Below are 111,811 nucleotides of genomic sequence, written 5' to 3'. Positions count from 1 at the left end.
TCGAGGACGAGAACGGCTGCGCGGGTCATTCCGACGGCGACGTGGCCGTCCACGCCCTGTGCGACGCCCTGCTCTCCGCCGCCGGACTCGGCGACCTCGGCTCCGTGTTCGGAACCGGGCGGCCCGAATGGTCCGGGGTGAGCGGTGCCGCGATGCTCGCGGAAGTGCGCCGGCTCCTCGAGGAGGACGATTTCGGGGTCGCCAACGCCGCGGTGCAGGTGATCGGGAACCGCCCGAAGATCGGACCGCGTCGAACCGAGGCGCAGAAGGTGCTGAGTGACATTCTGGGCGCGCCGGTTTCGGTGTCTGCGACCACCACGGACGGGCTGGGCCTCACCGGCCGCGGCGAAGGGATCGCCGCCATGGCCACCGCGTTGGTCATTCCCGGTGGAAGCGCCAGGTAGGATCGCTGGTCGTGACCCTGCGCCTATTCGACACCGAGACGCGGGCCTTGCGTGACTTCGTTCCGCTGGCCCCTGGACACGCATCGGTGTACCTGTGTGGCGCCACGGTGCAGGGCGACCCCCATATCGGTCACGTACGCAGCGGCGTCGCGTTCGACGTGCTGCGGCGCTGGCTGCTCGCCCACGACTACGACGTGGCCTTCGTTCGCAATGTCACGGACATCGAGGACAAGATCCTGAACAAGGCCGCCGAGGCGGGCAGGCCGTGGTGGGAGTGGGCCGCCACGTTCGAGCGGTCGTTCACATGGGCGTACCAGCAACTCGGTGTGCTGCCGCCGTCCGTCGAACCGCGGGCCACCGGCCACATCACGCAGATGGTCGAGTTGATGCAGCGGCTCATCGACAACGGTCACGCGTACGCGGCGGGCGGCGACGTCTACTTCGACGTCCGCAGTTACCCGCAGTACGGCAGCCTGTCCGGGCACAAACTCGACGACGTCCACCAGGGCGAGAGCGCCGGTGAATGCAAGCGCGACCCCCGCGACTTCACGCTGTGGAAGGCGGAGAAGCCGGGCGAACCGTCGTGGCCGACGCCGTGGGGCCGCGGCAGGCCGGGCTGGCATCTCGAGTGCTCCGCCATGGCCGAGTTCTACCTCGGGGCGGCGTTCGACATTCACTGCGGCGGCCTGGACCTGGTGTTCCCGCACCACGAGAACGAGATCGCGCAGGCCAAGTGCGCCGGCGACTCCTTCGCACAGTACTGGTTGCACAACGGCTGGGTCACCATGGGCGGCGAGAAGATGTCGAAGTCGCTCGGCAACGTGCTGTCCGTGCCGAACGTGCTGAAAAAGGTTCGGCCGCAAGAACTTCGGTACTATCTCGGCAGCGCCCACTACCGGTCGATGCTCGAGTACTCCGACACCGCCCTCGACGAGGGTGCCGCCGCGTACCGACGCATCGAATCGTTCGTCATGCGCACCCAGGAGCGCGCCGGCGAGGTGTCGAACGGTCGCTGGACGGACGCGTTCGCGCGGGCACTCGACGACGACCTCGCCGTCCCCGCGGCGCTCGCCGAGGTGCACGGCAAGGTCCGCGAGGGCAACATCGCTCTCGACGGCGGTGATCTCGAGGGTGCGCGCGCGATCGCGTCGCAGGTCCGGGGCATGCTGTCGATCCTCGGTGTGGACCCGCTGGACGAACACTGGACTCAGGAGACCGCGGATGCGTCCGCGGCAACCGATGCCCTGGACGTTCTGGTCCGGGCCGAACTCGAGCGCAGGCAGAGTGCCCGCGCCGAGAAGAACTGGGCTGTGGCCGACGAGGTGCGTGACCGTCTGATCCGGGCGGGCATCGAGGTCACCGATACCCCCAACGGGCCCGAGTGGTCTCTCAAGGCAGGACAGTAGTAATGGCTGGAAATTCGAGCAGGCGCGGAGCCATCCGCAAGGCCGGTACCAAGAAGGGGCAGGTCGCCGGATCCGGCGGCCAGCGCCGCAAGGGCCTGGAAGGGCGTGGCGCCACCCCGCCCGCCGAGGCCCGCACCAAGCACCCCGCCGCCAAGCGTGCCGCCCGGGCCGCCCGGGACGCCGAGAAGCAGCCCGGCCGCGGTCGCCCGACCGCCGGTCGCAAGGTGCTCGACGGTCCCGAGAACGTGCTGGGGCGCAATCCCGTCGTCGAGTGCCTCCGTGCCGGCGTCCCCGCGACGGCCCTGTACGTCGCGGTCGGGACCGAGAGCGACGACCGCTTGAAGGAATCCGTTCAGCGGGCGGCCGACGCGGGCATCTCCATCCTCGAGGTTCCCCGGACCGATCTCGACCGGCTCAGCGCCAACGGCATGCATCAGGGCATCGCGTTGCAGGTGCCGCCGTACCGCTACGCGCACCCCGACGACCTCATCGCGGAGGCGCGCAAGCATCAGGAGGCGCCGCTGCTCGTGGCGCTCGACAACATCACCGACCCCCGCAACCTCGGTGCCGTCGTGCGTTCGGTGGCCGCGTTCGGTGGGCACGGTGTGGTCATCCCGGAGCGGCGCAGCGCGTCGGTCACCGCGGTCGCATGGCGCACCAGTGCCGGCGCCGCCGCCCGCCTGCCGATCGCCCGTGCCACCAACCTCACTCGCACGCTGAAGGATTGGGCGTCCAAGGGCGTTCAGGTGGTCGGGCTCGACGCGGGCGGCGACACCACACTCGACGAATTCGACGGCAGCGGTCCGGTGGTCGTGGTGGTCGGTTCGGAGGGTAAGGGGTTGTCGCGTCTCGTCCGCGAGAACTGCGACGCGATCCTCAGCATCCCGATGGCGGGCCCCGTCGAATCGCTCAACGCGTCCGTCGCCGCGGGTGTCGTGCTCGCCGACATCGCCCGCCGCCGGCGCAGCTAGCTCCCGTCACCTCGGGATCGGCGACGACACCGAGCGGTGGAACCGGACCCGGTGACCGGGCCGCAGCTGCGCGGCCATCGGTAGGTCCGCCTCGGCGACCACTGCGATCACCGGATAGCCGCCCGTCACCGGGTGGTCGGCGAGAAACAGGATGGGCCGGCCGTCCGGGGGCACCTGGAGTGCGCCGGCCACCATGGCCTCGCTCGGCATCTCGTCCCGCACCGAACGGTGCAGCGCCCCCGGACCCTCGAGTCGGGCGCCCACCCGATTCGTGTCGGAAGTGACCGTCCACGTCTCGCGGAGCAGCGCGTCGACGGATGCCCGGGTGAACCAGTCGTCCCTCGGTCCGAGCCGGACGCGCATCGTCACTGGATCCTCGGGTGTGACGGGCGGGGGGATGCTCTCGTCCGCAGGCCAGTCGCCCGCGTCCGCGCCGATCAGCAGCCGATCGCCCTCCGCCACCGGATCGGGGCCGATCCCCGACAGCGTGTCGGTGGACCGGCTCCCCATCACCGCGGGAACATCGATACCTCCGCGGACGGCGACATAGCTGCGCAGTCCCTCCGACGCGAAGGCGATCTCCAGAAGGTCGCCGGCGTTCAGGTGCAGCATCGTGTAGTCGGGGCGGGATTTCGAATTGACGGTGACGGGATTGTGGGCGCCGGTCACGGCGACACTGACGTTGCCGGCCGCGCGCACCGCGAGACCGCCGAGCGTGACCTCCAGCGTGGCTGCGTCGGAGTTGTTGCCCACCAGCCTGTTTGCGCTGTCGTGCGCGACTCGGTCGGCGGCACCCGACGCACCCACCCCGATGGATGCGTAACCGGGGCGTCCGCGATCCTGCACGGTGGTGAACGGACCGGTGCGCACGACCTCGAGCCAAGCCATCGTCCGATTGTCCCGTATCCACGGGTCTGTGGATACGCTCTCGACCATGTTGACCGCGACGCTGTACGGCCTCGGCACGGCCCTGCCCCTGCTGATCGGTGCCGCCATCGGGCTCCGCTACGACCTTCCGCGGCCGGTCCTCGCGGCTCTCATGGCGTTCGGTGCGGGAACGATGGTGGCGGCCGTGTCCACCGAGTTGTTCCAGCCGGCGTTCGAGACCGAGGGGATCTGGACCGCGGGCGCGGCCCTGTTCGCGGGGGCGCTCGTCTACGTGGTCGCCGACCGGCTCATCGAGAACAAACTCGGTGCGGGCGCCCTCGGCTGGGCATTGATGCTCGGCTCGCTGCTCGACGGTATCCCCGAGAACACCGCCCTCGGGGTCACGATCAGCAGTGCGGGTGGAGTGGTGCTGCTCGTCGCCGTCGCGGTCGGAAACGTGCCGGAGGCGGTCGCGGGCGCGGCGTCCATGCGGTCGCAGCCGAATTTCAACCGCAGTCGCGCGTTGTCGGTGTGGGCGGCCACCGCCGTCCTGCTGGTGCTCGTCGTGATCGCCGCCGACGCCGTGGCCGACACCATTTCCGACAGTGCCATCGCGACGGTCCAGGCGTTCGCCGGCGGCGCGACCATCGCCGTGCTCGCCGACTCGTTGATGCCCGAGGCCTACCGGGAGGGCGGCTGGTGGGTCGGGCTGTCCACCGCCCTCGGGTTTCTCGTCGCGTTCGGGCTCGGCGCCTAGCCGAGCCCGAACGATTCGCTCACGCGGGCAGCGCCGAGACCGCGTAACCGTGCGCGGCAGCAACTTCCGCAGACAGCAGTTCTCCGTCGTGGGTGCTCAGGCCCGCCGCGAGTCCGGGGACGGTCGCGGTGGCGTCCTTCCAGCCCTTGCCGGCGAGCGCGACGACGTAGGGGAGGGTTGCGTTGGTGAGGGCGTAGGTGGAGGTGCGAGGGACGGCGCCGGGCATGTTCGCGACGCAGTAGAACACCGAGTCGTGGACCTGGTAGGTGGGTTCGGCGTGCGTGGTGGGGCGTGAGTCCTCGAAGCAGCCGCCCTGGTCGATGGCGATGTCGACGAGCACCGAGCCGGGCTTCATCCGCGCGACCAGGTTGTTGGAGACGAGAGTGGGGGCCTTGGCGCCGGGGACGAGGACCGCGCCGATCACCAGGTCGGCGTCGAGGACGGCCTGTTCGAGTTCGAGGGTGTTGGAGATGATGGTCTTGACCTGGCCCTGGTAGAGGGCGTCGATCTCGCGGAGGCGGGCGATGGACAGGTCGAGGACGGTGACGTCGGCGTGGATGCCGTGCGCGATGGCGATCGCGTTCTTGCCGGAGACGCCGGCGCCGATGACGACGACCTTGGCCGGGCGCACGCCGGGGACGCCGCCCATCAGGACGCCGCGGCCGCCGCCCTGGCGCATCAGGTGGTAGGCACCGGCCTGCGGGGCGAGGCGTCCGGCGACCTCGCTCATCGGTGCGAGCAGTGGCAGGGACCCGTCGGCGCCGACCACGGTCTCGTAGGCAATCGAGGTGGTCTTCGAGGCGAGGAGGGCGTCGGTGCAGTCCTTGGACGCGGCGAGGTGCAGGTAGGTGAACAGCACCTGATCCTTGCGCAGGCGTGAATACTCCTCGGCGATGGGCTCTTTCACCTTCAGCAGCAGTTCGGCCGATCCCCAGACCGCAACCGCGGAGGAGAGGATCTGGGCGCCGGCGGCTTTGAAGTCCTCGTCCGTGAACGACGACCCGAGGCCTGCGCCTGATTCGATGATGACCTCGTGGCCGCGTTCGGCGAGTTCGTGGACACCGGCGGGGCTGACGGCCACGCGGTACTCGTGGTTCTTGATTTCGCGGGGGATGCCGATCTTCATGAGAACTCCGTGCTGTTGGAAATTCGATTGGTAGCTGACAATGGTGAAGAAAGCGCCACTTCATGCCAATAGTTGTGAAGATAATTCTCTAAGGTGGGGGTCATGACTCGCGACTATTCGGAAGCACGCACTGTGGGGCGGCTCTCGTCGAAGGATGTTCGGCCACCCGTGCAGCTCGACGACGTCGATCGGATTCTGCTCGATCAGCTGTCCCGGGACGCGCGCACGCCGAACAACGCGCTGGCCGCGATGGCGGGAATCGCCCCGTCGACGTGCCTCGGCCGGGTGCGCTCACTGGTCGAGCGTGGCGTCATCCGCGGATTCCACGCCGACATCGACCCGGCGACGCTCGGACGCGATCTCCAGGCGATGATCGCCGTGCGTGTGCAGGCCAGCGCACGGCAGCATCTGGGCAAGTTGTCGCAGCAACTCGCGCTGCTGGACGAGGTGTTGAACGTGTACTTCATCGCGGGCGCCGACGACTACCTCATCCACGTCGCGATGGCGAACAGCGACGAACTGCGGCGCTTCGTTCTCGAGCATCTGAGCGCCCACCCGGCAGTGGCGTCGACCGAGACGATCCTGATCTTCGAGCACGTGCGCCTCCGGCGCCCGTGAGTACTGTGTTTCGCGAGTTCGGTCTTGTTGCCGCCGAGTTCGAGGAATTTGCGGAGGACGTCGAAGTTGTCGTCGCCGTGGCGGGCCCCATGTTCGAGGAGTCCGCGGAGTTCGGTCTCCGCGAACGCCTGGACCCGCGGATCGGTGCGGATGAGGGAGAGCAGACCGCGCAACCGGATGTCGGCTGCTCGGTGAAATACCTTGTCGCCCGACGGCAACGACAGCGCGACCTCGGCGATGTGCGCGGATTCCGCGAGGCCGCCCGCGGCGTCCAGCAGCCGGGTCGATTCGGGTCCGATGCCGATGGCGGCGTGCAGGACGCCGTCGATTCGCGTGAGCGCGACGCGTATCGCGGCGCACAGTTCGCGCAGCGCGTCGGGTGCGGACGCCGGCGGGTGGGACAGAATCAGGTCGATCTGGCCGGCGCGCCGGTTCGCGGTGAGGGCCGTCTGCCGCGACGTGCGGACCGCGTGACGGACGGCGTCGAGCATGCGTACGCGGCGTCGCTGGGCGAGAACCTGGTCGGCGCTGGCGGTTTCGCTGACACGCACGGTCATCGGCAGGTAGGTCAGTGCGGGGCGGAGGCCCAGTGCGTGGGCGCGGGCGGTCGCCTCGGCCTCGTCCTGGATGCGTCCGCGGCGGAGTTCGTCGATCAGCCCAGTCCGGGCCTGTTGTTCGAGTGCTGTGCGGTCCTGTTCGACCATCCGGTTCAGAGCAAGGGCCTGCGCCGTCCGTTCGAGAGTCATCCGGGCCCGACCTTCGGCGGCGACGGGGTGCGGGGCGACGAGTCGTCCCCACTCCTGTCGATGGGCGCCGACGGGCGTCGTCGTCCACGACTCCGGGCCGTCGACGGCGGTCTGGTGGGGTACGGGGGTCAACCGGGACCGGCGTCCCGCGGTCAATGGCGCCTGCGGGGCGGATCTTTCTCTTTCCACGACAACCACCCGGCGCCCGGATCAACGGAGAGAATCTATGAAGACGACAACCTCCACGCTCGCCCTGTCCCTGCCGGAAGGCTATGTCGAGGAACAGGATCGGCCGCCGATTCCCGACGTCGCCATCCTCGATCGGCTCACCGCCGATGCGTTCGACCTCCTCGAACGGTTCGCCGCGGTTGCACCCGCGGCCGGCCTGAGCGGAGAATTCGAGGTCGAACTCGCCCGCAGCGAGAAGGTCGTGTCGGTACGGGCCAATCAGACGGTGCTCGACGCAGTCCGTGCCGCCGGGGTCGACCATCCGTCGTCGTGCGAGATGGGGATCTGCGGGTCCCGCGAGGTGAAGGTCCTCGGCGGCGACGTCGACCACCCTGACGACCTCCTCACCGAAAGCGAACGGGCGCAGTGCAACAGCATGAGGATCTGCATGTCCCGGGCAAAGGGGGCCCGCCTGGTCCTGGACCCGTGAGTACTTGTCGACGTCGGGCGGTTAATGAGTACTCACGGGCGCGAAGCGCACCACGACGCCGGGGCGGAGCAGGGCAGGGGGAGTGCGGTCGGCGTCCCAGATCGGTTCGTCGGTGGTCCCGATGAGTTGCCAGCCGCCGGGCGAGCTGCGGGGATAGATTCCGGTGAACTCCCCTCCCAGCGCAACGGTCCCGGCGGGAACGGAGGTCCGGGGCGTCGCGCGGCGCGGCACGTGAAGTTCGGGCGCACCGCCGGAGAGATACCCGAAACCCGGTGCGAAGCCGCAGAACGCCACCGTCCACGGTGTCCCGGTGTGCGCCGCGACCACACCGTCGACACCCAAACCGGTCAGCTCGGCCACGTCCTCGAGGTCGGGGCCGTCGTAGCGCACCTCTATCCGGATCTCCTCCGGGGCATCGTCGGCGACCGGCGGCGACGGCTCCGTGGTCCGCACCCATTTGGCGACGCGGTCCCGGCTGGTTGCGCCGTGGTCGAACCGGACCAGGATGGTGCGTGCCGCCGGAATCACCTCCACGACGCCGGGCGGCCGGGACCTGTCCAGGGCACGGAAGTGCGCGAGCACGGTGCCGAGGTCCTCGAACTCGGCGAGGATCGCGCTTTCTCCGACGTCGAGGATGCGCATCACACGAACGGCTCCACCGTGATGCCCTCGGTGTCGAGCAACGATCGGATGGCGGTGGCCATCTCGACGGCTGCGGGCGTATCGCCGTGGACGCAGACGGATTCGGCGGTGACCGTGAGCACCGAGCCGTCGACTGCCTCGAGGGTGTGATCGACGACGAGTCGGCGGACCCGCTCGGCCACGACCACCGGATCGTGCAGGACGGCCCCGTCCGTCGTCCGGGGCACCAGCGTGCCCTCGGGGGTGTACGCGCGGTCCGCGAATGCCTCGGTGACCGTCTGCAGTCCGGCCTTCTCGGCCTCCTCGAGAAACACCGAACCGGGCAGGCCGAGAACCGGAAGCGTCGGGTCGTACGCGCTGACCGCCGCGACTACCGCACGGGCTTGCTCGCGGTGATGCACGATCGCGTTGTACAGCGCGCCGTGCGGTTTCACGTACGCCACCGCGGATCCGGAGACCTGGGCGAGACCGTCCAGGGCGCCGATCTGATAGACGACGTCGGCGGTCAGATCACGCGGGGCGACGTCGATGAACCGGCGTCCGAACCCGGCAAGGTCGTGGTAGCCCACTTGCGCGCCGATCCGGACCGTCAGCTCGGAGGCCGCGGAACAGGTGGCCATGAGGGTCGCAGGGTCGCCCGCATGAAACCCGCAGGCCACGTTCGCGCTGGTCACGAGCTTCAGCATCGCGTGGTCGTCGCCGAGGGTCCAGGCGCCGTAGCTCTCGCCGAGGTCGCTGTTCAGATCGATTGCCGGCACATATTCGATACTAGGGTTCCGAGTGCCGTCTTGTAGATTCTCTCGCGGGGGCGGGCGGAACCGGCGAGGGTCCTGCTGCGTCAGAACAATTGACCGCGCGTGGTGGACTGCGCCATCGGAGGGGGAACCGTGACCGACCCGGCATACATCAAGGATCCCGAGAACTTTCACTCGGACCAGTGGGATCACGCGCGGATTGCGAGTGCCGTCGCGGGCATGGACGTCGAGCACGTGAGCGGCATCGCGAGGGCCTGGACCGAACTGGGGACGACGGCGCACGAGGCGATCGTCGAATTCAGCGACGCCATCAAGAAAACGATCAGCGAGAGCTGGCAGGGGGCTGCCGCGTCGGCCGCCTCCGGCGAGACCCAGCGGTACTCGTCGTCCGCGGCGCAGGCGCAGGAACAACTCCACGGAGTGGCGGCGGCATTGACGCCGCTGGCGGAGACGGTCGCGTCTCTGCGGTCGCAGGTTCCGGAGACCATCGGCACCGGACTGTGGGACAAATTGACACCCTGGGACACGGACACCGAGGACGAGTACTACCGGCGCGACGGCGAAGCGCGCGAGAAGATGGCCACGATCTACAACCCCGGGCTCGCGACGTCGGACGGCACCGTCCCGTCGTTCACCACACCGGAAAGCGTCGTCGACGTGCCGTCGGGCCCGGCGGGGCCCGGTATCGAGCAGGCGAGCGGCCCGCCGAGTTCGAGCGACCGGGTCGGGGCACCGAGCGTCGGGCAGCCGACCTCCGGCGACACTCCCGGGGGCGGCCCGTCCGCCGCGCCCGCCGAGGATGGCGGACCGGCTCCGGACGACACGCAGCCCGCCGCCGAAACCGCGCCGACGACGGCGACCACCGCACCGGCGTCGACGGCCCCGGCCTCGGTGACGGGGGACCAGACGCAGAGCAGGCCGGGTCTCGTGCAGGGCGTCGATCCGTCCTCGGGTGCCGGATCGCGATCCGCCGGTGCCGGAGCAGGCGGCGGTGCCGGAGCAGGCGGCGGTGCCGGAGCAGGCGGCGGTGCCGGTGGTGGGATCGGCGTCGGCGGGCTCGGCAGCGGTGTCGGCGTCGGAAGCCGGGCAGGGTCGGTGGCCAGGCCGGGCTCTGCGCCCGGCGCCGCCGGGGTGGCAACCGGTGGTCGGGCGGGTGCCGGGATGCGCGGCGCCGGCCCGATGGGCGGGGGAATGATGGGCGGTGCCCCGGGGGCTGCCAAAGGCGGCTGCGAGGACAAGGACCACAAGACGCCCGACTACCTGATCACCCTCGACAACGGCAACGAGTTGATCGGCAAACTGCCCCTCGTCTCGCCGCCGGTGATCGGCGCATGAGCATGCACAATTGGCGGCTGCGTCCCGAACTGTTCGACGCTCTGTGGGCCGGCACCGGGCAGGATCGCATCCCGTACCCGTTCCGGATCGTCAGTGCGCATCCCGGTCTCAACGCCTATGTGGCAGAGCAGAACCGGTTACGCGAATCCTTCGCGGGGGCCGAGCACGACGACGTGAAGTCGGCGCTGGCGGTTCTCGCCGAGCCCGAGGTGTACGTCGAGATTTCCGGTTCCACCGTCGACGAGACACCGATCCGCATGATCGGCGCGCAGGGACAGGGACGGGCGGTGATCGCCACACAACTCCCCGGCCGGGCATCGCACATCGGTGGCGATGTGATGCTCGGCGCGCCGGTGCAGCCGGGCGACTGGGCGCGCAACTGATCGGCCTGATCCCGCAGAACGCCGCCGGCAGGCACCGGTTTCAGCGGCGGGACGAGGAAGATCTCGGCTTCTCCCAGGGAATTCTTCAGGACGTCAATCGGGTGCCGCCCGCTCCGCGACTCGAATCCGCCGTGCAGAAGGCGTACGCGGGCCGCGGCAAGATCCGAATATTCCGCGGCCCCCGATACGGCACCGGCAGGGACGTCGGCGTCATGCAGTGGATCGACATCGCCGGCGACGGCCGCTACCTGATCGGCCCGCACGATCTCGCCGCCGCGCATCCGGCAGGCCCCGACCAACTCGTATCTTCGCTCGACACCCTCATCCGGGTCGGTACCACTCCTCGCGCAGGGTCGGTCGGCGGCCGCGGTTGGTAGATTGCCACGCGCCGGCGATTGCACAGGTGGGGACACAGCAGCACACACGGAGGGGACACAACCATGGCGGGGCCAGAAGCACCGGAAGCCGGATGGAAGGCTTTCACTGAAAACGTCGTCGGAGGCGGCAGGCTCGAACTCGACCCCGCCGGCATCGAGCAGTGCATCAAGCTGTGCCAAAAGCATGCGGATTACATGAAGCTCCTCGGGGCACGAGCTCGTCGAGAACTTCGCGCGACCGATTTGGGCCTAGGGGAGAAGGACATCGAGTCGGCGAAGCAACTTGCACGAAAGTTCGACGAAAAGGCAATCGGCGGAGATGGCATCGAGTTCGCAAACACTGCGGTGGGCTTGCTTCTGGCCCACGAGACCTACGCGTCGGACATGAAGTCGATGTTCGAGGCAGTGTTAGCGAGCTATACCGAGCAGGATGCTGCAACCGCTACGCGGTTGGGATCTGTCGGAGTCCAGCTATGAGACGGGTTGCAGCACGCGCGGCGATTGGGACGCTGAGTTTGCTGACTGTGGTAGCGGCGGGAGCGTGCTCGGAACCGGTCGACGGGAAGTCCGTCGAAGAGCCCGCCACCGAGATCGCTTTCCGGCCGTGTGACGGCTTCTCTCCGGAAGCCCTCGCTGCGGCAAAGATTGATGCGGCATCGCCTGACCGAATGCCGGATCGAGAAGATCCCCCGAATCATGCATGTGGATACTTGTCGCGAGACCCGTACTACGTGGCTGTCGTGTCCGCCATTGGTACACCATTCAGCAGTATTAGGAGCGACGACCGCTTCAACGTCCTGAGTGAGACGGAGATCGGCGGCCGGCGTGCGCTGGTGTCGGATTTTCGCGGGGGTAGTGCGTGCACGGTGTCGGTGGCGATTGAGCCGGGGATTCTCGAGTTCATGATCGGATACAGCGAACTGGAGGATTTCACGACCGTCGAGGCGGCGTGTGATCAGGCGACGAAGGTGGCGACAGCGTTGGCGCCGTATTTCCCCGACCGGCTGTAGGTGGCTCAGTGCGAGTGGGCGGCGTGCGAATGGGCGATGCGCCCGGCGTTTTTGCGTCGTGAGGATCCGCTGAGCCTGCAGACGAGGTAGATGATGAACGAGATCGAGGTGACGAAGCTGGACACCGGCACTCCGGGTGCGAGGGAGAGCAGGATGCCGCCGACCGCTGCGAGTTCGGCGAACACGATTGACAGGATCGTGGCCTTCAGTGGGCTGGCGGTGACGTAGGCGGCGGCTGCGGCGGGGGTGATGAGCAGTGCCATCACGAGGAGCGCGCCGACGATCTGCACACCCAGGGCGGCGGTGATGCCGACGAGGACGGCGAACACGATCGACAGGGCGCGCACGGGGACACCGCGGGCCTCGGCGACGTCGGGGTCGGTGCTCGCGAACAGGAGGGGACGGTAGATCAGGCCGAGGACGCCGATGACCAGCACGGCGCAGAGCAGCAGCAACTGCAGGCCGCTGTTGCCGGGTGCGACGATCTGGCCGATCAGCAACGAGAAACTGGTGCCGGTGCGGCCTTGGTACGACCAGATGAACAGCACCGACAAGCCGAGGCCGAACGCCATGATCACACCGATCACGGAGTCGCGATCGCGGGCCTTCGCGCCGAGCAGCCCGAACAGCACCGCCGCGACGACGGACCCGGTGATGGCGCCGGCACCGACGCTGACACCGATGAGCAGGGCCGCCGACGCACCGGTGAGGGACAGTTCGCTCGTGCCGTGCACGGCGAACGACATCTGCCTGCTGACGATCAGCGGGCCGATGGCCCCGGCGAGCAGTCCGAGGATGGCGCCCGCGATCAATGCCTGCTGGACGAAGTCGTACTGCAGGAGGTCGACGGTGGCGGAGACGTCGAACATGTGCGACATCGCGTCGGTGAACTTGTTGCTCATGCGTGTCCCTCGTCCGTGTGGTGCACACCCTCGCCGGGGCGGAGACCGCCCGCGCTGCCGAGTGCGTCGATGGCGTCGCCGGTGCCGATGACGACGAGGCGGCCGCGCACGTGCAGCACCTCGACGTCGGTGCGGTACAGCTCGGACAGCACCTCCGACGTCATGACCTCTTCCGGTCCGCCGATGCGGAACTGTCCGTCGACGAGGTAGAGCACGCGGTCGACGAGGGGGAGGATCGGGTTGATCTCGTGGGTGACGAACAGCACCGCGGTGTCGTGGGTGCGTCGGCGCCGGTCGATGAGTCCCGACACGAGATTCTGATTGGCGAGGTCGAGGCTGAGTAGCGGTTCGTCGCACAGCAGGATCTGCGGGTTGCCGACGAGGGCCTGTGCGATCCGCAGTCTCTGCTGCTCACCGCCGGACATCGAGCCGATCGGCGCGTCCGCGTAGTGCTCGGCGCCGACCTCGGCGATCGCCGCGTCGACGATGGCCCGGCGTCGGCCTCGACGGAGGAGACCGGTGCCCCACTGGTGGCCGTCGACACCGAGCCCGACGAGGTCGCGACCCCGCAGCGGCAGTCCGTCGTCGAGCGACTTCTGCTGGGGGATGTACCCGACGTGCGAATTACCTTTCCGCGCCGGGGTTCCGGCGATCCGTGCGCTGCCGGAACTGAGGGCGAGCTGGCCGAGCAGCACCTTGAGCAGCGACGTCTTGCCCGACCCGTTGGGTCCGAGGACGGCGACGAATTCGCCGGGTTCCACGGTGAGGTCGAGGTCCTGCCAGAGTGTGCGTTCGCCGAAGGACAGTCGCGCCCCCGTCAGTTCTAGTGCGGGGACGCGACCGTTGCCGGTGTTCGTCGAAGTGGGTTCTGTCACAAGCCGATCAGTTCTATTGCAGAGCCGCGGCGAGCGACTCGGCGGTGTTGGTCTGCCACTGAATGTAGTCGAGGCCTTCGGGCAGGGTTTCGGTCACCTCGACGACGGGGATGCCCGCCGACTCGGCCGTGGCCCGCACGTCCTGGGTGACCCGGTCCTGTGTCTGCACGTTGTAGACGAGGGCCTGCACCTGCTTGTCGGTGAGCAGTTGCCGTGTTGCGGCGATGGCGGCGGGCGCGGGATCGTTGCCGTTCTCGATGGCGCTGGTGAAGTCGGGCGGGGTGACGTCCTTCAGGCCCGCCGACTGGAGCAGGTAGTAGGCGATCGGTTCGGTTTGGGCGACGGGCGCGTCCGGGTGCGCGGCGGCGACGCCGTCGGTGATCGTGGAGATCTGCTCGAGCTGACCGTGGAAGGTGGCGGCGTTGGCCTTGTACGCGTCGGCGTTGTCGGGGTCGAGTTGGCCGAGCTTATCCGCGATGGACTGCGCGGTGGCGTCGACGGTGTCGACGTCGAACCAGACGTGTTCGTTGACGTCGCCGTGGTCGTGGCCCTCAGGTGAGTCGCCGCCGTCCGCGTGTTCGTCCTCGCCCGCGTGCGCGCCGCCCTCGAGGAGATCGAACGCGTTGACGGTGAGTTGATCGCTGTTGCCGGTGCCGATGATGTCGTCGACGAAGTGGTCGTATCCGCCGCCGTTGTAGACGATCAGCGACGCGTCGGTGAGCTTGGCGGCGTCGGCGGGGCTCGCCTCGAAGGAGTGCGGGTCGGACGACGGCTCGGTGATGATCGACGTGACGTCCACCTTGTCGCCGGCGACGGCCTGCGCGACGCTGCCCCAGACGTTCGTCGACGCGACGACGGTCAGCGGGCCGTCGCCGGTGGTGTCGGAGCCGCACGCGGTGAGGGTGAGGGCCGCGGCGAACGACAGCCCGACGGCGACCGTGGCGGCACGAAAACCTGAGGAAGCGCGCACAGAAAACTCCTGACAAAGACGAACGCTAAACGCTATTGGAAACCGTTACCGTTGCACTTTAGCGGATAGGTCCTGGTAGTGCACTTTCGGTGCAGCCCCGACGCGCCGGAACGCGGACCAGGTACTAACGTCCCCCTATGCCCAGGTCTCGACAACCTCGTCGCCAAGCCACGCTGGCGTCGCTCGCGGCCGAGCTGAATATTTCGCGAACAACGGTGTCCAATGCCTACAACCGGCCGGATCAACTGTCCGCGGAACTCCGCGACCGGGTGCTGCAGGCGGCGAAGCGCCGCGGGTACCCGGGCCCCGACCCGGTGGCCCGCTCACTGCGCACCCGCAAGGCAGGCGCCGTGGGACTGCTGCTGACGGAGGCCCTCAGCTACTCCTTCCGCGACCCGGCCGCGATGAGCTTCCTGTCCGGACTGGCCGAGTCCTGCGAAGCGGCCGGGCAGGGTCTGCTCCTGATCCCGGCGGGCCCGGGACGCGAGGAGGCCGACGCCGCCGCCGTCGTGCAGCAGGCGGGTGTCGACGGGTTCGTGGTGTATTCGGTCGCGGACGACGACCCGTACCTCGCGGCGGTGTGCGAGCGGCACATCCCGATGGTCGTGTGCGACCAGCCTCGCGAGATCCCGGGGGCCTCGCTCATCGGAATCGACGACCGCGGAGCGATGCGCGGCCTCGCCGACTATCTGATCGGCCTCGGCCACCGCGACATCGGTGTGCTGAGCATGCGGTTGGGACGCGACCGTTCGGACGGGGTGGCCGACGTCGAGCGTCTGCGGTCACCGAATTTCCACGTCCAGCGTGAACGCATCGAGGGGGTGCGCGACGCGATGGCGGACGCCGGCCTCGACCCGGGGACGCTGACCGTCGTCGAGCGTTTCGAGCACACCGGGAAGTCGGGGCATGCCGGGGCCGCGCAGGCGCTGGGTGTGAATCCGCGGATCACCGCGCTCGTGTGCACCACCGACGTTCTCGCCCTCGGCGCCCTGGACTGGGCGCGCTGGCAGGGCATCGACGTGCCCGGACAGCTGTCGGTCACCGGGTTCGACGGCGTCGACGACGCGCTCCGCGAGGGCCTGACCACGGTGCGGCAGCCGCAGGAGGAGAAGGGTCGCCGGGCGGGCGCCCTGCTGATGTCCCCGTCGCACTCCGGTGTCGCGACCGTCGAGATGCTCGAGACGGAACTCCTACGCGGGACGACCGCCGGGCCGGCCAGGCGCTGACACCTCTAGGCCAGGAGCTGAGCGCAGCGCAGCAGCCCGAGGTGGCTGTACGCCTGGGGGTGGTTGCCCAGTGAGCGTTCGGCGACGGGGTCGTATTCCTCGCTGAGCAGCCCGGTCGGTCCGGCGGCGTCGACCAGTTGCGCGAACAGCGCCTCCGCCTGCGATCGTTGACCGATCAGCAGGTACGCCTCGACCAGCCAGGCCGCGCAGAGGTGGAAGCCGCCCTCGGTGCCGGGCAGTCCGTCGTCGTGGTGGTACCGGTACACGGTCGACCCGCTGCGCAGTTCGGCCTCGGTGGCGGTGACGGTGGCCGCGAACTTCTCGTCCGACGGGTCGATCAGCCCGGACAGTCCGATGTAGAGGGTGGCGGCGTCGAGGTCGGTGCCGTCGTAGGCGGCGGTGTACGACCGGACCTCCTCCTTCCAGCCCTTCTCGCGGACCTCGTCCGCGATCTTGTCGCGCAGCGGCGTCCAGCCGGGTTCGATGTTGCGGCCGAAGTGCTCGGCGAGCGCCACCGCGCGGTCGATGGTCACCCAGCCCATCACCTTGGAGTACACGTGGTGACGCGGGTTGTCGCGGATCTCCCAGATGCCGTGGTCGGGTTCGAACCAGCGACGCTCCACGGCCTCGACCATGGCGCACACCAGTTCCCAGTCACGGTCGTTGAGCGCGACCTCGACGCCCTGCTTCTCGCGGGCATGGGACAGGTCGTGGATGAGTTCGACGATGGGTCCGAACACGTCGAGTTGCACCTGCTGATTCGCCGCGTTGCCGATGCGGACCGGACGCGAGCCGGCGTACCCGGGCAGCGAGTCGATGACAGCCTCGGGCGGCAGCCCGCCACCGTGCAGCGTGTAGAGGGGGTGCAGTCGTTCGGGGCCGGGAAGCGTCTCGAGGACGTCGTGCACCCAGTCGAGGTAGCCCTCGGCCTCGCTGAGCGAACCGATGCTGACGAGCGCGGACGCGGTGAGCGCCGCGTCGCGCAGCCAGCAGTAGCGGTAGTCCCAGTTGCGGACGCCGCCGATCTCCTCGGGCAGCGAGGTGGTGGCGGCCGCCATGATCGCACCGGAGTCGACATGCACGAGGCCGCGGAGGGTGAGCGCCGAGCGCTTCATCAGGTCGGGTTTCAGGGTGGGCAGGGTGAGGCTCTTCGCCCAGTCCGACCAGTACGATTCGGCGAGGGCGCGGCGCTCCTCCTCGGGAGTCTCTGACGGTCCGAGTTCCTCGGTGCCGCAACGCAATTCCAGCACGATGTCGCCGCCGGACGGGTCGACGACGGCATGCGCGGTCTGCTGGTTGCCGTCCGAAGTCACGTTCCACTGCACACCGGGGGAGCGCAGGACGATCGGTTCGTTGGTGCCGTGCACCCGCAGTCCCTCGGCGACCGCCTCGAGGATCACCTGGCCCTGCCCGAACTCGGGCCGCGGAGCGAACGTCACGACCGCGGCGGCCTGCCCGCTGATCACCCGGGTCAGGTCGGTGCGGCCCTGGCGGACGTCGTGCGGCAGGTAGTCGGTCACGGACAGGCTGGCCCACCGGGTCTGCACGGTCATCGTGCTGTCGATGTACCGCTGGCTCAGCGGCAGCGCGCTGCGGTGCGGACCGACGCTGAAGTGACCGGCCTCCGGTCCACCGAGCAGATGTGCGAACACGGACGCCGAGTCGGGTTCGGGATGACATAGCCAGGTGAGCGTCGCGTCGGGGGTGACGAGTGCGACGGTCCGCGGGCTGGCGAGCATGGTGAGGCGTTCGATCGGCGGCGCGTGCGCCCCGGACAGCCAGGTGCGGCGCTCCTCGAGCAGGAAAGCGAGAGCAGCGGCGACGTCCTCGGTGGACGAGACCCGGAATTCGGCGAGGCTGTCGCCGGGGCCGACCTTCACACCGACGTCGGGGCCCTGGAGGCGGGCGAACGCCTTCTCGTCGGTGACGTCGTCGCCGACGAAGACGGCTGCCGTTGCGCCGTCCTGGTGGCGGATCAGGTCGAGGGCGTGACCCTTGTCGGTGGCGACGACGGCCAGTTCGATGACGGACTTGCCTTCGGTGACCTGGACCCCGACGCGCTGTCCGGCGTCGGCGCGGACCGCGGCCAGGGCCTGTGCGCCTTCCTCGGCGTCGGCGTTGCGGACGTGGAGTGCGACGCTCGCCGGTTTCGCCTCCACCGACGTGCCGGCGTGCAGGCCGGCGATCCGCGTGAGTTCCTCGGTGATCTCGACGAGAAGCTTCTTGGCGTCGGCGTCGATCGCATGGATGAACCCGATGTCGAATTCCGAGCCGTGGCTTCCGACCAGCTGCACCTCGGCGGGCAGCCGCGACAGCGCGGCGAGGTCTTTGAGGGCCCGGCCCGAGATCACGGCCGCCGTGGTTCCGGCGAGGCTCGCCAGGGCGCGGAGAGCGCGCACCGATTCGGCGTGTGGAAATGCCTTTTCGGGGTCGGAGACGATGGGGGCCATCGTGCCGTCGTAATCGGACGCGACGAGCAAGCGAGGGGTCCGCGCCACCCGGGAGAGGGCACGACGAAGTTCGATGGGCAGATCATGGGCGCTCACATGTTCAAATCTAGGGGATGTGACGGCTGTGAGCGCGTTCTCGGCGAGGGCTGTGCCCCGATCGCGTCCTACTCGGGTCTGCGGCTTCCGTCACCGAGCAGCAGTTCGACGGTGAGTTCGAGCCGATTCGCGACATCGGTCGCGGACGAGCGGCGTGTGAGCCAGGCCACCAGGTTCGACAGCCATACGTCGGAGATGACGCGGGCGACGGCCAGCTGGTCCTCGGTGGGCTCGGAGTCCGTCATCGCGCGGGCGAACAGCCGGTCCATCAACTTGCCCACCTGATCGACCTCGGCGGCCGCGGAGGCGTCGGCGAACATGAACGCGCGCGTCATCGCCTCGGTCAGCAGCGGGTCGCGCTGCATTGCCCGGGTGATCTGGCTGAGGATCAGCTGCATCCGCTCGAGCGGGTTCCGGCCGGGCGGGTTCTTTCCGCGTGAGTCGATCCGCTCGAATTCGCGCGCGAGCGCCGACACCAGCAGGTGCACCTTGGACGGGAAGTACCGGTACAGCGTGCCCACGGCGACGTCGGCGCGTTCGGCGACGGCCCGCATCTGCACGGCCTCGTATCCGCCCTTGGAGGCCAGGGCCAGGGTCGCATCGAGGATCCGCTTGCGCCGTTCCTTCTGCGCGTTGGAACTGAGATCGTCCTCGCCCAGCGTCGCCGCAGCGACCGTCGTGGACCGTGATCGAGAGCTGGTCGTCATTACCTGTTTTCCTTCGCGCCTTGACTCATGGCCAGGTGTCATATTAGAACACGTTCTAGACGAATGTGTCATTCAGGAGAGGCGGATACCCGTTGTGACTATCGCCACCACCGACGAACAGAGGGCCGCAGCGGGTTCGATCCAGGCATGGGCGCGGTCGACGGACCCGCTGGTCACAGTACGGCAAGGACCAGCAGATTCGTGGCGGACGCCGTGGCGGTCCTTCTCCGCGATCGGAATTTTCTCCGCTGCCGTGCCCGAAGAGGTCGGAGGGTCGGGGGCGGAAATCGTCGACCTCGCCGCCATGCTCGAACAGGCCGCAACCGAACTTGCCTCGGGTCCTGTTCTCTCGACGGCTCTCGCCGCTCTCGTCGTCGGGCGCAGCTCGGGTGCCGCCGCGAAACGGTGGTCCGAGGACCTCGCCGACGGCGCGATGCCGTGCGCGGTGGCTCTCGGCAGCAACTCCCCGGTGAACGCGACGCTCGGCGCCGACGGCGGGCTGACGATCACCGGCGACGCCGGCTTCGCGATCGGCGGCGACGCGGGGGTGTCCGTGCTGTTGCCGGCCGACGCGGGCGAGGGCGTCGTGTGGTGCCTGGTCGACGGCGAGGCCGACGGCCTGGACGTCACGGTTGCCGACACGATCGACAAGAGCCGTCCGCTCGCGCGGGTGCGCTGCGACGGCGTGGCGGTGGCGGCCGACCGGGTGATCACGGGAGTGCGGGACGGCCTGGTCCGCGACCTCGCCGCGACACTGGCCGCGGCGGAGGCGTCCGGGATCGCGGGCTGGTGCCTGCGAACGGCGGTGGAGTACGCCAAGATTCGCGAGCAATTCGGCAAACCGATCGGATCGTTCCAGGCGGTCAAGCATCTGTGCGCGGAGATGCTGTGCCGCGTCGAACAGTCCGGTGCGGCGGCGTGGGACGCGGCTGTCGCGGCGGAGCACGCCTGGGATGCGGACGGCGGCGAGCTGCCCATCGCGGCCGCGGTCGCGGCGTCCGTCACGCTCGACGCTGCCGTCGAGACCGCGAAGGACTGCATCCAGGTGCTCGGCGGCATCGGCTTCACCTGGGAGCACGACGCCCACTTCTACCTGCGCCGGGCCACGTCGCTGCGGCAGCTGCTCGGCGGCTCCGCGCGCTGGCGGGCGCGGGTCACGGAACTGACGCGCGCGGGTGCACGCCGCCATCTGACGATCGACCTGACCGGCCTCGACGACGAACGGGCGCGGATCCACGACGAGATCGCGGAGCTGATGGCGCGGCCGGAATCCGAGCGACGCACGGCCCTGGCGGACTCCGGCTACCTGGCCTCGCACTGGCCCGCACCGTACGGTCGCGGCGCGCGTGCCGCCGAGCAGATCCTGATCGAGGAGGAGCTGGCCGCCGTCGGGGTCGGCAGGCCGGACCTCGTGATCGGCTGGTGGGCGGTTCCGACCATCCTCGAGCATGGGAGCGCCGAGCAGATCGCGCGGTTTGCGACCCCGACGCTGCGAGGCGAGATCGTCTGGTGCCAGCTGTTCAGCGAGCCCGGCGCCGGTTCCGACCTCGCGGCGCTACGCACGTCCGCGGAGCGGGTGGACGGCGGGTGGAAGTTGACCGGTCAGAAGGTGTGGACGTCGCGGGCGCAGGAGGCGGACTGGGCGATCTGTCTGGCCCGCACCGACCGGGACGTGCCCAAGCACAGGGGCATCAGCTACTTCCTCGTCGACATGACGAGCCCCGGCATCACCATCTCGCCACTGCGCGAGATCACCGGCGACGCCCTGTTCAACGAGGTGTACCTCGAGGACGTGTTCGTGCCGGACGATCTGGTGGTCGGGAATCTCGGCGACGGCTGGACGCTGGCCCGCACCACGCTGGCCAACGAACGGGTCGCGATGGGCGGGGGCTCCTCGCTCGGTGCGGCGACGGAGGAACTGCTCGCGCTCGCGGGGGACGGTGACCCGGTGACCGACGACAGGCTCGGCAGACTCATCGGCACCGCGCTCGTCGGTTCGCAGCTCGAACTGCGCACGACGCTCCGGCAGCTGGATGGTCAGGACCCCGGACCAGAATCGAGCGTCCGCAAGCTGGTCGGTGTCCGTCAGCGGCAGGCCGTCGCCGAGTTTGCTATGGAACTCGGCGGCACGGACAGCTGGGTGGAGGGTCCGCTGGCGCGGGAGTTCCTCAACACGCGGTGCCTGTCGATCGCCGGCGGAACGACGCAGATCCTGCTGACCGTCGCGGCCGAGCGCATCCTCGGTCTCCCGCGCGGCTGAGCCGGGCGGCGATCGGTCTTTCGCGAGTTCCGGGATGGTGATACAACTAGAACACGTTCTAAATCGAAAAGGGGATTGTCAGCGTGGACTTCACTCCGGACGAAACCCAGGAGGCTGTGGCGCAGGTCGCGGCCGGACTGCTGGCCCGCGACCTCGACGGCGACGCCCTCTGGGCTGCGTTCGCCGACGCCGATCTGCTCACCCTCGCCGTTCCGGAGCGCCTCGGCGGTGAAGGGCTGTCGGTCACCGACGTCGGTGCGCTGCTCACCGAGGTCGGGCGGACGGCGGTGCAGGTCCCGGCCCTCGCGACACTCGGATTCGGAGTGCTGCCCATCGTTGCGCTCGGGGACGACGCGACGCAGGACGCTCTGCTCACCGGACTCGACGCCGGACGCACGTTCACCGCGGCCCTCGCGGAACCCGGCGCGCAGTTCCCGGCACGACCGTCGGTGATCGCGGTCGCGGACGGCGACGGGTACTCCGTCACCGGGCGTGTACTCGCGGTGCCGTACGCCGAGCAGGCGCACCGGATCCTGGTGCCGACGGATGCCGGGGTGATGCTGGTGGATCCCGGCGCGGACGGCGTCACGCTCACCCCGACACCGTCGGCGTCGGGGAGTCCCGAATCCGCGATCACGTTCGACGGCGCGCGGGGCGCGCTGCTCGCGGCCGGCGACGACGCGGTGCAGACGCTGTACCGCATCGCTCTGGCGTCGATCGGAGCCGTGGCGGACGGACTGCTCTCGGGCGCAACCGCTCTGGCGGCCGAACACCTCGCCACCCGACACCAGTTCGGCAAGCCGCTCGCCACGTTCCAGGCCGTGTCCCAGCAGATCGCCGACGTCTATGTAACCTCCCGCACGCTGCACGTGTCCGCGCTCGCGGCGTCGTGGCGGGTGTCCGAGGGACTGGACGCGCAGGACGACCTGGACGTGATGGCGTACTGGATCGCCGCGGAGGTGCCCGCGGCCATGCAGGTGCTGCACCATCTGCACGGCGGCATCGGCGTCGACGTCACGTACCCGCTGCACCGCTACTACTCGACCGCCAAAGACCTGGCCCGCCTCGTGGGCGGCGCCTCGTATCGACTCGACCTCGTGGGGGCCCGGTGTTCATCGATCTGACCGACGAGCAGCGTGAGCTGCAGGCGGAACTCCGGCGCTACTTTTCCGGGCTGATCTCCCCGGCCGAGGCGGAGGTGATGCGCACGGAGCGTCACGGCGCCACCTACCGCGAGGTCATCCGCCGGATGGGCAAGGACGGCTGGCTCGGTGTGGGCTGGCCGGTGGAGTACGGCGGCCGCGGTTTCGGCGAGATCGAGCAGCAGATCTTCGTCAACGAGGCTGTGCGAGCCGATGTTCCGCTGCCGTCGGTGACGCTGCAGACGGTCGGCCCGACGCTGCAGACCTACGGCACCGAGGAGCAGAAGCGCAAGTTCCTGCCCGCGATCCTGGCCGGCGAGGTGCACTTCGCGATCGGCTACACCGAACCCGAGGCGGGTACCGACCTGGCGGCGCTGCGGACCACCGCCACCCGGGTGGGGGACGAGTACATCGTCAACGGCCAGAAGATCTTCACCACCGGCGGCCACGACGCCGACTACCTGTGGCTCGCCGTCCGCACCGGCTCACCCGACTCGCGGCACCGTGGCATCTCCATCCTGATCATGGACACCAAAGATCCCGGCTACAGCTGGACGCCGATCATCACGTGCGACGGCGCGCATCACGTCAACGCGACCTACTACACCGACGTCCGGGTGCCCGCGGACATGCTGGTCGGCGAGGAGAATCAGGGCTGGCGGCTGATCACCACCCAGCTCAACCACGAACGGGTCATGCTCGGGCCGGCCGGGCGGGTCGGGGGACTCTACGACCGCGTCCGCGACTGGGCGGTGGCGCACGACCTGCTCGGCGAACCCGACGTGCGGCGGGCGCTCGGCGAGATCCACGCGACCTACCGCCTCAACGAACTCCTCAACTGGCAGGTGGCGTCGAGCGAGTCGGACGCCGTCGACATCGCCGACGCGTCGGCGACGAAAGTGTTCGCCACCGAACGCATTCAGCGGATCGGCCGGCTCGTCGAGGAGATCGTCGGACGGTACGGCGACCCGTCCGAGCCGGCGACCGCCGACCTCGTGACGTGGCTCGACATGCAGGTCAAGCGCAACCTCGTCATCACCTTCGGCGGCGGTGTCAACGAGGTGATGCGCGAACTGATCGCGACCGCAGGCCTGAAACTTCCCCGAGTCCCGCGATAGGAGCGCCGCGCGTGATGAGTTCCGAGCAAATTCTCGCTGCCGCAGAAGAGGTCCGGGCGGCGGGCCCGAGCGCACCCCGCGCCGGACGCGACCCGATCAATCAACCGATGATCCACAACTGGGTGGAGGCGATCGGCGACAGGAATCCGATCTACGTCGACGACGCGGCCGCGCGGGCGGCGGGACACGACGGCATCGTCGCCCCGCCCGCGATGGCGCAGGTGTGGACGATGCAGGGACTGAACGCCGTTCGGCAACCCGACGATCCGCTGGGCCGCATGACGAACATCCTCGACGAGGCCGGGTACACGTCCGTCGTCGCCACCAACTGCGATCAGGTCTACCACCGCTACCTGAAAGTCGGTGAGGAGGTCACCATCACCACCACCCTGGAGGACGTGGTGGGCCCGAAGAAGACGGGACTCGGGGAGGGCTTCTTCTTCACCACCCGCAGCGTGTGGCGGGACGCCGTCGGCGAACCGGTGGCCGAGATGCTGTTCCGGATTCTCAAGTTCACGCCGAAATCCACTGCGGCGCAGCCGTCCGGGAACGGGCAGGGCCCGGCGTTCGACGATCTGGACCCGACGAAGATGATGCGGCCCAGCGCCTCCCCGGACACCCAGTTCTTCTGGGACGGCATCGCCGCGCACGAACTGCGGATCCAGCAGCGTGCGGACGGGTCGCTGCAGCACCCGCCGGTGCCTGCGCTGTGGAAGGACAAGGCGGAGGCGACGGACTACGTCGTCGCGTCGGGCCGCGGCACCGTGTTCAGTTTCGTGGTCCACCACGCTCCGAAGGTCCCGGGACGCTCGCTGCCGTTCCTGGTGGCGCTCGTCGAACTGGAGGAGGGTGTCCGGATGCTCGGCGAGCTGCGCGGTGTCGACCCCGCCGACGTGACGATCGGGATGCCGGTGGAAGCGATCTACCTCGACTTCCCCGGCGACGACGAGACGGGCGGCACGCCGTGGACCCTGTACGCGTGGCAGCGCGGAGCGAAGGAGCAGTCATGACGTCCACACTCGATGTCGCGGTGGGAACGACGCTTCCGGAGCTGTCCGTCACCGGCGACCCGACGTTCGTCGTATCCGCCGCACTCGCGACGCGCGACTTCCAGGACGTCCACCACGACCGCGACCTGGCGCAGCAGCGCGGGTCGAAGGACATCTTCGTCAATATCCTGACCGACACCGGGCTGGTGCAGCGGTTCGTCACCGACTGGGCCGGACCGACCGCGGTGATCAAGTCGATCGCGCTGCGGCTGGGGGTCCCGTGGTACGCCTACGACACGCTCACGCTGAGCGGCACGGTGGCCTCGGTGGACGACGGGGTCGTGACGCTCGACGTCGTCGGGAAGAACGGTCTCGGCGATCACATCACGTCGACGGTGACCCTCGTCCTGGACGGACGCACGAACGGAGCGAGTGAATGAGCGGGCTGTCGGGTAAGGCTGTCATCGCCGGGATCGGCGCCACCGACTTCTCGAAGGACTCGGGACGCAGCGAATTGCGGCTGGCGGCGGAGGCGGTCACGGCGGCGCTCGAGGACGCCGGGCTGGATCCCGCGGACGTCGACGGCCTCACGTCCTTCACGATGGACACCAACACCGAAGCGGCCGTCGCCCGTTCGGTCGGAATTCCCGATCTGAAGTTCTTCAGCCGCATCCATTACGGCGGGGGCGCGGCGTGCGCGACCGTGCAACAGGCGGCGATGGCCGTGGCCACCGGTGTCGCCGACGTGGTGGTGGCATACCGGGCGTTCAACGAGCGGTCGGGGATGCGGTTCGGGCAGGTGAACTCGGGTCTGGTGCAGCAGGTGAACTCGTCGGGCACCGACAACGCGTTCTCCTACCCGCACGGCCTGTCCACGCCGGCGGCGTTCGTCGCGATGGTCGCCCAGCGGTACATGCACGAATATGGCGCCACGAGTGAAGATTTCGGACGAGTCGCGGTCGCCGATCGCAAGCATGCGGCCATCAATCCGAACGCCTTCTTCTACGGTAAGCCGATCACCCTCGAAGACCATCAGAATTCCCGCTTCATCGCCGAGCCCCTGCATCTGCTCGACTGCTGCCAGGAATCCGACGGCGGCATCGCGATCGTCGTCACGTCGCCGGAGCGGGCGAAGGACCTGAAGCAGACACCGGCCGTGATCGCGGCGGCGGCCCAGGGCAGTGGCAGCGACCAGTACATCATGACCAGTTACTACCGGCCCGAGCTCGCGGGACTGCCCGAGATGGAACTGGTCGGCAGGCAGTTGTGGGATCAGGCCGGCCTCGGCCCGCAGGACATGGATCTGGCCATCCTCTACGACCACTTCACACCATACGTATTGATGCAGCTCGAAGAACTCGGCTTCTGCGGTCGCGGGGAGGCCAAGGATTTCATCGCAGACGGTGCCATCGACCTCGACGGCGCCCTGCCGCTCAACACTCACGGAGGCCAACTCGGCGAGGCCTACATTCACGGCATGAACGGCATCGCCGAGGGGGTGCGTCAGATCCGCGGCACGTCCGTGAACCAGGTGCCCGGGGTTCGGAACGTCCTCGTCACCGCGGGCACCGGGGTGCCTACGTCGGGGTTGGTACTGACGGCCTGACGCCGGCCCGCGTCCGCCTGCGCGCGATGTGTTTCGCGACGTAGCCGGCATCCCGGCCCACCCCGCCGGTGAGCATCGACGCGAACGCCTGCAGGAACGGCAGCCCGACGAAATACAGTCCCGGATGGTCCGGCGAGACTCCGCGGGACTGCTCGGGCCAGCCGTCCGATCCGGTGACGGGGATCTGGATCCACGACGTGTCCTTGCGGAACCCGGTGCACCAGATGACGTTGCGGACGTCGAGGGCCGTACCGTCGTCGAGGACGGGTTTGCCGTCGCGCACGTCGGTGACCTTCGCGGGACGGTGGTCCACACCGGCCGCGGCCAGGTCGGCGCGTTTGACCCGCAGGAGGGGTCCGCCGCCCGAACGGACGTGGGCGCGCATCTTCCGGCCGATCGGCGTGCGTTCCGTCAGAACGTGATTGGCCATGAACCACATGATCGGGATCGCGACGTGGGCGATGCGCCCCTCGAGGTCGAACGGCACCTCCCCACGGACCGGCCCGCAGATCGTGGTGCGATGCGAACGGGACACCTCCAGTGCGATATCCGCCCCGGAGTGGCTGCACCCGACCACCAGCACCGGCCCGTCCTGCAGCTGGGAGGGATTGCGGTAGTCGCTCGAATGCAGTTGCCGGATTCGGGGATCGAGGCGCTCGGCGACATCCGGGACCACCGGGTTCTGCCAGGTCCCGGACGCGACGACGACGTTGTCGGCCTCGAGCCGTTCCGTCCCGGCGGTGACGACGTAACGGTCGCCGGAACGGGACAAGGTGTCGACGGTGACGCCGGTGCGAATCGGCAGTGCGAACCTCGCCGCATACGCCTCGAAGTAATCGGCGACCTCGTCCTTGCCCGGCCAGGACCAGGCCCGGGCCGGAATGCCCCAGCCGGGGAGGCCGTCGTACCGGGCGGGACTGTAGAGCCGGAGCGAGTCGAAACGCTCCCGCCAGACGTCGCCGACGCGGTCGTGGGCATCGAGGATCACGAATCGCTGTCCGTGCCTTGTGAGGTGGTACCCGGTGGCGAGGCCGGCCTGTCCGGCGCCGATCACGATCGTGCCGAAGTGTTCTGTGGACATCGTCTGTCTTCTTCCCTGGGGTGATCGGTGGTCATGTTCGACGTTATGACCGGGGCCGATCCGGGCGCGTCGGGAAAAAGGCGCAGATACGTACGACCGTATGGGTGCTTTTATGCAGACGGTTCGACGAGGCGATGCTCGTAGGCGTACGCCGTGGCGGCGGACCGCGACGAGATGCCCAGCTTGACGAAGATGTTGCTCAGGTGCCGCGCGACCGTCTTCTCGCTGAGAAACAGTTCCGTCGCCACCGCGCGGTTGCTCTTGCCCGCCGCGACCAGACGGAGCACGCACACTTCACGCGGCGTCAGCGGCGTGCTCGCCGTCGAGTCGGGCCGGAACTCCGCCCTCAGCCGCTCGAGGTCCGGGACCGCGCCCAGTTGCCGGTAGGTGGCGGACGCGAGGTCGTGCTCCATCTGCGCGGTGTCGTCGTCGCCGAGGTCGCGGCAGACGAGCGCGACCGACTCCCGGACCCGCGCGCACTCGTACGGCGCCCCGATGTCCTGCCAGCGCCGCCAGGCGTCGCGCAGAACGGTCAGCGCGTCGCTGTCCCGCCCCTCGGCGTGCAGCACCGATCCCGAGGCCTGCGCGGACAGTGCACACAGGTAGGGGATCGCGAACCGTGTTGCGATCGAGTCGAGTTCGTCGGCGGCGACGCGCGCGGCCGGGATGTCGCCGGCGGCGATCAGGATGTCCACGCAGGCGGGCAGGAGCCGGGCGCGTTCCACCGCGCCGGTGGACTCGTCCACCGCACAGCGGATGGAGGCCGCCGCGCTGCCGACCCGTCCCTGCGCCATCCGCAGCAGCGCGAGTCCGGGCTGCGGTCGCCTGCCCCAGCGGTTCGCCTCCAGGAACAACTTCTCGGCCTGCGCGATCTCGCCGCGCAGGCGGTGCAGGTCGGCTATCACGTAGGCGGCGGATCCGGCGCCGGCGTGCGAGGCGAGTCGCTCGTGCGCCCGCCGCGCCGAGTCCATCGCCGTCGGCCAGTCGCCCTGCAGTTGCAGGATCTCGGCGCGGTGGACAAGGCACTGACCGCGGTACGGCACGAGGTCGGGTTGCGCGGAACACCAGTCCTCGAGCGCCACGGTCCATTCCCGGGACCGGCGGAGATCGCAGATGTTCTGGCATTGCTCGATCACGGCGCAGTACACGATCCCCGCGACGACCGGTGACACCTCGTCGGACGTCACCCCGACCATCGCCTCGTCGAACGCGGACACCGCCTCGGCGACGTCGCCCAGGAGCACGAGCGAATGGCCGGTACCCAACACGCCGAGCGTTGTCAGATCCGGGTCGGCGAACCGGATGCCCATCTCCGTCACCGCGCCGAAGATGTCCCGGGCGGCGGCGCCGTCGCCCTCGTCGATCCGTCGCAGCCCCTGCGGGACCAGCAGGTAGCCGCGCTCCGCGCAGTCCACACCCGCGGTATCCAGCAGCCGCTGGGCCTTGCTCAGCCAACCGCCGCCGCGCGCGTGCTCGCCCCGCAAGATCAGGACGAACGAGAGCCAGAACGCGCACCGTGCGGAGCGCACCGGTCGATCCGCGCGGGCCCACTCGTGCACCGCGCGTTCCCACCATGCGGTGCTGACCTCGTCCTCACCGATCAGGTAGGCGGAGGTGGCGAGCGACTCGAGGTCGTCACCGGACAGCGGGTTGCGGCGGTCGGCGCTCGACAGTCGTGCGTATGCGTCGCGCCAGTCTCGTCGATCGAAGGCCGCACGGCCCGTCCGGAGTTCCGACGCCGCGTCGGCCATCACTGTCTCCTGCCGAAGATGTGCGCGCTGACCTGCTCGGATTTCAGACTACCGCCGCACCGGGCCGCCCGGGAACGTCGAATATTCCCTGCACCCTGTCGGTACCTCGAGTCACACTGGGTCGACACGCCAACGGATGGGAACTTCTGATGGTCGATGCGATAACTGCAGAAGGTCTGGTCAAGAAGTACGGCAAGGTCACGGCACTGGACGGGATCGACCTCGCGGTCCCGTCGGGAACGGTCACGGCGCTGCTCGGCCCGAACGGTGCCGGCAAGACGACGGCGGTGCGCGTGTTCACCACCCTCCTCGTCCCGGACGCCGGGCGGGCGCAGGTCGCCGGCCTCGACGTGGTCCACGACGCGCGGAGGCTCCGATCCCGGATCGGGGCCTCGGGGCAGTACGCGGCCGTCGACGAATACCTCACCGGTTTCGAGAACCTCGAGATGGTCGGGCGGCTCTACCACCTCGGGGCCAAGCCGAGCAGGGCACGAGCGAGGGAACTGCTCGAACAATTCGATCTGGTCGAGGCGGGTGATCGTCCAGTCAAGGGCTACTCGGGCGGCATGCGACGGCGTCTCGACCTCGCAGGCGCACTCGTCGCCGAGCCTGAAGTGTTGTTCCTCGACGAACCGACCACCGGACTCGACCCCCGCGCCCGGCTGACACTGTGGGATGTCATCGACAACCTCGTTGCCAAGGGCACCACCCTGTTGCTGACCACGCAGTACATGGAGGAGGCCGAGCGCCTCGCCGACCAGATCGCGGTGATCGACCACGGCTCGGTCATCGCCCGCGGAACCGCCGACGAACTGAAGGACCGGGTGGGCGGTGAGCGCATCGAGTTGAGCGTCCGGGAGGGCATCGACCTCTCCGTGGTGCGCGACGAACTGGCCCCCCTCGCCGCAGGCGACATCCTGGTGGAAGAGAACGTCCGCCGGGTGACGGTCCCGGTGACCGGGGGTGCAGATGCGCTCGTCGAGGCGCTGGGCCGACTCTCGAATCGAGGAGTGAAGGTGTTCGACGTCGGTCTGCGCCGACCGACCCTCGACGACGTCTTCCTCACCCTGACCGGACACGAAGCCGAAGAGGAGCACGTCTCATGAGCGCCCAGCAGACGGCATCCGTGCACACCGCGCTCGCGGACGGACTCACCATCGCCAAACGCAACATGATCAAGATCAAGCGCGTCCCCGACCTCATCGTGTTCACCACGTTGTCGCCGATCATGTTCGTGCTGCTGTTCGCGTACGTGTTCGGCAGCGCCATCCAGGTTCCCGGGATGTCCTACCGGGAGTTCCTGATCGCCGGCATCTTCACGCAGACGGTCATCTTCGGGGCCACGTGGACGGGCCTCGGAATGGTCGAGGATCTGCAGAAGGGCATCATCGACCGATTCCGGTCGCTGCCGATGGCCCCGTCCGCAGTGCTGCTCGGCCGCACGTCCACCGACGTGCTGATCAACATCGTCAGCCTCGTCGTGATGTCGCTGACCGGTCTGATCATCGGGTGGCGCATCCACTCGAGTCTCGGCGAAGCGGTCCTCGGTTACCTGCTCCTGCTGTTGTTCGCCTACGCCCTGTCCTGGGTGATGGCGGTGGTCGGGCTGTGGATCCGGACACCGGAGGTGTTCAACAACGCCAGTTTCATCGTCATCTTCCCGCTGTCGTTCATCGCGAACACATTCGTCGAGACCACCAACCTGCCCGGCCCGCTGAAGGTGATCGCCGAATGGAACCCGGTGTCCGCGGTGACGCAGGCCGTGCGGGAACTGTTCGGAAACACCAACCCGGCCATGACCGTTCCCGACGCGTGGCCGTTGCAGAACCCGGTCATCGCCTCACTCCTGTGGTCGGCGGTGCTGCTGGTGATCTTCGTACCGTTCGCGATCCGGCGGTACCAGAAGGCCGTCAGCCGCTGAAGGTGTGGCGCTCACCGCGCCGCGGCGGGGATCACCCCCAGCTGCTGGAGCATGGCGAGGACGTCCTTGTCCGACCACTTCTCCGCGATCCGACCGTTCTCGATGCGGTGGATGACGGTTGCGGTCATCTCCATCCGGTTGCCCGTCGCGGGAATACCAGGGAGATCACCCGTGTGCGTTCCGGTGCACAATAGGCGGGTGACGACTTTGTCGCCCTCGGCGACCTGATCCTCGACCCGATGAGACCCCGGTGTGGCGCTCCAGAACAACCGGAACACCTGCTTCAATCCCTCGCGACCCGGTGTGTCGAGGCCGGGAAACGGCGGGGGTGAATGGTCGAGGTAATTCTCGTCGACGAGTTCGTCCAGTGCGTCGATGTTGCCCGCGTCGATCTCGGTGTAGAAACGCCGGATCAATTCCTTGTTCGTTTCCAGTGACATGACTCCATTGTCTGCCGGTCACGTCGCGGCGTATACCCTCATCCGCCGGACCAACGGGACGCCCGTTGCGTCAGATCGAACGAGCGTCCAGTTCGTCCGGGAGTCAGCCGAGTTCGCGCGGCGAATCGACGTCGCGTCCCGACCCCAGATCGGAGCAGTCGACCGTCTCGGCGCCGTGTTCCGCGAGGTATGCACGGGCGCCGGAGTCTCCGGTGAGGCTGCGCCGCAACGGGAGCCAGTGGTCCCGGCCGATCAGCACGGGGTGGCCCGGACGTCCGGCGTAACGGGCCTGGCGAAGGGCCGACCGGGCGTCGGCGGGCGGAACCGACGCCACCCGCCGGACGGCGTCGGCGCCGAGGTCGGGGAGATCGACCAGGGTGATGACGACGGCGTCGACGTCGTCGAACGTCGCCGCGACCTCCAGTCCCGTGCGTAGGGACGCGGAGAGTCCCGATTGCCAATCGTCCGCGGTCCCGACGGTCACGGGGACACCACCGGGCAGTAGCGTCCTGGCCTCGTCTGCGCGGGCACCGAGCACCACGACGGTGGGTTCGCACCCCGCGTCCGTCAGCACGCGAACACCACGCTCCAGCCACGGCTGCCCGTCCGCCCCGACGACGAGGGCCTTGGGCATGCCCATGCGGGATCCGGCTCCGGCGGCGAGCAGCACGCCTCCGATCGTCATCGGGGTCTCACCGGTCCGCGCCGCATGCGTCCAACCTACTTTTCCCCGGCGAAGTTCGCGGGGCATCGTAGACTGGCCGGTGGCCTCGACACGGCGACAGCGGGAACGGACGGACACATGGTGGATCCGAATAGAGTCGGCGAACCTGCCCAGCAGGAGTTCGCGCACCGCTGGGGCGGCGTCGGCCGCGTCGTCGACCTCGACGGACCGGTGCACTGGGTCGAGTACGGCGAAGACACCGGGGCCACTCCGGTCGTCATGGTCCACGGACTCGGCGGCTCGCACCTCAACTGGGTCCGCATCGCGCCGGTCCTCGCCAAACGCACGCGGGTGCTGACGGTCGATCTCCCGGGCTTCGGTCTCAGCCCGTCCGGACGTCGCCGGACGGGGGTCGGCGCCAACGCGACGGTGCTGCACCGCTTCCTGCGCGAGGTCGTCGGCCGTCCCGTGATCCTCATGGGCAATTCGATGGGCGGAATGATCTCACTGTTCGAGGCGGCGGCGCACCCCGAAACCGTCTCGGCGCTGATCCTTGTCGACCCCGCACTGCCTGTGGCGCAACGGGTCCCGGACCCGCGGATCGCGGTGCAGTTCGCGATGTACTTCACACCCTTCGTGGGGGAGCGGTACCTGCAGTACGCCGGCAGGAAGATGACGGACCGGCAATTGGTCGAGCGCATGATCGACCTGTGCTTCGCCGATCCGAGCCGGGCGTCGGAGGATTCCCTCGACGCGGCAGCGGCACTCACGGGCTACCGTCGCGGATTGCCGTCCGAGGATGCCGCGTTCCTTCAGGCCAGCCGATCGCTGATGCGGGTGCTGGCGCGTCCGCGGCGATATCTCGGCGTCATGCAGTCGATCACGCAGCCCGTCCTGCTGCTCCACGGTGACCGCGACCGCCTGGTTCCGGTCGCGGCCGCCCGCAAGGTGGCGACGGCAAATCCGCGGTGGGACAGCGTGATTCTGGCCGATGTGGGGCACACCCCGCAGCTCGAGGTTCCCGACGCTCTGCTCGACCGCGTGCAGACCTGGGTCGACCGGCACGGGCTGATCGACGTCTAGGTCGAGCCGCCGGACCCGGCGATCGACTGCGCGAGCGCGCGGAACAGGCGCGTGAGTTCGGGTCGTGTCGCGGTTCCGCTGCGGACCACGCCGCACACCGGGATGCGCAGCCGGTCTTGGGCCTCGCGCAGAAAGCTCAAACCTCGCCGGGGAGTCGCGTCCGCGGTGTCGGCGTACAGCACGGTCCACGACCGGGGTGTCGTGAGGACGTCGAGGGTGGCCGTGTGGTCGCTGGGGATCGACGGTCCGAGCATCACCCGCTGCCCGACCTGCCGGAACGCGTCCTCGACCACCGTGTGGATCAGGATCTGACTGCTGCGCGGCGGAAGGAGCAGCGGGTACGGCGCCAGTTCGCTCAGGTCGACGGTCGAGACCCCGGCCAGCGGATGTTTGCTCGACGTGACGATCACCAGATCTTCCAGCCCGAACTCCACCGTTTCGAGACCCGGCCGATCGACGCCGCCGCGGATCAGTGCGAGATCGGCGTCGCCCGACGCGACCGCGGTCATGCGGTCGGTGAAGTCTTTGATGACGAATTCGATGTCGAGTTGTGGGAAGTCCTCGCGCACAAGTGAAATCGCTTCGAGGCTCTGTGTCGCGAAGCTCATGCTCGCGCTGATGCGCAGACGGTTGCGCGGATCGAGTCCCACCGACAGCGCGCGCGCCTCGAGACCCATCATTTCGGCCGCGATCGGCATCAGGCGCTCGCCGGCGGGGGTGAGCTTGGTGGCGCGGGTCGTCCGCTCGAGCAGGGTGGTGCCCAACTCCTGCTCGAGTTTGGCGATCTGGTGGCTGATCGCCGACTGGGAGATGAAGCAGCGTTGCGCTGCGCGCGAGAAACTGCCCTCCTCGCCGACCGCGAGGAAGTAGCGAAGCTGTCGGAACTCCATGACTCGAGGTTACGTCCTTTTCAAACGACTTATGAGGAATCGAGATAACACAATTTCGATTTCCCCAGCTTACTGGCAATTAACATTCGCCGATCCCTAATGTGGAGCTCATACGCAGCGCTAAGTGACGCTCAGGCAGTAGGAGGTTTTCGGTGGATCGCACACAGGTCGTCATCGTGGGATCGGGATTCGGCGCCCTCGCGGCGGCGAAGAAGCTCGGCAAGGCAGGCACGCCGTTCGTGCTGATTTCCGAGACCACCGAACATCTGTTTCAGCCGCTCCTGTACCAGGTCGCGACCGGTGTCATCTCGCCCGGCGAGATCGCCCCGTCGATCCGCGCGATCCTCGCCAAGTACCCCAGCGGCGACGTCCGCCTCGGCCGCGTCGTCGACGTCGATCCGGACAAGAAAGAGGTCGTCTACGAGGCCGGCAGCATCCGCCACACGATCGGCTACGACAGCCTCATCGCCGCGACGGGCGCCCGGCAGGCCTACTTCGGCCACGACGAGTTCGCCGAGGTCACGTACGCGCTCAAGACCGTCGCCGACGCCGACCGGCTGCGCCGCCAGATCGTCCGCTGCTTCGAGGAGGCGCACACCACCTCCGACCCGGAGCGTCGGCGCGACCTGCTGCATTTCATCGTGATCGGTGCAGGCCCGACCGGTGTCGAACTTGCAGGTCAGATCAAGGAACTGGCGGGCCGCTACTTCGAGAAGTCGCTCCGCGACATCACGGCCGAAGACGTCACCGTCACCCTCGTCGAGGGCGCAGGCGAGACACTGCCGGTCTTCGGCGGCAAGCTCAGCAAGTACACCCAGGACTCGCTGGAGAAGGCGGGCGTCGAGGTGGTGCTCGGCACCATGGTCACCGACATCGACGAGCGTGGCGCCACGCTGTCGTCGCCGAGCACCGGTTTCGAGAAGCGCCTCACGGCCGACACGATCATCTGGTCGGCCGGCATCCAGGCCAACGACTTCGCCGCCGTACTCGCGGACCGGACCGGTTGTGAGACCGGCCGCGGTGGCCGCCTCCTGGTCGACGAGGACCTGACCGTGGGCCGCTACGACGACATCTTCGCGATCGGCGACATGGCCTCGCTGAACAACCTCCCCGCCCAGTCGCCGTTCGCGATGCAGGGTGGCAGGCACGTCGCGGCGATCATCACCGGAAAGCGCGCCCTCGGAACGCCGTTCAAGTACCGGGACAAGGGCAGCATGGCCATCATCAACCGGTTCCGCGCGATCACCCGCGTCGGCAAGATCGAGCTGACCGGTGTACTCGCCTGGTTCCTGTGGCTGGCCGTGCACCTCGTCTACCTGGTCGGGTTCCGCAACCGGTACGTCGCGGTGATGTCGTGGTTCGGTTCGTTCCTCGGCCACCGCCGCCCGCACTTCCACTACGCACAGGAGATCGAGTCGATCGAACTGACCGACCAGCGAGAGGGTGCCGCGGCTTAGCCTGGTTCCATGACCGTCACCAGCGCCGGAGTACTCCTGTATCGCATGGACGATGCAGGAGTGCTCCAGTTGTGGATCGTGCACATGGGCGGACCGTACTGGGCGCGTAAGGACGAGGCCGCGTGGTCGATCCCCAAGGGCGAATATGTCGACGGCGAAGATCCCTTCGCGGCCGCGTTGCGCGAGTACGAGGAAGAGATCGGCGCACCGCCGCCGGAGGTCGAGTACCACCTGCTCGGACAGTTCAAGCAGCCGTCCCGCAAGCTGATCACCGTCTACCTGGCGGAGGCGACCGACGACGTCACGTTCGTCGGGAGCAACACCTTCGAACTGGAGTGGCCGCCTCGATCGGGGAAGCGTCAGCAGTTCCCCGAGGTCGACGACGCCCGCTGGTTCCCGGTGAGCGTCGCCGAGACGAAGCTGGTCAAGGGCCAGCGCCCGATTGCGCTTCGCGCCCGTGAGTACTTATCAACGTCCCGCGGTTGACAAGTCCTCACGAGAGGGAGCGCCAGACGGCCGCCGGGGTCATCGGGAGACGCCGAAGCCGAGCGCCCGTGGCGTGGGCGATGGCGTTGGCCAGGGCAGGGGCGACCGGGTTGTACGGCGACTCGCTCATCGACTTGGCGCCGTGCGGGCCCAGTTCGTCGTAAGTGTCCGCGAAATAGACCTCGGTGTCCGGCACGTCCACGAGCTGCGGGATGTGATAGTTGCGCAGCTGCGGGTTGAGGACGGTCCCGGCACCGTCGAGCAGGATCTCCTCGTACAGCGCGGTGCCGATCGCCTGGGCGACACCACCCTCGACCTGACCGCGGCACTGCTGCGGGTTGAGGACTGTACCGGCATCCGCCGCCTGGATCGACTGCAGGATCCGGACCTCCCCGGTGACGGTGTCGACCGCCACCCGGAACGCGTGCACGTTGAACACCACCGAGCGGGGGGTGCCGTCGTGCCTGCCCTCGGCGCGGAGTGGTCCCTCGGGCACCAGCTTGTCCAGTTCGACGACCCGCCCGGCGACCTCGACCGCGTCGGGTGTCAGCGCGCAGTCGCTGTCCGGGTCGGCGCCCGCGATGCGGCGGGCGACCTCGAACAGCTGCTCCCGCAACCGGGTTCCCGCGATATGCACCGCCTTCCCCGCGACGACCGTGCCGGCCGAACCGAACGCGCCGGTGTCGTGCCCGGCGACGTCGGTGTCGGATTGCAGCACGGTGATCCGGTCGGCCGTGGTGCCCAGCGCCGACGCCGCGAGTTGAGCGTGCACGGTGGTGGTGCCGTTCCCGAACTCGGCGGTGCCCACCCGCAGTTCGTACCGGGCGCCCTCGACGAGGGTGCAGGACACGTCCGCGAAGTGGCCCCGCGGCGGAATGGTCGCGATCATCGACGCCGCCATGCCCTCACCGACCCGCCACTGCGATCCGTCCGGCGGATCGATGTCGTTGCCGCGGCGCAGTGCGGTCTCCGCGAGGTCGAGGCACTGGTCGAGTCCGTAACTGCCGTACGTGAGGTCGCCGTGCTCCACCTCGAAATCGACGAAGTCGTCACCCGGAACGACCACGTTGCGACGGCGCAGTTCGAACGGATCGATGCCGAGTTGCGTCGCCAGTTGATCGAGCGCCGACTCCACCGCGAAGATGACCTGGCCCAGCCCGTAGCCGCGGAACGCGCCGGACGGCAGATTGTTGGTGTAGACGGCCTGCGCGTCCACCCGCTTGTTCGGCGACCGGTACAGCGCAACGGATTCGCTGCAGCCGTGGAACATCACCCCCACCGAGTGATTGCCGTACGCGCCGGCGTCCGAGAGCACGTCGACGGCGAGCGCCGTCAGCAGTCCGTCGCCGTCGGCCCCGACCTTCACCGCGACCCGCATGGGATGCCGGCACGGGGCGATGGTGAACTGGTCGGACCGGGTGAACTCGTACTGCACCGGCCTGCCGGTGCGCAGCACGGCGAGGGCGACGAGGTCCTCGACCAGCATCTCCTGCTTGGCGCCGAAGCCGCCGCCGACGCGGGCGGTGAACACCCGGACCTGTGCGCGGTCGAGCGAGAAGAGGTGGGCGAGTTCGTCGCGGACGAGGAAGGGCACCTGGGTGCTGCTGCGGAGGGTGAGGCGCCCGTCGTCGAGCCAGCCGATGGCCGAGTGGGTTTCGAGATGCGTGTGCTGCACGCGCTGCGTCTGCCATGTGCCTTGCACCACCGCGCCCGTGGCCCGCGCCGCCGCGAGTCCGGCTGCGAGGTCGCCGACTTCGCCGTGCACCTCGGCCACCAGATTGCGCGCCGGATCGGCGATCCGGGAGTCGGGACCCTTGTCTCCGTGGAGTAGCGGCGCGCCGGGGCGCCGTGCCAGATCGGGGTCGAAGACCGGTTCGAGGATTTCGTACTCGACGTCGATCAGTTCCACTGCGCGACGGGCGATGTCGACGGAGTCGGCGACGACTGCCGCGACGCGCTGCCCCCGGAACCGGAGGTTCGTGTCGAACACGTAGGTGTCGTCGGGATCGTCGGTGCGGAACTCGTGACGCGCGGTGGAGAAGGCGACGTCGGGACTGTCGCGGTGGGTGAGCACCGCGTGGACGCCGGGCAGGCGCTCCGCCGCGGACGTGTCGAGTCGGGTGATGCGGGCGTGCGCGTGGGGGCTGCCGAGGATCTGGATGTGGCTCAGGCCCTCGACAGCCACGTCGAGCGTGTACGGCTCCGCGCCGCACACCACCCGAGTGGCGGCGGGCGCGGGAATCGAGCGGCCGAACGACGCACCGGCGCTGTCCGGTTCGGTGGTGCGTACCCCGCCGACGGCGTCGCGAATGGCGCGATAACCGGTGCAGCGGCACAGGTTTCCCTTCAGAGCGCGTGGCAGGTCGGCACGCCGGCCGTCGTCGAGTGCGGACGCCGTCACCACCATCCCCGGGGTGCAGAATCCACACTGGAATCCGGCTGCGCCGACGAACTGCTGCTGCACGGGATGTAGCCGATCGGGACTGCCGAGTCCGGCCGCGGTGGTCACCTCGCGGTTCTCGGCGCGGTGCGCCGGCACCACACACGAGTGCACCGGAGCGCCGTCGAGCAGCACGGAACAGGCTCCGCAGTCGCCGGCGTCGCAGCCCTTCTTGACGGCGAACCGTTGCTGCTCGCGGAGGAATGTACGCAGGCACTGTCCTGGCCGGGGTTCGGCATCCACCGTCTGCCCGTCGACCGTTACCTTCATTCCAGTTCCCTCCTGATCTCCTCGGCGAGAACTCCCGTGACGTGACGCCGCCAGTCCGCGGCGCCGTGTGCGTCGGTCAGGTAGTCGTCGGGGGAAATATGTTCCGACAGAGAACGACTCAATACGTCGGGGTCGGGAACCACGGGAAATCGCAGCACGAACGGGTGGACCGTGGACGCCGTGACAGTCAGCGCGAAACCATCCGCCGCGACGCGTCCGACGAGCAGGGCGCCGGAACGTCCGAGCGGCGAGTACGCGATCTTGCGCAGCGACGTGCGGCCCCGCAGGGCGGCGGCGGGCAGGTGAATGCTGCGAATGAGTTCACCGGGCGCGAGCGCCGTGCGACCCGCGCCGGTGACGAACCGGTCCACCGGAACTCGTCGTTCACCACCGTCGGCGGTCCAGATCAGGAGTTCGGCGTCGAGTGCGCAGCACAGTGTGATCATCGCGCCGGCGGGAAGGGCCAGCGCGAGGTTGCCGCCGATCGTCGCGGTGTGCCAGATCTTCCACGACGCGACCAGGGACTCGGCGCACGGCCGGAACAGGTCCGCCGCCGTCCACTCGTCGGGAAATGATGTGTTGCACAGGTTCTCGATGGTGCACGTCGCGGCGAGTTCGAGTTCGTCGTCGTGGACGGCTATCGCGGGCCAGTCGAGGGTGATCAGGTCCACCAGCCGGGTGACCGTCGGCTGCGGCTCGGAGTACAACCAGGTGCCCCCTGCCAGGAAGGCCGTTCCGGGTGCGGCGGCGGGCAGGTCGTCGCGGCTGCGCGGAGCCGAGATCTCGGTGACGAACGACAGATCCATGCTGTCACCCCGCCCGAAACACCAGGGCCCGGTGGGCCCGCTCGACCTCCGCGGCGACGCTCTCCTCGTTCACAGTGATCACTCTCCCACGCTCGACGACCGACCGCCCGTTCACCAGCAGCAACTCCAGCGGCGGAGTGACGCCGAGGACGAGCGCGGCGACCGGGTCGGTGATGCCGGAATGCGCGAGGGTGTCGACCCGCCACAGCGCGAGATCGGCGAGTTTGCCGGGCTCGAGGGAGCCGAGGTCGTCGTCGCGGCCGAGCACTCGGGCCCCGCCTCGCGTGGCGAGTGCGAGGGCGGTGCGCACCGTCATCTCGCGCGGACCGCCGCGGGCCCGGGCGAACAGCACGGCGTGCCGGGCCTCCTCGAGCATGTTGCACGCCTCGTTGCTCGCGGCGCCGTCGACACCGAGTCCCAACGGGACCCCGGCGGCGTGGAGGTCCGTGGCGCGGGCGATCCCCGCCCCGAGGCGGGCATTCGACGTGGGGCAGTGGGCGGCGCCGGTGCCGGTGCCGGCCATCGTGCCGATCGCGTCGTCGTCGAGGTGGACGGCGTGGGCATACCAGACGTCGGGGCCGACCCAGCCGAGTCGTTCCATGTACTGCAGTGGGGTGCAGCCGAACCTCTCGAGGCAGAAGTCCTGCTCGTCAAGGGTTTCCGCGAGATGGGTGTGCAGCCGCACCCCGGCGGAACGGGCGAGTGCCGCCGCCTCGGTCAACAGATCGCCGGTGACGGAGAACGGTGAGCAGGGCGCCACCGCGATCCTCAGCATCGCGTCGGGCGCCGGGTCGTGCCAGCGGTCGATGACGTCCTGGGTGCCCGTCAGGATGTCGTCGAGACGCTCCACCACCGAATCCGGTGGCAGCCCGCCCCGGCTGTGGCCGAGGTCCATCGACCCTCGGCTGGGGTGGAACCGTAACCCGACGGTCTGCGCGGCCTCGATCTCGGCACCGAAAACGTCGCCACCGTCGCGCGGCACGACGTAGTGGTGGTCCGTCGTGGTGGTGCACCCGTGCTTGGCCAGCCAGGCGAGTCCGCCGGTGGCCGCGGTCCGGACGGCGTCGGCGTCGATGCCCGCCCAGATCGGGTAGAGGGTGGTCAGCCAGCCGAACAGGGTGTCGTCGGCGGCGAGCCCGCGGGTGATCCACTGGTACAGGTGATGGTGGGTGTTCACCAGTCCGGGGGTGAGCAGGCAACCGCGACCGTCGACCACCCGGGCGCCGTCGACCACCGGTGCGGGTCCGGCGCCGACGTCGACGATGCGGTTGCCCCGCACCACAACGTAACCGTCGGGGTACTCGGTGCCCGCGTCGTCGACCGTGGCCACGTACGCACCGGAGACGACGACGGTGCCCGTGGCCTGGGTCCGGCCGTCCGCGATGTCACCGGCGGGATCGGTCATCGGAGTTGCCCGCTTTCGATCTCGTCGAGAAGGCGTTCGAGGCGGATCCGGTTGATGGCGGCCAGTTCGGACCGCAGGATGGTGCGTTCCGTCGCGGCGTCGTTGCCGAGACGCTCGTGCAGCACGTCGAGCAGTTCCTGCGCCGACCGACCGGACGCACACACCAGGTAGACGTGCCCGAATTTCTGCTCGTACGCCTCGTTACCGGCACGCAGTCGAGCGCGGACGTCGTCGTCGGCGGACGCGACCGCCGACTGTTCGCGCGCGGACGACGGGTTGTCGGCGCGGTCGCCGATCCTCGGATGGCCGGCCAGGGCCGCGTCGACCTCGGATTCGGTCAGGGCGGCCAGAACGTCTTCGGCGGCGCGGTACAGGGCGTCGGCGGACCGGAACGGCCGGGCGGCAGCCACCCGCCGAGCCCACACGGTCGACGAGCAGCACCGCACGAGCAGGTCGACGGCCTGGGCGTCGCTCAGTGCGTCGAACTCGATCAGGCCGGGCGGTGCGGTCATGAGGGCTCCTCGCTCGTGCGCCTTTTCGGTAGCTCTGGCTACCACTATGGCGCACGGGCGCGGAGCGCTACTGAGACTCGATTGACAGTTAATATGTGATCTGTGGTCATGACCAAGCGCGCCGAGCCGACACTGTTGACCGATCAGGTCTACTCGATGATTCATGAGGCAATCATGACCGGCGAGCTGCCGGCCGGAGCCCGCCTGCGGGTGCGCGATCTCGCCGAACAGGTGGGCACGAGCGTCATGCCGGTGCGCGAGGCGATCCGCCGGCTCGAGGAGGCCGGCCTGGCCGAACGCGTGCCGCACAAGGGAGCTGTGGTCAAGGGCCTGACCCTCGCCGAATTGGTGCATGTGTACGACGTACGCCGTCTGCTCGAAGTGGAGGCCGCCCGGCTGGGCGCCCAGCGGATCACTCGCGAGGACTGCGACCGAATGCAGACCGAATACGACCTGATGCGAGTCGCCGCCACCGAAGGGCGTGTGGTCGCCTACCTCGACCACGACGAGGCGCTGCTGTCGATCCTGTACACCGCTGCGGCGAATCCGGTTCTGCTGCAGTCGATCCGTAACCTGTGGAATCACTGTCGCGCATACAAGATCGTGGGTGCGCAGGGAAGCCTGAACGACCCGGCGGACGACTCGCTGTGGCGGTTCCAGGAGCGCCTCGTTGCGGCGGCCCGGGACCATTCGGGCGGATCGGCGGCCGCGGTCAACGACGAATCGCTCCTCAATGCGACCGACCGCATCAAGGCACTTCTGGCCTCCGAACAGGCTGCGTCGGCGAGCGCGGGGTAGGCGAACCCGCGCCGACCGCACCGCGAATCTGGCCGACCTCCAGGCCTCGGTGGGCTCCCTCCACTTCGCCGGTGACTACACCTCCGAGACCGCGGGCACTGACGGGGCGTACCCGGAGGCGGAACGAGTCGCCTCCCTGATCAGGGCGTCGGTCGCCGCATCGGACAACTGACCGGCCGCGCGTGCCTCATGCCGCGCGGCGCGTCAGGACGAGCGGTTCACCGTCGGTGATCGCGATCGTGTGTTCGCTGTGGGCGGTCCGCGATCCGTCGGCCGATCGGATGGTCCATCCGTCCGGGTCGTAGACGATTTTGTCGGTGCCCCGGGCGAACCAGGGCTCGAGCGCGAGGGTCAGGCCGGGCTTGAGCACCAGGCCCCGTCCGGCGCGTCCCTGGTTGGAGACGTGCGGGTCTTCGTGCATGGTTCGACCGAGACCGTGGCCGCCGAACTCGGTGTTGACCGGGTAGCCGTAGTCGGCTGCGACCGCGCCGATCGCCGCGGAGATGTCACCGAGACGACCACCTGGACGTGCGGCGGCGATCCCGGCGGCGAGGGCGCGTTCGGTGGCCTCGATCAGCCGCTCGTCGTCGGCTCGGGGTGTGCCGACGATCAGGCTGCGCGCCGAGTCGGCCACCCATCCGTCGATCGATACCGCGATGTCCATGCTCAGCAGGTCACCGTCGCGCAGAACGTAATCGTGCGGCAGGCCGTGGAGCACCGCATCGTTGACGGACAGGCAGATCACGTTGCGGAACGGGCCGCGGCCGAACGACGGCGAGTAGTCCCAGTAGCAGGACACCGCCCCACGCTCCTCGATCAACTGGCGGGCGCGGTGTTCGAGGTCGAGCAGATTCACCCCCGCCAGGGCGCGCGAGTGCAGGTCGTCGAGCAGTCCGGCGATGAAGGCGCCGGTGTTCCGCATCGCCTCGATCTCCTCTGGCGTCTTCAGTTCCAACACGCGTTTCACTCTCCACATCCTCGCCGACAAATCGGTATAGAAATACCAGACTAATGGAGAGTTCGGTATTTTCATACCGAGGGTGGGTATCCTTGTCGTATGGTCCGATCCCCATTGACGCCGCAGCAGCGTGCTGCCGGCAAGCGACTCGGCGCTTATCTCCGGCAGGCGCGAGGCGACCGCAAGCCCGCCGAAGTGGCGCACGCCGCGTCGATCTCGCCCGAGACCCTGCGCAAGATCGAGACGGGGCGCCTGGCGACCCCTGCCTTCACGACGGTCGCCGCGCTCGCGGCCGTGCTGGAGATTCCGCTGGACGATCTCGCCCGCATCTGCCTTCCCGACATGGACCTGCAGGAAACCGGGTAGTAGACCTCGTCGACACATACAGCAGTGGTGGGGTTGCACCCGTTCTGGGTGCAACCCCACCACTGGTTGGTCGAGGCAGCCTAGGAGGCGGAGGGGATCGGCTGGGTTGAGCGGGTGGGGGTCAGGGCGGCGCTCTCGGTGAGCGACATTCCGCGGGTCTCGGGTGCCATGAACTGCGACAGGACGGCGCCGATCAGGGTGATCGCTGCCGCGATCAGCATCGTGGGGCCGATGCCGATACCGCTGAGTGACAGCGGGACCAGGAAGGTTCCGACCGCTGCTCCGATGCGGCTGAGCGAGGACGCCATACCGACCGCGGAGCCACGGACCTCGGTGGGGAACAGCTCGTTCGGGTACACCCACTGCAGGATCTGGCTACCGCCGATGACGATGGCGTAGACGGCGAACAGTGCCATGATGATCATGCTCGGAGCCTCGGGGAAGAGTCCGAGGGCCAGCAGGGCGAGTCCGGACCACAGGAAGCTGTGAATGAGCAGGGGTCGCCGGCCCATTCGGTTCACCAGCAGCAGGGCGACGACGCAGCCGGCCAGGAACAGGATCGTGATGAACGCCGACCCGAAGTGCGCGGCGTCGCCTTCGAGCTCGAGCGCGCCGAGAATGGCCGGTGCGAATGCGTAGACCGCGAACAGCGGGACGATCGAGCACGTCCAGAACAGGGTGATGAACGCCATCCGCTTGCCGTATCCGGAGCGGAGGAGATCCTTGACGCTGACGTTCGCGTCTTCTTCCTGGGGCAGGTCCGCGATGCTCACGTGGGGGCCGTAGACCTTGCGCATCACCTCGTTCGCCTCCTCGAGTCGTCCCTTGCCGGCGAGCCAGCGGGGCGACTCGGGTGTGCCGACGCGGGCCAGGACGATGATGATCGCGGGCGCTGCGGCGCTGGCCAGCATCCACCGCCATGCGTCGTCGTGGCCGGTGCGTGCCAGGAATTCGCCGACGACGTAGGCGGCGGCAGCGCCGACGAACCACATGGCGACGAACGCGCCGAGGAACGGCCCTCGATACTTGCGTGGTGTGAACTCGGTCAGCAGCGATGTGGCGATCGGGTAGTCCGCGCCCACGGCCATGCCGATCAACAGACGCAGGATGATCAACCAGACCACGTCCTGGACGAAGAACTGCGCCACCGAGAACACGATGATGGCGATCAGGTCCAGGGTGAACAGGATTTCACGACCGAACTTGTCGGTCAGCCATCCGCCGGCGTAGGCACCGAGGAGAATGCCGATCAGGGACGACGCACCGACCAACCCCTGCTCGACGGACGACAGGCTCCACTGATCTGCGAACTGCACCATCGCGACACCGATGATCGACAGAACGTAGCCGTCGAGGAACGGCCCTCCCGACGAGAACACCGCCAGCTTTTTGTGAAATCTGGACAGCGGTGCGTCGTCCAATGGATTGGTCGTCATGTCGAGGCTCCTCTTCGACGATAATGCGAATTTCGTTGCGGCGAAATGCATGTCGAGCCAGTCGGTTCGTGGCTCGATCGTTCCGCAGCGTCGCGGACCGATTCTGGATGTACCTGGGGACAGAGGCGGGTGCGGACACGAGGATCGAAGATGTCGATCGGTGCGGCCGCTGCTCTGTGATGTAACTCTCTTCAGAGTAATTTGTGATCACAGATCACGCAAGAGGTGACGCGGCATTCCCCGGTTTTCCGCTGTAGCGGTGGTTCAGCGACCGAAGCCGTCGAGCAGTCCGGTGTACGCCTTGGGGAGGGGCGGCGCGAACTCGCCGCGCGCACCGGTCCGGAGGCCGAGAGTCACGAGGGACTGCACCATGAGGGTGGCCGCGGCCACGCCGTCGACCACGGGCACCCCGAGGTCGGCCGAGAGGACGGCGCACAGGTCGGCCATGCCGGCGCAGCCCAGCACGATCGCGTCCGAACCGTCCTCGGTGACGGCGGCGCGGCACGCCTCCGTGATCACCTTCACGGCATCAGGATCGCTGTCGAGGTCGAGGACGGCGATCTCGCACGCATGGACGCCGAGGCAGAAGCGTTGCATTCCGTACCGTTCGGCGAGTTCCCACGCCCGGCCCCGGGTGCGCCCCAGCGTCGTGACGACGCTGAACCCGCGGCCGAGGAAGCTCGCGGCGTGCATGGCCGCCTCGGCGATTCCGAGCACGGGACCGGACGCCAGTTCGCGGGCCGCGTCGAGGCCCGGGTCGCCGAAGCATGCGATCACGTACCCGTCCACCCCGGCCTCCTCGCCGCGCGCGATCTCGTCGAGAAGTCCGGGGACACTGAGTGCTTCGTCGTAGTGACTCTCGATCGAGGCGGGACCCATCTTCGGGCTCACCGCCTCGACGAGCGTCCCGGGGCCCGCGACGGACCGGGCGCAGTCGCCGATCTTGTCGGTCATCGACTGCGTGGTGTTGGGATTGACGACCTTGATGAGCACGTGAGGTCGAACCTAGGCGTCGATCGTGGCCGTGCGATGCGCTCGCCGGGCACCGGCGGACAGGAGCAGGTAGCAGGCGAAGCCGACGCCCATTCCCAGGAACCACGAATACTGGGCGGCGCCCGCCATGCCCCACACGTCGAGTCCGAACGGCTGGGCCTTCAGGACCACGGGAACGACGGCCACCAGCGCTCCGACGACGGTCGAGATGATCGCGGCCGGGTTGTAACCCTTCTTGTACCAGTATGTTCCGCCTTCGGACATGGTGAACATGTCGTCCACGATCACCTGCTGCCTGCGCACCAGGTAGTAGTCCGCGATGAGGATTCCGAACAGCGGCCCGATGAACGCGCCCAGCGTCTCGAGCGTGTAGTGGATCACCTCGGGATTGTTGTACAGGTTCCACGGCGTGATCAGGACGGACCCGACCGCGGCGATCATCCCGCCCGTCCGCCAGCTGATCCGCTGCGGGCTGACGTGCGAGAAGTCGAATGCAGGGGAGACGAAGTTGGCGACGATGTTGATACCGATGGTGGCGACGATGAAGGTGAGGAGACCGAGGACGACGGCGAACAGGTTGTCCATTTGCGCGACCGTCTCGACCGGATCGGTGATCAGGCGCCCGTACACGGGCAGGGTGGCGGAGGCGGTGACGACGGTGAGGATGGAGAAGAACAGGAAGTTGACCGGGAGGCCGAGGAAGTTGCCGCGCTTGACCGCGTCGAACGTCTTGCCGTACCGGGAGAAGTCGCCGAAGTTGAGCATCGGGCCCGAGAAGTACGACACGACAAGGGCGATCGCACCCAGCACGACGGGCGCGGCCGACCACCCGGTGTAGTTCACCTCGCCGAGGTTCAGGCTGATGTTCGACCACCCGGCCTCGCTGATCAGATAGATCGCGAGCATCATCATCACCACGTACACCGCGGGGCCGCAGAAGTCGATGAACTTGCGGATGCTCTCCATGCCGCGCCAGAAGACCAGCGCCTGCAGCACCCACATCGTCATGAATCCGGCCCAGCCGAGGGCCGACAGTCCGAGGAAACCGTGTTCGTGCACGTCCGCCCACGGCGCCAGGCCCGGCCAGATCTTCAGTCCGAGGATCACGAATGCGTGCGACGCCAGATAGGTCTGGATTCCGTACCATGCCACCGCGATGAGTCCCCGGATGACGGCCGGCACGTTTGCGCCGAGAACGCCGAAAGCGCTGCGGCACATGACCGGATAGGGAACGCCGGTGACCTGACTGGGTTTGGCCACCAGGTTCGCGAACACGTTGACGATCGCGATGCCGACCACCAGGGCGATGAGGACCTGCCAGCTCGTCAGGCCGAGCGCGAACAGGCTGCCTGCGGTGACGTACCCGCCGACGCTGTGTACGTCGGACATCCAGAACGCGAAGATGTTGTACGACGACCACGACTGCGTCTTCAGCGGCGCGAGATCGTCGTTGGTCAGCCGCGGGTGGTAGCCGGGCTTGATCAGCCCCGCGCCGGCCAGGTGTGCGCCGGGGATGGTGTCCCCTTCGGAGGAGGACGCTGTTCGTGTCATCGTTTTGCTCCCTGGTGCAGTCCGCAGATGACTGCCTCGATGTAAGGGTGCCTCGGTGAAAAGCACACCACCGAAGCGTTGGGAGCAAAAGTAGTTTTCGGATATTTCCTGGCTGTGACGGCGAAGATATATTCTCACGGGCGCCCGTTCGGGCCGAGAATATATCTTGCCGGACGGCCTACCCGGGCGTGTCCCGGAAGATTCCGGTGTCGGTGGGGAGTGCGGCGATCACCGTGTCGAGTTGTTCGTTGTGCCGATCGGTGGCCGCCTTCAGCGCCGCGGCGTCCCGGGCGAGGAACGCCGCGAGCATGTCGCGATGCCCGAGGTGGAGTCGCAGCCGTTCCGGCGTTCCCACCTGCGACATCGGCTGCACGGGTTCGGTGATGTTCCACGCCGCCTCGAACATGTGCAGAAGCCGCTGCATCCGGCACGGCGACGCCAGGGCGAGGTGGAAGTTGCGGCTCTCCCGGTGGTACGCCGTCAGGTCGTCCTCGAGCACCGATCGGTCCAGCGCCTCGTATGCCTCCCTGGCCCTCGTGTCGTCCGCCTGGTCGGCGAGGGTGATCGCCACGGAATGCGCCGCCGACTCGAGGACGCCCCGCACCAGGTAGAGCTCCTCGAGTTCGTCGACGGTGAGCCGGGCGACCGTGTACCCGGCGTTGGCCCGGTGATCGACCAGGCCCTCGCCGATCAGCGTCTTGAGCGACTCCCGGATCGGGATCCGGCTGACCCCGAAATGCTCGGCCACCTCGTCGACCGGGATCGGGGTGCCCGGCGGGGCGCCGCCGCTGAGGATCACCCGGCGAAGCTCCTCGAGGATCACGGTCTGAGAGCTGCCGGGATCCCGGTTGGCCAGGTTCGTGACCAGCATCGACGGCCTTCGAGGGGGCATCGGTGCGTCCTCAGGCGGGGTGGACGTCGCGCCAGTGGCGGGCGATCTCGATACGCCGGGCCACCCAGACGCCGTCGTGCGATTGCACGTGGTCGAGGAAACGCTCGAGTGCCGCGGTGCGGGCCGGCCTGCCGACGATGCGGCAGTGCAGACCCACCGACAGCATCTTCGGGGCGCCGGCCGTTCCCTCCGCGTACAGGACGTCGAACGCATCCCGCAGGTGCGCGAAGAACTGCTCACCGCTCGGGAAACCGCCGGGCGACGCGAACCGCATGTCGTTGGTGTCGAGGGTGTACGGCACCACCAGGTGGTCGACGAGGCCCTTCCCCGGCGCGTCGACCTCCACCCAGTAGGGCAGGTCGTCGGCGTACGAATCGGAGTCGTACTCGAAACCGCCGTGCTCGACCACCAGTTGCCGGGTGACCGGGGAGTCGCGGCCGGTGTACCAGCCCAGCGGTGCCTCGCCGGTGAGGTCCCGCAGGATCTCGACCGCCTCGGCCAGGTCTCGGCGCTCGGCGTCCTCGTCGGAGAGCTGGTACGACTTCCACCACAGGCCGTGGCAGGCGATTTCGTGACCGAGTTCGCGAAAGGCGCTGACCGCCTCGGGGTTCCGCTGCATCGCCTTGGCCACCGCGAAGATCGTGAGCGGCAGCCCTCGTCGCTCGAACGTCCGGAGCACGCGCCACAGCCCGGCGCGGGAACCGTATTCGTAGATCGATTCCATGCTCATGTGCCGGTTCGGGAAGGGCTGGGCCCCGACCATCTCGGACAGGAACGTCTCCGAGGCCTGGTCACCGTGGAGAACGTTGTTCTCGGCGCCCTCCTCGTAGTTGAGGACGAACTGGACGGCGATCTTCGCCCCGCCCGGCCACTGCGGATCCGGCGGGTGCTGCCCGTAACCGACCAGGTCACGGGGATAACTGGAGTCGAAACCGTGGGTCATGCCGTCAACCCTGCCCGACCCGCGTCGGTCAGGGAACCCCACAACCGCAACCGCGCCATGCCGCCGTCCGGGAAGATGTCGAGCCGGGCCTCCGTGACCGGCCGGCCACCGTCGACGACGAATCGGTGTCGCGTGTCGGGCTGCAGACGCGTCCGGGGGAGCAATTCCGTCCACTCGCCGTCGCCGTCGCGACCGAGGAGGCTTGCCTCACCAGGGGCGTTGCCCAGGAAGTAGGACGTGTCGAGTTCGGCCAGCGACACCGTGCCCTGCGCGGCGAGCCGGATCTCGACCCAGTCATTGCCGTCGTCGCGGCGGCGGGACGTCTCCCAGCCGTCGCCCATCACGCGGGCGAGACCGGGCAGGAGCATGTTCTGCGGCGACCCGTAGAACATGTTGGAGCAGGACGTGACTCGGGCGCCGTTCTCGAGAGCCGCGAGATCGACCGGGCCCGCGTCGAGGAAGCGGGGGTCGGGGCGGCCCTCGCCGTGCACCCGCAGGCGCGCGACACCGCCGTCCGGGTGCATCGTGAGTTTCACGTGCGTCCATCGGCGGTCGGAGTCGACGGCGAACGGATTCTCGGTGTCGCCCTCGACGGGGCTGCGCTCGACGATCGTGGTCCAGTCGGCGTCGACCAGTTCCTCGGCGGACGGGTAACCCTCGACGGAGGCCGCCTCCACGGAGACCTCCGGCGGGTAGTTGCCCTTGAACCACGCCGTGTCGACCACGACGCCGCGCACAACACCCGGAACACCGAGCCGGACGATCGCCTCGTCGGTTCCGGACACCCGGCGACGGCGGGTCTCCCACCCGTCGTACACCTGACCCTTGTGGCCGAACGTGGCCGGCTGGTATACGGCGGCGGTCGGGCGGATGAGGTTCTCACGCTCGGCGAACAACTCGTCGTTGGCCCAGACGACGGCGCCGCCGAGGGTGCGGACGGCCAGGTCCGGGAGACTGCGGAAATCGGGTGTGGTCGGGGTGTTCGGGGACACGATGTTCGGCTACCTCCTGATCGGGCGTGGGGCAAGTGTAGGGGAGTTCGAGGCGTGCAGCGCCGACCTCGAGCCGGGGCCCGCGGCGCTCAGGGCTCCGGAACCACGGTGCGCGAGAGCACGTCGCGGAGCGTGCCTGCGTCGCAACTCGGCGCCTGGGCGAGGACCGCCGCCTCGTCGAACGCCCCGCACGCCAGGCCGCGCAGGACCACCGTCGCGAGCGCCTGGGCGGTGGCCGGTTCGTCCATCACCCCGCCGCCCTGGCGGTCGAGGTAGGCCTGCAACCGGGTGGCGGCGGCTGGCAGCGCGTCGCGGTAGAAGTCGAACGTCGCGAGCCAGCGGGTGATCAGGTGCCCCGGATGCATGTCCCATCCCTGGTAGTACCCGCGTTCGAGCGACCGGGTGACGAGCCGGTAGTGCCGGGCGAGTGCGGCGCGGATCTCGTCATCGGTGCCCACAGGGACCACCTGGGTGGACCCGTCGCACACCCAGACCCCGGTCTGCGCCGCCGCCACCAGCATCACGGACTTCGCGTGGTCGGCGACCGGGTGCTCGAGCGACTGGAATCGCGACGCGATCCCGCAAGCCGCGCTGTAGTCGTAAGTGCCGTAGTGCAATCCGGTGCACCGGCCGTCGGCGAGGTGGATGGCCTTCGCGACGGTCACGCTGCCGTCCGGGCCGAGCACGGCCTGCGGGCTCTCGATCTGCAACTCGAAGAGCAGCGAGCGGTCGGGGAGACCGTACGCGCGCTCGAGTTCCTCACACAACGCGACGACAGCGGTGACCTGTTGGGCAGCACGCAGTTTCGGGACGGTGAACACGAAGCCGTCGGGAACGCCGCCCGCACCTTCGAGTACGAGTTCGAGGGTCCGGATCCCGCGACGGCGCTCGTGCGGGGCCAGGCCCTTGGCCCGGATCCCCAGCGACCGCGGCCCGGACGGGTCGGCCGAGAGCGTTCGCAGCGTGCGCCCCGCCGCCAGCGCGGTGGCGTCCTCCACGTCGTCGCTCCGCCAGCCGAAGCCGTCCTCGAAGTCGATCCGCAGATCCATGATCGGACGGTGTTCGAGCATCGCGCGGACGTCGGGAAGCGCACCGGTCGTGCCGATTTCGGTCAGCGCATCGATGTTCCTGTCCAGCAGTTCGACAGCCCGATCACCCCACATCCTCGGGGTGCCCGGTCCCGCGTCCGCCGCACTCACGTAGACGGTGTGAATGGGCTGCGGTCGCTGCCGATCGCCCGGAAACGCATCCGCGAGGTCGGTGTCGACGGGGTCGAGGAGCTCGTCGACGCGGTCGAAACTGCTGTCGGGGAGACGGCTGAGGTACTGGGGGTTCACGTCACGATCTTGGCAGAAACGGGGGATTCTCGTCGTCCACCCGCTCGCCCGATGTCACCTCGGTCTCGTCCGGTGGCACCGCGGTGACATTTGCTCAGGCCGTCGCGCCGCGCAGATACGACTCGACGGCACGGGCCAGCTGCCGCACGCTGCGTTCGGTGCCGGGTTCGAGACCGTCGAGCGATCGGGCGCCCATGAAACGGTCGAAGACCAGGCCCTCGACGACGCTGACGAAGTCGGCGCCCGCATCGTCGGGGTCGGCGACACCGAGGGCCTCGAACAGCGCGGTGGCGCGGCCGCGGGAGAACAGGCACGTCGCGAGCCGCGCGTGCAGTTCGGTGTCGCCGGACAGTTCGACGGTGAGGGCGTGCCGCGCGACGAGGTCGTCGCGGCGGGTGTGCAGCAACCGGTCGAGGGACCGGGCCACGTCCTCGGCCAGCGACGACAGATCGAGCGGCGGCGGTGCGGTGTTCTCGAATTCCTGTCGCGAGCGGTCGGTGAGCCGGCGTACCGCGGATTCGACGAGGGCACGCCGGGTGCGGAAGTAGTACGACGTGGAACCGCCGGGCAGGCCGAGGCGGCGGTCGACGGCCCGGTGCGTCAGGGCACGCATGCCGTCGCGCGCGATGATCGTGATCGCCGCGTCGGCTATCTGCTCACGCCGTTCGGGCACGGTGTCTCCCTCCTCACATCGGCTTGTCGCCCGCGACTCTACATTCGTAGTGTCTCCTCTGTGGATGTAGAGGTGCTGTTGGACGACGCACAGCGTGCGGCCGCGGCGGTCCTGCGCGAGACCGCCGACGGTCTGGGGGGAGACATGTCCGCGGTCCGCGGCGTCTACCTGTGGGGGCCGGTCGGGCGAGGCAAGACCTGGTTGATGGACGGCTTCTTCCGTTCGGCGCCGGGGCCGAAGCGGCGGGTGCACTTCCACGACTTCTTCCGGGGACTCCATGCCGACGCGCACCATCTGGGGTCGATCGACCTGGCCGTCGACGCGGCGCTCGGCGACGTCCGGTTGCTGTGCTTCGACGAATTCCACCTCCACGACGTCGGCGACGCGATGCTCGTGGCGCGACTGCTGAAGGCGCTGTTCGCCCGTGGGATCACGCTGGTGGTCACGTCGAACTATCCCCCCGGCGGCCTGCTGCCCAACCCGCTGTTCCATCACCTGTTCGCGCCGACGATCGCCGTGCTGGAACAGCATCTGACGGTGGTGCGCGTCGCGGGGCCGGTCGACTATCGAACCGTGACCTCGGCCGAGGGCGGGTTCGGGCTCGGCCGGTTCGTCCGCGCCGCCGAGACAACCGAGTGTCCGGACCTCCGCGAGCGTGTCGTGCTGCCTGTCGGCACCCGCACCGTGACGGCCGCGGCGGTACGGGACCGGACCGTGTGGTTCGACTTCCCGGCCCTGTGCGGCACCCCGACCGCGCCCGCCGATTACCTCGACCTCTCGGCCCGGTTCCCGTGCTGGGTGATCACCGGTGTGCCGCGACTGCGGGAGGTCGGCGCGGAGACCGTGCGTCGGTTCGCGAACGTGGTCGACGTGCTGTACGACCAGGAGACATCGCTGACCGTCGTGGCGGACGTGCCGTGGGAAGACCTGTGCGCCGGACTGGGGGACACACTCGACGTCGACCGCCTGGTGAGCCGGTTGTCGACGCTGCGCCGATAACCGTCGCCGGGGCGGACCCGGGGGTCTGCCCCGGCGACGGGGAATCGATCAGACGTACCGGCTGTACGCGGGCAGGTCCAACTGGCCGTTGCCGGACAGTCCGATGACCACGACCTCCGGTTCGGTGACCGTGCGTGCATGCGCGATGGCCGCGGCCACACCGTGAGTGGATTCCGGTGCGGGGATGATGCCTTCGGCGCGGGCGAAGAGCAGGCCGGCGCCGAGTGCGTCGTCCTGTTCGATCGCCGTTGCCTCCATCAGACCGAGGGCTACGGCGTGCGAGACCATCGGCGACATGCCGTGGTACCGCAGGCCACCCGCGTGGATCGCGGGCGGGACGAAGTCGTTGCCGAGCGTGTACATCTTCAGGAGCGGGGTCAGGCCCGCGACGTCGCCGAAGTCGTAGCGGTACTCGCCCTGCGTGAGGGACGGGCAGGCCGCCGGCTCGCAGGCGACGAGTCGCGTGGTGGTGCCCTCGCGCAGGTTGCGGCCGAGGAACGGGAAGGTCAGGCCCGCGAGATTGGAACCGCCACCGGCGCAACCGAACACCGTGTGTGCCACCGGCTCGCCGGCGTCCTCCAGTTGCGCCATGGCCTCCTGGCCGATCACGGTCTGATGGAGCATGACGTGGTTGAGGACGCTGCCCAGCGAGTAGTGGGCGCGGGGGTCGCCCGCGGCCACCTCGACGGCCTCGCTGATCGCCATACCCAGCGACCCCGTGGTGTCGGGGTGCTCGGCGAGCATCGCCCGACCGGCCTCGGTGAGGTCGGACGGCGACGGATGGCAGATGCCGCCGTAGGCCTCCATCTGGAGACGGCGGTAGGGCTTCGCGTCGAAGGAGGCCCGCACCTGCCACACCTCCACCTCGAGACCGAGCAGTGCGCCGGCGAACGACAGCGACGCGCCCCACTGGCCTGCACCGGTCTCGGTGGTGAGCTTGGTGGTGCCCTCGAGGGCGTTGTAGTACGCCTGCGCCACAGCCGTATTCGGCTTGTGCGAGCCGACGGGACTCACGCCCTCGTACTTGTAGTAGATCCGCGCTGGCGTACCGAGCACCCGCTCCAGCCGGTGCGCGCGCACCAGCGGCGACGGACGCCACATCCCGTAGATCTCCCGGACCGTGTCCGGGATCTCGATGTAGCGGTCGGTGGCCACTTCCTGCTCGATGAGGCTCGCGGGAAATAGCGGAGCCAGATCCTCCGGGCCCAGCGGCTCCCGGGTTCCGGGATGCAGATGCGGCGGAACGGGTTCCGGAAGATCCGCCGCCAGGTTGTACCAATGCGTGGGTACGGCCGACGGAACCGCAACCCCCAGAGGTTCCAGTGATCGAGACAATTCGGCTCCGGTAACCGGGGAGGTGGTCAAGTAGCTCTCCTTCGTGGATGGATACGTCCGGAACATGCTGCGCCGTCCGCCGCCGTGAACGGGTGATTTTCCCCGCCCCCGCGTGTCACGATGGAGGGGCAACTCGGGAGTGAGGATGCCGGACCGTCGGGTGAGAAGCAGGGTCGTCCACACGGTCGCCCTGCTGGCGGCCGTCGTGGCGGTCACGTTTGCGGCGAGGGTGGTCCCCGCGCCAGACACGCCCGCGACACCGACGGAGCCGGGCGCGGGGGCGACGCGCGCCTTGGTCGTCCTCTCGGCGGTCGCCGTCGTCGTCGCGGCGGTGGCGCTGGCGTCGGCCGTCCGTGGCGGTCGGCCCCGGGTCGCCCCCGAACCGCCGTCGCTGGGTCCCACCGGTAGCACCGGAGCGTCGGTGTCGCGCCGTCACCTGGTCGGGTGGGCGGCGTTCGCCGCACTCCTGGTGGCGACGGTGCTCGTCGCCGGATCGATCGGTGGCGGCAACTCACCGGACCGCCCGCCGTCCCAGGCGAGCCCGGCCACCGACGACGGCGCCGCTCGATCCGGCGACACCGCGCCCGCGGAGACGAGTCCGCCGCTCGGCGAGGTCGCCGCGACGCGAGAGGACCTCACGGAATTGTGGACCGCGGTAGCGATTGCCGGACCGATACTGGTGACGCTGCTGATCCTCGGCGCCGCGGCGCGACGCCCTCTCCGGGTCCGGGCCGGTGCGTGGACGGCGGCTCGTCCCGCCGACGGCGCGGGCACCTCGCAGACCTTGGCCCGTGCGGCGGAGGAGGGCCTCGCCGTGGTCGTCGCCCCGAATCTGCCGCCGCGCGAGGCCATCATCGCCAGCTACGCCGCGATGGAAGATGCGCTGCGCGGGGCGCCGGGCGCCGAGCCCCGCGACTCGGACACGCCGTCCGAAGTGCTGGCCCGCGCAGTACAACTCGGTGTCCTGCGCTTCGAGGCCGCGGCGCCGCTTGTGCGGCTGTTCTCAGAGGCGAGGTTCAGCCTGCATCCCATGGACGAACGACATCGCGACGAGGCGGCGGATCTGCTCAGGCGGGTGCGGGGCGATCTCGGGAGCGACACGTGTTCGCCGTCGCAGTAGTCGGGGTGGGGGCGGTGCTGGCCGTGGAGGTCCCGCTGGTGGCGGCGGGTCGGTACAGCGCGGCCGTCCTGGTCGCTGGTGTGGTGACGGCACTGGTGCTCTTCGAGATTCGACGGCGTCTCGCACCCGAGGAACCGGGCGATCTCCCGTCGGGCGCGGCGGCGGAGCGGGCCGAGGCGATGGCCCGGTGGGTGGCGCGAACCGAGACGCTGATCAGCTGGGCCGACGGCACCCGCGGCGACTGGGACCACCATCTGCGCCCGCTCCTCGCGCGTGAATTCCAGCAGTCGACCGGACAGCGGCAGGGGCGGGACCCGGCCGATGTCACGGCGGCGGGCGAGGTGTTCTTCGGCGACCTGTGGCAGTGGGTCGATCCCGACGGGATACAGCGCACCGATCGGACCGCACCCGGTCCGGGCCGGGACGTGCTCGACCGGATCCTGCGACGACTGGAGTTGCTGTGACGATGCCCGCCGAGGTCACCACCGCGCGCGCCCACGCGGTGCTGACCGAGGTCGAACGGGCGGTGGTCGGCAAGCACGACGAACTCACGTCGATCCTGCTCGCGGTGCTGGCGGGCGGGCACGTGCTCATCGAGGACCTACCCGGGCTCGGAAAGACCTTGGTGGCAAGGTCTTTCGCTGCCGCGCTCGGGCTCGACATCACCCGAGTCCAGTTCACCCCCGACCTGCTGCCCGCCGACCTGCTCGGCGCCACCATCTACGACATGCCGTCCGGCCGCTTCGAGTTTCGTCCGGGTCCGATCTTCACCAATCTGCTGCTCGCCGACGAGATCAACCGCACCCCGCCCAAGACCCAGGCAGCGCTGCTCGAGGCGATGGCCGAGGGACAGGTCAGCGTCGACGGCACCACCCGGACGTTGCCGCGCCCGTTCGTGGTGCTCGCCACCGACAACCCCATCGAGTACGAGGGCACATACCCGTTACCCGAGGCGCAGCTCGATCGGTTCGCGCTCCGACTGCGACTCGGGTATCTCACCGAGGACGATGAGCACGAGATGCTGCGTCGACGGCTCGATCGCGGATCGGCGCCCGTGGAGATCCAGCAGGTGGTCGACGCCGCCGATCTCCTCGCGATGCGCGAATCGCTCGAGCAGGTCAGCGTCCACCGCGACGTACTCGGGTACGTCGTCGCGCTGGCGAACGCCACCCGCCATCACCCGCAGGTCGAGGTCGGGGCGAGCCCCCGCGCGGAACTCGACCTCGTCCAGCTGGCGCGGGCCCGGGCCCTTCTCTCCGGCCGCGACTTCGTCATTCCCGAGGACATCAAGGCGCTGGCCGTTCCCGCTGTCGCGCACCGCATCAGCCTGCGCCCGGAGATGTGGGTGCGCCGTATCCGGAGTGACGACGTCCTCGCGGAACTACTGCGCCGCCTCCCGGCGCCGAGGGCGCGATGACGGAGCACGCGCTGGCCTGGCGGGCGTCGCCTGCCGCCCTCGCGCTGGCGACCTGCGCGGCCGTGGCACTGACCGCGGGGGTGGTGGGGCGCTGGTGGGAACTGGTGGTCTTCGCCGCTCCGATGCTCGGCGCGCTCGGTGCGGTGACGTGGCTGCCGCGACCGGCGACCCGTGTGCGGGTCGAGACGCCGGAGGGCGCGCTGCGGTGTTTCGAATCCGAGTCCGTGCGGTTGTCGGTGCAGGTGAGAGCGTGCGGCGGTGCGGCGGAACTCGCGGTGACACCGGCGGCGTCCGACAGCTACACGGTCGAGCAGGACGGCGACGGCGAATATCTGGTCTCGGCGCACCGGTGGGGGCGGTACGAACCCGCACTGACCGTCACGGCCCGTGCCGGCGGCGGCCTGTGGACGGCGACCGTGCGGGTGCCCGTCGCCGAGTTGCGGATCTTTCCGCTCGCGCCGCCGATGCAGACTCCGCTTCCGCACGCCCCGCTTCCGGACCGCATCGGAGCGCACCGCACCCGCCGATACGGTTCGGGGGTCGAGTTCGGCGACATCCGGCCGCACGCTCCCGGCGATCCGCTGCGCAGCGTCAACTGGCCGGTGAGTGCCCGGCGCGGCCGACTCCACGTGACCGAGCGGATCATGGACCGCGCCGCGGACGTCGTCGCGGTACTCGACACCACCCCGCAGGCGCCGGGGCCCGCGTCGGAGAGCCTGCACCGGACCGTCCGCGGGGCTACGCAGGTGGTGCAGTCGGCGTTGCAGCGCGGCGATCGCGCCGGGGTGGTCGCCAGCGGACTGCGGCTGCGGTGGCTCGGCGCCGACATCGGACGCAGGCAGTTCTACCGAATCCTCGACACCGTCCTCGACTCCGACTCCGACTCGGCCGCCTCCGAAGGCACGCTCGTGCCCCGGGTCGCCTTGCCGCCGAGGGCGGTGGTCATCGCGTTCTCCACCATGCTGGACACCAATTTTGCGCTGGCGCTGCTGGAATTGAGGCGACGCGGGCACGTCGTCGTCGCAGTCGACGTGCTCCGCGGCCCCCCGTTCGAGCACGAACTCGACCCGATGACCGCCCGGATGTGGCGGCTCGAACGCCGCAACATGTACCGGAACATGGGTGTTCTCGGGGTCCCGGTGGTGGCGTGGGAGGACGATTCCGCGCTGGACCTGGCGCTGGCTCTCGCCGATCGTGCCCGCCGGCCGTCGGGGGCGCTCCGATGAGAGGGGTGGCGGTGATCGCGGTGCAGGCGGCGCTGGTCGCGCTCGTCCTGGGCAACGCGTCCGCAGTCGGGGCGGCCGCCGCCGGTGTCGCGGCGACGGGCCTGCTGCTCGTCGCGTACACCGGTGTCGCACCGGGAATGCCGACGCTTCTGCTGGGCGCGGTCGTCGCCGGCGCGGCCGCGAGTCTGGCGGCGACACTCCCGGGCGGACCGGCATGGTCGTCGCTGCTCGTGCCGGGTGCTGTGGTGCTGCTGTTCGTGGTCGCGGTCTGGCCGTATGCGAGGCGCCCCGGGCCGTCGGCCGAACCTCAGAACCGGCGGATGCTGTAGATCTGGAACTGCGACAGCGGCGCCAGACCCACCGGAACGCCACGTCCGTACGCATTGAACACCTGGCCGAAGCCCGCGTAGATACCGATGTGCGACGCGTCCGGGTTGAGCACCACTATGTCGCCGGGGGCCAACGCCCACAGCGGAATGGGCGCGCCGACCTCGGCCTGCTCCCACGTGGTGCGGGGCAGATTCACCCCTGCCTGCCGGAACGCCCACTGCACCAGACCCGAACAGTCCCACGCGTCCGGACCCGTCCCACCCCACAGATAGGGCTTGCCCGTCTGGGTGACTGCCGCCGCGAGCGCGGCCAGCCCGGTCGGCGTGGGAATGGGCGTCGGGAGAACGGACGAACCCATCGAACTGCCGCCGGTGCTGCCGCTGTCGGAACTGCCGGCGACCGGTGCGGCGTTCGCCGGAAGCGCGACCAGTGCGGTCGCGCAGAACGCGAGAGCACCGGCAACGGCGGCACGCCGCACGGGACGGAGAAGCCTGCGCTGGGACACGACGTCCCCCCTTTGTTCGCTCCTGCTCGGGCGTTCTGCTACTGCTCCGAGAGCCGTGGAACCGCCCCGACCATCGGTTGACACGTCTCGATGAGGTCACGGAAAGCGTACAAAGTGTTGCGGCGTCGTGCCCGGCAATTGCGAATATCCGCCCGAACGGGGCGAATTCGGTCAAATTTCGGTAACTGTCACCCCGGTGCCAGGGTCAGCACCACGTCGGCCAGGGCCGGCGCATGATCGCGCTCGGGAACCGTGGCGGAGATGAGGAGCCTGCCCTCGTCCTTCCAGATCCGGGTATGGAGCGTCTCGCCCGGAAAGACCACGCCGGCGAACCGGACGCGGAACCCCGCGACCTGCGACGCGTCCGCGTCGAGAACCGTGTCGACCGCGGCCTTGCACACCATCCCGTAGGTGCAGAGGCCGTGCAGAATCGGTGCGGGAAACCCTGCGGCGGAGGCGAACTTCGGGTCGGAATGCAGGGGGTTGCGGTCGCCGCACATCCGGTACAGCAGCGCCTGCTGCGGCAGCACGGGGGAGTCGACCTCGGCGTCAGCGGGACGGTCGGGCAGTTCGACGGACGTCGACGGTCCGCGATCACCGCCGAATCCGCCTTCACCGCGGGCGAAGATGGACGACCGCCCGGTCCACAGGGGATTGCCGTCGAGGTCGGTGGTCGTCGATTCCTGCACGATGACGGCTGCCTTGCCCTTGTCCCACACCTCGGCGATGCGGGTGGTGGTGCGGGCCTTGCCCTCCGGAGGGATCGGCCGGTGCACGGCCACGTCCTGGCCGCCGTGGACCACCTTCGCGAGGTCGATCTCGACTCCCGGGAACGACACGCTCGGCGCCTCGGTGGCATGGAAATTCGCGGCGACCGTGGCGAACGTGGGAAGCACCTGCGGTGTCCCGTCGGTCAGGTACCGCAACTCCTTCTCGTCGAGCGGACGCGATCCGGCGCCGAGGGCGAGGTGGTAGTGCTGCACGTCGGAACTGGTCCAGGAGAACTCCTGGGTGGGCAGTTCGGCCCCGATGGCGATGTCCGGATCAATGGGCATTGGTGGCGTCTCCGGTCAGCTCGGTCTGTTCGGATTTTGCGAGGATGTCGAGGACGGCGAGATAGCCGAACGTCATCGCCGGACCGATGGTCGCGCCGGGGCCCGCATAGGTGTGGCCCATTACGGGGCCGCTGGCATTGCCCACCGCGTACAGGTTCTCGATGCTGCTGCCGTCCGCGCGGAGGACGCGGGCGTGGCGGTCGGTGCGGAGGCCGCCCTTGGTCCCGAGATCGCCCGGAACCATCTTGACGGCGAAGAACGGCGCCTTCTCGAGCGCGCCCAGGCTGGGGTTCGGCTTGTTGCGGGGATCCCCGTAATAGTGGTCGTAGCCGCTCTCGCCGCGGCCGAAGTCCTCGTCCTTGCCGTTCCGGGCGAAAGTGTTGAAACGCGAGACCGTTTCGGTAAGCGCGTCGACGGGGACGCCGATCTTCCCGGCGAGTTCGGCGACGGTGCCCGCCTTGACGACGACTCCCGCCTTCAGCCAGCGACCGGGGAACGGGGACCGCGGGGTGAGGCCGGCGAACGCGTACCGGTCGCGGTACCGCTGGTCGAGCACGAGCCAGCACGGAACGTTCTCGCCCGGGCCGTCGCCCTGCCCGTGGGTACCGCCGTACATCGCGTGCGTCGCCTCGACGTACGGTGCCGATTCGTTGACGAAGCGCTTGCCGGATTCGTTGATCATGATGCAGCCGGGCAGGCTCCGCTCGGACAGCGCGAACCACGGGCCGCCGGTGAGCGGGATAGACGGACCCCACCAGGCGTCCTCCATCAGATCGAGCGCGGCACCGAGCTTTTCGCCCGCCCAGATGCCGTCGCCGGTGTTGGCCTTCGCGCCGACGGTCCACTCGGTGCCGATCGGCGCCCGCTGGTACTTCTTGCGGGCCTCGTCGTTGTGCTCGAATCCGCCCGACGCGATCACGACGCCGCGGCGCGCCCGGAACACCTGCGGCTGCCCGTCGACCGTGGCGTCGACACCTCGGACCACGCCGTCCTCCACGTGGAGGTCGGTGAGCGGGGTGTCGAGCAGGATCGGGACGCCCGCCGCCTTCAGCCCGGCCTGCAGTCCGGCGACGAGCGCCTGACCGCGGACGAGCAGCCGTTTGCCGGTGAGCTTGGCGCCCAGGAATCGGAGCCCGACCCGGACGGCCCGCAGTGGACCGCGCGGGTTGCGCATCAACAGGTTCAGCCAGCGGTAATCGGCCTGGGTGATCACGAAATTGGAGGGAGCCTTGACGTAATCGGGTTCGAGTTTCGCGAGGTCGGCACCGAGCTTTCTGCCGTCGAACGGTGTCGGCTCGACGGACCGTCCGCCGAGCCGTCCGCCGGGGGCCTCGGGGTAGTAGTCGGAGTATTCGGGCACCCACTGCAGCTTCAGCGGGCTGTTCTTCAGCACGAACGACAGCATCTCGGGGCCACGGTCGATGTAGGCGTCGATGCGGTCCTTCGGGACGACGTCGCCGATGATGCTGTGCAGGTAGGTCCGCGCGGCGTCGGTGGTGTCGTCCACGCCGGCGGCGATCAGGGCCTCGTTGTTGGGGATCCACACGCCACCGCCGGAGCGTGCGGTCGAGCCGCCGAAGTGCGCTGCCTTTTCCAGGATGACGACGCTCAGTCCCTTGTGGGCCGCGGTCAGGGCCGCGGTCATCCCACCGGCACCGCTCCCGACGACCACGATGTCGTATTCGTGCTTGCTCATGTAGAACACGTTATAGAATGATGGGGTTGTCAGTCCATCGTTTCTGCCAGGAAGTATTACTGACGCCAACGAACAAGAACGAAACACGTTGCAGTGAAAACCGGTGGGCGTGCGCACGCGAACGAACTTCAGGGAAGGTCCTCACACCATGCTCTCGACGCAACTACGCACCGAGTTGGCGGATCAGCTCGACGCTGCCGAACGCGGCCGCGCTCCCATCGGCCCCCTGACCGCGGACCATCCCGACATCGACGTCGTCGACGCCTACGAGATCCAGCTCATCAACATCCGCCGCCGGTTGCAGGACGGCGCGAAGGTCGTCGGGCACAAGGTGGGCCTGTCGTCCCTCGCGATGCAGCAGATGATGGGCGTCGACGAACCCGATTACGGCCATCTGCTCGCCGACATGGAAGTGTTCGAAGATCAACCCGTCGACACCGCGCGGTTCTGCTTCCCGCGCGTCGAGGTCGAGGTCGCGTTCGTGCTGGGCGCCGACCTCCCCGGGGCCGGCTGCACCGAACAGGACGTCCTCGACGCCACCGTGGCGTTCGCGCCGTCCATCGAACTGATCGACAGTCGGATCACCGATTGGAAGATCACTCTGCCCGACACGATCGCCGACAACGCGTCGTCCGCCGGTTTCGTGCTCGGCAGGAACCGGGTGCGGCCGACGGACATCGACATCAAGGCCATCGACGCCGTCCTGACGAGCAACGGCGAGACCAAGGCCGAGGGGCGCAGCGACGCCGTGCTCGGCAACCCGGTGACCGCGGTCGCCTGGCTCGCGCAGAAGGTCGAGAGCTTCGGCGTCCGGTTGAAGGCCGGCGACATCGTGCTGCCCGGCTCCTGCACCCGCGCCATCGACGCGCACCCGGGTGATCACTTCCGCGCCGAGTTCAGCGGGCTCGGATCCGTGTCCCTGCAGTTCAAGTAGGAGATTGTTCATGACAAAGGCAAGTGTGGCGATCGTCGGCTCGGGCAACATCAGCACCGACCTGCTCTACAAACTGCAGCGATCCGAGTGGCTCGAACCCCGCTGGATGATCGGGATCGACCCCGAGAGCGAAGGCCTGGCACGAGCCCGCACGATGGGGCTGGAGACGTCCGCCGAGGGGGTCGACTGGTTGCTGAACCAGCCGGAGAAACCCGACCTCGTCTTCGAGGCCACGTCGGCGCACGTCCACCGGGAGGCGGCACCCCGGTACGAGGCCGCGGGCATCCGCGCCGTCGACCTGACCCCCGCCGCCGTCGGACCCGCCGTGGTCCCGCCGGCCAACCTGCGCGAACACCTCGGCGCCCCCAACATCAACATGATCACGTGCGGCGGGCAGGCCACGATCCCGATCGTGTACGCGGTCTCCCGCGTCGTCGACGTGCCCTACGCCGAGATCGTCGCCTCGGTGGCGTCCGTCTCCGCTGGCCCGGGTACCCGCGCCAACATCGACGAGTTCACCAAGACCACCAGCCGCGGCATCGAGACCATCGGCGGAGCGCAGCGCGGCAAGGCCATCATCATCCTCAACCCGGCCGACCCGCCGATGATTATGCGCGACACCATCTTCTGCGCGATCCCGGAGGGCGCCGACCGCGCCGCCATCACCGATTCCATCCATCGCGTCGTCGCGGACATCCAGCAATACGTCCCCGGCTACCGGTTGCTCAACGAACCGCAGTTCGACGACCCGAGCGTCGTGTCGGGCGGGCAGGCGACGGTCACGACGTTCGTGGAGGTCGAGGGTGCAGGCGACTTCCTGCCGCCGTATGCGGGCAACCTCGACATCATGACCGCGGCGGCAACCAAGGTGGGCGAGGAGATCGCCCAGAAGCTCCTGAGTGTGGAGGCATGAGCACTATGGTCCATTTCGACGAGGCGAGCGCAGCGACGGGGAATGTGTCAGCCAGCTGGGACATCCGCGTCACCGACACCTCGCTGCGGGACGGTTCGCATCACAAGCGGCACCAATTCACCGGCGACGAGGTCCGGGCCATCGTCGGTGCGCTCGACGGCGCCGGGGTCCCGGTCATCGAGGTGACGCACGGCGACGGACTGGGTGGGTCCTCGTTCAACTACGGATTCTCGAAGGTGCCCGAGCAGGAACTCATCTCCATCGCCGTCGACACGGCGAAGAACGCGAAGATCGCCTTCCTCATGCTGCCGGGCCTCGGCATCAAGGACGACATCATCGTCGCCCAGGACAACGGCGCCTCCATCTGCCGCATCGCCACTCATTGCACCGAGGCGGACGTGTCCATCCAGCACTTCGGCCTGGCCCGCGACCGCGGTCTCGAAACCGTCGGCTTCCTGATGATGGCGCACTCGATCTCACCGGAGAAGCTCGCCCGGCAGGCCCGCATCATGGCCGACGCCGGCTGCCAGTGCGTGTACGTCGTCGACTCCGCGGGCGCCCTCGTACTCGAGCAGGTGTCCGACCGCTTCGAAGCGCTGGTGCAGGAACTCGGCGCCGATGCCCAGGTGGGTTTCCACGGTCACGAGAACCTCGGACTCGGTGTCGCCAACTCGATCGCCGCGGTCCGGGCCGGGGCCAAACAGATCGACGGCAGCACAAGGCGATTCGGTGCCGGCGCCGGAAACGCGCCGGTCGAGGCGATCGTCGGCGTGTGCGACAAGATCGGAGTCAAGACGGGCATCGACTTCTTCGCGATCGCAGACGCTGCAGAGGACGTGGTGCGTCCGGCGATGCCCGCCGAATGCCTCCTCGACCGGCAGGCGCTGATGATGGGATATGCCGGCGTCTACTCGAGCTTCCTCAAGCACGCCGAACGCCAGGCCGAACGGTACGGCGTCTCGTCCGCCGAACTCCTCGTCCGCGCGGGCAAGCGCAAACTCGTCGGCGGCCAGGAGGATCAGCTCATCGACATCGCCCTCGAACTGCAGCGCGAGCGCGCGTGAGAACTTGTCAACCACCCGTGGTCGACAAGTACTCACGGGTCAGCGGGCGGTCTCCCACAGCCCGACGACGTTGCCCTCCGAGTCGGTGAAGTATGCGGCGAAGCCCATGTTCCCGACGGGGGTCCTGCCGGTGACGGTCTTTCCGCCGAGGGATTCGATCTTCGCGAGGGCGGCGTCGATGCTCTCGACGTCCACGGTGACCACGGGAGACGTCACCTCGCCCCGCTGCATCATGCCGCCGTTGATGTACCCCGGTTCGTCGGGCATGCCGCTCTCGCCGACCGGTCCGGTGCTGACCATGCTGTAATCCATGTCGGGGATCTCGGCGATGGCCCACCCGAACGCGTCCCGATAGAACGTTCGTGCGCGGTCGCCGTCGTCGAAGGGGATCTCGAAATGCACGATTCGGCCTGTCATGGGACGCCTCCGGTTCGGCGGGGAACCGCCGTATCCGACGGCACGTCCAGCCTATGCGCCCGATGTGACATTCGTGCAGACAGACGGCACGAATGTCACATCGGGCGACGTATCCGGGCGGACGGCGCCGACGACTATTCGACGCGATCCCGCACGTCGATGAACCCCTCCATCACCGCGTGGTTGATGCTGTCCCACAGTCGTGGACACCCCTCCCGGAGTGCGATGGACTGTCCCTCGCCGACGGCGTCCCGGAATGTCGGGCACGTCTTCGCCGGATCGTCCGTCCACTGGACGCTCGTGTGCTTGAGGCTGTTCTTGCGCACCAGCACACAGGTGCCGCACGTGCGGCACTCGACTTCGTTCATCCCGTCGTCGAGGTAATTGGCCTTGTCCGCCAGCGTCTGCGCATGGATGGCCTCGAGCCGAGCAGGTTGTCCGGCGAAGTCGGGGGCTTTCGCCCATTCGGTCGAGGCACTCATCGTCAGACCTGCGCTTCCGTACTCTCACGTTCGGCCTTCTGCCGGGCCAGGTTCTCCTCGACCTCGTGCTGCCAGGCCTCGTTGGCCTTGGTGGTGTCGACCTCGAATTCGAAGCGTTGCGTCATCTTGTCGGTGACGTCGGCGACGTCGACGTAGAACTGGTCGTACCAGCGTCGCAGCTGGTACACCGGACCGTCCTCGTCGCAGAGCAGGGGGTTGTCGATCTTGGTCTTGTTCTTCCAGATCTCGACGTCCTGCAGAAAGCCCTCCGCGATGCCCTCGGTGAACTTCGCGGCCAGTTTGTCGGCCGTTTCGTCGTCGATGCCGGTCGGCTTCTTGACGGTGACGCCGTATTGGAGCATGAACGAATTGTTCGTCACCGGATAGTGGCAGTTGATGAGGACGCTTTCGACCTCGTACCCGCCGTAGCTGTTCCACAGCGGATTGATCATGTAGGACGGCCCGTAGTACGCGGCCTCGGAGCGCAGCAGCGATTCCATGCCGTACTGCGTGGCCATCCCGACGTCGGGGCGACCTTTCGTGTTGAGGTACTGCGTCGCGATGTGGCCTTCGAAGACGTTCTTGAAGTACGTCGGGAACGCGTAGTGGATGTAGAAGAAGTGCGCCATGTCGACGACGTTGTCGATGATTTCGCGGCAGTTGGACCCCTCGATGAGCATCGAGTTCCAGGTCCAGTCGGTCCATTCGTCGCTGTACGCGCCCTCGATGCGGGGGATGGTCACGTTCTCCGGCGGGGGATTGCCCTCCGGGTCGTTCCAGACGAACAGTTGACCGTTCTGCTCGAGGGTGAGCCATGCCCGGGTGCGGGCGATCGGGGGAACCCGGCGTGCGTAGGGGATGCTGGTGCACTTGCCGTTGCCGCCCCAGCGCCAGTCGTGGAACGGGCAGGCCACGGAATCGCCCTTCACCGTGCCCTGCGACAGATCCCCGCCCATGTGCCGGCAATACGCGTCCAGGACCTTCAGTTCGCCCTTGCTGTCGGCGAAGACGACGAGTTTGGTGCCGAATGCCTCGATCGAATGCGGTTTGCCGTCCTTGAACGTCTTGGTCAAACCGAGGCAGTGCCACCCACGCGCGAAACGGGTCTGGACCGTGCCCACATCGATCTCGCGAATCTGCGCCATTGTGCCCTCACATCCCTTCATGCTGTTAGTAGAACACGTTATAGAACTTCGATGCGATCCGCCATATTTCTGAGGGCTTTCTTCCAGAGCCGGGGCGCCAAACAGCGGTTTTGCCGGTATCTCGACATAAATGGGAACGTGTTCTAGTCTCAGAAGACAAGTGAACCATCGAACGAGACAGGAGCGTCCTGTGGGTGACCATGACAGTCACGAGGTGATGCAGCGGCTCGACGCACTACTGCCGACGCTGCGAGAGCGTGCGCAGGAGACCGAGGATCTCCGTCGTATCCCCGACGATTCCATGAAGGCACTTCAGGAGACCGGGTTCTTCCGGTTGCTCCAGCCCGAACAGTGGGGTGGTTACCAGGCGGATCCGGTGCTCTTCTACTCCGCCGTGCGGAAGATCGCGAGCGCCTGCGGTTCCACGGGGTGGGTCTCGTCGATCATCGGTGTCCACAACTGGCATCTCGCCCTCTTCTCGCAGCAGGCGCAGGAAGACGTGTGGGGCAACGACACCGACGTCCGGATCTCGTCGTCGTACGCGCCGATGGGCGCAGGCCAGGTCGTCGAGGGTGGATACCAGGTGAACGGCGCCTGGGCCTGGTCCTCCGGCTGCGACCATGCCACCTGGGCGGTCCTCGGCGGACCCGTCATCAAGGACGGCCGCCCCGTCGACTTCGTCAGCTTCCTGATCCCCCGCGAGGACTACCGGATCGACGACGTGTGGAACGTCGTAGGGCTCCGCGGAACCGGCAGTAACACAGTGGTGGTCGAGGATGTGTTCGTCCCGACGCACCGCGTCCTCAGCTTCAAGGCGATGAGCACCCTCACCGCTCCCGGGCTCGAGCGCAACACCGCGCCCGTCTACAAGATGCCCTGGGGGACAATTCATCCCACCACCATCTCTGCGCCGATCGTCGGGATGGCCTACGGCGCCTACGGCGCGCACGTCGAACATCAGGGCAAGCGCGTGCGCGCGGCGTTCGCCGGTGAGAAGGCGAAGGACGACCCGTTCGCGAAGGTCCGCATCGCCGAGGCGTCGAGCGACATCGACGCCGCATGGCGTCAGCTGTCCGGCAACGTCGCCGACGAATACGCGCTGCTCGTCGCCGGGGAGGAAGTGCCGTTCGAACTGCGGCTCCGCGCCCGCCGCGACCAGGTGCGCGCCACCGGCCGGGCCATCTCGTCGATCGACAAACTGTTCGAGAGCTCGGGAGCCACCGCGCTGGCCAACGGTACGCCGCTGCAACGGTTCTGGCGAGATGCGCACGCCGGACGCGTCCACGCAGCCAACGATCCCGAGCGCGCCTACGTCATGTACGGCACCGGCGAATTCGGTCTGCCCATCACGGACACGATGGTCTAGGAGAGAACACGTGACGACTACCGAAGAAGCCCTCACGTTCGAGTCGACCTCGAAGTTCGCCCAGGTCCGGCCCGACCTGAAGTTGCACTACCACGAGGCCGGCGTCGGCAACGACACCACGATCGTGCTGCTGCACGGTGGCGGGCCGGGTGCGTCGTCGTGGTCGAACTTCGCCAGGAACATCCCGGTTCTCGCCGAGAAGTTCCACGTGCTCGCCGTCGATCAGCCGGGGTACGGGTTGTCGGACAAGCCGACCGAGCATCCGCAGTACTTCGTGCACAGTGCGTCCGCGCTGAAGGATCTGCTCGATACCCTAGGTGTCACCGGACGCGTCCATCTCCTGGGAAATTCTCTCGGTGGCGGTGCCGCCGTGCGTTTCGCGCTCGACTACCCGGACCGCGCCGGCCGGCTGGTGCTCATGGGCCCGGGCGGGCTGAGCGTCAACCTGTTCGCGCCCGATCCGACGGAGGGCGTCAAGAACCTCGGCAAGTTCGGCTACCAGCCCACCCGGGAGAACCTCGAGGCGTTCCTGCGCATCATGGTGTTCGACCAGAAGCTGATCACCGATGAACTGATCGACGAACGCTTCGCCGCCGCAAGCACTCCCGAGTCGCTTGCCGCCGCCAAGGCGATGGGAAAGTCGTTCTCGTCGGCCGATTTCGAGCTCGGCATGTTGTGGCGCGACGCGTACAAGCTGCGGCAGCGGGTGCTGCTGATCTGGGGTCGCGAAGACCGGGTCAACCCGCTGGACGGGGCACTGGTGGCGTTGAAGATGATCCCGCGGGCGCAGTTGCATGTCTTCGGTGGGTGCGGGCACTGGGCGCAGCTGGAGAAGTTCGACGAGTTCAACCGCCTGGCAACCGATTTCCTCCTGGACGGGGGCAAGTGATGAGTATTCGTTCACTGGCGTACATGCGCATCGAGGCCACCGACATAGCCGCGTGGCGCGAATACGGTCTCAAGGTGCTCGGCATGGTCGAGGGCAAGGGCACCGACCCGGATGCCCTCTACCTGCGGATGGACGACTTCCCTGCCCGGCTCGTCGTCTTCCCTGGAGAGGCGGACCGGCTGTCGGTGTCGGGCTGGGAGACGGCGAACGCCGCGGAGTTGCAGGAGGTTCGCGACAACCTGTCGGCGGCGGGTGTCGCGTTCAAGGAGGGTACGGCCGAGCAACTGCAGGACCGCAGGGTCGACGAACTGATCACATTCGAGGACCCGTCCGGCAATACGCTCGAGGCGTTTCACGGCGCCGCCCTCGAACACCGCCGCGTGGTCAGCCCGTACGGGCACAAGTTCGTCACCGGTGAGCAGGGCCTCGGGCACGCCGTCCTCTCGACCACCGACGACGAGGCGTCGCTGCGCTTCTACCGCGACGTGCTCGGTTTCCGTCTGCGCGACTCGATGCGGTTGCCGCCGCAGATGGTCGGGCGGCCCGCGGACGGCAAGCCGGCGTGGTTGCGGTTCTTCGGCTGCAATCCGCGGCACCACAGCCTCGCGTTCCTGCCGATGCCCACCCCCAGCGGCATCGTGCACCTCATGATCGAGGTCGAGAATTCCGACGACGTCGGGCTGTGCCTCGACCGCGCGCTCCGCAAGAAGGTCAAGATGTCGGCCACGCTCGGCCGCCACGTCAACGACCTGATGTTGTCGTTCTACATGAAGACGCCCGGCGGCTTCGACGTCGAATTCGGTTGCGAGGGACGTCAGGTGGAGGACGAGAGCTGGATTGCGCGGGAGAGCACGGCGGTCAGCCTGTGGGGTCACGACTTCAGCGTGGGGATGCAGCCGTGAGTGAGGTGTCCGGGGACGGGGCCGTCGCGGCCGAGGCGATCGATCCGCGGCGGTTCCGGACGGTGCTCGGCCAGTTCTGCACCGGTGTCACCATCATCACCACCATCGACGACGGCGAACCGGTGGGGTTCGCGTGTCAGTCGTTCGCAGCGCTGTCGCTCGAACCCCCGCTGGTCCTGTTCTGCCCGACCAAGACGTCGCGGTCGTGGGCGGCGATCGAACGGAGCGGCGTGTTCTGTGTCAATGTTCTTGCGGAAGAACAGCAGTCGACGTGTGCCCGCTTCGGTTCCCGCGACCCGGACAAGTTCGCCGGTATCGACTGGACGGAGTCGCCGCTGGGCTCGCCGATCCTCACCGGTTCGCTCGCCCACATCGACTGCTCGCTCGAGAGCGTGCACGACGGCGGCGATCACTGGGTGGTGTTCGGCCGGGTCTCCTCCCTGAGCGAGATCAGGGAGGAGCGTCCGTTGCTGTTCTACCGCGGCCAGTACACCGGCATCGAACCGGACAAGACGGTGCCCGCGCCGTGGCGCGACGACCTCGAGGCGTTCCTCACGACGTCCTCGGAGGACACCTGGCTCTAGGTTCTAGACGGCCACACCGATGTATTTCGTCTCGAGGAATTCGTCGATGCCGGTGGTTCCGCCTTCGCGTCCGAGTCCGGATTCCTTCACCCCGCCGAACGGCGCGGCCGGGTTCGACACCACACCCTGGTTGAGTCCGACCATGCCCGACTCCAGGGCCTCGCACACGCGGATGCCGCGCTTGAGGCTCTCGGTGTACACGTAGGCCACCAGCCCGTACGGGGTGTCGTTGGCCCGCTCGACGGCCTCGGCCTCGGTCTCGAACGTGCTGATCGCGGCCACCGGGCCGAAGATCTCGTTGTGGCACATCTCGGCGTCGTCGGGCACGCCCGTCAGGACCGTCGCCGGGTAGAAGTTGCCTGGACGGTCGAGTGCAGCGCCGCCGGTGAGCACCGACGCCCCGCGTTCGACGGCATCCGCAACGAGGCTGCCCACCTTCGCGACGGCGGCCTCGTCGATCAGCGGTCCGACCACGACGCCGTCCTCGGTGCCGCGCCCGACGGGCAGGGCCTCCATCCGCTGCGTGAGTTTGCGCGTGAACTCCTCGGCGACCGAACTGTGCACGAGGATGCGGTTGGCAGCGGTGCAGGCCTGGCCGATGTTGCGCATCTTCGCCGCCATCGCGCCGTCGACGGCGTCGTCGAGGTCGGCGTCGTCGAAGACGAGGAACGGCGCGTTGCCGCCGAGTTCCATGGACGTCCGCATGACCGTGCGGGCGCACAGTTCGAGCAGATGCTTCCCGACCTTGGTCGAGCCGGTGAACGACAGCTTGCGGGCCCGGCCGTCGAGGATCAGGGGAGTGATCACCTCGTCCGGGCTGGACGTGGTGACGACGTTGACGACGCCGTCCGGCAGTCCGGACTCGGTGAGGATGTCGGCGAGCGCCAGGATCGACAGCGGCGTCTGCGCTGCGGGTTTGATGACGGACGTGCATCCGGCGGCGATCGCCGGCCCGATCTTGCGGGTGCCCATCGCCATCGGGAAGTTCCACGGGGTGATGAGCAGGCTCGGCCCGACGGGCCCTCACTCTCGCGGCAGACACACGCCGGACCACCCCCCGGCGCGTATGTGACTGCCCCGATCTTGCGGGTGCCCATCGCCATCGGGAAGTTCCACGGGGTGATGAGCAGGCTCGGCCCGACGGGCTGCTTGGTGACGAGGAACCGCGACCCGCCGCCCGGCGCCGTCATGTACCCGCCGTCGATGCGGACCGCCTCCTCGGCGAACCAGCGGAAGAACTCTGCGGCGTAGGCGATTTCGCCGCGCGCCTCCGTGAGTGGTTTGCCCATCTCGAGTGTCATGACGAGCGCGAGCCGGTCGACGTTGTCGAGCAGCAACCGGTGCGCGTTCATCAGGATGACGCTGCGTTCGCGGGGGGTGGTGGCCGCCCACGACGGCTGCGCCGCGACCGCCGCATCCAGCGCCTCGCGGGCCTCCGCCGCGTCGGCATCGGCGACCGTGCACAGGATCTGTCCGGTGGACGGGTCGTGGACCGGCATGGTGCGGGCGCTGTCGCGCCACTTGCCGCCGATGAAAAGGCCGGTCTGGACCGATCCGATTGCTGCTTCCTCGAGCATGATTACTCCCGATTCGCCGTTGCCGTAGTGACGTGGCCCATGTTATACAGATTGTTGACAATCTGACAATGCACATTTTCCGACATCCGGCGGCATCTACGCGTGGGAGGGTTCTCGTGACTCGGTTATCTCCACTGCTCGCACAGGCCACACCCGTGACGGTCGATCACGGTGAAGGCTGCTACCTCTACGGCACCGACGGTCGGCGCTATCTCGACTTCACCGCGGGCATCGGCGTCACCAGCACCGGCCACTGCCATCCCCACGTCGTGGAGGCCGCGCGCAGGCAGGTCGGCTCCCTCATCCACGGCCAGTACACGACGGTCATGCACCAGCCGATGCTCGAACTGGTCGAGCGCCTCGGGGCGGTGCTGCCGGAAGGCCTCGATTCGCTGTTCTTCGCGAACTCGGGGAGTGAGGCCGTCGAGGCGGCACTCCGGCTGTCGCGGCAGGCGACCGGCCGCCCCAACGTCGTCGTCTTCCACGGCGGTTTCCACGGACGCACCGTCGCGACGGCGACGATGACCACGTCCGGCACCCGGTTCTCGGCCGGCTTCAGTCCGCTCATGGGCGGCGTGCACGTGGCCCCGTTCCCCAATGCGTACCGCTACGGCTGGTCCGAGGAGGAGGCGACCGCGTTCGCGCTCAAGGAACTCGACTACATCTTCGCGACCCTCACCGCGCCGAACGAGACGGCGGCATTCGTCGTCGAACCCGTCCTCGGCGAGGGCGGGTACGTGCCCGGCAACACCACATTCTTCCAGGGACTCCGCGAGCGCGCGGACAAGTACGGGATCCTGCTCGTCATCGACGAGATCCAGACCGGGTTCGGACGCACCGGCAAGTTCTTCGGCCACCAGCACTTCGACGTCCGGCCCGATATCATCACCATCGCCAAGGGTCTGGCCAGCGGCTTCCCGCTGTCGGGCATCGCGGCGTCCGAGGAACTCATGGCCAAGGGCTGGCCGGGGTCGCAGGGCGGGACGTACGGCGGCAATGCCGTCTCCTGCGCGGCCGCGGTCGCGACGCTCGAGGTCATCGAGAAGGAAGACCTCGTGGCCAATGCCGCCGCCCGCGGCATCCAGTTGCTCGACGGCGCCCGCCGGAAGGCCATCGACGGGATCGGCGACGTCCGGGGCCTCGGACTGCTGGTTGGCAGCGAATTCACCGCCGCCGACGGCAGCGCGGACCGCGCGAAAGCGGCTGCGGCGCAGCAACTGGCCGCGAAGAAGGGGCTGCTGCTGTTGACCTGCGGCGCCCACATGAACGTGGTACGGATGATTCCACCGCTCATCGTCACGTCGGAACAGATCGAGGACGCCCTGACGATCTGGTCGGAAGTGCTCGACGAAGTATGACCAGCACAGGCAACGAAGGAGGCAGCATGGCTCGCTACATCACCATTACCCTGGACAAGCGCGGCGTGACGTGCCGTGCCCGGCTTCTCGACGAGGACGCACCGCTCACGTGCGATGCGGTGTGGAACGTGCTCCCGCAGAGCGGCGACGCGTATCACGCCAAGTACGCGCGCAACGAGGTGTACACGCTGATCCCACGGATCACGGCGGCGCCGCGACGGGAAAATCCTACCGTCACACCGATTCCCGGCGACGTCTGCCTGTTCGACTTCGAGCCCTGGGAGATCGGCAACTCCGCCTACGGGTACGAACCGGGCTCCGAGGCACACGCCGCGCAGGGCGCCACCGACCTCGCGATCTTCTACGGCCGCAACAATCTCCTGCTCAACGGCGACGTCGGCTGGGTGCCGGGCAACGTGTTCGCCGCCATCGAGGAGGGGTTGCCGGAACTGGCGGCCGCCTGCAACGACCTGTGGATGCGCGGTGTCGAGGGGGAGACGATGAGCTTCGCGCGGGCCTGACCGGCGCGACCGGTCCAGCGTGTGCAGTATGGCCCTCGACGAGCGCGGGGGCGTCCACCACCATCGGACGGTATGAAGCTCGACATCCATCAGATCGACGCATTCGCCGCCGGACCCTTCGAGGGGAATCCGGCGGCGATCATGCCGCTGACCGACTGGCTGGACGATTCGGTTCTCCAGCAACTCGCCGAAGAGAACAATCTGTCCGAGACGGCGTTCTACACCGCCCGGCTACCCGACGACATCCCGTCCCACGACCGCGAACACCCGGCCTATCACCTGCGGTGGTTCACGCCCGCGGTCGAGGTGGACCTGTGCGGCCACGCGACGCTTGCCGCGGCCGCTCAGATCTTCGAGGACGTGCACCCGGACGCCGACCGCATCCAGTTCTGGACGCGCAGCGGGTGGCTGCACGTCGACCGAGGCCCGGACGCGACACTGGTGATGGATTTTCCGGCCGAGCCTCCGGTGCCGACCGCGGCCGATCCCCGGGTGGTCGCGGCACTCCGCATTCCGGTCCGGGAGTGTCTGATGGCCACCGACCTCGTGTTCGTCGCGGAATCCGAAGACGATATCGCGTCGATGACCCCCGACTTCGCCGTCATCAGCCCGCTCGACGTGCGCGGCATCGTCGTCACCGCGGCGTCGGAGTCGGACGGCGTCGACTTCGTGTCACGATGGTTCGGCGCCGCGGCCGGGGTTCGGGAAGACCCGGTGACGGGGTCCGCGCACTCGCAGATCGCGCCGTACTGGGCTGACATCCTGGGACGGAACGGCCTTGTCGGACGCCAACTGTCGGCGCGGGGCGGAATCGTGCACTGCGAGGTGCGCGGCGACCGCGTCCACCTGTCCGGGACGTACCGGCGGTACCTCAGGGGAATCGTCGAGTTCTAGCTGAACACCTCCGAATACAGCGTCTCGATCTGGCCGGCGGTGGGCACGACCGGATTGTTGCCGGGCGATCCGGACGCCAGCGCCTGCTCCGCCATCAGCGGGATGAGACCGTCCCAGGCGTCGCGGTCGATGCCGTATGCCAGCGGCGTAGGAACCTTCAGGTCGTGGCACAGCGAGCTGAGAGTCTCGACGAGGAACTGCGCGGCAACGGAATCGCCGGCCGATTCCGGTGCGGCGCCGAACGCCCGCGCGCAGTCGGCGTAACGGCTCTCCGCTCCCTGCACGGAGAACGCCGTGATCGCGGGAAGCAGCATGGCATTCGACAGTCCGTGTGCCACATGGAAATGCGCCCCGATCGGCCTGCTCATTCCGTGTACCAGGGCCACGCTCGAGTTGGAGAACGCCATGCCGGCCTGGAAGGACGCGACCATCATCGCTTCCCGTGCGGTGCGGTCTTCACCGTCCGCGTAGGCCGTGCCGATGTGCGTACCGATGGTGTGGATCGCGGCGAGGGCGAGTCCGTCGGTGAACGGCTGCGCCTTCCTGCTGACGTACGCCTCGATGGCGTGGGTGAGCGCATCGATTCCGGTGTCGGCGGTGAGCCGCGGCGGCATCGACATCGTGAGTTCGAAATCCACGATCGCGGCGATCGGCAGGAAAGAGAGCCCGGGACACAGCATCTTCTCGTCGGACGCGCTGTCGCTGATGACCGTGAATTGCGTCGCTTCGGAGCCGCTTCCGGCGGTGGTCGGTATCGCGATGATCGGCAGCGCCTTCCCGGTGTACACGTGGGGTGCCTTGTACGACCGCATCTCGCCGCCGTTCGCGGACAGCACGGCCAGTGCCTTCGCGGTGTCCATCGGACTGCCGCCGCCGAACCCGATCACCGAATCCGCCCTGTGCTCGGCGACGATCCGCAGCCCTTCCTGGAGAGAATCGGTGGTGGGGTCGGGCACGGTGCCGGAGAACAGGGCCGGCTCCTTGCCTGCCGACCTGAGGAGGGTCATGATCCGGTCGGCCGCGCCGGTGCCGGTCAGGTAGGAGTCGGTGACGAGAATCGGCCTCTGCAGACCCAATTGGTCGACAATCGAGCCGATCTCGTCGACTGCGCCGGCCCCGATCCGGGCGAAACGGGGAAGTGAGAGGTGTGCGGTCATGAGAGAGGTTCCTTAGTTGTTCTGGGGGAAGCCGAGGTTGAGGCCGCCGTGGCTGGGGTCGAGCCAGCGGCTGGTGACGACCTTGCCGCGGGTGAAGAAGTGCACACCCTCGGTGCCGTGGGCGTGGGTGTCGCCGAACAGGGAGTTCTTCCAGCCACCGAAGGAGTAGTAGGCGGTGGGGACGGGGATGGGGACGTTGATGCCGACCATGCCGACCTCGACCTCGTTCTGGAACCGGCGGGCCGCGCCGCCGTCGTTGGTGAAGATGGCGGTGCCGTTGCCGAACGGTCCGGAATTGATGAGTTCGAGTGCCTGCTCGTAGCTCTCGACCCGGATCACCGAGAGGACGGGTCCGAAGATTTCGTCGGTGTACACGCTCATGTCGGTGGTGACGTGGTCGATCAGGGTCGGTCCGAGCCAGAACCCGTCCGCCCCGCCGTCGGCCTGCACGGTGCGCCCGTCCACGACGATGGTGGCGCCGGCGGCTTCGCCGGCGTCGATGTAGGAGGCGACCTTGTCGCGGTGCACCTTCGTCACCAACGGACCCATGTCCGAATCGCGGGTGCCGTCGCCGATCTTCAGGGTGTCGGTGCGCTCCTTGATCTTGGCGACCAACTCGTCGGCGATGTCGCCGACCGCGACGAGGGCGGAGATGGCCATGCAGCGTTCCCCGGCGGATCCGAAGCCGGCGTTGACCATGGCGTCGGCGGCCAGATCCAGGTCGGCGTCCGGCAGGACGATGGCGTGGTTCTTCGCCCCGCCGAGGGCCTGGACGCGTTTGCCGTGGGCGGTGCCGGTGGCGTACACGTACCGTGCGATCGGGGTGGACCCGACGAAGGAGATGGCCTTGATCGCCGGGTGGGTGAGCAGTTCGTCGACGGCGGTCTTGTCGCCTTGGAGGACGTTGAACACCCCGGCCGGCAGGCCGGCCTCGGCCCAGAGTTCGGCCATCCAGAGCGCGGCGGTGGGGTCCTTCTCGGACGGCTTGAGCACCACGGTGTTGCCGGCGGCGATGGCGACGGGGAAGAACCACATCGGGACCATGGCGGGGAAGTTGAACGGGGAGATGATCCCGACCGGCCCGACCGGCTGGCGGATCGAGGCGACGTCCACGTTGGTGGACGCGTTCTCGGTCATGCCGCCCTTGAGCAGGTGCGCGATCCCACACGCGAATTCGACGACCTCCTGACCGCGGGACACCTCGCCCAACGCGTCGGAGACGACCTTGCCGTGCTCGGAGGTGATGATCTCCGCCAACTCGCCCTTGCGCTCGTTGAGCAGTTCCCGGAACTTGAAGATGACCTGGGTGCGCTTGGCGAGGGAGGTGTCCCGCCAGGCGGGGAACGCGGCGGCGGCGGCGTCGATCACCGCGCGGGCGTCCTCGACGCTGGCCAGCGCGACCTGACCGGTGACCTCACCGGTCGCCGGGTTCGTCACCGGCGCACTGGCGCCGCTCGTGCCGGTATAAGTCTTGTTGTCGAGCCAATGCGAGATGACGGCCATGGGGTTTCGCTCCTGGAAGTTCGGGGGTGTCTCCGAGTCTGGTCTGGCAACAATGCCTGCGTCAACGAGTAATCTGGCATTGGAAACTGCAAAAATGCCAGGGAGGTGCGGGCCGTGTTCACCGCCGACAACATGCGCTATCTGCTCGAACTGTCGCGGACGGGTCGTCTCGCGGATGCCGCGAAGCGTCTCGACGTCGACCAGACCACCGTGTCACGCCGAATCACCCGGCTGGAGAAGGACACCGGGACGCGGCTCTTCGACCGCGGCGCATCCGGGTGGCAGCTCACCGAGGCCGGCCGCCGTCTGATCCCGTACGCGGAATCGGTGGAATCGACGCTGCTCGCCGCCCTCGACGTGACGTCGTCCGCGGCTCCCGGCGCCCTGACCGGGACCGTCCGGATTCTCACCCCCGACGGGTTCGGGGCGTTCGTGTTGGTGCCGGGACTGGCCACGGTCCGCACCGAGCATCCGGACCTGTTCACCGAACTCGTCACGTCCACCACCCACGACGTGCTGACGGGCCGGGACTTCGACATCGCGGTGACGCTCGAACGTCCGTCGCCGCGGTCCGTCGTGGTCCGCAAACTCGCGGACTACGACCTCCGGCTCTACGCCTCGCGGCGCTACCTCGATACGCACGATGCAATCGCCTCCATCGACGACCTGCGCACGCACACGCTCATCTGGTACGTCGACGCGTTCCTGGACGTCGAACCATTGCGCATCCTCGACCGGCTTCTGCCGGACTTCCGGGCGCAGATCCAGACCAACAACATCGCCGGTCACTACCAGGCCGTGAAGCACGGAGTCGGGATCGCGCCGCTGCCGAGCTACATCGGGGCGCTGGACGAGGATCTCGTGCCCGTTCTGCGCGACGACTTCATCGCCCACCGCACCTACTGGCTGGTCGTGCCGCGGGAGCTGACACGGCTGGCACGGGTCAAGGCGATCACCGAGGCGCTCTACGCCGTCGTCGACAGCAATCCCGAACTGCGCGGCGCAGCAGGGTAACTCACCGATCCGAGGGTGCAGGTCCGGAGCTCTCGCGAACGACGAGTTCGGTGGGGAGGGTGATCTCCCGACTGGGTGGTGGCACCCGCACGCGGTGGTTGATAAACGCGTCATCCCTCATGATGGATCGATGACGAGTGCGGTGCCGCGGCTGGGCGTGACGTTCATCCCGACGATCGAACCCGAGCGGCTGAGGGACTTCGCGCGGGTCGCCGAGGAGAGTGGTCTCGACGAGATCTGGTTGTGGGAGGACTGTTTCAAGGAGAGCGGCATCGCGTCGGCGGCTGCCGCGCTCGCGTGGACGGAACGAATCCGCGTCGGTGTGGGGTTGATGCCCGTCCCGTTGCGCAACGTCGCACTCACCGCGATGGAGATCGCCACGCTCTCCCGGTTGTTTCCCGGTCGGGTGATCGCGGGCGTCGGGCACGGCGTGCAGCGGTGGATGGAGCAGGTGGGCGCCCGCGCGGCGTCGCCGATGACCCTCCTCGAGGAGTACACGGTGGCGCTGCGGGCGCTGCTCGACGGGCAGACGGTGAGCACGCAGGGGCGGTACGTCCGGCTCGACGGAGTGAAACTCGACTGGCCTCCCACCGAACGGGTTCCGTTGATGCTCGGCGGCGAGGGACCCAAGTCGATACGCCTCGCGGCGCGTCTGGGTGACGGCAACCTGGTCACGTCCGCCGTGAGCGACGACGACATCCGCGACACCCGCGACCTGATCGTGGAGGAGATCGGCGTCGACGGGGCGTCGTCCCATCCGATGGTCGTTCCGAAGATCGCCGCCACCGGCGATGGCGCGCAGCGGCGGGTGGACGAGGAAGTGGCGCGGTGGGAGAAGCCGGTCGACGCGGGAATCGGGGTCGCGGGGGACGCGGACACCATCGCCGCGGAGGTGCGCAGGCTCGCCGGGCTCGGCGCGACCTCCGTGGCGATCGCGCCGACCGAGGACGAACCGGATCTGCTGGGATTCGTCAAGTTCCTCGGACGCAGTGTCCGGCCCCTCCTCCGCACGTGAGTGGGAAAGAGTGCCCGAGGACGCTGTCATGTCTCAGGACTTCGAGGACGGATCTGTCTCAGGACTTTGAGGGCAGTTTCTGATATTGCTTTGTCCTGTCCATTGCTTTGTCCTGTCGAGTTGGGTCTGCAGTTCGGTCAGCGTCGCCGCCGGTGGCTGCTTGGCCAGCCACTTGCGCAGGGTCTGATGGGCGCGTTCGTTCTTGCCGCAGGTCTGCGGGTGCCGCACCGAGGCGGCGATCGCCAGGGTGCCGAGGGCGGCGAGGTTGCGTTCGAGCTCGGACATACCGCCTCGGCGTTTCCCGGAGAAGGCGAGCCCGTTGTCGGAGAGCAGGTGCACGGGGACCGCGTGCCCGTCCATCGCCCGTTCCAGGGCCGCCCAGGCGGCGGCGGAGCTTTCACCCCGGGCGGCGTACGAGCACACGTCGAGGCGGGAGTGGTCGTCCAGAATCTGCAGGATGCACGCCACGGTGCCATCGGCGAGATAGTGTTCGAGGCCGTCGATCTGCCAGCACCCGTTGGGGCGGAGTACTCGAAACTGCGTCGTGAGCGGGGTTTATTGCGGGGCTGGGCGACGATCTGTCCACGCTCGCGCAGCACCCGGTACACCGTCGATCGGGACGGGACCGGATCGAGATTCCGGGCTTCGAGGTGTCCGCCGAGTTCGTCGCCCACGAAAGTTCCGCGGTTCGCTGACAGTCATCCCACTCCGCATGCCCGGCCGTCGTTTCCGTGGGACGGTGGACGGGTAGTTGAGGAGACGAGATGACGACGGAGGACCATGAACCCCGAGATCCATCACGAGCCCAGCGAGATCAGTTACGACGAGCAGTTCTACCCGGCGCGCCCTCGGCCGTTGAAACCGTCGGTCCGTCGTGCCGCCCGGGTGGATGCGCAGCGGGGTGACCCGGTACCGGACAACCCGGATTACGTGGAGTGGCTGATCAATCAGTCGATTCTGCACGATGCGAAGTTGATCGCGGAGCAGCTGTCCGGCAAGGGCAGCATGTGGCAGAACCCGTATGCCGACCCGAATCCGCGGGCAGCGGTGGAGCGGGGTTCGGTGTGGTTCACGGCGTACCCGATTTCGATCATCACGGCGCCGGGGGCGAGTTTTCTGAGTTCGCTCGGCGACGAGGCGTTGTGGCAGGCGTTCTCCGAGGTCGGGGTGACGGCGGTGCACACGGGACCGGTGAAGCAGGCGGGCGGGATCAACGGGTGGCGGGCAACGCCGTCGGTGGACGGCCATTTCGACCGCATCAGCATGCAGATCGACTCGGCGTTCGGGACGGAGGAAGAGTTCCGCAAGCTCTGCGTCGTCGCCGCAGCGTACGACGGCATCGTCATCGATGACATCGTGCCCGGTCACACCGGTAAGGGCGCCGATTTCCGGCTCGCCGAGATGGCGTACGCCGACTACCCCGGCATCTATCACATGGTGGAGATCGAACAGCAGGACTGGCACCTGCTGCCCCGGGTGCCGGACGGCCGGGACTCGGTGAACATCGACGCCGACACCGAGGCGCAACTCGCCCGGGCCGGATACATCATCGGTCAACTGCAGCGCGTCATCTTCTACGAACTCGGGGTGAAGGAAACCAACTGGAGCGTCACCCCCGCGGTGAAGGGGGTGGACGGCGTCGAGCGAAGGTGGGTGTACCTGCACTATTTCAAGGCCGGGCAGCCCTCCATCAACTGGCTGGATCCGTCGTTCGCGGGCATGCGCCTCGTCATCGGGGACGCCTGCCACTCCATCGCGGATCTCGGCGCCGGCGCGCTTCGACTGGACGCCAACGGTTTTCTCGGGGTGGAGCGGCGCACCGAGGGTCTTCCCGGCTGGTCGGAGGGGCATCCCCTGTCGGAGGCAGCCAATCACCTCATCGCGAGCATCGTGCGGAAGATGGGTGGATTCACGTTCCAGGAGCTGAACCTCACCATCGACGACATCAAGGCGATGGGTACGACGGGTGCCGACCTGTCGTACGACTTCATCAACCGTCCCGCCTACCATCACGCGCTGGTCATGGGGAACACCGAATTCCTTCGGCTGACGATGAACCTCGCCCGCGACCACGGCGTCGATGCCGCCTCGCTCGTCCACGCGCTGCAAAACCACGACGAGCTGACGTTCGAGCTGGTGCATTTCGCGACGCTGCACAAGGACGACGAGTTCGACTACGGCGGCGAGACGGTCACCGGGTCCGACCTCGGTGACCGCATCCGCAAGGACCTGTGCGAGCGGCTCACCGGGCGGTGGGCACCATACAACCGCACGTTCACCACCAACGGGATCGCCTGCACCACGGCCAGCGTCATCACCGCGACGCTGGGCATTCGCGACCTCGACCGGATGGACGCCGCCGACATCGACACCGTCAAGCAGGCCCACCTGCTGCTGGCGATGTTCAATGCGCTCCAGCCGGGAGTGTTCGCACTGTCGGGCTGGGACCTGTGCGGTTTGCTTCCCGTGCCGTCCGAGGACGTGGTCGATCTCCTCGCCGAGGGGGACACCCGCTGGATCAACCGGGGTGCGCACGACCTCATGGGCGTCAACCCGGACGCCGAACGGTCGGAGTCGGGCATTCCCCGCGGGCGCAGTCTGTACGGGAGTCTGCCTGTGCAGCTGCAGGATCCGACGTCCTTCGCGCGCCGGCTGGCCCGCATCATCGACGTCCGGAACCGATACGGCATCGCCACCGCGGTCCAGCTCGACGTGCCGACGGTGTCACACAAGGGTTTGCTCGTGATGGTTCACGAACTGGCGGACGCGAGTCTGGAGGTCACGGTTCTCAACTTCACGTCCGAGGAGATCGCCGCGACCGTCCAGTCGCAGTTCCTGCCCGCGGGCTCGCCGGCAGTCAACCTGTTCACCGACGAGCAGATCGGCGCCGTGGACGAACTGCACAGTTTCCCGATCACCCTCGCGCCGTACGAGGGTGTCCCCGTCCTGGTGCGGCCAGAATCTGCATGACCCGGACTCTTGACTCGGATAACAACTGTCGGAGTAAACTCAGATATGTATTATCCAAGTAAAGGAGTGGGATGTGAAGATCGTCATTTTCGGAAACGGACTGATCGGACGACAGGTCGCGGCGAAGCTCGGCGACTCCGGGCACGACGTCGTGGCCCTCGGCCGCGGCGACGGAATCGATACGACCACCGGAAAGGGTGTAGCGGAGGCCGTCGCGGGAGCCGACGTGGTCGTGGACCTGACCAATTCGCCGTCGTGGGCGGACGACGACGTCCTGGCATTCTTCCGCGATTCGTCGAAGCACATGCTCGCCGCGGAGGAGGCCGCCGGCGTCGGGCACCACGTGGTGCTGTCCATCGTGGGCGCCGACCGACTGCCCGACTCGGGATACATGCGAGCCAAGGCCGCCCAGGAAGATGTGGTCAAGGCCGGCCCGGTCCCGTACTCGATCCTGCGATCCACCCAGTTCTTCGAGTTCATCGCCGGCATCGCCGACGCCGGGACCGTCGGCGACACGGTGCACGCGACACCCGCGCACCTGCAGCCCATCGCCTCGCGCGACGTCGTGTCCCGGGTGGCGGAGGTGGTCACCGGCTCCCCGTTGAACGGCACCGTCGAGATCGCCGGCCCCGAGCCGCTGGGTATCGACGAATTGGTGCGCCGACTGTTCGCGTCGACCGGCGACAAGCGGTCCGTGACGTCCGATCCCGAGGCCGGTTATTTCGGTGCGAAACTCGACGACGCGGCGATCACCCCGACACCCGGCGCCGGCGCCTGGATCGCCCCCACCACGCTGGACGAATGGCTCCGCAAATAGGGTCGTGCGCATGAAGATTTCCGGTGGTGTGGAGTGGTCGCTCCACTGCTGCGTGGTGCTCAGCCAGGCCGAGGCCCCGGTGCCGACTGCCCGGCTGGCGGATCTGCACGGGGTGTCGAAGTCCTATCTCGCGAAGCATCTGCAGTCGCTGGCCCGTGCCGGTCTCGTCCACCCGACCGAGGGTCGCGACGGCGGGTACGTCCTGACCCGGGCACCCGCGGACATCACGGTGCTCGACGTCGTGCAGGCGGTCGACGGCACGGGGCCGGCATTTCGGTGCACCGAGATCCGGCAGCAGGGGCTGCTCGCCGCGCCACCGGAACAGTGCACGGCGCCCTGCGGCATCGCGAAGGTCATGGCCGACGCCGAGCGGGCCTGGCGTGATTCGCTGTCGGGCGTGACCATCGCGGATCTGGCGGGGACGCTGGACCTCGCGGCTCTCAAACAGACGCTGCAGACGTCCTACTGAAACCGAGGGCCGCGGTTGCCCTGACGCTCGACCTCGGCGAAGACTGGACCCATGGCCGAGATGCGAGGCGACGCCGAATTCCATCGGCTGCGCACGCCACGGGCCGCGGCCGTCGCCGGTGTCGTCTTCGGCGTGCTGTTCGCCTCCAGCATCGTCCTGCTGCGCACCGCGCTGCCGGGTGCACCGGGCGACCCGTGGGTGAGCCACCAGCGGCAGATCACGACGGCCCTGCTCCTCGCGCCCTTCGCGGGCATCGCGTTCCTGTGGTTCATCGGCGTCATCCGCGACCGGCTCGGGGACCTCGAAGACCGCTTCTTCTCGACCGTCTTCCTCGGCAGTGGGCTGCTGTTCCTCGCGATGACGTTCATGTCGATGGCACTCGCCGGCGGCATGCTCGCCATTTCCCGGCTCTCCACGGTTCCGCAGAACGACCTCGTCTACTTCGGGCGCGAGGTGATGTTGCATGTGAACAACGTCTACGGCGTTCGCATGGCCGGAGTGTTCATGATCTCGCTGGGAACCATCTGGCTGCGCACCGGACTGATGCCGAGATGGCTCGCCGTCGCCACCTACCTGTTGTCGTTCACCCTGCTGGTGGTTGTCAGTTTCAGCCTCTGGGTGGCGCTGGTCTTCCCCGCGTGGGTGCTGGTGATCAGTGTGTACATCCTCGTGGTGGATCGGCCGCCGTCCCTCCCGCCGGACTGACCCGGCTCACGGCGCGGGGTTCTCACCCCGTACGGGTGATGTGGCGTCGATGCGCCGCGAGCAACGTCAGGACTGCGATTGCGATGGCGCACGGGTTTTGGCGTCGCCGGGAATCGCTTTCTTCCGACGATGCGAGGAGAGTCAGATGACGGACCCACAACCCAACATCCTGGTCGACCACGCGGTGGCGAAGTTGCACGCCTTCCTGGCGAAGGACTGACCGTCATGGGGCTGGGTGGTTCCTGGGCGGACGGGTCGACGCAGTCGGCGATCGAGGATTTCGTCGCACGGGTGACGGACCCGGGAGGGCCGGACTTCGTCGAGCCGGCAGACCGGGTGGCCGTGTTCGACAACGACGGCACGTTGTGGTGTGAGAAGCCGATGCCCATTCAGCTCGACTTCACCGTCCGGCGTCTGGCGGAGATGGCCGAGAGCGATCCGGCACTGCAGCAGAAGCAACCGTGGAAGGCGGCCCACGAGCACGACCTGAAGTGGCTCGGGGCCGCGATGGTCAAGCACTACCACGGCGACGACGGCGATCTGAAACTGTTGATGGGCGCGATCACCGCGGCGTTCGACTCGGTCAGCGTCGAGAATTACGACGCTCGGGTCCGGGCCTTCTTCGACGGCGCCGACCACCCGACGCTGGGCCGCCCGTACTACGGCTGCGGATACGCGCCGATGGTCGAGTTGCTTCGCTATCTCGAGGCGAACGGATTCGCCGTCTACATCGCGTCCGGTGGTGATCGGGACTTCATGCGCCCGGTCGCCGGACGGCTCTACGGGATTCCGCCGGAACGCATCATCGGCAGCGCCCTCGGCCTCTCGTACCGTGAGGGGACGGACGAGACGGAACTGCTCTACAAGGCCGCGATGGACTTCTTCGACGACGGACCGGAGAAGCCGGTCCGGATCTGGAGCAGGATCGGGCGGCGGCCGATCCTGTCGGCAGGCAACTCCAACGGCGACCTGCCGATGCTGGCGTTCTCCGGGCTCCCCGGCCGCCCGTCGCTTCGGATGCTGATCCTGCACGACGACGCCGATCGCGAATTCGACTATGTGGCGGGCGCCGAACAGGCCCTCGATCAGGCCCGGGAAAGGGACTGGACCGTGGTGAGCATGAAGGACGATTGGACAAGCGTCTTCCCGCCGGCGGACACCTGATCAGGCAGAAGGGAAGGCGTCGTGGAAGCGTCCCGCCGGCCCCGCGTCGACGGTCACCGGTCGCGAACAGCCTCCCGTGGTCCATGTCGCCCACGAGGACGCGGCCGCCTACGCGCAGTGGGCCCGGGTCAGAGTAGAACCACCACCGCGAGCAGCGCGAGCACGGTCACGACGCTGGACGTGACGACGGCGGCGAACGTCGCCGGAGCGAATACCCCGGACTCGATCTGCTTGCTGATGACCCGGTAGCGGACCGTGCCGTATGCGGAGACCAGCAGTCCGGCGGCGAGCAGGATGAATCCGGCGGCGATGGCGTGGTCGCCGCGATGCGGTGCGAACTTCGCCACCGCCACACCGAGTGCGGCGACACTGATCCCGGTGCGATGCCAGGCGAGGTAGGTTCGCTCGTTCGCGAGATGGTCGCGCGCGGTGCTACCGGTGTTCGGCTGGGTGGGTCCGAACATGTTGCGGCTCATAGGGTGCTACCCAGGAACTCGATCTCCGACAGGCGCGACTGGTAGCCGGTCTCGCCGGCCGACAGCCCCGAGATCCAGACGAGGACCCGGTCGGTGGGTGCCGGCGGTCGGGCCACGATCTGGGTGACCCCGGCGCCGAGCGTGGCCGAGGCGATCACCTCGGTGTGGTCGATGTTCGCCCATGCGACGGGAGCGGTCCGGATCTCCACCGTCGTGCCCGGTGTCGGGGAGTCGATCCGGACTTCCCGGAGATCGACGGGTCCGGGGAACGAGACGATCAGGCCCACTCCGGACTTCGACGCCGGCAGTTGCTGCGGGTAGCGGTCGGTCGACCAGGACGTCGTGGGGTCGTCGTCGACGGCGAGGGACGCGGTGGCCCCGTTGTCGGGAAACCGCAGCGGGGAGTACACGGCCGCGGACGACGGAACGAGTGGTGCGGGGAAGACTTCCGGAACCGATGCGGTCTGGCTGCGGATGCTGTCCGCGACGGCGGCCGGGGGAGCGTCCGAGGCGGTGAACGACGTGCCGATCGCCCACGCGCCCGCGCCGAGGGCAACGATCAGTGCGAGCGCCCGGCTCATCGTGGGTAGCGGTGCCGCGGCACGCGCGGCACGGTCGCCGCGCTTCGGGTGAGCGCGCGCCGCGGCGTCGGCGAATGCGGAACCCGCACGGGCCCGTGCGTCCGACAAGATCCGGTCGAGGGCGTCGACGACCGCTTGCGCGGTGTCCGCGCCGGGTTCGAGGGTGAGCGCGTTCATGGCCACGTCGGACAGCGCGCGCGGAATGGCCGGGCGCACCCGGTGCGGCGCGACGACGGAGCCGTCGCCCCGGCGGGCGGCCGCGGGCAGTCCGACGGCCGGGGTGGCGCCGGGCGAGGACAGCGGCCACGTCCCGAGCAGCAGGGCGTACAGCAGTGCGCCCAGTCCGGCGACATCGTCGGCTCTGCTCCCGTCGGCCAGCGTGGCGGGGAAGGCGAGAACGGCGATTCCCTCCCACGAGATCCGAACGCGGTTGGGATGGTCGAGCGCGATACGGGCACCGTGATGGTGTGCGTCGGCGGTCGCGGCGGCGAGGTACCGCACGGTGCGCGCCGCATCCAGCGGACGCGGAACCGTGCGCGCGAGATCCGCGACCCGCCACCCGGGCGTCCACTCCGCGACCACCGCGATCCGGTCGCCGACCGCGGCGATGTCGTACACCTGGGCGATCCGCCCCTCGTGACTGAAGCTGGTTCCGGTGGTGTTCCGGAAGAACCGTGCCAGCGGGTCCGCGCCGCTGTCGGTGGTGTGGAGGTGCGCCGAGTCGACGAGGCTCAGCGAGACGTCCCGGCACAATTCGACGTCGTGAGCGTGCCACCACTGCACCCAGTCCGGGCCGGCGAAACGTCCGAGAAGCCGGTAGCGGGCGGCGACGAGCATGCCCGGGGCCAGCTGATCCTCGCCCGGCCGCGAATGCGGCGGGTCCCCGGACACCGGCGTCGCTGTCATGTGCTCTCCCCGGGCTCCTCCCCGACCCCGAAAATCTCTGTCGGGCAACAATTGCCCGGACAGCACAGCTCACGATTCGCACGGCACCGGGCCTTCTCTTCATGATCCTCGGATGCAGCCCGGATCGGGTGCTTTTCGCCGACCTACCCCAGGACGTGTTCGGCGTATCTCGCCACCGCGAGAACCAGGTCGTCGGAGTGCCGGGGCCCGGTGATCTGCAAGCCGACCGGCAGACCCGCCGCGGTCCGGCCGACGGGGATGCTGATGGCCGGCTGCTGCGTGAGGTTGAACGGGTAGGTGAACGGTGTCCACTGCGGCCAGCTGGTGAAATCGCTGCCCGGCGGAACGTCGTAGCCTGCCTCGAAAGCCGGGATGGGGACGGTGGGTGTGAGCAGGACGTTGTGCGTCAGATGGAATTTGCCCATCGTGATGCCGATGTCCGCGGCGACCGCGCGAGCGTCGAGATATTCGACCGCGCTGAACTTCTCGCCCCGTTCCCAGACCTTGCCGAGACCCGGGTCGACCTTGTCGCGTGCCCCGTCCGGGAAGTTCTTCAGCATCGCCGCCGCCCCGGCCGCCCACAGCAGTTCGAAGGCGTCGATCGGGTCGCTGAAGCCGGGGTCGGCGGCGGTGACCGGCAGCCCTGCGGCGTCGATGGCCTGCACGGCTCGGTCGACGATCGCCCGGACCTCCGGGTCGACCGTCACATAGCCGAGCGTCGGGGAGTAGGCAACTCCGAGTCCGACGACGTCGCGGCCGATCTCGCCGCGGAAGGTGGTCGGGAACGGGGCGAGGGACGTCGGGTCGCGCGGGTCGGGCAGCGACATGATGTCCATCAGCAGCGCCGCGTCCTCGACGGTGCGGGTGAGGGGACCGGCGTGGGCCAGCGGTCCGAACGGACTCGCCGGGAACAGGGGAATGCGACCGTGGGTGGGTTTGAACCCGACGACGCCGCAGAACGAGGCGGGAATCCGCACGCTGCCGCCGCCGTCGGTGCCGACGGAGCACGGGCCGAGGCCGGCCGCGACCGCCGCGGCGCTGCCACCCGAGGACCCACCCGCCGTCTTCGTGGCGTCAATGGGGTTGCGGGTGATGCCGCACAGGGCGCTGTCGGTGACGGCCTTCCACGCGATCTCGGGGGTGGTGGTCTTGCCGAGGAACACCATGCCGTCCTCGCGGAGCCGGGCGGCGACGGGACTGTCGACGTCCCACGGCTGGTTCTCGTCGATGGCCTGCGACCCGCGGAGCGTGGGCCAGCCGTCGGTGAGGAAGACGTCCTTGATCGAGATGGGGACGCCGTCGAGCAGACCCTTGGAGTACCCGGTGTTCCAGCGCTCCTCGGACTTCCGTGCCTGCGCGAGCGCCCGCTCCCCGTCGACGAGGCAGTAGGAGTTGATGACACGATCCCGTTCGTCGATGGCGTCGAGAATCGCCTGCGTCGCTTCCACCGGCGACAACTCTCCGGACGAGTAGGCCGTGACCAGTTCGACGGCGGTCATGTCGGTGGGATTCATGAGAACTCCTTCAGCCTGGACGTTCGGGCCCTGTCGTCAACGGCTCGGTACGTACCCGAGGTGTTTGTCTACTACGTTCTCCAGCGGGTACCCCGCTACCCAGCGTTCGAAATTGTCGGTGAAAACTGTAACGAGGGCATCTCGCCAACCGGCGAAATCGCCCGAATTGTGGGGCGTGATCGAGACATTCGGCATGTCCCAGAGCGGATGGCCTGTGGCGAGCGGTTCGGCGTCGACCACGTCGAGTGCGGCGCCGGCGATCGTCCCCGCTCGCAGAGCGGCCACGAGGTCGTCGGTGCGGACGAGTTCACCACGACCCACGTTGACGAACCGTGCGCCCGGCTTCATCGCGGCGAACGTCGAGTCGCGGAACATGTGCCGCGTCTGGTCGGTGAGCGGTGCCACCGCGATCACGTAGTCGGCGACGGCGAGCGCGGAAGGGAGGTCTTCCGCTGCGGTGACCGTTCCGAAGTCGGGGTCGGCGTCCCGTGCGGTCCGACCCGAGCCGCTGACCTGCATTCCCGCGGCCCGCAGGAGACGGGCGACGGCGCGACCGATGGGTCCGGTACCGACGACGAGGACGGTCCGGCCCGCGATCCGCTCGGACTCGCGATGCTGCCACGTGTGGGACCGCTGCAGGCGGAGCGAACCCGGCAGATCCTTCGCGAAGGAGAGCACCTGCGCGAGGACGTACTCCGCGATCGCCCCGTCGAACACGCCACGGGAGTTGGTGATCGTGACGTCGCTGTCGCGGGCCTCGGGAAACATCACGGGGTCGACGCCGGCGGCGGCGATGTGCAGCCACTGCAGGGAGTCGGCCGCGTGCCAGGCTCCCGGCACCGCATCGGTCAGGAAGTCGTAGAGGAAGAGGACGTCCGCGCCGTCCAGGGCAGCACTCAAACCCGCCTTGTCGGTGTAGCGAACTTCGGCACGGGACGCGACCGGTGCCATGAGTTCGTCGCTCGGCAGGACGTGGGCATGTAGCACCGCGACGATCGGGTTCCGACTCACGTTGACACCGTATGAGTAACTCGTATGATTGTCAACAATCTGATAATGCTCGGGCGCGGCCGCAACGAAGGTGAGGCCTGGTGTTGGAACTGAACATTCCGGAATTCGAGGGCCCGATCGCGCAACGGGGGATCGGCGTAATCGCCCCGTTCGACCTGGCGCTCGAACGAGAGTTGTGGCGTTGGGCTCCCCTCGAGGTGAGCCTGCACCTGGCGCGCACGCCCTACGAACCCGTGCCCGTCAGTCTGGAGATGGCCGAACTCGTGTCCGAGCGAAGACACCTCATGGCTGCCACACGCGACGTCCTGCACGTGGAGCCCGAGGTCGTGGCCTATCTGTGCACGTCCGGGAGTTTCATCAAGGGTCTCGAATACGAGCGCACCCTGTGCGACGCGATCTGCGAGGCCGGCGCCCAGCACGCGGTCACCACGTCCGGCGCGCTGGTGGAGGCGATCGAGCACCTCGAGCTGAGCAGGCTGTCGGTGATCACGCCCTACGACGCCCCGCTGACCGAACGGCTGCACGCGTTCCTGAACGAGGCCGGCGCCGAGGTGGTGCGCTCCGACCATCTCGGCCTCGGCGGCGGCATCTGGAAGGTCAACTACCGCACGATCGCCGAGCGGATCATCGCCGCCGACGACCCCCGATCGGAGGCGATCTTCGTGAGCTGTACGAACCTGCCGACCTACGACGTGATCGCCCCACTCGAACGCGAACTCGGCAAACCGGTCCTCACGGCCAACCAGCTCACGATCTGGGCCTGTCTCGGCCGGATGAAGCTACCCATGACGGGACCCGGCAAATGGCTCCGCAACGTGTTCTGACAGCAATCCGCACGACGGAAAGAGGAGAAAGCATGACCAGCACGCCGACGCCCACTGTGGGTTTCATCTACCCCGATCACGCCGCGGAGGACGACTACCCCTTCGCCGCGGAGATGCTCGGAGTGGATCTGCCGGTCGTGCACATCTACGGCACCGACCTGCACGCCGTGCCCGAACTGCTGGACCTCGGAAGCCCCGAGAAGCTGGCGGGCGGGGCCGCGCTCCTCGCCGACGAGAAGCCGGACGCGGTCGTGTGGGCGTGCACGTCGGGCAGCTTCGTCTACGGACCCGACGGTGCGAAGCAGCAGGCCGAGACCCTCGCCGCGGCCACGGGTGTGCCCACGTCCAGCACCAGCTTCGCGTTCGTCAACGCCCTGCACGCCCTGGGGATTACCCGGGTGGCCGTGGCCGCGAGCTACCCGGAGGACGTCGCCACGCTGTTCGTCGAATTCCTCGCCGCCGCCGGCATCGAGGTGCTGTCGATGTCGAGCGCGGGTATCGACACCGCCGCCGAGGTGGGCCGGCTCACCCCGGAACGCGTCGTGGAACTCGCCGTGGAGAACGACCACCCCGACGCCGAGGCCCTGCTCATCCCCGACACTGCGATGAGGACGCTGGGGGCGCTGAGTACTCTCGAGCAGCGCCTCGGCAAGCCGGTACTCACGGCAAACCAGGTCACCATCTGGGAAGGCCTGCGTCTTGCGGGCCACACGGCGGTGCAACCGTCGTTGGGAATTCTGTTCGAGAAAGGCCACAGTCATGGCTCTGACTGACCTGGAACCCGTCAGTCGTCAATCGACTGCCGAATTCATCGCGGACCGCCTGCGGGTCGCCATCATGAAGGGTGCGCTCGAACCGGGTGCACAGCTGGGCGAGGCGGAACTGGCCGCGCACTTCCAGGTCTCGCGCGGGCCGCTGCGCGAAGCCATGCAGCGGCTCGTGTCCGAGGGCATCCTGCACAGCATTCGTCACCGCGGTATCTTCGTGACGGAGCTGACCCTCGACGACGTCGTCGACGTCTACCGCAGCCGGTCGGTCATCGAGCGCGGTGCCCTCGAGATGATCCTCGACGACGGACGGCGGGAAGCCACGTACCTCGCGCTCGAACCCGTCGTGCTCGTCATGCAGGCCGCGGCCGATCGCGGCGACGCCGCCGCCGTCTCGGACGCCGACCAGCAGTTCCACCAGATCCTGGTGGAGAGCGCGGAGAGCCCACGGCTCATTCGCGCGGCGCGGACGCTGCTGATCGAGACCCGGATGTGCCTGGGTGCGTTGCAGACCACCTATGACGACATCCGCGAGCAGGCGCAGGAACACAAAACGCTGCGTGAGGCGATTCGCACGGGTACAGCTGGAGAGGTGCAGAAACTGCTCGCCGAGCACCTGGACGACGCCGTCCAGCGGCTGCGCGCCGATCAGAAGACGCTGTCGTCGTAGCGACAGCCAAGTAGAGGTAAGTGCCGAGGAGGGGCAATGACTCAGGTAGCTGAGGTTCAAGGAGACACCAACCGTCACGATCGCTACCCGACTCGGATCGCCGCCGAGCCGTCGATGCTCCAACGCAACGAACCGGCCGTGTGGGGGAGGCCCGCGGACGGGCCCTTCGATGCGGCGGCCGTCGCCGGACACGAATCCCGCGGCTACACAGTCCTCGAGAACGTCCTGGATGCGGGCGAAGTGATGTCCTGCCGGGAGGAACTCGACCGGCTGTCCCGGGATCCGGCCATGCGCGACAGCGGGCGCGTCATCACCGAACGCGGCACCGACGAGGTCCGCTCCGTCTTCGACGTGCACCGGCGCAGCGACGTGGTTGCCGAACTGATCCGCGACGGCCGTATTCTCGACCGCGCACGCCAACTGCTCGGCTCCGACGTCTACATCCATCAGAGCCGGATCAACTCGATGCCCGGTTTCAAAGGCACCGGCTTCTACTGGCACTCGGACTTCGAGACCTGGCACGCAGAGGACGGTCTCCCCGCTCCGCGGGCCGTCAGCTGCTCGATCACGCTCACCGAGAACTACCCGTTCAACGGGTCGCTGATGGTGATGCCCGGTTCGCACACGCGGTTCGTCCAGTGCGTCGGCGCCACCCCTGACGACAACTACACGTCGTCGCTCGTCGCGCAGGAGGTCGGGGTTCCGCGTCGGGAGGACGTGACCCGGATGGCCGCGGAGTTCGGGATCGACCAGTTCACCGGTGCGGCCGGCACCGCGCTGTGGTTCGACTCCAACGTCATGCACGGGTCGGGCAACAACATCACGCCCTACCCGCGGTCGAACCTCTTCCTGGTGTTCAACAGTGTCGAGAACACGCTCGTCGAGCCGTTCGCGGCGCCGCGTCCGCGGCCAGAGTACATCGCGTCACGCGACTTCACACCCCTGTCCTGACCGGAGCGGCACTCACCTACGCGGGGAGCTCGTGCAGGGCGCGGGCGAGGTGGGCGAGCTCGGGAATCTCGGCGGCCCGGTCCAGGGCCGACTCCAGGGTGGCGTCGTGGGTGGGACGCGCCTCGTCCAATGCGGCCCGGCCTGCGGGTGTGAGCTCTGTGTAGATCCCGCGACGATCGTCGTCGCAGAGAATGCGCGTGAGCAGTCCGCGGTTCTCCAGCCGGTTCACCAGCCTGGTGGTGGCGCTGCTGCTCAGTGCCGCCGCGCGGGCGAGCTGGGCCATGCGCATGTGCCAGCCGTCCTGGCGGCTGAGCGCGTCGAGCACCGTGTACTCGACCACCGAGAGGTCGTGGCCTCGCTGCAGAGCCCGCTCGAGTTCCGCCTCGAGCAGTCCGTGCAGGGCTGCGAGTGTGCGCCATCCCTGCGACCGGATCTCGACGGCGTCGTCAGCGACTGCCATGGCCACCTCCCGTGAATACGTACGCGAAGCCAGAATACCAGCTTGCGCACATAGCAGGCGTATGCAACTATTTATGACGCGTCTGCAATTACTGCACACGCGGTATTCGAGCCAGTGCGCTTGTTTCCAATCTGTACGAAAGGAGTGGCTGCGATGCCACTGGGTCTGCTCGCCCTCGCAATGGGCGGCTTCGGGATCGGTCTCACCGAATTCGTCATCATGGGGTTGCTGCCGGAGGTGTCGGCCGATTTCCAGGTGAGCGAGTCGGTGGCCGGTTACCTCATCTCGGGCTATGCCCTCTCGGTCGCCGTCGGGGCGATCGTCATCACCGCAGCGGTCACCCGCTTCGATCGCAAACGTATTCTCCAGGCGTTGATGGTGCTGTTCATCGGCGGCAATCTGCTGTCGGCCCTGGCCCCGACCTACGAGGTCATGATGGGCGGACGCGTCCTCGCGGCTCTGTGCCACGGCGCGTTCTTCGGCATCGGCTCGGTGCTCGCCGCCGACCTCGTGCCCGCGAGCAAGCGGGCCGGCGCCATCGCGACGATGTTCGCGGGACTGACGGTCGCCAACGTGCTCGGCGTCCCGTTCGGCACGTTCCTCGGCCAGCAGTTCGGGTGGCGGTCCACGTTCTGGGCCATCACGGTGATCGGCGTCGTGGCTCTGATCGGTATCGCGACGCTCGTGCCATCGATGTCCCGTACCGAGGACGCGCCGAAATCAGGCGGTCTGCGGAACGAATTGCGGGCCTTCCGGTCTCCTCAGGTGTGGTTCTCGATCGTGGTCACGATCCTCGGATTCGGCGGCATGTTCGGCGCCTTCACGTACATCGCGTTCACGCTCACCGAGGTTGGCGGATTCGCATCCAGCAGCGTCCCGTGGCTCCTCGTCCTCTTCGGCGGCGGCCTGTTCGTCGGCAACTTCCTCGGTGGACGCGCCGCGGACAGGGCGCTCACCCGCACTCTGATGACGATCCTCGCCGTGCTCACGGTCGTGCTCGTCGTATTCGCACTTGCCGCGGGCAGCAAACCGATGACGATCGGTGCCCTGTTCTTCATGGGCGCGTTCGGTTTCGCGACCGTCCCCGGACTGCAGATGCGCATCATGAACTACGCGGCACAGGCCCCGACCATGGCGTCCGGTGCGAACATCGCCGCCTTCAACGTGGGCAACGCGCTCGGGGCGTGGCTCGGCGGCATCACCATCGCCGCCGGACTCGGCTTCACGTCCCCGATCTGGATGGGAGCGGCCCTCACCGTCGCCGCGCTCGGCGTTCTCGGTGTCGCTACCGCGCTCGACCGACGGTCGAAAGACCAGCAGGCCGAGGAGGATCCGGTGGTGGTGCCGGTCTGACGGCGCCGGCGCAACCGAATCCCATACCGCGGCCGGGCTACTCGGTGTTCAGCCGGTCACGTCGCCTTCGGCGACGACCTTCGTCGGCAAATCGATGCGTCGCGGAGTGCCTACTTCGTCGCAGATCACGGTGACGAATGCCGGGAACACCATTCGCCAGACGCCGGCGACGGGAGACAGGGCGCTCGCGGAGAAGTCTGCCCACCCGGTCGGCGGGAGGGTCACCGGTCCGTCCTGGCGCCACTGCGGCGTCGGGATGCGCCGGTTTTCTTCTTCTGCCGGGTCGATCACGAACCGCACGTTCGTCGCGGTTCCGGCTCCCACATTGCGGAGCCGGAACCGGTCGACCGGACCGCGGATGCGCAGAACGTCGAAGTCGATGTTCGGTGGGATGGCCGGCCGGGCGGCCTCGACCAGCTGCGTCAGCGCCGCGACCTGCTCCAGCGCCGCGTCCCGCTCGGCCTCGGCCCGGAGCCTCGCCTGATCGGCACGGCTCGCCTTCCGCCACGCGACGACCGCGACAGCGCCGGCCAGCACCGTAGTCCCGACGGTCACCCACGATGCGGCATTCATGCGCGGAAACTTACCCGACCACCGCAGGGGCGCTCGGTGCGGACGTCCCGAATGCCCATAATCTTGGTAGCTGGTGGCCCTTCAACCCGGGTGCCACGAGCTGCAGGTTCAGGTTCTGGATGGCGATCCGGCCCGTAGGGCGTCGGGGGTGCTGGTCGCACCCCGGTCGCGATCCGATGAAGGGAACTGCCCCCACGAACATGCGCTTCGATCATGTGACCTTCGGACAGCGGGTGCTGTTCGGGTCCGGACGTGTCATGGTCATCGCGTCGGGATCCGAATCCTCGCTCGCGGAGGAGGTCACAAGTCGCATCGACGTGGCCGTCTTCCACGACGACGTGGCCCCGCACGTCCCGATCGCCCACGCCGAGGCGGCCCGGGCGGTGGCGACGCAGAACTCGGTCGACCTGCTGGTGTGTATAGGCGGTGGTTCGACGACCGGGTGCTGCCCGGCACCGTCATCTACGACGCGCAGCTGACCCTGTCGCTGCCGGTGGAATTGTCGGTGGCGTCCGGACACAACGGCATGGCCCACTGCATCGACTCGATGTGGGCACCCCACACCGTCCCGACGCCTCCGCCGGATCGGGGCTGGATCACAAGATCTGCCACGTTCTCGGCGGCGCGTACAACCTGCCTCACGCTCAAACCCATGCGACGGGTCCTGCCGTACGTGCTCGCCTTCAACGCTCCCGCCGCCCCCGACGCGGAGCGGAGGATCGCCGCCGCATTCGGCACCGCCGTCGCTGGACTGAATGCGCTGCGGGAGACACTCGACGCCCCGCAGGCCCTGAAGGACTTCGGGTTCGACGAGACGCAGATTCCCGAGGCCGTCGAATTGGTCCTGCCGTACGTCCCCGACTCGAACCCCCAGCCGGTGACGGCCACCGACCTCGACGCACGCCTGCGTGCGGCCCAGGCAGGCGAAACCCGGCACTGTGAAAGGAATGCCCACCATGACGACCGAAATCGCCGAACCGATCAGCCCGGAACAGCGTGCGCTCGCGGACGAACTCGTCGCCACTGTTGTCGCCTCGTTCGACCACACTCCCGATCCGCGGCTGAAGGAACTCATGCAGTCGCTGACCCGGCACCTGCATGCGTTCATCCGTGACGTGCGTCTGACGGAGGTGGAATGGAACACCGCCATCGAGTTCCTCACCGCCGCCGGGCACATCACCGACGCGCGGCGGCAGGAATTCGTCCTGCTCTCCGACGTACTCGGTGCCTCCATGCAGACCATCGCCGTCAACAACCGGGCCTACAAGGGAGCCACCGACGCCACCGTCTTCGGCCCCTTCTTCGTCGACGACGCCCCCGAGATCCCGCTCGGCGGTGACATCGCAGGCGGCGCATCCGGTCAACCGTGCTGGGTCGAAGGCACCGTCACCGATACGGACGGCAACCAGTGGCGGGTGCGCGCATCGAGGTGTGGGAGTGCGACGAGGACGGTTTCTACGACGTGCAATACGGCAACGAACGCGTTGCCGGACGAGCGCACCTGTTCGCCGACGACAACGGCCGGTACCGGTTCTGGGGCCTGACGCCGGTGCCGTACCCCATCCCGCACGACGGGCCGGTCGGCACGATGCTCGAAGCCACCGGGCGTTCCCGGTCCGTGCGGCACACCGACGCCGGACGGCCGCGATCTGGGGGACCGTTCCTGGGCGCGGGCGCGTTTCGACATCGTCCTGGCACCCGACGGCGTCTGACGGGGGCGGGGCTTCCTATCCGGCGCGCTGTGCCGACGTTCGCGGACCACGCGGTCGTGGACCGGGGGACACCCCGAGAACGGCGAGGGGACGACGCTCGTCGTCCGGCAGCGCATCCGCTCGCCACTTCTTCACGGCCCGGTAGAGCCACTGACCCACCTGTTCACCGTCGGGGGTGACGTAGTTCGCGGGAACGAGTGCATTGCCGTGCTCTTCGCGGTATGCGGCGATGGCGGTGAGCATGCGTCGCCGCTTGCCGTCGGCCGGTGACACTGCGGGAAGGGGGACCGCGTCGTCGCTCCAGAGAAATCCGATCGCATCGAGTTGCTGGATGCGTTGGGGCGGCAGGGTGCCCAGCATGCGCGCCACGCGCTGCCGGTCCTGCCACCGTCCCAGTCGGAATCCGCACTCGGTGACGTAGTCGGAGGGGATTACGCTGCGCGGATGGTGCTGCCGAAAAGCGCAGTAGAGCTGCAGGGCGGAGGCTGTGGACCGGTTGTCTCGCATCGAGATCGCATCCTTGTGAAAGCCGTCGAGCGTTGTCTGGATAGTCATTAGTTCAAGTATGTCAAACAGATTGACGATCTGTCACGGAAGTCGTGTTGTGTCGGTAGCGAATTGTGCTGGAGCAGGGCCGACAGCGTCCGTCATTCCCCGGATCTTCTGCGCCAGCTCACCGAGGCGACGGGCGCGGGCGTTCTCGGCGGGCGTGAACGGCTCGTCCGCCGACCGGACGAAGACCAGTGCCTCGCCCTCACCGGTCGGGATCTCCACCCGCGCCGCCGCTGGGGGAGGGTCGCTCACACGCGAATCGACGTACTGGGCACCGAGGAGTTCCGCGATGGACAGCGGAAGTTCGGACGGATCGGCCGCCACCCGAGTCGCCAACGTCAACGCCTTGGTCTGGCCGTCGATCAGGGCGAGCGCCGACGCGGGCCAGATACCGACGTCGTGGCCGCCGCCGGCGCGGACGGCCTTCGACAGGGCGTCCGGTGACGTGTCCCTGCAGGCCCCGACGATCAATTCGTCGAGCGAACCGCCGTCGAGGTGATGGACGTGCACGGTCAGGATGTTCGCGTCCAGCTCCGCGAGGTTGCGGGCCAGCGATTCCAGCTGCCCCGGGCGATCGCTCACCCGGACACGGATACGCCAGAGCGTCTGGCCGGTCGCCAGGTGGCCGTGCTCACCGCGGGGAGGGCCGTGCAGCCACCCGCCGAGGAGCCGCATCGCGGACGGTTCGACCACCCAGATCACCAGCACCGTCGTGGTGACGGTGAGGACCGCGACGGTGATCAGATAGGAGGCGTGAACATGAATGACCAAGGCGTGAAGCAACAGTTCGACGGGAAACACGGCGCACAGCTTCGCCAGCGCCAGACGGACGCGGCGCGGATGCGGCAGCCGGCCGCATGCCTCGCACGCATTGACGTGAACTCCGGGTTCTCGCACGGCATCGTTCATGCACCCACTGTCATCCCATCGTATTGCGAAGTGGTTTCGTCGCCCGGTCGGTGGCGTGACGACGGACCGTGAAATACGTTGGACTGCAATGTAAATGTGGCGGGGAACACTGCGACACCGGTGCGGACGAGGCGTCGAAACGCCGCTGCCGCCGGAACAGGACCCGGCGGCAGCGGCATTATTCGGAGCGCTCAGCGCAGTGAGGCGGCGTCGCTCAGATCCGTCCCCGGGTCTCCGGGGCCATGAGGAAGCTGACGAGAGCGCCCACTCCGGCGATGTACATCGTGGCGGAGAGTCCGAGGGTGGACAGCGCCCACGGGGTGGCGAACGTGCCGATCGCCGCGCCGATCCGGCTGATTCCCGTGCACAGGCCGACGGCGGTGGCCCGCACCTCGGTGGGGAACAGTTCGTTGGGGGAGATCCATTCGAGGATGGAGGGTCCGCCGTTGAACAGTGCGTAGATCGCGAACGCGAAGGCGATCACCCACAGGCCGGCGTCCGGTTTGATCGCGAGGAAGAGCAAACCGAGACCGGAGAGCACGAACCCCCAGATCAGAATCGGGCGTCGCCCGAGCCGATCGACGAGCAGCACCGCGACGACATTGCCGATCAGGAAGAACAGGTTGATCAGGCCGTAACCGATGTGGGCCAAATTTCCGGAGCCGAGGTTGAAGAGTTCGAGGATCTGCGGACCGAATGCGTAGATGGCGAACAGCGTCACGATCGTGCAGGTCCAGAAGATCGAAATGAACACGACCCGCTGCAGGTACCCTCCGCGCATCAATCCGCGAATGGACGTACTTCCTTCCTCGTCGGGCAAGTCGTCCAGCGTCGCCTCCGCCCCGATCGTCTTGCGCAGCACTGCCAAGGCCTCCTCGGAACGCCCCTTGCTCAGCAACCATCGGGGAGACTCGGGGATGCTCGTGCGTGCCACGACGATCAAGGTGGCGGGAACCGCCGAGGAGAGCAGCATCCACTTCCACCCGTCGGGATTGCTGAGCAGGAGGTATCCGACGAATGCGGCGGCGGTAGCCCCCACGAACCACATCGCGTTCAGACCGCCGACGAGTTTCGCGCGCCACGCCTTCGGCGCGAATTCCGTCACCAGCGCCGTGGCGATCGGATAGTCGGCGCCGACTGCGATTCCGATGATCAAGCGCAGTATGAACAATTGCATCTCGTCCGCCGCGAAGAATTGCAGCACCGAGCAGACGATGATGACGATCAGATCGATGGTGTACATCAACTTGCGGCCGATCCGGTCGGTCACCGCACCGAACACGGCACCACCGAGGAAGACCCCGATGAGAGCGGACGAGCCGATGAGGCCGGCCCACAGTGCGCTCATGCCCCACTGCGCCTGGATCTGCACCATCGCGATGCCGATGATGCTGAGGATGTAGCCGTCGAGGAAGGGGCCGCCCGAGGAGAAGAGGGCGAGTTTGGCATGAAAGCCGTTGAGTTTTGCGCTGTCCAGAGTGACGCCAGATCGGGCGGTGACAGTGGTGTCGAGGTTCATCTGAGGTATCCCATCGGGGGTGTGGGCTCGAGGATTGGTCCCCACGTGATGTGGTTGCTGCCACATTAGGAAGCGGATCGGCTACGCGGAATTACCAATCTCCTACCAATTCATGCTCTGCGCTTATCAATTCGAGGGTCGACCGCCGCGACCCCGTCGATCTCGATCCGCTTGCCGCCGCGGAATCGTGCGACCTCCACGGTCGTTCGCGGAGGCAGCGCAATGCCGTCCAGCCTGGCGAGATAGGCGGCGTTGTAGTCGTCGAACTCGGAGAGATCGGCCAGGTACACCGTGAGCTTCAGGAGCGTGTGGAGCCCGCCACCGGATGCCCGGAGGGTCGCGTCCAGATTGTCGAGGGCGACCCGGACCTGATCACCGATCGCGGTCGGGGTCTGCCCGTCCGCCGTGGTGGGAATCTGGCCGCAGGCCCAGACGACGCCGGCGAACACCGCGGCTCGTGCGTACGGTCGCTCGGTGCCGGCCGGGTGTGGGACGAGTTCACGCCGATCAGTCACGAGGTGCCTCCGGGACGAGGAATCGCCTGCCGAGTGCGTACGCCCGCGACCACGTCGAGGCGTCGACGAACACTCCGTAGGAGACGGCGTGGCGATACCGCGTCTCCCGGTCGGCGGCGGTGTGGACGGGGCGGGCGGTGTGCGCCGCGAGTGGCGCCGTGCGGAGGAGCGTGCCTGCGCAGAACTCACCGACGGTTCCACCGCCGCCTGTGAGTCCCACGGGAGACACGTTGCGGTACATCTCGCCCGCACCCGTCACGACCGTCGCGTGCGCCGGACGCCCGCCGTCGTCGAGCGTGATCAGCCACAGCGACGCGCCGGACCGGGGGACCGCGTGCAGCGCATACCAGGCGACGGCGTGGTGATCGACGATCCGGGGCAGGAGAACCGGACGCGACTGCGTCAGTGCCAGATCGACCGCCAGCGGTCCCGTCAGCAGGGCACTCCTCGGCGAGCGCTCGACGATGTCGACTCCCGGTCCCCTCGTCAGGGTGGCGTCGGTGGGAGGCGAATCGAGATCGGCGATCGTGTCCAGGAGCGTGTCGATGCCGTTTCGGGCATGGAGTTGCATCGCGGTCACCACGTCGGCCGCGCCGCCGGCCTCGCCCGGGGCGACTCCCGCGGCGTACAGGGCGCGGAACGCGGTCTCGCGAACCTCGCGCACTGCCAGCCTGATTCGGTTTCCGGCGGGGGGAGTGGTGTCGTGCTCGCGTTCGTGGGTGAGCATGTCGGTCATCGGCGTTCCTGTGTGTCGTGCAGTCCGGGAAAGACGTCGTCGAAGATCCGCAGCCAGTTCTCGCCGAGCACCTTCGCGATGGTTCCGTCGTCGAGGCCGACCTTCTGCAGACACTCGGTCAGGACCGGGAAGTCGGACGGACCCGAGAACCAGTGCGGCCACGTCGGCCACTCGGGTTCGACCGGGTTCTGGTGAGGCGGTCGCCAGCGCCCGTTGCGCAACCAGGCGACGTAGTCCTCCGACCAGTTGCGGGTGCAGTCGCTACCGATCGCGACGTGGTCGGGACCGATCTGGTCGACGAGCCGTGCGACCATGACCGCGAAATCCGCGCTGGACGTGGTTTCGCCGCCCAGGACGTTCGGGTAGAGGCAGCAACCGATCACACCGCCGCGCGCGGCCAGCGCGTCGATGACCTCGTCCGGTTTGTCGCGGGGACTGTCGACGAACCAGGTCGGGTTCGAATGGGTGATCGCGACGGGCGTCCGGGAGGCGTCGATCGCATCCAGGCAGGTACGGTTCCCGACGTGGGAGAGGTCGACGAGCATGCCGACCCGATTCATCTCGGCGATCAGGATACGCCCGAATGCGGTGAGGCCCGAGTCGTGCTCGTCGTAGCAGGCACCGCCCGCCAGGTTCTGGATGTTGTAGGTGAGCTGGGCGACGCGAACGCCCAGGCGGTGGAAGATCTCCACCATCCGGTAGTCGTCGCCGAACGGCGAGGAATTCTGAAATCCGAGGAGTACCGCGATTCGGTTGTCTCGCTTGGCCGCGCGAATGTCCTCCGACGTCTGCGCGAGGGTCACGATGTCGTCGTTGTCGGCGGCGAGCTGACCTCGACATCGGGCTGGTCCGTGAAGTCGACCGCGCGGAGGGCATCGTGGTCCGGCCGCTGACCCGCGAGCCGCTGCTGGTGGCGATGCACTCGTCGCATCCCTTCGCCGACCGTGTGTCGGTGCGGCTCGTGGAACTGCGCGACGAGCGGTTCCTCACCTTCCCGCGCGGTCAGGTGTCGCGACTGTACGACCACATCGCGGCCTTGTGTCATCACGCGAGTTTCCGGTTGGAGGCCGCGCAGGAAGCCCTCCAATTTCCCACCCTCCTCGGGTTGGTCGCCGCCAATACCGGCGTCACCATCGTCCCGGCAAGTCTCCGGGCCCTGCACCTTCCGGACCTGCGCTATGTCGCACTGTCCGACCCGCAGGCGGCGTCGACGGTGTCGGTCGCGTATCGTGCCGACAGGCAACAGCTTCCGGCGATCCGGCATTTCCTCGACGTGGCGTCGTCCCTGGACCTGGCGGACGAGAGCCGGTAGGCGGCTACCCGACCTCGAATTCGTTCGATGTCCCGGTGAAGGCGGTGAACGTTCGACGTACAGTCCGCCGATGCGAATGATCTGAATCTCGAGGATGTGCGGAATCCAGCCGGCCGGTGGCAGCAGGCCCACCAGTTTCGGCGCCTGCGCGTCCCGCAGCCACTGCGGGATCGGGGCGTCCATCCCGCCGAGCGCGTCGATGAGTGGTTGGTGGTGCCCTCGGGAAAGATCGGGATGGCCGGACCGTCCTCGGTACTGGCCGCGCTCATGGCGGCACCGACACAGGCGGGCGACGTCCGATACGTGCGGCCGTCCGGGGTGAACTCGCCGCCGACTCCCACGCGGTGCGCGCGGCCGCCACCTGCCGACGTCCGATGATGCGGGTGTTCTCGAACTCGTCGTCGGCGGGTCCGTGGCCGGTGTGTCGCCGTCGAGGTAACGCACCCCGCACACATTGGCACTCACGTGCGGTCAGACGGGTCGCGCGTCCCCGAACGTCATCTTCAGATCGGGAATCGACGACGTGACGAGCGCCCGCCTGGGAAGTCCCAGCGACCGCAGTTCGTCGGCGATGGGATGGCTGCCCAGTTTCAGCTCCGCGCCGCCTGGGCGAGAACGGACCCCGCCGGGTGCCATGTCCCAGGTGGTGAATCGGGTGAGTCCGTCGAGGTGTGAGTAGGCGGCGAGCGACGTGCTCGCACCCGAGCCCGGCACCGGGATGCCCGGTTTGACGCTCAACTGCGCGATCAGCCGACCGTCCCGGCTCACCGAACCACGCTTGACCGACCCGGTGTGGGCGACGTCGAAATCGGCCAGCACCTTCGGGAAACCCCAGATGCTGCGGCCGGCGGCCAGGGTGAAGTCGCCGTCGACCGGCAGGTGATGGATCAGCGCCCCCGCCCGGCCCTGGGCCAGCGCCTTCAGGTCCTGCGGGACCGACGTGCCCACGGCCCGGTGGTCCCGGACGAGGAACGCCACCCCGAACTCGTTGTACGGGCCGAGGTCGCCGTCCACGTAGTCGACGAACACCAGCACGCACACGCCGCGGCCCGGCCGGAACTGCAGAATCTCCAGGCTGCTGTAGTCGATCAGCGACTGCGCCGCCGCGGTCGGAACCGAATACATCGCGCTGAACGCCGACGCCGCCCGGATCTCCACCGGCATGTCGACCCGCTTGCCGAGAACCAGGTGCGACGTCACGGCGCGACCACCCCGCGCAGTCCGTCGGCACCGAACATGGGCTCGAACATCGACGCGAAGTCGGGGCCCCGACGCAGCATCTGGCCGCCGTCGACGTTGATGATCTGTCCCGTGATCCAGGTGGAGTCGGGGCCGAGCAGGAACTTGGCCAGCGCGGCGATGTCGGTGACCTCGCCGACCCGGGCGATCGGGGTGTTCGCCAGGTAGTCGTCCAGCACGGGGCCGCCGTCGGTGATGAGCGCGACGAGGTCGGTGCGGGTCAGTCCGGGCCGGATGCAGTTGACGCGCACGTTGCTGGCTCCGAGTTCGTCGGCGGCGAGTCGCGTCAGGTTGTCGACGCCCGCCTTCGACGGACCGTATGCGCCGAACCAGCGGTGCGTGTTGCTGCTCGCGATGGAGGAGATGGTGACGATGGAACCGCCGCCCCCGGCGACGAGTGCCCGGGCGGAATGTTTGATCGTCAGCATGGTGCCCGTGACATTGAGGTCGACGGTCCTGCGCCAGGCGTCGACGTCGAGCTGAGTCACCGGGCCCACGGTTTCGTTGCCGCCGGCGCACGTGACGACGCCGTCGAGTCGACCGGTTCGCCCGCTCGCCTCGGCGACCGCGCGGATGACGTCGTCCTCGTTCGTGACATCGGCGGTGATCGCGTCGACCGTCCCCGCGGGACGGTCGGAGGTGATCTGCTCCGCCGCGCGTGTCAGTTTCTCCTCGTTGCGGCCACAGATCGTGACGTGGACGCCCTCCGCGGCGAGGACGGTGGCGACGCCCAGTCCGATGCCACTGCCGCCACCGGTGACGAGTACCGATGCTTTCGCGAGGCCGTTGCTGCCGTCGTGGGTGACCACGTCCACCTCCAGGTGATAGAACTCGTGTCAATTATCGAGTCGAAGTACTGCGAATCTTCCCGCTATACCGCTGCATCATAGTAAGAACACGTTCTATTATCTTGGCAGGATCGGCGGTATTCAATGCTGAGGGAGCGTCTCGATGACGGACAGGCCGGAATTCGATCTGATCGACGGACGGTTCTACTCGGGCGACCTCGGCGACCCGCGGCAGGCCTACGCGTGGATGCGCGCCCACGAGCCGGTGTACCGCGCCGACGGCATTCTCGGCGCCGCGTCGTACGAGGCCGTCCTCGCGGCCGAACGCGACCCGGAGTTGTTCTCCAATGCGGGCGGAATCCGGCCCGGGGTGGGCCCGCTGCCGCAGATGATCGACATGGACGACCCACAGCACCTGCAGCATCGGCGTCTCGTCAACGCCGGCTTCACCCGGAAGCAGGTGGAAGCGAAGATCGGCCGGATCCGCGAGATCTGCGACCACCTCATCGACGCCGTGCGCGACAAGGACGAAGTCGACTTCGTGCGCGACCTGGCCGCGCCACTCCCCATGGCGGTGGTCGGGGACATGCTCGGCGTGCGCCCCGAGGAACGCGCCACGTTCCTGCAATGGTCCGACGACCTGATGAACGCACTCGGCAGCAACGCCACGGACGACGAACTGCTCGCGCAGGCGAACGCCTACGTGGCGTTCAACGAGTTCACGCTCCGCACCATCGCGGAGCGGCGCAAGAACCCGACGGACGACCTCACCAGCATTCTCGTGCACAGCGAGATCGACGGACACCGGCTGAGCGACGCAGACATCGTCGGCGAAACCCTGCTGATCCTCATCGGCGGCGACGAGACCACCCGGCACGTCCTCAGCGGCGGCATGGAACAGCTGATGCGGCACCCCGAACAGCAGGCGCGCCTGGTGAACGACCCCGACGGCATCCAGACCGCGGTCGAGGAGATGCTCCGCTGGTCGTCGCCGATCAAGAACATGTGCCGCACCGTCACCCGCGACGTCGAGTTCTTCGGCACCGACCTGCGCGAGGGCGAGAAGATGATGCTGCTGTTCGAATCCGCCAACTTCGACGAGGCAGTGTTCGAGCATCCCGAGGTCTTCGACATCGAGCGGTCACCGAACCCACACGTCGCGTTCGGTTTCGGCACCCACTTCTGCCTCGGCAACCAACTCGCCCGGCTCGAAGCGAAGATCATGTTCGAGCAACTTCTGTCCCGTCTGCCCGACATGATGCTCGTCGACGACGGCCCGCTCCGGTTGCGCCCGGCCAACTTCGTGTCGGGGCTCGAGGAGATGCCGGTGAAGCTGTAGGCGCTTCGCGCCCGTGCGCCTTTCTGGTAGTTGGAGCAGCCAAAAGGGCGCACGAGCGGCGGAGCCGCCTACTCCGGTGCGTCGATGTTCAACTCGTCCGGGTGGGCTCCGACGCGGGCACCGTCGTCCATCGTCTCGATCTCGCTGAGGTCCTGCTCGCTGAGCTCGAAATCGAACACGTCGATGTTCTCGCGGATCCGGGATTCGTGGACCGACTTGGGGATGACGATCAAGCCGCTCTGCAGATGCCAGCGGATCAGCACCTGCGCCGGGGACTTGCTGTGCCGGTCGCCGATGCGCGTGATGATCGGGTCTGTGAGCAAGGTGTTCGGCTTCGAGTCGTCGCCCCAGCCCGAATTGCTGGTGCCGCCGAGCGGGCTCCACGATTCGACGGCGATGCCGTGGTCGACGGCGAACTCCCGGACCTGCTGCTGGGCCAGATGCGGATGCAACTCCACCTGATCGACCGCCGGGACGACGCCGCCGCGGTCGATCAGCAACTGCAGGTGACGTGGTTCGAAATTGCACACACCGATCGCCTTGGCGCGACCCGACTCGGCGATCTTCTCCAGGGCATCCCACGTACGGAGGATGCGGTCGTCGTCCTGCAACGGCCAATGGATCAGATACAGGTCGACGTAATCGACGCCGAGACGTCCGAGGCTCGCGTCGAACGCTTTCAACGCCGGCTCGTAGCCCTGGTCCGCGTTCCACAACTTGGTGGTGAGAAAGATGTCTTCGCGGGCGATGCCCGAGTTCGCGATGCCGCGGCCCACGCCTTCCTCGTTGCCGTAGGCGGAGGCGGTGTCGATGTGCCGGTAGCCCGCCTCGTCCAGGGCGAACCCGACGGCGTGTTCGGTCTCGTCGTTGTCCGCCTGCCAGACCCCCAAGCCGAGCTGCGGGACGATGGTTCCGGAATTCAGCACGATGCTGGGTACTCTTGGACTCATGCTGTCCAGGCTATCGACTGCGGCAGTGCCGTGAGGGGTACATGCGTCGCCTGGCATCATGCGAAGGTGACCCGAATTCGGCTTCTGGCGACGGACCTCGACGGCACCCTGCTGCGGTCGGACCGCACGATCTCGACGCGCACCGCGCAGGCGATGGAGGACGCGCGACGGTCGGGGATCGAGGTGGTGTGGGCTACGGCCCGCGCCCGGCACTCCGTGCACGAGCTGGCGCAGTCGTGCGGGTTCCGCGGCAAGGCGATCTGCGCGAACGGCGCGGTCGTTCTCGACCTGGCCGACGGCACGCCTGTGATCACGGCGACGACGACCATCGCGATGGCGTCGGCCGCCGCGGCGATGGACCGGGTCCGGACACTGATGCCGGGTGTCGTGTTCGCGAACATCGGCCCGACCCGTTTCGTCGCCGAACCCGCGTACGCCGCGCTGTGCGTATTCGCCGACCACCACCGGCACCCCCACGAAATGGCACTGTCGGAACTTCTGCCCGACATCGACGAGCCGATGGTGAAGATTGTCGCCCGGCACCCCGAGGTGCCCAGCGCCGACCTGTACCGGGCGGCGGTGGCCGCCGGCGTCGACGGTGTCGAACTGACGCATTCCGGCGCGCCGTACGTCGAGATGGCGGCATCCGGCGTGTCCAAGGCGAGCGCCCTCGCGGAACTGTGCGCGGTCGATGGGATCTCGACGGAAGAAGTCGCCGTCGCCGGGGACGCCATCAACGACGTCCTGATGCTGACCTGGGCGGGCACCGCACTCTCCCCGTCCAACGCGCTGCCGGAAGTCCTTGCTCTCGCCGATCAGGTCTTGCCGAGCAACGACGAAGACGGTGTCGCCAGCTACCTGGAAGGCTTGGCGAGTGCTCCGCAGTTCCGAGTCGTGAACGGGTCGTGAGCGACCGCGGGAACCCGAGCACTCGGACCGTGGATCATGAGGGTGTGGACAGGCAGTGCCGGATCGACGACGCCGTGGTGCATTACGCCGAACACGGGGTCGGTGTGCCGCTGGTAGCCCTGCACGGCGCCGGCGTGGATCATCGTGAGATCGAGGTGGCGATCGAGGCCGTCCTTCCCCGCGCGGGCTACCGGCGGATTTACCCGGACTTGCCGGGGATGGGCCGCTCGACAACCGATGGTCTGAGCTGCAATGACGATGTGGTGGCGCTGCTCGGTGACTTCATCGATGGGCTCGGCGCGGGCCCGGTGATGTTGGTGGGTCACTCCTACGGCGCCTATCTGGCACGTGGCGTGGCCGCGCAGCGGCCGGAGGCGGTGCTCGGCCTGGCGTTGGTGTGTCCGGTCGCCGAACGGTCCCGGAACGTGCCCGACCACGCCGTGGTTCGCGAGGAGGCCGCTGCCTATGACGAGCTCGACCGCGAGCAGCGGGCCGGGTTCGACGAGTACTTCGTGGTGCGCACCCCGGTCACTGCGCGCCGCTACCGCGACCATGTGATGCCGGGGATGGCGCTCGTCGACGAGAATGCGCTCGGGCGGATCTTCGCCGGGTGGCCGGTCGACGTCGGGTCGAGTGCGTTCCCGGGGCCGACCCTGATCGTGGCGGGCCGCTGCGATTCGGTCGTCGGGTATGCCGACGCAGGCGAATTGGTCGAGCAGTACCCGCACGCCACCCTGGCGGTCATCGAGGACGCCGGCCATGCGCTGATGCACGAGCGGCCGGAATTACTCGCCGGGTTGTTGGGCGACTGGCTGGATCGGCTCGATCAGTAGCCGGTTGTCGCGTCCGGTTGCGTCTGGCGCGGCACCTGCCCTCCCATCTCTACATGCAGTCGATTGAGTGTGCGCGGTCCGGGGTAGTCGATCCGGGTAGCCTGCACGTCACGCTATCCGCGGGAGTTCGACGATGAGAACCACACTTCAGATCGCGATCGCGGTGATCGTCGGCTACTGGCTGGGGCACGCTCGACCCACCGACCAGACGGCAATGCCTGCGGCACCGAGCGACGGTCGTCCCACGGACGTGGTCGACCAAGTCATGAAGCTGCTCCAGTCGTCCCCCGAGTTCGCGGCGCTCGGCGAATCGGTGCGCGATCAACTCCTCGACGCCGTGAGGACGGCGGCGACGACAGTCCTCGGCGCCGTCGGCAACAGCAGCCCGGTCAGCGACGGCGGTGACGAGGCCCGCAATACCGCACCCGATGGGGACACCACGGATATGGCCGGAGATGTCGGCGCCGCCGAGGGGGACATGGACGAAGACTCGGATACCGCCGCCGACACGACGGCACCACGGGACGACGCTGCTTCCGCCGCAGACGTCGGCAGTCCCGATGCACCCACCCCGACCAGTGCCGAAGTCCGCGACTGGGCGCGTGGCCACGGACTTTCCGTGTCCGAGCGTGGACGCCTACCCGCCGAGGTCTGGGAGGCCTACTCTGCCGCCATCCCCACCCCGACCAGTGCCGAGGTCCGCAACTGGGCTCGCGATCACGGCTTGGCCGTCTCAGATCACGGACGCCTCCGCGCAGAGGTCTGGGACGCTTACACCACCGCCACCCACCCCGAGGGTTGAAGTCCGTGCAATTGCTCCGAGCCGGATGTGGGAGGTGGCCCGTCGAGGGGGACACGAGGAAAACGTAACGCAATCGCGTGTGAATCAGATCACATGTATGCGTGGTTGCTCCAACATCTACGCGGCCGCCCGCGGCGGCGCCACCTCCAGATTACGAAAGCAGAATTCCCATGGCGACACCCTCGACCCCGACGATCCCTGCGTCCACCCCTCGCACGGTGCGTCGGCCCGGCGTATTGAGCACTGCCGAGATCAAGGCGAGGATAGAAGCCATGTACGCCGACGACCGGCGGCCCGACACTCCGCCCGCTCGCTGACGCGGCGCCGACAAATCCCGAGGGCCGCCGTCACCTGCGAGTATCGGATTCGGCGGTGGTGGGGAAGGGGCTGGGGCCGAGGGTGAGGATGAATGAGGTGGGGTGCAGGCCGACCTGGGTCCAACTGGTGGTGGCGGTCAGCGATCCGGTGCGCGGGTAGGAGTCGATCCAGTACTGCGGCGTGGTTCGGTACGGTCCCGAATCCGTGTGGTCTTCGACCAGGTGGTGCGGGTCGGCGGTGCCGTCGAGGTTGTCGGCGAGGATCCGCACGGCCAGATAGGACCACTCCGCCGACGGGTCGCGGGGGTCGGTCAGGGGTCGGGTTTCGTGGCGGGCGAAGTCGGCGCGGACTCCGGTGATGCACAGCGTGAATTGCAGTAGCACCCCGGACGAGAATGCGGTGACCGCGGACAGTTCGAGCGTGAGGTCCTTCTCGGCCACGATCGGCTGCGCCGGGTGCACGGCGATTCCTCCGGTGGTGGGCGGCGCGAGGGCCGGCCAACGATGGCGGCGCATGCTTCATCGTCGCATTCTCCAGGCCGGTGGTGGCTGTGAGTTTCCTGAGAGTCCATCCCCGCAAACGGTATTCAGTGGTTCCAGTGTGCGGGTGTTGTCTGCGTCATGCGCGACCTCGCTCCGGGAACCGCCGCGGGACTTTCATCGATTCGGGCAGATGTGGTCCGGTGGAGGTTCTCAGAGGGCGGCGGCGGTCAGGCCGGCGATACCGGCGACCGCGACAAGCATCAACAGGGCGAGCGGAGAAGAGCAGAGGACGGCGGCCCACACCAAGGTGGTCAGCAGCGCAAGGCCGATAGGTACGGCGATGCCCGCTTCCCGGCCCTCGAGGAGCGCCGGGTCATCCGGTGTGCTGTCGTTGCAGCCGGTATCGGGCCGGGTCTTGGCGGCGGTCACCGGTGGTGTCGACCCTTCCCATCGAGGAGGGGTGGGTGCTTGGTTCACAGGTACTCGAGTATGGGGAAGAGTGCGATCGCCGACACCATGATCCCTGCGACTCCGGCGACGATGCCCAGCAACGCCCGCAGTGAGGCCGCTTCGTCGTCGGCAACGGCGGTCCGCGTGGTGGCGAAGGCCCCGCACACCACTGCGCACAGGCCGAGCGCGAACCCGAGGCCGAATACCCAGAACGACGCGATCGACAACGCCCCTAACCCGATCGACACAGTGGGTAACCGCGAACTACTTCGCCTC

The 111,811-nt window shown here is 68.1% G+C and carries 111 protein-coding genes and 9 pseudogenes (1 of these 120 only partly in view); 61 read left to right on the top strand and 59 right to left on the bottom strand.

The annotated features are described in order from the left end of the window. The 3 genes in view from ispF to rlmB are tightly spaced (at most 11 nt apart) and all read left to right on the top strand, a layout consistent with a single transcriptional unit that may run on beyond the window. A protein-coding gene (ispF, locus tag H0B43_RS14445) for a 2-C-methyl-D-erythritol 2,4-cyclodiphosphate synthase (RefSeq protein WP_185727286.1) crosses the window boundary here: on the top strand, positions 1–404 show its 3' portion. It extends 73 nt beyond the left edge of the window; only the last 404 of its 477 coding nucleotides appear in the window; the start codon falls outside the window, past its left edge; its stop codon occupies positions 402–404. Positions 405–415: 11 nt separating this feature from the next. Then, positions 416–1,810 carry a cysteine--tRNA ligase gene (cysS, locus tag H0B43_RS14440; protein ID WP_185727287.1) on the top strand — a complete coding sequence of 465 codons (1,395 nt, stop codon included), beginning with the start codon at positions 416–418 and terminating at the stop codon, positions 1,808–1,810. A 2-nt stretch (positions 1,811–1,812) separates the two neighbouring features. After that, positions 1,813–2,781, top strand: a complete 969-nt coding sequence (rlmB, locus tag H0B43_RS14435; protein WP_185727288.1) for a 23S rRNA (guanosine(2251)-2'-O)-methyltransferase RlmB — start codon at positions 1,813–1,815, stop codon at positions 2,779–2,781. A gap of 6 nt (positions 2,782–2,787) precedes the next feature. Here rlmB and H0B43_RS14430 read toward each other — a convergent pair whose 3' ends face one another. Beyond that, a complete protein-coding gene (locus H0B43_RS14430) occupies positions 2,788–3,669 on the bottom strand; it encodes a biotin-dependent carboxyltransferase family protein (protein WP_185727289.1) in 882 nt (293 codons plus the stop codon). Positions 3,670–3,715: 46 nt separating this feature from the next. On the opposite strand from H0B43_RS14430, the gene H0B43_RS14425 reads away from it, so the two are divergent. Continuing rightward, complete coding sequence (locus H0B43_RS14425; RefSeq protein ID WP_185727290.1) at positions 3,716–4,405, top strand: ZIP family metal transporter; 690 nt, start codon at positions 3,716–3,718, stop codon at positions 4,403–4,405. Between the two features lie 19 nt (positions 4,406–4,424). Here H0B43_RS14425 and ald read toward each other — a convergent pair whose 3' ends face one another. After that, on the bottom strand, positions 4,425–5,531 hold the full coding sequence (gene ald / locus H0B43_RS14420) for an alanine dehydrogenase (protein WP_185727291.1): 1,107 nt from the start codon (positions 5,529–5,531) through the stop codon (positions 4,425–4,427). Positions 5,532–5,633: 102 nt separating this feature from the next. Between ald and H0B43_RS14415 the strand changes: the two genes are divergently transcribed. After that, positions 5,634–6,149, top strand: coding sequence for an Lrp/AsnC family transcriptional regulator (locus H0B43_RS14415; RefSeq protein WP_185727292.1), 516 nt, complete (start codon positions 5,634–5,636; stop codon positions 6,147–6,149). Between the two features lie 8 nt (positions 6,150–6,157). Here H0B43_RS14415 and H0B43_RS14410 read toward each other — a convergent pair. Beyond that, positions 6,158–7,039 (bottom strand): annotated as a pseudogene (locus H0B43_RS14410) (PucR family transcriptional regulator); the annotation flags it as partial. 82 nt (positions 7,040–7,121) lie between these two features. On the opposite strand from H0B43_RS14410, the gene H0B43_RS14405 reads away from it, so the two are divergent. Continuing rightward, entirely contained in the window at positions 7,122–7,553 is a 432-nt protein-coding gene (locus H0B43_RS14405) for a 2Fe-2S iron-sulfur cluster binding domain-containing protein (RefSeq protein ID WP_185727293.1), read from the top strand. 21 nt (positions 7,554–7,574) lie between these two features. On the opposite strand, the gene H0B43_RS14400 is transcribed toward H0B43_RS14405, so the two are convergent. Together H0B43_RS14400 and H0B43_RS14395 are read right to left on the bottom strand one after the other, a co-directional pair. Next, entirely contained in the window at positions 7,575–8,195 is a 621-nt protein-coding gene (locus tag H0B43_RS14400) for an allophanate hydrolase subunit 1 (RefSeq protein ID WP_185727294.1), read from the bottom strand. Further along, positions 8,195–8,953: a LamB/YcsF family protein gene (locus H0B43_RS14395; RefSeq protein ID WP_185727295.1), complete on the bottom strand. Its 759-nt coding sequence runs from the start codon at positions 8,951–8,953 to the stop codon at positions 8,195–8,197. Before H0B43_RS14395 ends, H0B43_RS14400 begins: the two co-directional genes overlap by 1 nt. Before the next feature lie 129 nt (positions 8,954–9,082). Between H0B43_RS14395 and H0B43_RS42505 the strand changes: the two genes are divergently transcribed. The 5 genes from H0B43_RS42505 to H0B43_RS14375 all read left to right on the top strand — a co-directional run bounded on the left by H0B43_RS42505 (position 9,083) and on the right by H0B43_RS14375 (position 12,055). Beyond that, on the top strand, positions 9,083–10,285 hold the full coding sequence (locus H0B43_RS42505; protein WP_185727296.1) for a hypothetical protein: 1,203 nt from the start codon (positions 9,083–9,085) through the stop codon (positions 10,283–10,285). Then, complete coding sequence (locus H0B43_RS41525) at positions 10,282–10,668, top strand: ESX secretion-associated protein EspG (protein WP_252189789.1); 387 nt, start codon at positions 10,282–10,284, stop codon at positions 10,666–10,668. Before H0B43_RS42505 ends, H0B43_RS41525 begins: the two co-directional genes overlap by 4 nt. Positions 10,669–10,769: 101 nt before the next feature. Further along, positions 10,770–11,045: a hypothetical protein gene (locus tag H0B43_RS41520; protein ID WP_252189790.1), complete on the top strand. Its 276-nt coding sequence runs from the start codon at positions 10,770–10,772 to the stop codon at positions 11,043–11,045. 63 nt (positions 11,046–11,108) lie between these two features. Further along, the gene (locus H0B43_RS14380) at positions 11,109–11,522 is read left to right on the top strand and encodes a hypothetical protein (RefSeq protein WP_185727297.1); all 414 of its coding nucleotides are present in this window, start codon (positions 11,109–11,111) and stop codon (positions 11,520–11,522) included. Next, the gene (locus H0B43_RS14375; RefSeq protein ID WP_185727298.1) at positions 11,519–12,055 is read left to right on the top strand and encodes a DUF3558 family protein; all 537 of its coding nucleotides are present in this window, start codon (positions 11,519–11,521) and stop codon (positions 12,053–12,055) included. The genes H0B43_RS14380 and H0B43_RS14375 overlap by 4 nt, the downstream gene beginning before the upstream one ends. 5 nt (positions 12,056–12,060) lie before the next feature. On the opposite strand, the gene H0B43_RS14370 is transcribed toward H0B43_RS14375, so the two are convergent. The 3 genes from H0B43_RS14370 to H0B43_RS14360 are packed head-to-tail and all read right to left on the bottom strand — an operon-like array spanning position 12,061 to position 14,802. Further along, a complete protein-coding gene (locus H0B43_RS14370; RefSeq protein WP_185727299.1) occupies positions 12,061–12,957 on the bottom strand; it encodes a metal ABC transporter permease in 897 nt (298 codons plus the stop codon). After that, a complete protein-coding gene (locus H0B43_RS14365) occupies positions 12,954–13,832 on the bottom strand; it encodes a metal ABC transporter ATP-binding protein (RefSeq protein ID WP_185727300.1) in 879 nt (292 codons plus the stop codon). Before H0B43_RS14365 ends, H0B43_RS14370 begins: the two co-directional genes overlap by 4 nt. 13 nt (positions 13,833–13,845) lie before the next feature. Next, on the bottom strand, positions 13,846–14,802 hold the full coding sequence (locus H0B43_RS14360; RefSeq protein ID WP_185727301.1) for a metal ABC transporter solute-binding protein, Zn/Mn family: 957 nt from the start codon (positions 14,800–14,802) through the stop codon (positions 13,846–13,848). Between the two features lie 137 nt (positions 14,803–14,939). Here H0B43_RS14360 and H0B43_RS14355 point away from each other — a divergent pair, with 137 nt between their 5' ends. Then, positions 14,940–16,028: a substrate-binding domain-containing protein gene (locus tag H0B43_RS14355; protein ID WP_185727302.1), complete on the top strand. Its 1,089-nt coding sequence runs from the start codon at positions 14,940–14,942 to the stop codon at positions 16,026–16,028. Between the two features lie 5 nt (positions 16,029–16,033). Here the strand turns inward: H0B43_RS14355 and otsB are convergent, their stop codons facing one another. Then, positions 16,034–18,574: a trehalose-phosphatase gene (gene otsB, locus H0B43_RS14350; RefSeq protein WP_185727303.1), complete on the bottom strand. Its 2,541-nt coding sequence runs from the start codon at positions 18,572–18,574 to the stop codon at positions 16,034–16,036. 68 nt (positions 18,575–18,642) lie between these two features. Then, positions 18,643–19,281, bottom strand: coding sequence for a cholesterol catabolism transcriptional regulator KstR (gene kstR / locus H0B43_RS14345; protein ID WP_185727304.1), 639 nt, complete (start codon positions 19,279–19,281; stop codon positions 18,643–18,645). A gap of 94 nt (positions 19,282–19,375) precedes the next feature. On the opposite strand from kstR, the gene H0B43_RS14340 reads away from it, so the two are divergent. The 6 genes from H0B43_RS14340 (at position 19,376) to H0B43_RS14315 (ending at position 26,396) form a co-directional block, all read left to right on the top strand. After that, positions 19,376–21,541, top strand: coding sequence for an acyl-CoA dehydrogenase (locus tag H0B43_RS14340; protein WP_185727305.1), 2,166 nt, complete (start codon positions 19,376–19,378; stop codon positions 21,539–21,541). Positions 21,542–21,624: 83 nt separating this feature from the next. Then, positions 21,625–22,665: an acyl-CoA dehydrogenase family protein gene (locus H0B43_RS14335; RefSeq protein ID WP_185727306.1), complete on the top strand. Its 1,041-nt coding sequence runs from the start codon at positions 21,625–21,627 to the stop codon at positions 22,663–22,665. Further along, positions 22,650–23,801, top strand: a complete 1,152-nt coding sequence (locus H0B43_RS14330; protein ID WP_185727307.1) for an acyl-CoA dehydrogenase family protein — start codon at positions 22,650–22,652, stop codon at positions 23,799–23,801. The genes H0B43_RS14335 and H0B43_RS14330 overlap by 16 nt, the downstream gene beginning before the upstream one ends. A gap of 14 nt (positions 23,802–23,815) precedes the next feature. Then, entirely contained in the window at positions 23,816–24,811 is a 996-nt protein-coding gene (locus H0B43_RS14325) for a bifunctional MaoC family dehydratase N-terminal/OB-fold nucleic acid binding domain-containing protein (protein ID WP_185727308.1), read from the top strand. Further along, positions 24,808–25,230, top strand: a complete 423-nt coding sequence (locus H0B43_RS14320; protein ID WP_185727309.1) for a MaoC family dehydratase — start codon at positions 24,808–24,810, stop codon at positions 25,228–25,230. The genes H0B43_RS14325 and H0B43_RS14320 overlap by 4 nt, the downstream gene beginning before the upstream one ends. Beyond that, entirely contained in the window at positions 25,227–26,396 is a 1,170-nt protein-coding gene (locus H0B43_RS14315; protein WP_185727310.1) for a lipid-transfer protein, read from the top strand. The genes H0B43_RS14320 and H0B43_RS14315 overlap by 4 nt, the downstream gene beginning before the upstream one ends. On the opposite strand, the gene H0B43_RS14310 is transcribed toward H0B43_RS14315, so the two are convergent. Then, complete coding sequence (locus H0B43_RS14310; RefSeq protein WP_185727311.1) at positions 26,368–27,477, bottom strand: NAD(P)/FAD-dependent oxidoreductase; 1,110 nt, start codon at positions 27,475–27,477, stop codon at positions 26,368–26,370. The two genes, H0B43_RS14315 and H0B43_RS14310, sit on opposite strands and share 29 nt — an antisense overlap. Before the next feature lie 110 nt (positions 27,478–27,587). After that, positions 27,588–29,228: a helix-turn-helix transcriptional regulator gene (locus tag H0B43_RS14305; protein ID WP_185727312.1), complete on the bottom strand. Its 1,641-nt coding sequence runs from the start codon at positions 29,226–29,228 to the stop codon at positions 27,588–27,590. 149 nt (positions 29,229–29,377) lie between these two features. Between H0B43_RS14305 and H0B43_RS14300 the strand changes: the two genes are divergently transcribed. Further along, a complete protein-coding gene (locus H0B43_RS14300) occupies positions 29,378–30,334 on the top strand; it encodes an ATP-binding cassette domain-containing protein (protein ID WP_185727313.1) in 957 nt (318 codons plus the stop codon). Further along, complete coding sequence (locus H0B43_RS14295) at positions 30,331–31,149, top strand: ABC transporter permease (protein ID WP_185727314.1); 819 nt, start codon at positions 30,331–30,333, stop codon at positions 31,147–31,149. Before H0B43_RS14300 ends, H0B43_RS14295 begins: the two co-directional genes overlap by 4 nt. 11 nt (positions 31,150–31,160) lie before the next feature. Here the strand turns inward: H0B43_RS14295 and H0B43_RS14290 are convergent, their stop codons facing one another. Together H0B43_RS14290 and H0B43_RS14285 are read right to left on the bottom strand one after the other, a co-directional pair. Further along, positions 31,161–31,589, bottom strand: coding sequence for an ester cyclase (locus H0B43_RS14290; protein WP_185727315.1), 429 nt, complete (start codon positions 31,587–31,589; stop codon positions 31,161–31,163). A 103-nt stretch (positions 31,590–31,692) separates the two neighbouring features. Continuing rightward, positions 31,693–32,274: an NTP transferase domain-containing protein gene (locus H0B43_RS14285; RefSeq protein ID WP_185727316.1), complete on the bottom strand. Its 582-nt coding sequence runs from the start codon at positions 32,272–32,274 to the stop codon at positions 31,693–31,695. Between the two features lie 117 nt (positions 32,275–32,391). On the opposite strand from H0B43_RS14285, the gene H0B43_RS14280 reads away from it, so the two are divergent. Continuing rightward, positions 32,392–33,336 carry an alpha/beta fold hydrolase gene (locus H0B43_RS14280; protein WP_185727317.1) on the top strand — a complete coding sequence of 315 codons (945 nt, stop codon included), beginning with the start codon at positions 32,392–32,394 and terminating at the stop codon, positions 33,334–33,336. On the opposite strand, the gene H0B43_RS14275 is transcribed toward H0B43_RS14280, so the two are convergent. Continuing rightward, positions 33,333–34,226 (bottom strand): LysR family transcriptional regulator, encoded by an 894-nt coding sequence (locus tag H0B43_RS14275; protein WP_185727318.1) that lies wholly within the window; start codon positions 34,224–34,226, stop codon positions 33,333–33,335. The two genes, H0B43_RS14280 and H0B43_RS14275, sit on opposite strands and share 4 nt — an antisense overlap. A gap of 152 nt (positions 34,227–34,378) precedes the next feature. On the opposite strand from H0B43_RS14275, the gene H0B43_RS14270 reads away from it, so the two are divergent. Both H0B43_RS14270 and H0B43_RS14265 read left to right on the top strand, forming a co-directional pair. Next, positions 34,379–35,683, top strand: coding sequence for an NAD(P)/FAD-dependent oxidoreductase (locus H0B43_RS14270; RefSeq protein ID WP_185727319.1), 1,305 nt, complete (start codon positions 34,379–34,381; stop codon positions 35,681–35,683). Between the two features lie 9 nt (positions 35,684–35,692). Further along, entirely contained in the window at positions 35,693–36,169 is a 477-nt protein-coding gene (locus H0B43_RS14265) for an NUDIX domain-containing protein (RefSeq protein ID WP_185727320.1), read from the top strand. A 7-nt stretch (positions 36,170–36,176) separates the two neighbouring features. Here H0B43_RS14265 and H0B43_RS14260 read toward each other — a convergent pair whose 3' ends face one another. From H0B43_RS14260 to uraD, 4 genes are read right to left on the bottom strand one after another with little or no spacing between them, the layout of a single operon-like run. Continuing rightward, entirely contained in the window at positions 36,177–38,879 is a 2,703-nt protein-coding gene (locus H0B43_RS14260) for a molybdopterin cofactor-binding domain-containing protein (RefSeq protein ID WP_185727321.1), read from the bottom strand. Then, positions 38,876–39,685, bottom strand: a complete 810-nt coding sequence (locus H0B43_RS14255) for a xanthine dehydrogenase family protein subunit M (RefSeq protein ID WP_185727322.1) — start codon at positions 39,683–39,685, stop codon at positions 38,876–38,878. Before H0B43_RS14255 ends, H0B43_RS14260 begins: the two co-directional genes overlap by 4 nt. A 4-nt stretch (positions 39,686–39,689) precedes the next feature. Continuing rightward, positions 39,690–41,090 carry an 8-oxoguanine deaminase gene (locus H0B43_RS14250; protein ID WP_185727323.1) on the bottom strand — a complete coding sequence of 467 codons (1,401 nt, stop codon included), beginning with the start codon at positions 41,088–41,090 and terminating at the stop codon, positions 39,690–39,692. Continuing rightward, complete coding sequence (uraD, locus tag H0B43_RS14245) at positions 41,087–41,602, bottom strand: 2-oxo-4-hydroxy-4-carboxy-5-ureidoimidazoline decarboxylase (RefSeq protein ID WP_185727324.1); 516 nt, start codon at positions 41,600–41,602, stop codon at positions 41,087–41,089. Before uraD ends, H0B43_RS14250 begins: the two co-directional genes overlap by 4 nt. 108 nt (positions 41,603–41,710) lie before the next feature. On the opposite strand from uraD, the gene H0B43_RS14240 reads away from it, so the two are divergent. Further along, a complete protein-coding gene (locus H0B43_RS14240) occupies positions 41,711–42,400 on the top strand; it encodes a GntR family transcriptional regulator (RefSeq protein WP_185727325.1) in 690 nt (229 codons plus the stop codon). Between the two features lie 187 nt (positions 42,401–42,587). Here H0B43_RS14240 and map read toward each other — a convergent pair whose 3' ends face one another. Beyond that, positions 42,588–43,358: a type I methionyl aminopeptidase gene (gene map / locus H0B43_RS14235; protein ID WP_185729960.1), complete on the bottom strand. Its 771-nt coding sequence runs from the start codon at positions 43,356–43,358 to the stop codon at positions 42,588–42,590. A 99-nt stretch (positions 43,359–43,457) separates the two neighbouring features. Between map and H0B43_RS14230 the strand changes: the two genes are divergently transcribed. Then, entirely contained in the window at positions 43,458–43,724 is a 267-nt protein-coding gene (locus tag H0B43_RS14230) for a helix-turn-helix domain-containing protein (protein WP_185727326.1), read from the top strand. A gap of 80 nt (positions 43,725–43,804) precedes the next feature. Here H0B43_RS14230 and H0B43_RS14225 read toward each other — a convergent pair whose 3' ends face one another. The 8 genes from H0B43_RS14225 to H0B43_RS14190 form a co-directional block, all read right to left on the bottom strand. After that, positions 43,805–45,160, bottom strand: a complete 1,356-nt coding sequence (locus H0B43_RS14225; RefSeq protein ID WP_185727327.1) for an MFS transporter — start codon at positions 45,158–45,160, stop codon at positions 43,805–43,807. 264 nt (positions 45,161–45,424) lie between these two features. Further along, a complete protein-coding gene (locus H0B43_RS14220) occupies positions 45,425–46,153 on the bottom strand; it encodes an aspartate/glutamate racemase family protein (protein WP_185727328.1) in 729 nt (242 codons plus the stop codon). Positions 46,154–46,165: 12 nt separating this feature from the next. After that, positions 46,166–47,704, bottom strand: coding sequence for an NCS1 family nucleobase:cation symporter-1 (locus tag H0B43_RS14215; RefSeq protein WP_185727329.1), 1,539 nt, complete (start codon positions 47,702–47,704; stop codon positions 46,166–46,168). 178 nt (positions 47,705–47,882) lie between these two features. Then, positions 47,883–48,596 (bottom strand): GntR family transcriptional regulator, encoded by a 714-nt coding sequence (locus H0B43_RS14210; RefSeq protein ID WP_185727330.1) that lies wholly within the window; start codon positions 48,594–48,596, stop codon positions 47,883–47,885. 10 nt (positions 48,597–48,606) lie between these two features. Further along, the gene (puuE, locus tag H0B43_RS14205; protein ID WP_185727331.1) at positions 48,607–49,539 is read right to left on the bottom strand and encodes an allantoinase PuuE; all 933 of its coding nucleotides are present in this window, start codon (positions 49,537–49,539) and stop codon (positions 48,607–48,609) included. Continuing rightward, the gene (gene alc, locus H0B43_RS14200; protein ID WP_185727332.1) at positions 49,536–50,531 is read right to left on the bottom strand and encodes an allantoicase; all 996 of its coding nucleotides are present in this window, start codon (positions 50,529–50,531) and stop codon (positions 49,536–49,538) included. Before alc ends, puuE begins: the two co-directional genes overlap by 4 nt. Before the next feature lie 89 nt (positions 50,532–50,620). Then, entirely contained in the window at positions 50,621–51,868 is a 1,248-nt protein-coding gene (locus H0B43_RS14195; RefSeq protein WP_185727333.1) for a DUF6986 family protein, read from the bottom strand. Between the two features lie 94 nt (positions 51,869–51,962). After that, a complete protein-coding gene (locus H0B43_RS14190) occupies positions 51,963–52,541 on the bottom strand; it encodes a TetR family transcriptional regulator (protein WP_185727334.1) in 579 nt (192 codons plus the stop codon). Positions 52,542–52,619: 78 nt separating this feature from the next. On the opposite strand from H0B43_RS14190, the gene zapE reads away from it, so the two are divergent. Next, complete coding sequence (zapE, locus tag H0B43_RS14185) at positions 52,620–53,540, top strand: cell division protein ZapE (RefSeq protein WP_185729961.1); 921 nt, start codon at positions 52,620–52,622, stop codon at positions 53,538–53,540. 48 nt (positions 53,541–53,588) lie between these two features. Here the strand turns inward: zapE and H0B43_RS14180 are convergent, their stop codons facing one another. After that, entirely contained in the window at positions 53,589–54,905 is a 1,317-nt protein-coding gene (locus H0B43_RS14180) for a TrpB-like pyridoxal phosphate-dependent enzyme (protein ID WP_185727335.1), read from the bottom strand. A 115-nt stretch (positions 54,906–55,020) separates the two neighbouring features. Between H0B43_RS14180 and H0B43_RS14175 the strand changes: the two genes are divergently transcribed. From H0B43_RS14175 to H0B43_RS14155, 5 genes are read left to right on the top strand one after another with little or no spacing between them, the layout of a single operon-like run. After that, positions 55,021–55,995, top strand: coding sequence for a DUF4129 domain-containing protein (locus H0B43_RS14175; protein ID WP_185727336.1), 975 nt, complete (start codon positions 55,021–55,023; stop codon positions 55,993–55,995). Further along, the gene (locus H0B43_RS14170; RefSeq protein WP_185727337.1) at positions 55,977–56,459 is read left to right on the top strand and encodes a hypothetical protein; all 483 of its coding nucleotides are present in this window, start codon (positions 55,977–55,979) and stop codon (positions 56,457–56,459) included. The genes H0B43_RS14175 and H0B43_RS14170 overlap by 19 nt, the downstream gene beginning before the upstream one ends. Further along, the gene (locus H0B43_RS14165; protein WP_185727338.1) at positions 56,456–57,412 is read left to right on the top strand and encodes a MoxR family ATPase; all 957 of its coding nucleotides are present in this window, start codon (positions 56,456–56,458) and stop codon (positions 57,410–57,412) included. Before H0B43_RS14170 ends, H0B43_RS14165 begins: the two co-directional genes overlap by 4 nt. Further along, a complete protein-coding gene (locus tag H0B43_RS14160) occupies positions 57,409–58,638 on the top strand; it encodes a DUF58 domain-containing protein (RefSeq protein WP_185727339.1) in 1,230 nt (409 codons plus the stop codon). The genes H0B43_RS14165 and H0B43_RS14160 overlap by 4 nt, the downstream gene beginning before the upstream one ends. Continuing rightward, positions 58,635–58,967: a hypothetical protein gene (locus H0B43_RS14155; protein ID WP_185727340.1), complete on the top strand. Its 333-nt coding sequence runs from the start codon at positions 58,635–58,637 to the stop codon at positions 58,965–58,967. The genes H0B43_RS14160 and H0B43_RS14155 overlap by 4 nt, the downstream gene beginning before the upstream one ends. Here the strand turns inward: H0B43_RS14155 and H0B43_RS14150 are convergent. From H0B43_RS14150 to kstD, 3 genes are all read right to left on the bottom strand, one after another. Beyond that, entirely contained in the window at positions 58,946–59,473 is a 528-nt protein-coding gene (locus tag H0B43_RS14150) for an NlpC/P60 family protein (protein WP_312033755.1), read from the bottom strand. The genes H0B43_RS14155 and H0B43_RS14150 overlap by 22 nt on opposite strands. 188 nt (positions 59,474–59,661) lie before the next feature. Next, positions 59,662–60,528: a MaoC/PaaZ C-terminal domain-containing protein gene (locus H0B43_RS14145; RefSeq protein ID WP_185727341.1), complete on the bottom strand. Its 867-nt coding sequence runs from the start codon at positions 60,526–60,528 to the stop codon at positions 59,662–59,664. Then, positions 60,518–62,224, bottom strand: coding sequence for a 3-oxosteroid 1-dehydrogenase (gene kstD / locus H0B43_RS14140; RefSeq protein ID WP_185727342.1), 1,707 nt, complete (start codon positions 62,222–62,224; stop codon positions 60,518–60,520). The genes H0B43_RS14145 and kstD overlap by 11 nt, the downstream gene beginning before the upstream one ends. A 148-nt stretch (positions 62,225–62,372) precedes the next feature. Here kstD and H0B43_RS14135 point away from each other — a divergent pair, with 148 nt between their 5' ends. From H0B43_RS14135 to dmpG, 3 genes are read left to right on the top strand one after another with little or no spacing between them, the layout of a single operon-like run. Next, on the top strand, positions 62,373–63,158 hold the full coding sequence (locus H0B43_RS14135; protein WP_185727343.1) for a 2-keto-4-pentenoate hydratase: 786 nt from the start codon (positions 62,373–62,375) through the stop codon (positions 63,156–63,158). Between the two features lie 10 nt (positions 63,159–63,168). Further along, positions 63,169–64,071 carry an acetaldehyde dehydrogenase (acetylating) gene (locus tag H0B43_RS14130; RefSeq protein ID WP_185727344.1) on the top strand — a complete coding sequence of 301 codons (903 nt, stop codon included), beginning with the start codon at positions 63,169–63,171 and terminating at the stop codon, positions 64,069–64,071. Beyond that, the gene (dmpG, locus tag H0B43_RS14125; protein WP_397517467.1) at positions 64,068–65,135 is read left to right on the top strand and encodes a 4-hydroxy-2-oxovalerate aldolase; all 1,068 of its coding nucleotides are present in this window, start codon (positions 64,068–64,070) and stop codon (positions 65,133–65,135) included. The genes H0B43_RS14130 and dmpG overlap by 4 nt, the downstream gene beginning before the upstream one ends. Before the next feature lie 39 nt (positions 65,136–65,174). On the opposite strand, the gene H0B43_RS14120 is transcribed toward dmpG, so the two are convergent. The 3 genes from H0B43_RS14120 to H0B43_RS14110 all read right to left on the bottom strand — a co-directional run bounded on the left by H0B43_RS14120 (position 65,175) and on the right by H0B43_RS14110 (position 67,179). Beyond that, entirely contained in the window at positions 65,175–65,552 is a 378-nt protein-coding gene (locus H0B43_RS14120; RefSeq protein WP_185727345.1) for a VOC family protein, read from the bottom strand. A 134-nt stretch (positions 65,553–65,686) separates the two neighbouring features. Then, complete coding sequence (locus H0B43_RS14115; RefSeq protein ID WP_185727346.1) at positions 65,687–66,034, bottom strand: hypothetical protein; 348 nt, start codon at positions 66,032–66,034, stop codon at positions 65,687–65,689. 2 nt (positions 66,035–66,036) lie between these two features. Next, the gene (locus H0B43_RS14110; protein WP_185727347.1) at positions 66,037–67,179 is read right to left on the bottom strand and encodes a Rieske 2Fe-2S domain-containing protein; all 1,143 of its coding nucleotides are present in this window, start codon (positions 67,177–67,179) and stop codon (positions 66,037–66,039) included. Positions 67,180–67,369: 190 nt separating this feature from the next. Between H0B43_RS14110 and hsaA the strand changes: the two genes are divergently transcribed. The 4 genes from hsaA to hsaB are packed head-to-tail and all read left to right on the top strand — an operon-like array spanning position 67,370 to position 70,920. Beyond that, entirely contained in the window at positions 67,370–68,545 is a 1,176-nt protein-coding gene (gene hsaA / locus H0B43_RS14105) for a 3-hydroxy-9,10-secoandrosta-1,3,5(10)-triene-9,17-dione monooxygenase oxygenase subunit (protein WP_312033756.1), read from the top strand. Between the two features lie 10 nt (positions 68,546–68,555). After that, complete coding sequence (hsaD, locus tag H0B43_RS14100; protein ID WP_185727348.1) at positions 68,556–69,434, top strand: 4,5:9,10-diseco-3-hydroxy-5,9,17-trioxoandrosta-1(10),2-diene-4-oate hydrolase; 879 nt, start codon at positions 68,556–68,558, stop codon at positions 69,432–69,434. Then, positions 69,434–70,336 (top strand): iron-dependent extradiol dioxygenase HsaC, encoded by a 903-nt coding sequence (gene hsaC, locus H0B43_RS14095; protein ID WP_185727349.1) that lies wholly within the window; start codon positions 69,434–69,436, stop codon positions 70,334–70,336. The genes hsaD and hsaC overlap by 1 nt, the downstream gene beginning before the upstream one ends. Then, a complete protein-coding gene (gene hsaB / locus H0B43_RS14090) occupies positions 70,333–70,920 on the top strand; it encodes a 3-hydroxy-9,10-secoandrosta-1,3,5(10)-triene-9,17-dione monooxygenase reductase subunit (protein WP_185727350.1) in 588 nt (195 codons plus the stop codon). Before hsaC ends, hsaB begins: the two co-directional genes overlap by 4 nt. Positions 70,921–70,923: 3 nt before the next feature. Here hsaB and H0B43_RS14085 read toward each other — a convergent pair. Both H0B43_RS14085 and H0B43_RS14080 read right to left on the bottom strand, forming a co-directional pair. Continuing rightward, positions 70,924–71,940: pseudogene (locus H0B43_RS14085) on the bottom strand (aldehyde dehydrogenase family protein); the annotation flags it as partial. A 71-nt stretch (positions 71,941–72,011) separates the two neighbouring features. Next, a pseudogene (locus H0B43_RS14080) lies at positions 72,012–72,497 on the bottom strand (aldehyde dehydrogenase family protein); the annotation flags it as partial. A gap of 116 nt (positions 72,498–72,613) precedes the next feature. Here H0B43_RS14080 and H0B43_RS14075 point away from each other — a divergent pair. The 3 genes from H0B43_RS14075 (at position 72,614) to H0B43_RS14065 (ending at position 75,270) form a co-directional block, all read left to right on the top strand. Then, positions 72,614–73,855, top strand: a complete 1,242-nt coding sequence (locus tag H0B43_RS14075; RefSeq protein ID WP_185727352.1) for an aminotransferase class III-fold pyridoxal phosphate-dependent enzyme — start codon at positions 72,614–72,616, stop codon at positions 73,853–73,855. Between the two features lie 26 nt (positions 73,856–73,881). Beyond that, entirely contained in the window at positions 73,882–74,376 is a 495-nt protein-coding gene (locus H0B43_RS14070; RefSeq protein WP_087559473.1) for a DUF3830 family protein, read from the top strand. Between the two features lie 72 nt (positions 74,377–74,448). Then, a complete protein-coding gene (locus H0B43_RS14065; RefSeq protein ID WP_185727353.1) occupies positions 74,449–75,270 on the top strand; it encodes a PhzF family phenazine biosynthesis protein in 822 nt (273 codons plus the stop codon). Here H0B43_RS14065 and H0B43_RS14060 read toward each other — a convergent pair. Both H0B43_RS14060 and H0B43_RS14055 read right to left on the bottom strand, forming a co-directional pair. Next, a complete protein-coding gene (locus H0B43_RS14060; RefSeq protein ID WP_185727354.1) occupies positions 75,267–76,427 on the bottom strand; it encodes an iron-containing alcohol dehydrogenase in 1,161 nt (386 codons plus the stop codon). The two genes, H0B43_RS14065 and H0B43_RS14060, sit on opposite strands and share 4 nt — an antisense overlap. 12 nt (positions 76,428–76,439) lie before the next feature. Further along, a complete protein-coding gene (locus tag H0B43_RS14055; RefSeq protein ID WP_185727355.1) occupies positions 76,440–77,930 on the bottom strand; it encodes a CoA-acylating methylmalonate-semialdehyde dehydrogenase in 1,491 nt (496 codons plus the stop codon). Positions 77,931–78,044: 114 nt separating this feature from the next. Here H0B43_RS14055 and H0B43_RS14050 point away from each other — a divergent pair, with 114 nt between their 5' ends. Then, positions 78,045–78,944 carry a LysR family transcriptional regulator gene (locus H0B43_RS14050; RefSeq protein ID WP_185727356.1) on the top strand — a complete coding sequence of 300 codons (900 nt, stop codon included), beginning with the start codon at positions 78,045–78,047 and terminating at the stop codon, positions 78,942–78,944. A gap of 130 nt (positions 78,945–79,074) precedes the next feature. Continuing rightward, positions 79,075–79,959, top strand: coding sequence for an LLM class flavin-dependent oxidoreductase (locus H0B43_RS14045; RefSeq protein WP_185727357.1), 885 nt, complete (start codon positions 79,075–79,077; stop codon positions 79,957–79,959). Between the two features lie 33 nt (positions 79,960–79,992). Here the strand turns inward: H0B43_RS14045 and H0B43_RS14040 are convergent. Beyond that, positions 79,993–80,472, bottom strand: a pseudogene (locus H0B43_RS14040) (hypothetical protein); the annotation flags it as partial. Between the two features lie 267 nt (positions 80,473–80,739). On the opposite strand from H0B43_RS14040, the gene treS reads away from it, so the two are divergent. From treS to H0B43_RS14010, 6 genes and pseudogenes are all read left to right on the top strand, one after another. Beyond that, positions 80,740–82,929, top strand: a complete 2,190-nt coding sequence (treS, locus tag H0B43_RS14035; RefSeq protein WP_185727358.1) for a maltose alpha-D-glucosyltransferase — start codon at positions 80,740–80,742, stop codon at positions 82,927–82,929. 73 nt (positions 82,930–83,002) lie between these two features. Continuing rightward, a complete protein-coding gene (locus H0B43_RS14030) occupies positions 83,003–83,746 on the top strand; it encodes an SDR family oxidoreductase (protein WP_185727359.1) in 744 nt (247 codons plus the stop codon). 10 nt (positions 83,747–83,756) lie between these two features. Continuing rightward, positions 83,757–84,215, top strand: a complete 459-nt coding sequence (locus H0B43_RS14025) for an Rrf2 family transcriptional regulator (RefSeq protein ID WP_185727360.1) — start codon at positions 83,757–83,759, stop codon at positions 84,213–84,215. 51 nt (positions 84,216–84,266) lie between these two features. Further along, positions 84,267–84,920, top strand: a complete 654-nt coding sequence (locus H0B43_RS14020) for a hypothetical protein (RefSeq protein ID WP_185727361.1) — start codon at positions 84,267–84,269, stop codon at positions 84,918–84,920. Between the two features lie 225 nt (positions 84,921–85,145). Next, positions 85,146–86,084, top strand: a complete 939-nt coding sequence (locus H0B43_RS14015) for an HAD family phosphatase (RefSeq protein WP_185727362.1) — start codon at positions 85,146–85,148, stop codon at positions 86,082–86,084. A gap of 16 nt (positions 86,085–86,100) precedes the next feature. Then, positions 86,101–86,208, top strand: a pseudogene (locus tag H0B43_RS14010) (SUMF1/EgtB/PvdO family nonheme iron enzyme); the annotation flags it as partial. A gap of 4 nt (positions 86,209–86,212) precedes the next feature. Here H0B43_RS14010 and H0B43_RS14005 read toward each other — a convergent pair. From H0B43_RS14005 to H0B43_RS13990, 4 genes are all read right to left on the bottom strand, one after another. Then, complete coding sequence (locus H0B43_RS14005) at positions 86,213–86,560, bottom strand: YidH family protein (protein ID WP_185727363.1); 348 nt, start codon at positions 86,558–86,560, stop codon at positions 86,213–86,215. Beyond that, complete coding sequence (locus H0B43_RS14000; RefSeq protein WP_185727364.1) at positions 86,557–88,047, bottom strand: protein kinase family protein; 1,491 nt, start codon at positions 88,045–88,047, stop codon at positions 86,557–86,559. Before H0B43_RS14000 ends, H0B43_RS14005 begins: the two co-directional genes overlap by 4 nt. A 143-nt stretch (positions 88,048–88,190) precedes the next feature. After that, positions 88,191–89,561 carry an amidase gene (locus tag H0B43_RS13995; RefSeq protein WP_185727365.1) on the bottom strand — a complete coding sequence of 457 codons (1,371 nt, stop codon included), beginning with the start codon at positions 89,559–89,561 and terminating at the stop codon, positions 88,191–88,193. 36 nt (positions 89,562–89,597) lie between these two features. Beyond that, positions 89,598–90,572, bottom strand: a complete 975-nt coding sequence (locus tag H0B43_RS13990) for a D-2-hydroxyacid dehydrogenase (RefSeq protein WP_185727366.1) — start codon at positions 90,570–90,572, stop codon at positions 89,598–89,600. A gap of 80 nt (positions 90,573–90,652) precedes the next feature. Between H0B43_RS13990 and H0B43_RS13985 the strand changes: the two genes are divergently transcribed. Genes H0B43_RS13985 through thpD form a run of 4 tightly spaced genes read left to right on the top strand, consistent with a single transcriptional unit; the run spans position 90,653 to position 93,784 of the window. Further along, on the top strand, positions 90,653–91,396 hold the full coding sequence (locus H0B43_RS13985) for an Asp/Glu/hydantoin racemase (protein ID WP_397517468.1): 744 nt from the start codon (positions 90,653–90,655) through the stop codon (positions 91,394–91,396). Positions 91,397–91,428: 32 nt separating this feature from the next. After that, positions 91,429–92,169, top strand: coding sequence for an aspartate/glutamate racemase family protein (locus H0B43_RS13980; RefSeq protein WP_185727367.1), 741 nt, complete (start codon positions 91,429–91,431; stop codon positions 92,167–92,169). Beyond that, positions 92,156–92,833, top strand: a complete 678-nt coding sequence (locus H0B43_RS13975; RefSeq protein WP_185727368.1) for a GntR family transcriptional regulator — start codon at positions 92,156–92,158, stop codon at positions 92,831–92,833. The genes H0B43_RS13980 and H0B43_RS13975 overlap by 14 nt, the downstream gene beginning before the upstream one ends. Before the next feature lie 36 nt (positions 92,834–92,869). Further along, the gene (gene thpD, locus H0B43_RS13970) at positions 92,870–93,784 is read left to right on the top strand and encodes an ectoine hydroxylase (RefSeq protein ID WP_185727369.1); all 915 of its coding nucleotides are present in this window, start codon (positions 92,870–92,872) and stop codon (positions 93,782–93,784) included. A 16-nt stretch (positions 93,785–93,800) separates the two neighbouring features. Here the strand turns inward: thpD and H0B43_RS13965 are convergent, their stop codons facing one another. Beyond that, positions 93,801–94,244, bottom strand: coding sequence for a MarR family winged helix-turn-helix transcriptional regulator (locus H0B43_RS13965; RefSeq protein ID WP_185727370.1), 444 nt, complete (start codon positions 94,242–94,244; stop codon positions 93,801–93,803). Positions 94,245–94,397: 153 nt separating this feature from the next. Between H0B43_RS13965 and H0B43_RS13960 the strand changes: the two genes are divergently transcribed. Then, the gene (locus H0B43_RS13960) at positions 94,398–95,597 is read left to right on the top strand and encodes an MFS transporter (RefSeq protein WP_185727371.1); all 1,200 of its coding nucleotides are present in this window, start codon (positions 94,398–94,400) and stop codon (positions 95,595–95,597) included. 48 nt (positions 95,598–95,645) lie between these two features. On the opposite strand, the gene H0B43_RS13955 is transcribed toward H0B43_RS13960, so the two are convergent. Beyond that, positions 95,646–96,170, bottom strand: a complete 525-nt coding sequence (locus H0B43_RS13955; RefSeq protein WP_185727372.1) for a hypothetical protein — start codon at positions 96,168–96,170, stop codon at positions 95,646–95,648. A gap of 200 nt (positions 96,171–96,370) precedes the next feature. On the opposite strand from H0B43_RS13955, the pseudogene H0B43_RS13950 reads away from it, so the two are divergent. Both H0B43_RS13950 and H0B43_RS13945 read left to right on the top strand, forming a co-directional pair. Then, positions 96,371–97,098, top strand: a pseudogene (locus H0B43_RS13950) (iron-containing alcohol dehydrogenase); the annotation flags it as partial. A gap of 28 nt (positions 97,099–97,126) precedes the next feature. After that, positions 97,127–97,882: pseudogene (locus tag H0B43_RS13945) on the top strand (dioxygenase). 15 nt (positions 97,883–97,897) lie between these two features. On the opposite strand, the gene H0B43_RS13940 reads toward H0B43_RS13945, so the two are convergent. From H0B43_RS13940 to H0B43_RS13915, 6 genes and pseudogenes are all read right to left on the bottom strand, one after another. After that, on the bottom strand, positions 97,898–98,389 hold the full coding sequence (locus H0B43_RS13940) for a helicase associated domain-containing protein (protein WP_185729966.1): 492 nt from the start codon (positions 98,387–98,389) through the stop codon (positions 97,898–97,900). Positions 98,390–98,470: 81 nt separating this feature from the next. After that, positions 98,471–99,343, bottom strand: coding sequence for an amino acid-binding protein (locus H0B43_RS13935; protein WP_185727373.1), 873 nt, complete (start codon positions 99,341–99,343; stop codon positions 98,471–98,473). Positions 99,344–99,557: 214 nt separating this feature from the next. Beyond that, positions 99,558–100,862: an MFS transporter gene (locus H0B43_RS13930; protein ID WP_185727374.1), complete on the bottom strand. Its 1,305-nt coding sequence runs from the start codon at positions 100,860–100,862 to the stop codon at positions 99,558–99,560. A 110-nt stretch (positions 100,863–100,972) separates the two neighbouring features. Beyond that, positions 100,973–101,377 carry a RidA family protein gene (locus H0B43_RS13925; protein WP_185727375.1) on the bottom strand — a complete coding sequence of 135 codons (405 nt, stop codon included), beginning with the start codon at positions 101,375–101,377 and terminating at the stop codon, positions 100,973–100,975. Continuing rightward, on the bottom strand, positions 101,370–102,113 hold the full coding sequence (locus tag H0B43_RS13920; protein ID WP_185727376.1) for a hypothetical protein: 744 nt from the start codon (positions 102,111–102,113) through the stop codon (positions 101,370–101,372). Before H0B43_RS13920 ends, H0B43_RS13925 begins: the two co-directional genes overlap by 8 nt. Further along, a pseudogene (locus H0B43_RS13915) lies at positions 102,110–102,928 on the bottom strand (dipeptidase); the annotation flags it as partial. The pseudogene H0B43_RS13915 and the gene H0B43_RS13920, both read right to left, overlap by 4 nt. A 62-nt stretch (positions 102,929–102,990) precedes the next feature. Between H0B43_RS13915 and H0B43_RS13910 the strand changes: the two are divergent. Then, positions 102,991–103,425 carry a LysR family substrate-binding domain-containing protein gene (locus H0B43_RS13910; protein ID WP_312033762.1) on the top strand — a complete coding sequence of 145 codons (435 nt, stop codon included), beginning with the start codon at positions 102,991–102,993 and terminating at the stop codon, positions 103,423–103,425. A gap of 42 nt (positions 103,426–103,467) precedes the next feature. Here H0B43_RS13910 and H0B43_RS41515 read toward each other — a convergent pair. The 3 genes and pseudogenes from H0B43_RS41515 to H0B43_RS13895 all read right to left on the bottom strand — a co-directional run. After that, positions 103,468–103,843, bottom strand: a pseudogene (locus H0B43_RS41515) (neutral/alkaline non-lysosomal ceramidase N-terminal domain-containing protein); the annotation flags it as partial. 53 nt (positions 103,844–103,896) lie between these two features. Beyond that, positions 103,897–104,625: an acetoacetate decarboxylase family protein gene (locus H0B43_RS13900; protein ID WP_185727378.1), complete on the bottom strand. Its 729-nt coding sequence runs from the start codon at positions 104,623–104,625 to the stop codon at positions 103,897–103,899. Continuing rightward, positions 104,622–105,473, bottom strand: coding sequence for an SDR family oxidoreductase (locus tag H0B43_RS13895; RefSeq protein ID WP_185727379.1), 852 nt, complete (start codon positions 105,471–105,473; stop codon positions 104,622–104,624). The genes H0B43_RS13900 and H0B43_RS13895 overlap by 4 nt, the downstream gene beginning before the upstream one ends. Before the next feature lie 142 nt (positions 105,474–105,615). Between H0B43_RS13895 and H0B43_RS13890 the strand changes: the two genes are divergently transcribed. Beyond that, positions 105,616–106,791, top strand: coding sequence for a cytochrome P450 (locus tag H0B43_RS13890; RefSeq protein ID WP_185727380.1), 1,176 nt, complete (start codon positions 105,616–105,618; stop codon positions 106,789–106,791). Positions 106,792–106,859: 68 nt separating this feature from the next. Here the strand turns inward: H0B43_RS13890 and H0B43_RS13885 are convergent, their stop codons facing one another. Beyond that, positions 106,860–107,741 (bottom strand): aldo/keto reductase, encoded by an 882-nt coding sequence (locus H0B43_RS13885; protein ID WP_185727381.1) that lies wholly within the window; start codon positions 107,739–107,741, stop codon positions 106,860–106,862. A 66-nt stretch (positions 107,742–107,807) separates the two neighbouring features. On the opposite strand from H0B43_RS13885, the gene H0B43_RS13880 reads away from it, so the two are divergent. The 3 genes from H0B43_RS13880 to H0B43_RS13870 all read left to right on the top strand — a co-directional run bounded on the left by H0B43_RS13880 (position 107,808) and on the right by H0B43_RS13870 (position 110,285). Next, complete coding sequence (locus H0B43_RS13880; protein ID WP_185727382.1) at positions 107,808–108,650, top strand: HAD family hydrolase; 843 nt, start codon at positions 107,808–107,810, stop codon at positions 108,648–108,650. Positions 108,651–108,694: 44 nt separating this feature from the next. Further along, positions 108,695–109,483: an alpha/beta fold hydrolase gene (locus H0B43_RS13875; RefSeq protein WP_185727383.1), complete on the top strand. Its 789-nt coding sequence runs from the start codon at positions 108,695–108,697 to the stop codon at positions 109,481–109,483. A gap of 133 nt (positions 109,484–109,616) precedes the next feature. Beyond that, complete coding sequence (locus H0B43_RS13870) at positions 109,617–110,285, top strand: histone-like nucleoid-structuring protein Lsr2 (RefSeq protein WP_185727384.1); 669 nt, start codon at positions 109,617–109,619, stop codon at positions 110,283–110,285. A 347-nt stretch (positions 110,286–110,632) separates the two neighbouring features. Here H0B43_RS13870 and H0B43_RS13865 read toward each other — a convergent pair whose 3' ends face one another. The 3 genes from H0B43_RS13865 to H0B43_RS13855 form a co-directional block, all read right to left on the bottom strand. Continuing rightward, positions 110,633–111,118: a hypothetical protein gene (locus H0B43_RS13865; protein ID WP_185727385.1), complete on the bottom strand. Its 486-nt coding sequence runs from the start codon at positions 111,116–111,118 to the stop codon at positions 110,633–110,635. Between the two features lie 177 nt (positions 111,119–111,295). After that, on the bottom strand, positions 111,296–111,514 hold the full coding sequence (locus H0B43_RS13860) for a hypothetical protein (RefSeq protein WP_213016516.1): 219 nt from the start codon (positions 111,512–111,514) through the stop codon (positions 111,296–111,298). A gap of 44 nt (positions 111,515–111,558) precedes the next feature. Continuing rightward, positions 111,559–111,783, bottom strand: coding sequence for a hypothetical protein (locus H0B43_RS13855; protein ID WP_185727387.1), 225 nt, complete (start codon positions 111,781–111,783; stop codon positions 111,559–111,561). Positions 111,784–111,811: the final 28 nt, after the last annotated feature.

The organism is Rhodococcus sp. 4CII (assembly GCF_014256275.1).
Lineage (GTDB): Bacteria > Actinomycetota > Actinomycetes > Mycobacteriales > Mycobacteriaceae > Rhodococcus_F > Rhodococcus_F wratislaviensis_A.
This window is presented reverse-complemented; position numbering and strand designations above follow the sequence as displayed.

Bases quoted from the DNA above. Each gene is read 5' to 3' on its own strand.
- H0B43_RS13965 (WP_185727370.1), bottom strand. From the start codon at position 94,244: ATGGCAGTCGCTGACGACGCCGTCGAGATCCGGTCGCAGGGATGGCGC.
- H0B43_RS14415 (WP_185727292.1), top strand. From the start codon at position 5,634: ATGACTCGCGACTATTCGGAAGCACGCACTGTGGGGCGGCTCTCGTCG.
- H0B43_RS14070 (WP_087559473.1), top strand. From the start codon at position 73,882: ATGGCTCGCTACATCACCATTACCCTGGACAAGCGCGGCGTGACGTGC.
- H0B43_RS13890 (WP_185727380.1), top strand. From the start codon at position 105,616: ATGACGGACAGGCCGGAATTCGATCTGATCGACGGACGGTTCTACTCG.
- H0B43_RS13920 (WP_185727376.1), bottom strand. From the start codon at position 102,113: ATGACCGACATGCTCACCCACGAACGCGAGCACGACACCACTCCCCCC.
- H0B43_RS14430 (WP_185727289.1), bottom strand. From the start codon at position 3,669: ATGGCTTGGCTCGAGGTCGTGCGCACCGGTCCGTTCACCACCGTGCAG.
- H0B43_RS14020 (WP_185727361.1), top strand. From the start codon at position 84,267: ATGGCCGAGATGCGAGGCGACGCCGAATTCCATCGGCTGCGCACGCCA.
- H0B43_RS14005 (WP_185727363.1), bottom strand. From the start codon at position 86,560: ATGAGCCGCAACATGTTCGGACCCACCCAGCCGAACACCGGTAGCACC.
- dmpG (WP_397517467.1), top strand. From the start codon at position 64,068: ATGAGCACTATGGTCCATTTCGACGAGGCGAGCGCAGCGACGGGGAAT.
- H0B43_RS14015 (WP_185727362.1), top strand. From the start codon at position 85,146: ATGGGGCTGGGTGGTTCCTGGGCGGACGGGTCGACGCAGTCGGCGATC.
- H0B43_RS14210 (WP_185727330.1), bottom strand. From the start codon at position 48,596: ATGCCCCCTCGAAGGCCGTCGATGCTGGTCACGAACCTGGCCAACCGG.
- H0B43_RS14215 (WP_185727329.1), bottom strand. From the start codon at position 47,704: ATGACACGAACAGCGTCCTCCTCCGAAGGGGACACCATCCCCGGCGCA.
- H0B43_RS14310 (WP_185727311.1), bottom strand. From the start codon at position 27,477: ATGTCCACAGAACACTTCGGCACGATCGTGATCGGCGCCGGACAGGCC.
- H0B43_RS14225 (WP_185727327.1), bottom strand. From the start codon at position 45,160: ATGACGACCAATCCATTGGACGACGCACCGCTGTCCAGATTTCACAAA.
- H0B43_RS13975 (WP_185727368.1), top strand. From the start codon at position 92,156: ATGGCTCTGACTGACCTGGAACCCGTCAGTCGTCAATCGACTGCCGAA.
- H0B43_RS14375 (WP_185727298.1), top strand. From the start codon at position 11,519: ATGAGACGGGTTGCAGCACGCGCGGCGATTGGGACGCTGAGTTTGCTG.
- H0B43_RS13870 (WP_185727384.1), top strand. From the start codon at position 109,617: ATGAGAACCACACTTCAGATCGCGATCGCGGTGATCGTCGGCTACTGG.
- H0B43_RS14240 (WP_185727325.1), top strand. From the start codon at position 41,711: ATGACCAAGCGCGCCGAGCCGACACTGTTGACCGATCAGGTCTACTCG.
- H0B43_RS14120 (WP_185727345.1), bottom strand. From the start codon at position 65,552: ATGACAGGCCGAATCGTGCATTTCGAGATCCCCTTCGACGACGGCGAC.
- H0B43_RS14000 (WP_185727364.1), bottom strand. From the start codon at position 88,047: ATGACAGCGACGCCGGTGTCCGGGGACCCGCCGCATTCGCGGCCGGGC.
- treS (WP_185727358.1), top strand. From the start codon at position 80,740: ATGAACCCCGAGATCCATCACGAGCCCAGCGAGATCAGTTACGACGAG.
- H0B43_RS13940 (WP_185729966.1), bottom strand. From the start codon at position 98,389: ATGCGAGACAACCGGTCCACAGCCTCCGCCCTGCAGCTCTACTGCGCT.
- H0B43_RS14265 (WP_185727320.1), top strand. From the start codon at position 35,693: ATGACCGTCACCAGCGCCGGAGTACTCCTGTATCGCATGGACGATGCA.
- H0B43_RS14025 (WP_185727360.1), top strand. From the start codon at position 83,757: ATGAAGATTTCCGGTGGTGTGGAGTGGTCGCTCCACTGCTGCGTGGTG.
- H0B43_RS14400 (WP_185727294.1), bottom strand. From the start codon at position 8,195: ATGCGCATCCTCGACGTCGGAGAAAGCGCGATCCTCGCCGAGTTCGAG.
- H0B43_RS14255 (WP_185727322.1), bottom strand. From the start codon at position 39,685: ATGGATCTGTCGTTCGTCACCGAGATCTCGGCTCCGCGCAGCCGCGAC.
- H0B43_RS14325 (WP_185727308.1), top strand. From the start codon at position 23,816: ATGAGTTCCGAGCAAATTCTCGCTGCCGCAGAAGAGGTCCGGGCGGCG.
- H0B43_RS14175 (WP_185727336.1), top strand. From the start codon at position 55,021: ATGCCGGACCGTCGGGTGAGAAGCAGGGTCGTCCACACGGTCGCCCTG.
- H0B43_RS14285 (WP_185727316.1), bottom strand. From the start codon at position 32,274: ATGACGATCGGAGGCGTGCTGCTCGCCGCCGGAGCCGGATCCCGCATG.
- H0B43_RS14295 (WP_185727314.1), top strand. From the start codon at position 30,331: ATGAGCGCCCAGCAGACGGCATCCGTGCACACCGCGCTCGCGGACGGA.
- H0B43_RS14370 (WP_185727299.1), bottom strand. From the start codon at position 12,957: ATGAGCAACAAGTTCACCGACGCGATGTCGCACATGTTCGACGTCTCC.
- H0B43_RS14280 (WP_185727317.1), top strand. From the start codon at position 32,392: ATGGTGGATCCGAATAGAGTCGGCGAACCTGCCCAGCAGGAGTTCGCG.
- H0B43_RS13930 (WP_185727374.1), bottom strand. From the start codon at position 100,862: ATGAACCTCGACACCACTGTCACCGCCCGATCTGGCGTCACTCTGGAC.
- H0B43_RS14355 (WP_185727302.1), top strand. From the start codon at position 14,940: ATGCCCAGGTCTCGACAACCTCGTCGCCAAGCCACGCTGGCGTCGCTC.
- kstD (WP_185727342.1), bottom strand. From the start codon at position 62,224: ATGAGCAAGCACGAATACGACATCGTGGTCGTCGGGAGCGGTGCCGGT.
- H0B43_RS13885 (WP_185727381.1), bottom strand. From the start codon at position 107,741: ATGAGTCCAAGAGTACCCAGCATCGTGCTGAATTCCGGAACCATCGTC.
- H0B43_RS14160 (WP_185727339.1), top strand. From the start codon at position 57,409: ATGACGGAGCACGCGCTGGCCTGGCGGGCGTCGCCTGCCGCCCTCGCG.
- H0B43_RS14405 (WP_185727293.1), top strand. From the start codon at position 7,122: ATGAAGACGACAACCTCCACGCTCGCCCTGTCCCTGCCGGAAGGCTAT.
- H0B43_RS14115 (WP_185727346.1), bottom strand. From the start codon at position 66,034: ATGAGTGCCTCGACCGAATGGGCGAAAGCCCCCGACTTCGCCGGACAA.
- H0B43_RS13960 (WP_185727371.1), top strand. From the start codon at position 94,398: ATGCCACTGGGTCTGCTCGCCCTCGCAATGGGCGGCTTCGGGATCGGT.
- H0B43_RS41525 (WP_252189789.1), top strand. From the start codon at position 10,282: ATGAGCATGCACAATTGGCGGCTGCGTCCCGAACTGTTCGACGCTCTG.
- H0B43_RS13865 (WP_185727385.1), bottom strand. From the start codon at position 111,118: ATGCGCCGCCATCGTTGGCCGGCCCTCGCGCCGCCCACCACCGGAGGA.
- H0B43_RS14230 (WP_185727326.1), top strand. From the start codon at position 43,458: ATGGTCCGATCCCCATTGACGCCGCAGCAGCGTGCTGCCGGCAAGCGA.
- H0B43_RS14290 (WP_185727315.1), bottom strand. From the start codon at position 31,589: ATGTCACTGGAAACGAACAAGGAATTGATCCGGCGTTTCTACACCGAG.
- H0B43_RS14155 (WP_185727340.1), top strand. From the start codon at position 58,635: ATGAGAGGGGTGGCGGTGATCGCGGTGCAGGCGGCGCTGGTCGCGCTC.
- H0B43_RS13935 (WP_185727373.1), bottom strand. From the start codon at position 99,343: ATGAACGATGCCGTGCGAGAACCCGGAGTTCACGTCAATGCGTGCGAG.
- H0B43_RS14320 (WP_185727309.1), top strand. From the start codon at position 24,808: ATGACGTCCACACTCGATGTCGCGGTGGGAACGACGCTTCCGGAGCTG.
- kstR (WP_185727304.1), bottom strand. From the start codon at position 19,281: ATGACGACCAGCTCTCGATCACGGTCCACGACGGTCGCTGCGGCGACG.
- H0B43_RS14260 (WP_185727321.1), bottom strand. From the start codon at position 38,879: ATGAAGGTAACGGTCGACGGGCAGACGGTGGATGCCGAACCCCGGCCA.
- H0B43_RS14055 (WP_185727355.1), bottom strand. From the start codon at position 77,930: ATGGCCGTCATCTCGCATTGGCTCGACAACAAGACTTATACCGGCACG.
- H0B43_RS14315 (WP_185727310.1), top strand. From the start codon at position 25,227: ATGAGCGGGCTGTCGGGTAAGGCTGTCATCGCCGGGATCGGCGCCACC.
- H0B43_RS14300 (WP_185727313.1), top strand. From the start codon at position 29,378: ATGGTCGATGCGATAACTGCAGAAGGTCTGGTCAAGAAGTACGGCAAG.
- H0B43_RS14045 (WP_185727357.1), top strand. From the start codon at position 79,075: ATGACGAGTGCGGTGCCGCGGCTGGGCGTGACGTTCATCCCGACGATC.
- H0B43_RS14110 (WP_185727347.1), bottom strand. From the start codon at position 67,179: ATGGCGCAGATTCGCGAGATCGATGTGGGCACGGTCCAGACCCGTTTC.
- H0B43_RS14275 (WP_185727318.1), bottom strand. From the start codon at position 34,226: ATGGAGTTCCGACAGCTTCGCTACTTCCTCGCGGTCGGCGAGGAGGGC.
- H0B43_RS13955 (WP_185727372.1), bottom strand. From the start codon at position 96,170: ATGAATGCCGCATCGTGGGTGACCGTCGGGACTACGGTGCTGGCCGGC.
- H0B43_RS14065 (WP_185727353.1), top strand. From the start codon at position 74,449: ATGAAGCTCGACATCCATCAGATCGACGCATTCGCCGCCGGACCCTTC.
- H0B43_RS14060 (WP_185727354.1), bottom strand. From the start codon at position 76,427: ATGACCGCACACCTCTCACTTCCCCGTTTCGCCCGGATCGGGGCCGGC.
- puuE (WP_185727331.1), bottom strand. From the start codon at position 49,539: ATGACCCACGGTTTCGACTCCAGTTATCCCCGTGACCTGGTCGGTTAC.
- H0B43_RS14425 (WP_185727290.1), top strand. From the start codon at position 3,716: ATGTTGACCGCGACGCTGTACGGCCTCGGCACGGCCCTGCCCCTGCTG.
- H0B43_RS14135 (WP_185727343.1), top strand. From the start codon at position 62,373: ATGCTCTCGACGCAACTACGCACCGAGTTGGCGGATCAGCTCGACGCT.
- H0B43_RS14250 (WP_185727323.1), bottom strand. From the start codon at position 41,090: ATGACCGATCCCGCCGGTGACATCGCGGACGGCCGGACCCAGGCCACG.
- thpD (WP_185727369.1), top strand. From the start codon at position 92,870: ATGACTCAGGTAGCTGAGGTTCAAGGAGACACCAACCGTCACGATCGC.
- hsaC (WP_185727349.1), top strand. From the start codon at position 69,434: ATGAGTATTCGTTCACTGGCGTACATGCGCATCGAGGCCACCGACATA.
- H0B43_RS14145 (WP_185727341.1), bottom strand. From the start codon at position 60,528: ATGCCCATTGATCCGGACATCGCCATCGGGGCCGAACTGCCCACCCAG.
- H0B43_RS14305 (WP_185727312.1), bottom strand. From the start codon at position 29,228: ATGGCCGACGCGGCGTCGGAACTCCGGACGGGCCGTGCGGCCTTCGAT.
- rlmB (WP_185727288.1), top strand. From the start codon at position 1,813: ATGGCTGGAAATTCGAGCAGGCGCGGAGCCATCCGCAAGGCCGGTACC.
- uraD (WP_185727324.1), bottom strand. From the start codon at position 41,602: ATGACCGCACCGCCCGGCCTGATCGAGTTCGACGCACTGAGCGACGCC.
- H0B43_RS13995 (WP_185727365.1), bottom strand. From the start codon at position 89,561: ATGAATCCCACCGACATGACCGCCGTCGAACTGGTCACGGCCTACTCG.
- H0B43_RS13980 (WP_185727367.1), top strand. From the start codon at position 91,429: ATGACCAGCACGCCGACGCCCACTGTGGGTTTCATCTACCCCGATCAC.
- ald (WP_185727291.1), bottom strand. From the start codon at position 5,531: ATGAAGATCGGCATCCCCCGCGAAATCAAGAACCACGAGTACCGCGTG.
- H0B43_RS14380 (WP_185727297.1), top strand. From the start codon at position 11,109: ATGGCGGGGCCAGAAGCACCGGAAGCCGGATGGAAGGCTTTCACTGAA.
- H0B43_RS14130 (WP_185727344.1), top strand. From the start codon at position 63,169: ATGACAAAGGCAAGTGTGGCGATCGTCGGCTCGGGCAACATCAGCACC.